Here is a 106,565-nt window from a genome sequence, read left to right as displayed (position 1 = left end):
GTAAACCCTGTAACCGTCATATGTCGAAGCCTCGTTCGGCAACAACATCAACAATCACGCGCTGATCCGGAAGGTGGGGTCAAAACACCGCTTACCCTACAACAACCTCTCCTCGGCAAGTAAATCAACAGCTTCGCTGGCCCACAGGAGGCAGCGCGGACTCAACGCCAGTCGATCGTGGCGCGGGTCACATCCATTTTTTATTCGTTAGGCCGCTAAGAGATTTGAGCAACCAGAGGTGTTGCAAAACAAGCACGCAACTTCAGAAACGAGCGCGTCCCCTTCCGTCGCGCCGACTACTTAGTGTTGCACTGACGGGAGTCTGCTATGGATTGCCTCAGTCGATGACCGGCAGCACATGAGGGCCATGTGCTTTTTCAGATATTGATTGAGATCTGATCGAAGAGCAGGTTTCCCGCTCGGGTGAAGGGCATTGCTTTCAGAAAGATGTTGCATGACGTTTTCGTCATTTTCAATCAGGACCCTCGTATCGGCGGTCCTTATTTCCTCGGCCTTCTGCGCAACCCCCATTCAAGCTGAGGAACAACCGGCCGCCGTGCCCGCGGTTCCGGATGTCCAGCAACCGTTAGGCGCCGCAGGTGCGCAGCAGCCGGTTCAGCCGGCGCGCGTGCAGAAGTTCGACGATTGGTACTATCGCTGCGTCGACGGCAAGGCTGCTGACGGTGCTGCCACCGCTCATTGTGAAGTGGCGCAGGTCGCCACGGTCAAACAGGGCGACCAGGACGTCAACATTCTGACGCTTGCGATCGCCAAAACGACTGATGCGACGGTCGCATCGAACAAGAAACCTGCCAAACAGCAGGCAAGCGAACTCGTTCTGACAGCACTGGTGCCGCTCAACATGTATCTGCCGGCGGGGCTGGGCATCAGCGCCGCCGACAAGCGCGTCGCGCAGCTTACCTATCGCAACTGTAACCAGGCGGGCTGCTGGTCGCAGCAGAAGCTGGACAACAAGATGATGTCGGCCCTGACGAAGGCGGCGGATGGCACCGGACACTTGGAGATGATGAACGGCCAGAAGGTCAACATCAAATTTTCCCTGAAGGGGTTGTCGGCGGCGCTTGGCGCGCTGCAAAAGACCGCTTCCAACTAAGGCCGGCCGGACACGCTCATGTCATCCCGACAAGTAGGCTTCGGCGCAGATTGTCTTCTTTTGACCATCGCCACTCTGCTGGCGGCGACGTTCATTGTCTCCATCGCCGCCGCCCAGACACCCAATGCCGACTACGAGCGGCGCCGCGCCCAGGAAGCCGAACAGGAGCGCCTGAAGTCCCTTGGCCAGATGACGCCGCAGCCGCCTCCGGCTGAAGCCAAACAGCCGGCCATCTCCAGCGGCAACGCGGTCGGCTCCTGTTTTGATATCGCCCATGTCGAGGTCGAAGGCGTCAAACAGTTCTCGGCTGCGGCCGTTGGCAGGATTACGGCGCCTTACGCCAACCGCTGTATCGGGGTCGGCGACATCAACGCGCTGCTGCGCGACCTGACCCACCTCTATCTCGACAAGGGTTTCGTGAGCGCTCGCGTCTATGTGCCTGCGCAGGACATCGCCAAGACCAAAACACTGCGTCTCGTTGCCATCGAAGGAACGCTTGGCGACATCTATGTCAACGGCAAACCCGCACCTGGTTCCGGTATGATTGCCACGGCCTTTCCCGGTATGAACGGTCAGGTCACCAATCTGCGTGATATCGAGCAGGGCCTTGACCAGATCAATCGACTGACCTCCAACAATGCCAAGACGGCGATGCTGCCGGGCAACAGCGACGGCACGTCGATCCTCAATATCGAGAACGAACCAAGCCATCCCTGGCATCTTTCCATTGGCAACAACAATCTCGGCCAGCAGCAGACCGGATACTCCAAGACCTCGGCCTCGATCGGCTACGACAACCTCTTTGGAATCAACGACCAGTGGAACCTCGGCTACGAGCATAGTGGCCCGGACTATCCCTGGCCCGATGACGGCCACGGCACCAGCAACAGCTATTCCGGCAACGTCAGCCTGCCTTACGGCTACTGGACGTTCTCGCTCGACGGCTCATGGTACGAATACAATAGCTCCGTTCCCGGCAATTTTGGATCACTGGATACCTCGGGCGATTCCAAACAAGTTGGAATCGGCGCCAACCGGGTGATCTTCCGCGACAAGGATTCGATCACCACCTTCAACAGCGGTCTGACCTACAAGGAATCGAACAACTTCCTGCTCGGCAGCAGAATAGAAGTTGGCAGCCGGCGATACACAGTCGGTGATCTCGGCATCTCCCATTCGCGCCGAATGCTGGGTGGTCTCTGGGTTTTCGATCTTTCCTACAGTCAGGGGCTCGATCTCTTCGACGCCGTTGCGCGAGACGATCCTGGAGCCGCTGATGCCAATCCGCGCTTTTCGAAATTCACAGGCACGATTTCGGCGACGAAGCCCTTCGAACTGGCTGGTCAGCATTTTGAGATCAACTCGATCGTAACCGGGCAATATTCCCCGGACAACCTGTTCGGGGCCGAGCAGATCTCGGTCGGCGGTTATTCCTCCGTGCGCGGCACACGCGAGACCATGCTGTTCGGCAATAACGGCTTCTTCGTGCGCAACGATCTTGTCTGGCGCACCCAACCATTTTCCGACAACCAGGAACTTGCCAGGATATTCGGCGAGTTGCGCCCCTATTTCGGTGTGGATTACGGACGGATCGCCTCCCAGGCCCGCTACGGCATCGCCGGCGGCGACATGTTCGGCTGGACGCTCGGCGCCAAGCTCGCAGGCGGCAATGTCAATTTCGAAATCGGCTATTCGGATGTGCTCGGCGGGACAGTCGAAAAGGATGACGCCGGCCTTTTCTTTGTCAGTTCCTCCTTGCATTGGTGAGTGGGACAACCTCTTTCGGCTGTTATCGCAGCAACGCCGGTCACCGACGCGGCTGCCATTCTCGGCGCCGGTCGGACCAGGCGCATCCGTCGATGGACTGTGCTGTTGATCCCACCGGCCACCGTCATCGCGCGTCGTTCGCCGTCGTCGCGCAGCAGGACCTGAAAACGATCGCAAGGAAACTGTCCGCGGTGCGTGTGCTCGCCGCACAGGATGTAATCTTCAATTTCAGATTCACCTTGGCTTTACCAAATCGACACGAACTGCGCCTGTTTTCCTCTCCTTATACGTGTAGCCGTTGACGTTTGCGACCAACTCCACCAGTAGAAATCGTCAATATGTGCCGCATGACGCGGCCTGGAATGAGGCGAGACGCAGGCTAGATTTTCCGCGAGATCCGCGGACGTAGCCCGACCCTCAGAAAGGCGAGCGTACCGTGGGCAAGTGTTCGAGGCAGGAATCCGGCAAATCGTCGAAAGAAGGGACCGTCTTGCGGCGGCTCCCCAGCAGTCTCCTTCATCGGCTGGTACGCCTCGGGCATCAGTCACTTGCCGTGACCCTCAGTGCGCTCCTGTTCCTGCAGCCGGCGATTGCCAACGCTCAGTCGGTCTCGGCGAGCTCTACGGCGCCCGCCGCCAACCAACCGGGCGTCGGAGCGGCACCGAATGGCGTGCCGCTCATCGATATCGTCACGCCGAACAGCTCTGGCCTGTCTCATAACAAATTTTCGGATTTCAACGTCGGCACACAGGGCCTGATCCTCAACAACTTCAATGGCGAAGTCGGAGCGTCAAACCTCGGTGGCGTCACCCCCGGCAACCCGAACCTGAAGACGTCCGGTTCCGCCTCGGTCATTTTGAACGAGGTAACGAGCGGCAATCGTTCGGCGTTGAACGGCGCGACCGAAGTGTTCGGTGGACGCGCGGACGTCATCATCGCAAATCCGAACGGGATCACGTGTTCGGGTTGCGGTTTCATCAATACGCCACATGCCACGCTGACGACCGGCGTGCCCACGATCGGCGCCGACGGCCAACTGTCGGGCTTCACTGTCAATGGCGGCGACGTCACCTTCGACGGCGCCGGTGGCAACTTCGCAGCCGCGCCTGGTTCGGTCGACCTGTTCGATGTGGTTGCGCGTAACATTCACGTCAACGCACCGATCTACGGCAAGACGGTCCGGCTGACGGGCGGCGCCAGCAAATATGATTACGCCACCGGCGAGTCGACGGCACTGACGGCAACCTCCGGCACGCCGGAATATGCGATCGACGGCACCGCGCTCGGCGCCATGCAGGCAGACCGCATCAAGGTCGTCGTCACCGAGAAGGGTGCTGGCGTCAAGATGAGCGGCGACATGGCCGCCAATGCCGGCGAGTTGACGTTGTCGGCCGACGGGAAGATCTCGATCGGGAATGCGTCGGGGCGTGATGGCGTCACCGTCACTTCGAAACAGAAGGTGACAGCGGCCAAACTCACCTCGAAACGGAAAGTCGCTGTTCAGGCCGACCAGGGCATCACGCTGCAGTCTGTCGCGGCCGACGGCGATATCCTGCTTGGAAGCGCTACCGGGCTGCTCAGCGTGTCCGGCGACGTCAACAGCGGCACGACCGTGCAGATGAGCGCCGGCAGCGGCATTGCCGCTGGCGGCGTAACGGCGGGCAACGGAGCCGCAATGCTTTCCGCGGGCGCCGGAGATATCGCCATTGCTGGCGCTGCAAACAGCGCCGGTGAGCTTAATCTGACGGCAACGTCCGGCTCGATCTCGGCCGCTTCGCTGCTCAGCAACCAGACCGTCGCGTTGAACGCCGGCTTGGACATCGCCATAGGCGGTAATGTGCTGGCGCAAGGCAATGTCAGCGCCAGCGGCCGCTCGGTCTCCACCGGCATGGTCGTCTCAGGCATCGATATTGCGGCCACGAGCGCGGATCCCAACGGCAATGTGATGTTGGGCGCGACCGGCGACCTCGCCTTGACGGCGACCGGTGGAAATATCGCGACAGGCAATCTCTTGTCAGCCGGCGCTCTCACGAGCGCGGCAACAGGAAGCATGACGGCCGGAAGCATTCAGTCTGCAAGTGACCTGACGGTCGCCGCGGCTTCACTATCGGCCGGTGCCATCACCTCGCATAAAGCACTCACCGTCAATGCCGCGACCAATGTCGCGGGTCAGATTCTCGGCGCGGGCGACATTCTGATTTCGGGTTCGGACATTCAGGCCGGTGCCATCGTCTCAGGCGTCGATTTCGCGGCAACCGCCGCCAATAGCGGCAGTCTCACGCTCGGCTCGTCCGGCGCTATGACCCTGCAAACTGCCGGCAGCCTGTCCATCAACACGCTGCTCGCGGCAGGTTCCATTTCCGCCACAGCAGCAAATCTCAACGTCGGAACGGTAACCGGCCACAAGGATATCGCTCTTTCCGGCAGCTCCAGCCTGACCGCCACCGGTCAGATCCTTGGCGCCAACGACGTCGCCCTCTCGGGTGGTGCGGTCACGACCGGCCAGGTGATCACGGGTGTTGATTTTGATGCCATGGCGCAATCCTCGGCAGGCGCTGTCGTCATCGGCCCGGCGGGTGACCTGGCGATCAACGCCACGAGTGCCGCGACCGGACCACTCCTGGTCGCAGGCAATCTCGACGTGACAGGCGGCTCATTCACAGCGTCGGATGTAACCGGTCACGGAGATGTCACCGTCAACGCGGCCACTGACATCAGCGGCACGCTGCTGGCAGCCGGCAATGTCGATATCACCGGCGCAAACGTCACAGCAGGCACGCTTGTCTCCGGCGTCGACTTCGCTGCCACCAGCCAGTCCGTGGACGGCAGCGTCGTTCTCTCAGCGCAATCGCCTGCGATTGTCGCGGGTTCGGCCGGTGCGCTCACGCTCGCGGCGACCGCCGGCAATATCAACGCAACCAACCTGCTGTCAGCCGGTTCGCTTGACGCCACCGCAAGCGGCAGCATCGCCACCAATGCCGTATCCCACCAGAATCTGACGATGAAGGCGGGTGGGGCGATTGGGCTTGCGGGCCAGTCCATGGCGGCAGGCAATATGAGCCTGCAGGGCCGGTCCATCTCAGCGGCAAGCCTGGTGTCGGGTGTGGACTTCGCCGCCACCCGGACGGCGACGAACGGCGCCCTGATGCTCTCGCAGCCACCCCCCCAGTCGGGCACGATGACGCTCACCGCGACAAACGGCGACATTATCGCCGGCAATGGCCTCTTGTCCGGCGGCAATCTTTCCGCCACGGCAAGCGGCGGCATCAGTTACGCGCTGCTGCAGAGCCTTTCCAACGCCTCGCTGAAGGCTTCGGGAAGCATCAGCTATACCAACAACAGCAATGTCGCCGGCAATCTGGGGATCGATACCGACGCAATTGACCTTTCCGGATCGCGCGGATCCAAATTGGCCGTGGGCGGCACCCTTGCCGTCACCGGCACTTCGGCGAACCTGGCCGGAAGCAGCCTCGTCCTCGGCGGACTGACGCTCGATCTCAGCGGTCGGGCCGATCTGACGGGCGCGAAGGTGAAGACGGTCACCAACGCCGGTGGCTCCGGCGACATTGACATTACCGCCGGCAGTCTGACCGCAAACAACACCACGACGCTGCTCGCGGACCATGACCTGACGCTGACCCTGCCGACGCTGTCCAACAGCGGGCAGCTTGCCGCCCGCAACAACCTGACGATCAACACCAGCGGTAATCTGACCAACTCGGCCACCGGCCTCATCTATGCCGGCAACGACGCGGCATTGTTTGTCGGAGGCGTGCTTGCCAACGATCAGGGCGCAGTTGTCGCCGGCCGCGATCTTACAGTCGCCGGCCGCGCCGGTGGAGCCCGCAATGCTGCCGTTATCAACCGGTCCGGCCTGATCTCCGCAGACCGGAACATGGTGATCACCACCGCAAATCTGCGCAACGAAAAAACGGTCGCGCCCACCGTCACGAGCCAGTTGATCTCGAGCACGGCAGTGACTGCCTATGACACTCTTAAGGGAAGCGTCTGCGACACCTGCGACCCGAGCAGAGGAATCGAGTACAACGGCACGGTCTACATCATCGATGACACCGATCATCACGTTTGGCGTGACATTGCCGAGGATCGGGTGCTTTCGTATGGAAGCCCGGCGGCGCTGATCAAGGCCGGCGAGATACTCTCGATCAACACCGTCGATCTCACCAACGCCTATAGTGCCATCGAGGCGGGCACGAGCATGACGGTATCCGGCACCGGCACGCTGACGAATCTTGGCTTGCAACTGAAGCGCACGGTGTCGCTGAACTGTGACCGGGCCGCGGGTTGCCAGTATTATCCCACCTTCGTCGCGCAAGAGTGGATGGAGCGGCATACGGGCGAGACCGGCGGCAACGGCGATGGCTATCTGGTCACGACCTACGAACCCAACCCGTTTGGCAGGCGCGATGCCTCGAAGGATCTCTACCCAGGCAGCACGCTCGAGAGCGTGACGGCGATCGGCGGCGTCCCCGCGACGATCCGGTCGAGAGGAACGTTTGCCATAAGCGGTTTTGCCGCCGTCAACAACACTGCCGCCGGTGGTTCGATCGCTGGTCAGGCGACGATCAGTGCACCGGTAACTCAGAGCAGCCCGCTCACTGCCCTTGCCGGCATGACGGCCGGTGGCGCCCTGTTCACGGTCAATGCCGCCCTTGGCAGCGTCGGGAACAACGGGAGCCTTACGGCTTCGCTCGGCAACCTCTCCCAGATGCCGCACGCCAGCTGGGTGCAGTTGGCAGCGCTTGCCAAGCCGCAATCGGGCGGCGTCGGCGGCACCATCCCGGGCCAGGCCTTCATCTTCGAGAGCCGAGCGGCCTTCCTCGACGTTTCGACATTCTACGGCTCGAGCTATTTCATAAAGCGCATCGGCTACCAGCCGGAAACCACCGTCCCCTTCCTCGGTGACGCCTATTTCGACAACCAGCTGATCGATACCCAGCTGCGCCAGCTCGTCGGCGATGGACTCGGCAAGGGCTCCTTCATTCCCGGCAACAACGCCACCGAGCAGATGAAGACGCTGCTTGATAACGGTGTCGCCTATCTGCAAGAGAACGGCATTACCTTCGGCCAAGCGCTGACGCCCGAGCAGGCAGCCAATCTCAAGCAGTCGATCGTCGTCTACCAGCCGCAGATCGTCGACGGCGTCACGGTGCTGGCGCCGGTCGTCTACCTCTCTGCCGCTGATCGCGCCGGGATCAAGGCCTCCGGCGCCACCATCGCCGGCAACAGCGTCGACATGAACGTCGGCGACCTCACCAATTCGGGCGCAATCGCCGCAGCGGGCGGCCTTACCATCGCCGCCAACTCGATCAAGGCGACGGGGGCGTTTCTGTCGGGCGGCAACATGAACCTCAATGCCGCCAACGGCATTACGCTTGCCGCCCAGACGATGTCGATCGGCGGGCAGACGTATGTTTCCGGCAATGGCGGGGTGAAGGCCGGCGGCGACCTCAAGCTTGCCGGCGGCGCCGGCGATCTAACCCTCCTGGGCTCGACCGTTGCGGCCGGTGGCAATGTCGCCCTGAGCACGAACGGCAATATCAACATCGCCGCGGTCGGCAACACGACGACCAGGACGAAGCGTGACCGACGCAGCAAGACAACCATTGTCGAGACGACGGCGACCGGCTCTCAGATCACAGCGGGAGGCTCCATCGCAGCTGACGCAGGCGGCAATCTCAATGTCGTCGGCAGCAACCTTTCCGCAGCCGGAACCGTCGGCCTCAAGGCGACCGGCGACGTGACCATCGCCGAGGCGGTCGAGACCACGACGACCGACTACAGCTACAAGAAGAAGGGCGGCCTGTTCGGCGGCGGCAAGAAGAAGACCAGCCATGCGCAGACTGAGACGCTGGTCGGATCTTCGGTGAGCGGCGGAACGGGGGTATCGATCACCTCTGGCGGCGACACCGTCGTTTCCGCCTCGAAGGTGACAGCCGGGGATGAGGTCAAGAAGGCAGACATCAATGTGAATGCCGGCGGCGATCTGCTGATAGCATCAGGCAGAGAAACGACCGAGATCAATCAGTCCTCATCGAGCACAGGTCTCCTGTCCAAGAAGAGCTCGAAGCTCCACAGCTATGACGAGGCGACGATTGCCTCCGAGCTTTCCGCCTCCGGCAACGTCAACCTGAAGGCCGGTGACAACGCGCTCATCGCGGGCTCGAAGGTTACGGCAGGCGGCAGTCTCGGCGTCGAAGGCGACAGCGTCTCCGTCATCGGCGCCGAAGAGCAGCACGAGCTCGAAAGCAGCAAGAAGAAGTCCGGCCTGTTCGCCGGTTCCGGCGACGGCTTCATTTCGCTCTGGGGCAAGGAACAGAAGGACAAGGGCCTGGCCTCAGAGCTCAATGTCGCCTCGGCGCTGACCGCCGGCACGGACGTGACGCTCAAGGCGCGCGAGAGCGACGTCAACATCATCGGCTCCAGCATCAATGCGAAGCAGGACATCGTCCTTGACGCCGCGCGCGACGTGAACATCACGCCCGGCGCCGAAAGCAGCTCGGCCTCGGAGGAGGAAAAGCGCTCTGGTTTCGGCATTGCCTTCTCGGCCGGAAATGGCAGTGCCTCGATCGGCATTGGTTACGGAAGCGCCACGGACAAGACCGCGCAGTCGTCCTCGACCAATGCCGTCTCGACCCTGTCGGCAGGGCGAGACGTGACGATCTCTGCCGGGCGCGATGCCAATCTGCAAGCCGCCCAGATCGAGGCCGGCCGCGATGCCAACATCCTTGCAAAACGCGATATCAATCTGCTCTCGGCCCAGGATGTCAGCAACTATTCGGAGATGCACAAGGAGCTCTTTGCCGGCGTCAGCCTCAACGTGTCCTCCGGGTTGGTTAGCGCCGGACAAGGAATAGCATCGGCCGTCAGCGATCTTGGCGGCGCCAACGGCGATTATGCACTGGCACCCGCAGCCCTTGCTGGCTACCAGACCTACAAGGCTCTCACCGGCATCAATACCGAGGCCCTGAGAAACATCCAAGGCCTCACCGACTGGGCCGGTCTTCAGCAGTCGGGCCTTGGTTCTGCCTCGCTGACGGTCGGCTTCAACGCCTCGAAAAGCGAACAGAGCGCTTCGGTCGGCATTCCTGTCGTCACCAATATCGAGGCGGGCCGTTCGGTGACGGTGGCCGCTCAATCGGGCGACATCACCGGCCGCGGCGTGCAGATCGCGACAGGCTCGCCGGAATATCTGCAGGGCGGCAACGTGCTCCTTTCGGCCGGTGGCAACATCGAACTTGAAAGCGCTGAAGCGACGAGCAGTTCGTCCTCCAGCAGCCAATCGACCGGTGCTGCAATCGGCGTCGATCTCGCAAGCGGCGGCCTTACCGGCAACGCAAGCTATGGTAAGGGCACGGAGCAGGCGCGCGGCGTTACCCAGATCAATAGCCATGTCATCGGCAGCGGCAATGTCACGACTGCGTCGGGAGGCGATACGACGCTTGCCGGCGCCGTGATCTCAGGCAACCGAGTGACGACGGTGGTCGGCGGCGATCTCAACATCATCAGCCGCCAGGATACCGCTACCTATGACGAAAAGACGATTGGGGCCGGCATCGGCTTTGCACCCGGTTCCGGTCTCTCCAGCGGGGCGCAGAAGGGGAGAACCGAGGGCGAATACGCCAATGTCGGCGAGCAGAGCGGCATCATCGCCGGCCCCGGCGGCTATCATGTCACGGTCGGCGACAATGTTGATCTCGTCGGCGGCGTCATTGGCTCGACGGCAGCCCCCGCCAATAACGATCTGACGGCAAACTCGCTCACCTGGTCGAATATCGAGAACCGCTCCGAGGCCTCTACCTCGAGCTACGGCATAGGGCTGACGCCCGGCGGCATTCCGGTTCCGGTCGTCGGCCAGCCGGCGCAGGAGGAAGACCACGGCGTCGCCCGTGCGACGCTCTCTTCCGGGCAGTTGACGCTCGCCAACAAGCCTCAAGACCTTGCCGCCCTCAACACGGACCTGTCGAAGGCCAACACGCAAGCCGAAGCCTTCGACATAGACAGGCTGAAGGCGAAGCAGGAGAGCGCAGCAGCCTTGTCGGCACTGCTGAACATCGCGGTCGGCGATCTTTCAACCAAGCTAGGATTTGACGAGGGCAGCCCGGAGAAAATTGCCCTCCATGCAGCCGTAGGTGCGCTCGTCTCGAAGCTTGCGGGCGGAAACGCCGGAACCGGGGCTCTTGCCGGCGCGCTCAGCGAAATTGCCAACGGCGTGCTGCAGGATGTGTTGGAAGCCAACCCCAACCTTACGGAGGAGCAGAAGAGCGCTATCACCCAGTGGGTGGCCGCCATCGTCGGGGTTGCCGTCGGCGGTCAGACGGGCGCGGCCACGGCCCTCGACAATATCAATTATAACTTCTTGACGCACAAGCAGCGTGATGAGCTCGTCGACAAGCTGAGGGGATGCGACAGCGATGCCAATCCCGAACAGTGCAAGGCGCAGGTTTCAGCCCAATACGAACAACTCAATCAGGAGCAGGATCAGAAACTTGGCGCCTGCCGCACGAGCCAGTGCGTCGTGAACCTACTGGGCGACCTCGTCGGCGACCCGCAGTTCGCTTACCTTGAGGTTGTAGAATTGCAGGAGCTAGGGGTTAGCATGTCCCTGGCTCAGACTCTCCTGTCCTATCAGGTCCTGGAGCGATACCTGACGAGCGATTCATCTCAGTTCGAGATGACGCTGATGGATGTTGCTGCAGGCGTCGGCTATTGCGAGGATCATGGTCAGGCGGACGGTTGCTTCGCAAAGGGGCAAGCTCTCCACTACGCTTCCTCAACGGTAACCGAGCTTGCTTACCTCGCAATAGGATCGAAGATCAAAGTCGTGTGGGGAGAAGTTGCGGAAGCAGCTGTTCGCCCGGTTACACCTCCCAAGGGCTACACTCTCAATGCCGATGGGACTGTCGATGGACCGCGAGGAGGATTGTATAATCCGGTCAGCGGCGCTGCCGATGCCAGCGGCAACCAGATTTTCATTGACAAGACCGGCAACTATTACACCTTGACACGCGAGAGCGTGACACGGGTAGCCTCGCCATTCCCGTCATCCGGCATTGGCGCGACGGGAAAGATTGGGCAAGAGGCCCTGCTAGAAACTCTTGGCGGCGAGCCGCAGGCCTCGATCTGGACCAACCTCGGCAGGCGTGTCGTGGATGTGCTATCCAACGGTATTGCTAATGAAGCCAAGGTCGGTCGAGTGAATATGTCATCGGATATCGCCGACCAGATCGCCAAGGACGCAGAAATTGTGTCTCGAGGCTTAGCCGTTGAGTGGCATTTCTACAGCAGTCCTGTTACTGGCCTTGGCGGTCCATCGGCTGCCGTGGAAGCCGCGCTGCGCAAAGCTAACATCAAGATCGTCATCCATTGATTGAGAACCATTCTATGTTTACGCTGGCCTACAATGTTGACTCCAAAGTCCACAAGGCAAGGGAGAAGAAGGAGGTCGATGCGTTTTTTTCCTGGTTCATGAGCATCCTACCGGCCTGCCTGGACGAGGTGATTGCCTCGGTCAGGAAAACGGACGGATTTGCCGACTGGCAGGCCGACTATGCACCAGAATCGCTGCTGCGACTTGGCGACTGGTATGAAATGCAGGTGAAGACCCGACCCTATACGCCGGAGGAAATGGAATACATGAAGCGCGTCATGCGCTTTGACGAGAACCGGCCGATCGATTTTGAGCACTGGACGCTCACCAACGAGACCCTCGTGACCTCCGTGAAGGTAGGCATGTATTTTGGCGAGATGCTCCGCCGGCGCTTGCCGTTCATGGAGTGGAAGCCCTGCAAACTCGTTCATGGGAAAAACAAGAAGCCGAGCATTGATTACGGCCAGCCAGTGCTGGACGGGCCGAAGGTCATCCAGCTCAACCCAGTGAGAATTTCCCAAGCAGTTGCATTCGGAATAGCGCGTGGAAGCAAACGCGGCCGAGATTTGCACGAAACGTTTGGAAACAACGTGAAACTACACGAAAACATGCGCAACAAATGATGCGCTTTCAGCTGACCCGCTGGGACTATTTAGCCTTAACACACGCAGCAATCATCTACGAGTAATTGTTGCCCTGTTCACTGCTTTGAGGGATGGAAAGATCGTCGACTATCAGGGCACAGGAACTGGACGCCCAATCTACAAACGTGACTATAAAGGCAAAACCCAATACACGGCAATAACAGTTGGAGACAACGGCTTTATTGTTGGCGCAAACCCCACCTCCGGGCCGTAGGGTGAGATTATGCAAAATCCAAACCGTAGAATGAAGTTGATGTCAGATTACCTGTGCTGGTGCCTCTGGGATATGATAGATGCCAAGAATGTAAATCCTGACACTTTACAGATTTCTGAAGCATTGAGAGAGCGGCTGCACTCATGGGAGGCAGCCTTCGATAAAACTCTCGATTTAGCTGATCCCACGCGCATCGGGTTCGAAGATGAACAAGAATATAACGCTTTCTACGAGATGGGTTGGGAGTTGTTCGATTCACTGCGGTCAGAGTTGCCAGATATTGAATGGTGGTATCGCGACCGAAGATACGCCGATCTTTTGAATGCGAAGCCGTCGGTGAGAATGCGCTCCGGTTACAGCACCGAGCGACACAGTCTGGATCCACCCCCAATGGCACGCTGACAGTGGCTTCAAATGCTAATCGAATAGTGGCGCAACCCCGGTCGGGAATGTGCTGACGCGTGGTTCGACGGCCTCAGTGCCATCGTCAAACGTCCGTGTGGTCATTCAGCGCGATCCTACAATGCCAACAGGATATAAAATTATCACCGGATTCCCAGTTCCATGACAGTACGGTTTGAAAAATTAGAACAACTAATGGGCGGATATTTCCACCAGGATTGGGATACCGAAGGAGCCAGCGATGCGGAGGTCATCTCGGCTTTCCGTCGAGCAGAGCCGGTCAATCAGATTGAAGCCACGATAGTTGAGATTGACCACCTTTTGTGGCTATTCACAAGGAACCCATTGAAAATTGAAGAGCATTTGGCGGCTTTGGGGTGTGAGTACTATTACCAAGCACATGGATTAAACGGCCAAGAATGGTTGCAGCGAGTCCGTTCCTTGCTCTTGTCTCCTGAACCTCACCCTCCCACTTCTCCTTCCTCGACGTGATATTTTGGCATCTGAAGGGGCAGGTCGTCGGAGAGACAAATATCCGCATTGTTGTGATGAACGTTGGCGGTTCAGAGATAAGGTCAGCATATCCGTGGCCAACACAAAACATTGGTGTCCCAACTGCAATCAAGGTTGGGTCGTTCCTGTCCGTGTAAAAACGACCGGTGAGATTATATTCGTATGCGAAGAGTCTGAAGAGACATGGCTAAAGGAAAGCGAAATTGGACCCGCTCGTTGGTCAGAGGTTCCTGGGGCTGGCCACTATTGTTATTTAAACGATTTCATGAAGTCTATCGGTTTAGGACCAACCGAATACGAGAAACTCGAATGACTGGTTGTTTAGGCCGTTAAATAAGCAGTAACAATGACGAGCGGCACGCAGCAACTAACCGATGGCGATGTCGATCTGGCCATCGCCACGCCGGATGCCGGGCAGGCTCAGCTGCGTACCCGGCATCTATTCGAGGAAACCTATCTTCTCATTGGTCGTCCCGGCCATCCTCGCATCAAGGAAGGCGCGACTGCAGCGGGCTTCGCCCGACTTGAACAGGTCATCGTCTCTCCTTCAGGCGGCGGATTCTCTACGCCGGTCGATGCCACCCTTGAAGCGCTCGGTCACTCTCGCGCCATTGTTGCCTCCGCCGCCTCATTCCTCGTTATTCCGAGCATTGTCGCCAGCAGCGAGCTCGTTGCACTGGTGCCGCGACGCCTGATACGCGAGCGCTTGGCCGAAGTCGCGTGGATAGAAATTCCCTGGCTTTCGGAACGGTTTCAGGTGGAGCTCATATGGCATGAGCGGACACACGGGCATCAGGGCCAGCAATGGGCCCGCGAGCAAATTCACGATCTCGTAAAGCCTGCATAGGCGAGTGCACGGCTTGAGCAAAATGCCCTGATTACGACGGCATTAAACGCCGACCAATTTGGATTGAGCGGCCTGACCCCGCGCGCCAGATCCGTTGGAACCAGCATCCCGCAATCAGGTTATACCGGCATGACCGAACCTGCTGAAGCACTCGCCAAGTCGATAGCCCATTACGCCACGCACGAGGCATCCTCGCGCCAGTTGCGCAGATTGCCCGTATTTGCTGTTCCTCAGGAAGGGAGTGATATATTCGCCTCCTTGCTTGAAAAACTCGATGAGGCGCAAGCGTCTGCCGCAACGGGTTCGCACGCCTGACGATGCAAGGGGCTTAGAGCTTCGCATCAGAGTCGCTTGAGTCTCCTCGATCTTACGAACTCGGAAGCCTATTATCGTAGGGTCTTCGGCGCGCCTATTCGGCGACCGAATTACCACCGTGATCAGACCCAAAACCCTGCGAGTTACATTGCGAACGTAAAGGCACGACAGTGAAGATAAGCTATGATGACAGTGTAGACGCAGCTTATATCAAGCTCAAAACGGAGGACGACAGGCCGCCTTTTGGGTTCACATATTGCTGTGATCCGGCCGCGGTCGATGGTCAAATCGATCTCGACTTCGATCTCGACGGTCGACTGATAGGGATAAGTGCTGTCCGCCAGCAGAAAGCTTCCTTTGGACTTGCTCAAAAGAACGTGAGGACAACGCCAGAGATCTCAAAGGCTGCTGGCGACCGTTGAGTCGAGTCACAGCCGCGGGAGCATATTGAAGCTATCTGCTTAGCGGGTCGCCCAGATCAGAACGCGAAAGCCTCGCCCTCCCTCACCGGCCCGGCCGTGCCAATGACCGTGCGATATCGATGATATCGTCACGGCCGGCAGTCGGATCCTCCCGGTTCCAGGCGACACCAAGCCCGATCTTGAAGTCGACGCCCCTCACCTTCTTCAGCTCAAAACCGCGGTTCGGCAGATCCTGCGTCCATTCCGGCACGAAGCCGATGCCAAGGCCGGCTGAAACCAGAGACACCAGCGAGAAGGTGTCGTCGCAGGTGTAAGTGACATTGTCAGTCAGATCATGCTCCTCGAACTTCTCTGCGAAATAGCGCTCGCTGTAGGAGAGGTTCTGGCGGGAAAACGAGATGATCTTTTCGCTTCTCAGATCCTCGAGATCGATCTCGCTCTTCAATGACAGCGGGCTCTCTTTGGCCACCGCCAGCAGATAGCGTTCATGGGCAATCGAGAAGAAGCGAAGCGAGCCGATATTCTCCACCGGCCGGATGAAGCCGAGATTGATGCGGCCTGCCTCGATATGGCGGATGATGTCATCGGTGGTGCCGCTTTCGATATGCATGCGGATATCGGGATATTTGCGGCCGATGCGCGCCAGGAAGGACGGCAGCACGCCGATCGTGGCGGGATAGACGGTGCCGATGGCAATCTTGCGCGCCGACCTCCCGCCAACCGAGCGGGCGATCTCCCTCGACAGGTCCACCTCGCTCAGGATCCGAACAGACCTCTCATAGAAGGCTGCCCCTGCCCTTGTCAGTTCCACCCGTCGTGTCGAGCGGATGAAGAGCTGCACGCCGAGTTCCTTCTCCAATGCCAGGATCGCGTCCGACAGGCCAGGCTGGGTGATACTCACCTTGGCTGCGGCTCTGCCGAAATGCAGCTCCTCGGCCATCGCAACGAAGTAGGATAGCTGGCGTAGTTCCATGACCTCTCCCTCTGCCACTCCTGATTGATACCCTATTTTGGGGTATCCGGAAACCGGGTTTATTGAGGTCGCTGGTTTTTCTTCAGCTGGCGATCTGACTTGTCCTCCTTTCACGCAATTGTATATGGCCGGATGATCGACGCCCTTATTGCGGCTCGAAAGGCCGCAAATGTTACGCAAGCTGAGCTAGGGCAACGGATCGGTCGGCGCCAAACCTTTGTCTCGAAATTTGAACTTGGCGAACGGCGGCTTGACCCTGCTGAGTTTGTCAAAGTCAGCAGGGCGATTGGCGCAGATCCCTACGCGATTATGAAATCAGCCGAGTCTGAGTAGAATTTTGGTCGCCTTGAACCACTTCGAACCGCCGGCCCTTTATCTCCAAAACGCTGTCAAACTCAATCCTCGACAAACGCATGGTTCGTGGAATCAAGCAAAGGCTTGATCAGGTAGTCGAAAAACGTTCGGTCGCCGGTGCTGATAAATACCTCCACAGGCATCCCCGGATGAAGATCGTTCTTGCCAATGCCTGTCGGCAAGCTTTCAGTTATCTCGAGGAGTGCCTTGTAATAAGGCTGCTGCGTTGCTTGGTCGACGAGGCGATCGGCTGACACCCGGTGAACGACCGCCTCAACTTCGGGGGTCCGTCGTGCATCGAGGGCTGTAAATCGGAGGCGTGCGTGCTGGCCCGACTGAACGACATCGATATCCTTCGGCTGCAGCCTCGCCTCGACCAGTGGGCGATCTGCAGTAGGGAGAATTTCCATGATCTTCTCGCCCGGTCCGATCACGTTACCGACCATGTTGTACGCCGAAGTGACCACGATGCCATCCGAAGGCGCCTTGATTACGGTTCTTTCCAGAACCACGAAAGCAGCGGCGAGTTGCTCTTCCACGTCGCGCAGTGAATTCTTGGATTCGTTGAGCTTCGTGACGGCTTCTTCCGTGCGCTGGGTTCGCAGGCGTTCCACCTGCTCTTTGGCTTCCGCGATTTGCGACCCGGTTGTTGCCTGTTCTGAGGTGATGGCAGCCGCCTGTCCCAACAGGTCGGCGTCGATCCGCAGAAGCTCCGTATAGTCCGATCGATTGATCAGCCCTCGTTCGACCAGCGACTGCTTGCGTTGCAACTCATCCTTTACAACGTCTGCCTGCTTCTGAACGGCAGCTCTTTGCTCCCTCAAACCGGAAAGGGTCTCGTCAAGCTGGTCAAGACGCTCCTCAAGAATGGTCTGCTCCGATCGGAAGCGGGCAAGACGGGCGATAAATTCCTTCTCTTCTTCCAAAGCGATTTCGCTCGGATCAACATCGATCGGCAGTCGTTTGCTACAACGAGTTTTACCCAGCTCGATCGCGCCATCACGTTCGGCTCCAAGCCGCTCGATGCGGATGCACAAGGAGAGCCACTGTTTTGCAAGCCTGTTCAACTGGGTGCGGGCAGCCGTGTCGTCGAGCACCATGATCGTGTCACCACGGTGCACGGTATCGCCCTCACGGATTGATATCGAACGGACAATACCACCTTCCAAATGCTGCATCTGAATGTTTCGTCCCGCAGCCGCAATCGTTCCGGCTGCCACCGCAGCCCCCGAAATTGGCACTGAGGCACCCCATAGGCCAAACGTGGCCCCCATCAGCAGCACGGCACCATAGCCAATCAATGCGGGGGTACGGGCAGAGTGTCTGAGCTTGCTCTTCCAACTTGAACCTTCGGTGGACATTGTCATGCGGTGCCCTCAATAAGGCCGACCTCTGGATTTCCCGGGGCGTCGGCTATTTCAGGCTTATTTCTGTCGGAGACGATTTGTCTGTTTCCATTGACCGGACGGGGTTTCCCGCCGGAGAGACGCTGAAGAATGTCAGACGCTGGTCCGAAGGCATCGACTGCACCGCTTCGAAGTACCAGCGCCTTATCGCACTTGACGACGATCGCTGGCCGATGTGTGACGATGATTACGGTTGTCCCCTGGGCCTTCGCTTGAAGCAGTGCTTTTTCGAGCGCGGCCTCCCCTTCGGCATCCAAATTGGAATTCGGTTCATCGAGGATCAGAAGCTTTGGCTTGCCGAAGAACGCCCGAGCAAGACCGATCCGCTGGCGTGTACCACCGGACAGCGAACCGCCAGAAGCTTCCATCGTCGTCTGATAACCCTGCTTGAGACCGGTGATCAGCGTATGAGCCTGTGCGCGGGCAGCCGCGTCGGTGATGTCGCTATCGGCAGCCGCGTCATCGAAGCGAGCAATGTTGTCGGCGATCGTTCCGGGCAGCAATTGAACGTCCTGGGCAAGATATCCGATATAGCCGCCTAACTGCTTTCCGTCCCACGTCGGGAAGTCCGCGCCGTCCAGCGCGATCGCGCCTCCGCTAGGTTCGACCACGCCCGCGAGCAACCTTGCAAGGGATGATTTTCCGGAGCCGCTTGGGCCGAGAATTGCGAGCGCCTCCCCCGGCTTTAGGTCGAAGCTTACGTCTTTGATGATCGCGGTCGATGCGTCGGTACGGCTGCGCACTGGTGACCAGAACAGATTTTTGACCGTCAGACGACCCTCGGGTTCGGGGAGGATAAGGCGATCAACCCGATATTCTGTTCCGCTGGAGATCGCCGATCCGAGCCGTTTCCAGGCTTTTCTCGCATCGACGATCTGACGCCAGCCCGCAACGAGCTGATCGATTGGCTGCAGCGCCCGGCCGGATATCGTCGACGACGCGAAAATCATTCCCGCTGTCATTTGCCCTTGTAAGACCAGGACCGCACCAGTTCCAAGGATCGAAAGCTGCAGCACCATCCGAAGCGTGCGCGACGAACCCGCAAATACGGCATTGATCGCAGATGCCTTGTCCTGGAGATTTGCAGCCTCCGCAAACCTCTTTCCCCACGCCTCGGTGACATGGCCGATCATGCCCATTCCCTGCACCGTTTCCCGGTTGCGGGTGAACGCCTGGGCAAGCAGGTTCGCAGAAACGGCGGCCTCCTGAGCTTTTCCTGCAGCGCCACGCGCTGCATAGTGGCTGGCGCCGACCATCAGCATCATCGCCAAAGCACCCGCCACGGTCACCAGACACAGCACCGGATGGACGAAGTACAAAATGACGGCGAAGATCGGCGCGAATGGCAGGTCGATCACATTCGCAAGCCCTTTCGACGCCACGAACGAACGTGTGGTGGCGAGGTCCCGCAGGGGTTGGATGTCGCCGATCGCCGCCCGGTGCGAACTGATGGACGCGATGAACGCCTCTTCTCCAAGGTGCTTGTCAAGCGTTAGCGCCACGCGTTGACAATAGACGGCGCGGACGGCGTCGAGAGTTGCGAGGAAGATCAGCGCGCCAAGTGCAATCAAGGAGAGATAGACAAGGGTCGGTATGCTCGCCGACGGTAAGACGCGATCGTAAACCTGCATCATGTAGATCGACGGGACGAGCAGGAAGAGGTTGATCAGGACCGAGAAGAAGATGACCTCGATCCAGGCTCGGCGCAGGTGGCTGCGAACGTCCGTGGACATTGATTGCTGCTTTCAACAAGGACTGGAAAAGGGGGCGTGGACAGCCCCCGCTATTTTCGCGACGGGCTTAGATAACAGCGCCGATCGGCTCCGGCTCGAACCAAAGGTCGTTCGCAACGTCCACATGCTCCGAGGCCTCGAGGAAATCGGCCAGAGAAATGATCTCGCCGGTACCGCTATCGAAGGATCCAGAAGAGCTGCCATTCAGGCTGCTCACCTCAGAATGAAGCGAATGATCGGAAACGGTAACCTCAATAGAGGCGCCAGGGAACGTGATGACGTCTGCGGACGGCCTATCGATCTCGGCAGTTGCTTGCTGGCTTTGAGACACAGCGGCCTGGTTTACCGTAAGGGTTGGCGCCGCTGCCCCGAGGCTCATAATATCATCGCGGTCCCAGAACGTGCCATCGGCGAACTCGATTTTCTCGATGCCCCAGTATTCCGAGCTGGACACAAACTCCTCGTCCAGCGTGATTGTGTCGCCGGTACTGAGAACCGTCAGCTTCAAGTGCAAGCCGTCGCGCTCCGCGCTAATGTCACTTTGAGTGAGGTCGGTGAACTTGAGGATATCGACCTGATATTCAGAATTGGCTTCGTCATCGATATAGTCGGTCCCGTCGCCAGCAGAGTAAAGGTAGGTATCAGCCCCGTATCCGCCGAGTAGATAGTCGTTGCCTTGCCCGCCATCGAAGAGATCATGCGCGGAGGTTCCGAACAATGTGTCGTCCCCTGCCGTTCCGTACGCGGTTACGATGTCCTCGGCATTCAACCCATGTTGAATGATGGTAGCACGGTTCCAGGAATTGCCGTTGGAGAACTCGATCTTGTCAATGCCCCAATCGCCCGGGTCTTCGTTCATCTGGCCTTTCAGAGTGATGACATCGCCCGTCCCTGCGACAGTCAGTTCCAGATCGTCGGCATGGCGCTTGATCGAAAGATCGTCGGCGTCGAGGTCGATGAAGCGGATGACATCGACGGCGTCGGTGAAGCCCACATCATCGTTGATTACGTCACTGCCATCACCGCTTGCGTAGAAGTAGACGTCGCCGCCGGCACTGCCGTTGATGATGTCGTCGCCCTTGCCGGCAAAGATGTAGTCCTTGCCCCAGTTTCCGTCGATAGTCTCGGACGCAGCCGTTCCATAGATCCAGCTGGTATCCGGCATATGATCCAGATTGAGCAAGGTGCCGTCTGCGAAGATTAGCTTCTCGAGCGCCCATCCCTGACCGGCGCTGAAATATTGGGTTTCGACGGTAATAACTTCGCTTGTCGCGTTGACCGTGATGAAAAGATCTTCCCCCGAGCGTGAAAAGGTCAGGCCGCCGATGTTGAGATTGGAAAAGCGCAAGACGTCCGTTTGGTCAAGGTTGATGGCGACATCCGATATCGTGTCGTCTCCATCACCAGATGCGTAATGATAGACGTCATTGCCCTCGCCGCCGTTGAGGAAATCGTCGCCAAGCCCGCCGTAGAGATAATCGTCACCGAGAAGCCCATCGAACTGATCGTCGCCATCGAGCCCCTTCAGGATATCCGCGCCGGATGTACCTGTAAGAACATCATTTCCAGTCGTGCCAATGATTTCGCCGTTCGAGGGTCCCTGGCCAATATGAGCGATAATGTCTTGGCGATTCCAGACGGTACCATCGGAGAATTCCAGGAACTCAACGCCCTCGTTCTTGCTTCCGTTCATCGATCCTTCGACGACAATTGATCCTTCATCTGTTCCCGAATTTCCGGCGATGTTGATCAGGAGTTTGTCCTCGACAAGCGATAACGATACGGCGCTCGCCGTTACGTCGGCGAAGATGATGCGATCCGCCTCTCCGGCAAATTCTGCTGTTTCGACAATCGTGTCAGCGCCGTCGCCGAGCTCATAGTGGTAGGTATCGTTTCCGACGCCTCCCGTCAGCAGATCATCGCCTTGGTTACCAAAAAGATGATCGTTGCCTTCGTCTCCTCGAATTTCATCCTGGCCGCCCCGTCCATAGACTATGTCGTCACCGGCACCGGCGTGAATCCGCTGATTACTTTCTGGATCTGACGTAAGTATAACGGTGTTGGAAGTGCTGTTGTCTCGGGCCGCGAAGCTCCCTTCACCGCCGTTGTTCAGGATAGTATCGTCACCATCGGTTCCTTCCCGCGGGCCGACGTAACCATCTAGGTAGATTCCGAAATCCCCTTGGCGGAACCCTTTTATGGCAACGTAAGGTGACCCGAAATTCGGGTAGTCCGGAACCAGAAAAACGTATTGGTTCCCGTTCTCGTCAAGGATGTTCGACACGATGACGGAAACGGTCCAATCCGTTTCCGTCTGTTCGTTTGACCATGTTGTGTTGTAATAGTGAGTACCCTCGGCATCTTCCCAGCCGACCGCAAACTGTCCAGCAGCCTCAATCGCCCAGGTCTCGTCGACCGGACCATTGGGCGTATCGTAGGGTTGGTGGTTTTGAATCTTGATAAACCCGAGGCCGTCCCCGGAACTTTCGTCGATTATATCGATATGCTCAAGCGCATCTGCCAGAGAACCTTCGAAAGACTTCTGTTCGTGAGATACAAGGTAGGTATCAACACCCATTCCTCCTTTGAGGATATCTTTTGCATCATCGTTCCACTCTGGATGATAAAGGCGAAGATTGATGTCCTCCACATTGACGTTCTCACCGTCGGCGGGGTGTTCCCGATTTACGAAGTCTCCACCGACCAGCGTGTCGTGATTGCTGCCGGCATCTAAAAGGTCTCTATCTTGGCCGCCAACGATCAAATTCCGTCCGACACTTCCATATAGCTCATCATCACCTTGAAGCCCCCAAAGCGAGTCGCCTGGGCTTGGGAGGAGAGGTCCGCCGTACCAGTCTATTGCGTGGAGGGAATCATTTACCGGATTTCCGGCTGTATCGAGGCCATTTCCGTGAATTTTATACGTGTAGAGCGAAAGGGCACCACTGAGCCAATCGTGCGAAAGAAGGTGCTGGGTGCCAGGATACCAGTAATCTTGTCCGTTTGCGCTCACGATGTAAGGAACCGTTTTTCCCAGCACCGCAAGCAATGTTGTGACGAACGAGTTCGAGTTCTGGTTCACCAAATCATAGTCGATGGCGTATGCTTCGACCTGATGGGCAATGTCTACGAGGGTATTCCAAATCTGGTCAATGTCAGGCAAGCCTGTCACATCCAAGGCTGTATAACCCCAGTACTGTGCTGGATCTGCTGGATTACCATTCTTATCTGCCCAAACAGCGGGATCGTCCTCGGAGCCGCCATAGCTGATGTCCGTCTGAAGCACCATTTTACCCCAAGCGTCGTTGCCGACGACCGGAGTGTCGTTGGTTGGACCAACGCGGATAACCCGATCATCGAGACTTGCCGTGGCATCGTCACTTTTCAGAAGGAATAAGTGCCCACCCCATTGTGGCAGTTCGCCGCCTGCCAGCGCGCCGAGAAGGTGACCTCCAACAAAAATCGTCCCCATTTAAGCCTCCGTTAAAATACAACCAGTAGAATATGGAAAAGTCATTTCTGCAAGGTAAAATTATGGAATACAAAACTAAATTTCGCGCGCTAGTTGGGCTCAATATAGCAATTCTAGTCGCGTCTTGTGGAGTTATGTATAAATTTTATCTGTCTGAGTTCCAGAAAACAAAAAAAGGGCCGTTTGGCTATTTTGCGATCGACCCGAAGGATATTCAAACAGCGAATTCAAGAATTAAGTCGGATACATCCATGATGAGCCGCGGCCTTGAAGTGCAAGAATATTTTCAGAAGGCAGGATTTGAATGCGTTAGGAGATTTCGGTCCCAAGTCTCAGAGGCCGAACGCCAATCTTGGGATCAGTGGGCATATCCCGGGGGTTATGCGTCTGTAGGATGCAATTATCACTTTCACTTTTTCAGTGTTTGGGGAGCGGTCTTTAACGTAGACCGCAACGACGCAGTCCTGGGACCAATAAAGCTCTATAGTGGCACTCGGATGGAGTGATTGGGTCTGGTGAGTGAGATCGCAGCCATCATTGCCCCTTCCATGGCGCGCTAGCGGCACCGCCGTCCTTCGTGAGAGCACTCCATCTGCGCGCGGATATTGCCATGCCCACTCTCTCTCACCGTCACCTAACGCAGTACTCGAACCGTAGGACCTCTCTCCGCACGGACACAGAGCTGTGTCTGCGGAGACCTTGGTATCGCGACGCGAGGGTCGTTGTAGGTCCACGTGCAAAACGATGTGAGCGCAGGCTTAATCGGATTCTTGATATGCGGGTTCCTCCATAATGGGCCCGAGCACATTAGTCAGATCGGACCGGGCCAGTGCGCAGCCTGCGTCCCAAAAGGCAGCTAAGCGCAGTTAAATGCGCACAGCACGTACAAAGTTTTCGTTCACAGGATACCTGCGTTGATGCATCCATCATCTGGTAGATGCCAACTCTCGCAACCTCAACAATATCGCCCCTCTTCGAGGTGCGGCGTACTGCTGGGATGGCCGAGTTTGCGTATCGCCCATCCCAGCAGTCTGGCAAAGGGAGGTTTATGTGCTCGAACATGTCCGATCAAGGAACGCGGTAGCCACCCTTGTCGGCATTCCATTGATCCCCATACTCTTGCCTGCGACCGCAAGAGCTGCCGACGGTTTTGGCGGCTTCGAAATACAAAGCGAAGGCTTATTCCTATCGACGGGGCAACGCACCGAACGGAACCAGCGCAGAGCGGTTTGAGGTGCGGTCAGGTGATTGCAGAGCAAGGCCGCATCACGGCTCGACCATATTAGTATCACTTCTCGGTTTTCATTCCCAGGGACCGGCATGCATGGTTGCAGTCACCTTACCGGGTGCGGACATGACTGTGATGACACCGCCAACTGCCCCGCTTGGTGGCGCTTTTGTTATCGCTCAATTGGTGTTTTTCATCCGGCCGTATCGTCCGGCAGGATATGCATTTGCGAAGCGTGAGCTGCCTCCACGAACGCCTGGCGCGCCACTTCCGGATCGAGATAGAGCTGCATTGCGTCCATCGAGGTCGCAAGCGCATGATGGAATGCGGCGGGATCGTTTTCGAGATGCGGCCACTTTTCGCTGAGCAGGAAGGCGGCGAGATCCTCGACGCTGCGGGCCTGACGATATTTCGCCATCCCGTCAATCTCGACCTGCAGCGGACGGATCGGTGTCTGAAGGTTGTCCATGACGCAATACCTTTCGATGTCACGGCAGAGTCACATGGGATGCGATTCGAATGAGTCGAGTCGCTCGTCGCGGAATCGACTGAAAAGCGGAAAATCAGAGTGCAGCCTCGATCCCGGAAGGGATCGAAGCAAGAGACAAAGAAGCATATCGGAGCTTTCAGCGTAGCGATCGCACCATAGGTGCGGGAAAGCGGGAATTCGCGTCACACGAGGGCGTGAAGAAGGGCAGCCGCAGGAGCGTCAGCGTGAGCGGTCCGGAGGAGACGCGGGACCGACTGCCCCGCGTCCCAGTGTTCCGCTTTCCGGTCAACGTCGCGGCGGTGGCACCCGATAACAGACGTCCGGCCCTCACCTGCCCGGCCGCACCAGCGATCGGGCGATATCGATGATGTCATCCCGGCCGGCAGTTGGATCTTCCCGGTTCCAGGCAACGCCGAGCCCGATCTTGAAGTCGATGCCCCTCACCTTCTTGAGCTCAAAGCCACGGTTCGGCAGATCCTGCGTCCATTCCGGCACGAAGCCGATGCCAAGGCCGGCCGAGACCAGCGACACCAGCGAGAAGGTGTCGTCACAGGTAAGCGAGTCGCAGCCGTCTATCGGTCCAGAATGCCGTTCGGCGAAACGCGATCGAGTTGCTGGCCCTGGGTAATGCCGCGGTTTTCGATGATGACTGACTGCGGCACGATCGCAGGCCCGCTTCCTTGACGCGCGCCGTGGGCCCTCTGCCGCGGGACGAGCTTTTCGATCGACGCCGCCGGGCGGGTTCTTTCGGGAATGGGCGCGACCACGATCACTTCGGTGGGCTTCGGTTTGCCGGGGACAGGCGCGAAGGCGAAGTCGACGGTTTTGACGGTGACGCGCTCGCGCGAGAGGGTGCCGATCGCTTTCCATTTGCCGCTCTCGAAATCAGGGCCGATCCCGGCACTGGTCGTCACCTGCACGCGCACCGAATAGCTGAAGTTGTTCAGTTGCTTGTCCTGAAGTTGATGGGAGATTTGCGACACCCATTCCCTGAGTTTGAAGTCGCGAGGCTCGACCTTGATATCCTTGTAGGCGGCCACGCGCTCGCAGGCTCTGGATTTCGGTTCCCGCACAAAGACGCTATATTCCGCTTTGCCGTTGCGATAGGCCTCCTGCGCCACGCCGGCGCCGGCGACGATGTTCAATTTTCTGACGCCCGTCGGCGTTATCCATGTGAGTGGATCGAGGCCTGCGCCATCCGTCTGCGTGATGTTCTGGGTGATCGTATAGTTGGCGGCCCATTTCTCGAATTTTGCTCCGGTTTCCTTTTCGTTTTCGTTGAACGTCTTAATGATTTCGCACTCGACAATATCGGCCAGTTGAATAATGCCGTCCGGACTCCCATCTGGCATGCGTGGCACCGCCGTACAGCCTTGCATTACAATTGTTATCGATAGAAATGGCAGTATTTTCTTCATCATATTCCCCTCGACCTGTCTCGTTACTAATTGATGCTGACGTCGTTCGATCTGTCGAGAACAAGACTGCGGATTTCTGACGTGCGTCTTCAATTGTTCACAACTTTATATTGCTGGGTGCTCCCAAAACGGTTCTGTCTTCTTGGAAGAGCAAATCCCGTCGTGTGAAAGATCGTCGCCGCGAAACGATCGGCTTGTACCGGCAGACGACCCTGGCCCTTGAGGCGATCGCGTCCGTCCTGGCTCTCCGATCACGTCTTCGTGCAATGTAAAATCGCCCGGCGGCAAAAGACTTCGCCCGAGTTGGCATCCGGGTAAGGGCTGGAGAGGCGGGAGCCGTCGCTCCAGTCGGTATTGGGGCCAGGACCATGAGCCGGGCCGCGACGGCGATCCACAAAAGAGCGAGACGGGTTTAAGCAGACGGGCGCCTTTGAAACCGGCCGTCAGATCGAGCACCTGGCGTTTCATCGGCACTAGCACCGAGTCAACCTTCGGATTCGTGCTGCCTTGGCCTTGAGCGGACGTCGGCTAGGGGCTAGCGGTCGCCGTGAAGGAGGCAAGGTTTGTGCGTTGAGTGTCGAAGGCGGCGTCGCTCAGAAAATAGACCTGCAGACCGACGACATCGTTGAGGCGTCGGTGTGCGTGACGAGCTGATGATTGTCGAGATCGAAGTTGGTGCGGCGAAACGGCTCTGGTCCAGCGGTCTGTGAACGGTCATGGTAATGCCCTCGGCATTGCGAAAGACTGCGTCGTTCGATTCGTGATAGTGGCTCGCGCGGCCAAAGGTTGCGTGGTTCAGTTCCAGGAAGAGTTGAACGCGCGATAGCATGCCACGCGCTCGCTGCATGCCTCCTCGTAGGTTTGGAAGCGGGGCGATATTCATCGGCGAGAATATGTCGCGCAACCAAAAGAGTTCGCGCATAATCGCACGCGCTATGACATCGCATTCAATGCCGCCGGTCGGTCTCATGCCCCCGCGGGACGACCTTAGAAGATCACTGCTCTGTGGATCGGGTGGGTTGAATCGAAGGTGTTCTCGAAAAGCTTCATGAGTTCGCGCGTGAAATGATGGCCCTCATTTTTTAGGTCGCGAAACACCGGATCGTTGCGGTCCTCCTTGCGAAGCCCGATCAGCTTGTTACGGGTCTCCGCATCGGCGAGGCGCTCCAGGAACCTGTTGTAACAGGCCTTCACGTCGGCCATCCGAGCTGTTCCGCAGATCTCGCCGAGACGCTCCAGCGCCGGAAGGTCGAACAGTTCCTCGAGGCGCTTGACCTTAAGATCATGTCGAAGGTCGGCGGTCAGGCCGACGCTGAAGAGGCCACTCGCGTAGAGAAGCTTGCGAGAGAAGATGAGCTTGATGTTGCGGATGGCCCAAGGCTTCTCGCCCTCGAATGACTTGAACTCGTAATCCACTGCGATCGTGCGATAGTAGCGGATGATATCATTGAGGAGGAACAGCGTCAGTTGGTGATCGGTGATCTTGTCGGTGATGTAGCGCTCCAGAATCTGCCGGCGGACCGCCTTGAATTTTTCCTGATTGAAAAGCCACTCACCCTCGAGCAGCAGGAGCATCCGCCGGGTGATCTTGGCGTTGCTGTCGGCCGCGCCGCCGATATTGTGGAGCATTGCGTCGCGTTGCTCAAACTGGGAGAATGCGCCGCCGGTGGCAGGCTCAATCGGAACGATGTCGCTGACGGCTTTGCGTACGTCATCGACCCAGGCGACGGAGGAAGCACTATCATCCAACAGATGATTCTGGTCGGTTTCCGTGATAATGAAGAAGTCGAGATCGGAACTGTCGGACGCTTCGCGGCGAGCATACGATCCGCAGGTCACAACGACCTCGTCGGCAGGAACGATGCTTTCCAGTGCGCCGCGAAGCTCGCTCAATTTCTTTTCAGAGAAGTCTCTGGCCAGACTGTATGCGCTCATCAAATGACTTCCATGCGTAATGTTCAATGTCGACATCCGTGGCGGCTGATAGAGGCAGTTCGCGCGGTTGCTTGGTCTGCCTGTATCGCTGGCTGTCTTCCCGATTGTGGAAATCGCCGCCCTTGTCGACGACGAAACGCCGTTCCTTGAACGGAACTGGCCCGTCGATCAGGTCGCTGACTGCTCTTGGGAAGTTGCTGGCCTTCAGGAGTTTGTGAAGACCGGGAATCTTCGAGAAAGCGGTCCGCTCGGTCGAGAAATAGTCTTGCGGCCCGAACTGGCCAATATGTCGCTCCATGAGGAGCTGGCACGCCTTGTCGGCCAATATGCCGAGCGGCGAATTGATCACGTGCCTGTAGACCTGATCCTTGTATTCCCAGAACCCGTCCACCTTGTCACGATCGCTGGTGGTTTCGCGTCTCACGGCCGCGTCGAGGATCGCTTCCGGGCTCACCAACGACCACGTTTCCCTCGCAGCATAACTCCGAGAGCGCATGATGCCCTCGATCGTGTCGAAGTTGATCGGGCCGGAAAAGAAGCCCTCGAAACAAGCGTCGTCGCCCGACAGGACGTTGAGGACCGCGTCAATGTCGACGTGGAAGCGCTTGAGCGTGTCGTGAACGGAGCGAACCTTCGCCACCTCTCCCTTGATGACCTGCATCGTCGCCTGATGGTGATCGATGCCGAAATGCTTGACGAAAATCGGCTCCAGAGAGTGCGAGAACGGCGAGTGTCCGATGTCGTGCAGCAATGCCGCCGACGTCAGCACATCGATCTGTTTCGGCGAGAAGTCGCGTTGGGCCGCATAGCGCAATGCAAGCCGCGCGACGCCAATACTATGCTGGTAGCGCGAGTAGCGGTGCCGCGCCCCGTTCGGTGCAGGCACGAGAAGGTAATCGATGCCACCCAGGAACCGGATCGATTTCAGCCGCTCGAAGGCGCTAGACTCCATCAGGCTGTTGAGCAGCGCCGTCGTGGTCATGTTTCCCTGACGATTTGGCTGCACGTAGCTATAGGCCGGCCGATTGGAATTGTTTGACAGGCTATGCCACATTAGCGCGTGCGTTCCACAATTGCCGACGAATTCATTCTCAATAAATAGCAAGATAGTTTATCGCAATCGTCCCGTAAACGCTTCTCCCCGAGTTTATCGGCAATTAGCGGCGCAAACTCGCATTCAGATTTTCGCCCAAATGATGCGTCGCATTGTTACTCGTGGAATTCCTCGAATGTCGTGTGCAATTCGATGCGTTCGGTGAAAATCTGCTTTTTGCCCGCCAATTCGAATTTCAGGGAGAATGCGGCATCCTTGAAACGCAGTATGTCGGCGCCGCCGGCAATGTCCTCGATATCGATCTTCTCGATATGGGGCGCCTTGGAGCGATCGACCCATCCCGGCACCAAAAGGGCCGGTTGAAACGTGAGGACGTTTTCATGTCTTTGAACGTTTGAAAGGTTCGCGGCACCCGCGCGGATCACGTCGAATGCGACGTCGCCGACATTCGCGGCGATTGATCGGACGATCATTGGTCGACGGTTCCAATTGGTGATCCGGATCTGCACTTTGCTGTTGCGGTTGATGTGTTGAACCGCGTCGATCGATGGGGCGGCGTCGCCGAGTTGAAAATCGGTCTGCTGTCTCTGGGCCTTTAGTTGCTCGAGGAGGATGCCGATCGTCGCGAATGCGGCCGCCGCCGCCGCCCAGCCGCTGAGCGCCGATATCCACTCGCGCGCCCGCGGGCAGCTTCCATCATCGCCATGGCAGACGAATTCGTAGGCGGGTTGAAAACCCCAGATGGTGACGAGAAGAATGATGATCATGATACCGCCGCAGATTGCGATGGCAAATCTGTCGAATAGTCGATGCATTTTTCAGAGCTTCAGATCAATTGGCCAATCACCGTATGGTATTTCGCGGCAACGCTCACATGTAAAGGGCCCGAAGACGCGCGACGCCGCACCCGATAGGCTCGGTCATTTCAACATCTCAGGTTATTGCCTGATGTTCAAAAGGCGGTTCGAGGAATGACGTCGGCCAATTGACGCGCCAGGCAGCGGTCAGTGGACGATAGCAAGAGGTGTTTTCCTCAGGCGCAAAACGAAAAGCGTCATATTTAGGGGCTCTTCCTCACTCTGTGTGGTTCATCTGCCGTTAGGGATAGTGTCGTTATGGCGGGAATGCGAACGAAATCGAAATGGTCGCCCGGGCCAGGAGTCAAGATTTTGGGTATCACGCTCACTGTTGATGACGGTTGGGTTGTTTCCGCAGCTGGATCCGCGATTGGGATTTGTCCCGATTGTTGACGTCTAAGCCGAGGTAGGTGGCTGGTCTAACCTCCGCCTCCAGGATCTACCAGCGCAAGGCGAGCCGGTGACAGTGAAGCTCCTGCTGAGGCGCTGGCTTTCCGCAAATCGGGAATGCGCACGACTAACGTTCACTGACCGGTTACACATGATCGCTGCTCCCTATGCGCGCCGGACGAGAAGGGGGTCGGAGAGATTGTGGGGTTGGCTCGGCCACGGCCGGCTGTCCACGCCAGCGTTTGATGGAACGTCTCGGCATGCCGGCCAGCGACGACATCTTCCGACAACTGAAGAGCGATGCCGCGGTTTCTCATCGGAGTTCCGAGGTCCGGGTAGTCGGCATCCATGACTGGAGTTGGCGGCGGGCTACAAGCTATGGAACCATCATAGTAGATCTCGAGCACCGCTCGGTTGTCGACATACTGGACGACCGCAGCGTCGACAGTGCGGCCCAGTGGCTTCGTGATCACCCGACCGTCGAGGTCGTCAGCCGGGACCGCTGCGGCCTGCATGCGCAGGCCGTGCGTGAAGGCGCACCGAGGGCCTGACAGGTCGCCGATCGGTTCCATCTGATCCAAAACCTTCGCGCGGCGATCGAAGAACAGATGAGCCTTTCTGGACGCGCAACGGGCAGGTCCATCCTGTCGGAGGACGCAATTGTTGACGCCGCAACGCATCGCCGGCGTGTTCGGCTCGCCCACAGGCATTTCGCCAGGAAATATTCGAGATGCTCCATGCCTTGCGCCAGCAAGGGCTGTCCTACCGCGAGATCGCTCGACGGAGCGGCTATGAACGTTGCAGCGTAACGAACTGGCTCAAGTTCGAGGCTCCGGCAGACAGGCGGCGAGCAACACTGAATCCCACATCACCATGGTACTTCGAAACCTTCCTTGCTCAATGCTGGAAAGGGGGGAGCCGCCGTGGGCGGCATCTGTTTCATGACGTCAAGCAGCGAGGCTACACCGGCAGCTTCGCAAATCTGGAGCGGCTGCTGGGTAGCTTGGCGGCGGGCCGAAAGGAAACAGGCCAGCGATGTGCCGCCAGTCACCTCAAGCTTGGAGCTGGTTCGAGATCCCGAAACCGGATGCATGTTCGACGGTGGCCCCCGCCGCGCTGTGCATCAAGCCGCGAGGCCCGCTGACGGACCGGCAGGCCACCAAGGTCGATGCTTGAAGCATGGATCTGATGCCTTCGCCGAGATGCGACGCTTGGCGATGCGCTTCAACGGCCTCCTTCGCAGTAAGAAATCGGTATCACACGCCGGAAGCAATAGAATACATGAAGCGCATCATGCGCTTCAACGAGAACCGGCCAATCGATTTTGAGCAATGGACGCTCACCAACGAGACCCTCGCGACGTCCGTGAAGGTGGGCATTTCGGCCGAGAGCCTCAGTCGTCGCCCCGCATCAACGACCTGCCGGACCTTTCTCTCACCTACCCTGCCGCACCAATGATCGGGCGATATCGATGATGTCGTCACGCCCGGCAGTCGGATCCTCCCGGTTCCAGGCAACACCGAGCCCGATCTTGAAATCGACGCCCCTGACCTTCTTCAGCTCGAAACCGCGGTTCGGCAGATCCTGCGTCCATTCCGGCACGAAGCCGATGCCAAGCCCGGCGGAGACCAGCGACACCAGCGAGAAGGTGTCGTCGCAGGTGTAAGCGACATTGTCGGTGAGATCGTGCTCCTCGAACTTTTCTGCGAAATAGCGCTCGCTGTAGGAAAGGTTCTGACGGGAAAACGAGATGATCTTCTCTTGTCGCAGATCCTCAAGATCGATCTCGCTCTTCAATGACAGCGGGCTCTCTTTGGCCACCGCCAGCAGATAGCGTTCATGGGCAATCGAGAAGAAGCGAAGCGAGCCGATATTCTCCACCGGCCGGATGAAGCCGAGATTGATGCGGCCTGCCTCGATATGGCGGATGATGTCATCGGTGGTGCCGCTTTCGATATGCATGCGGATATCGGGATATTTGCGGCCGATGCGTGACAGGAAGGACGGCAGCACGCCGATCGTGGCGGGATAGACGGTGCCGATGGCAATCCTGCGCGCCGACCTCCCGCCAACCGAGCGGGCGATCTCCCGCGACAGATCAATCTCGCTGAGGATCCTCACCGCCCGCTCATAGAAGGCCGCCCCTGCCCGCGTCAGCTCCACCCGTCTGGTCGAACGGATGAAGAGCTGCACGCCGAGTTCCTTCTCCAATGCCAGGATCGCGTCTGACAGGCCAGGCTGGGTGATGCTCACCTTGGCTGCGGCTCTGCCGAAATGCAGCTCCTCGGCTACCGCAACGAAGTAGGATAGCTGGCGTAGTTCCATAGGTTTGCCCACCCTGCCCTCGCGGACAGTGACCATAGCGACGCGCGAGCGACGACGTTGTGATAATATGTCGGTTATATCCCATGGATTAATGCAATGCAAGATGGTGCCCATGGGCTATGGACACTCGTGCGCGCATAGCTTGGAATCTGCGAAACCTTCGCTCCCTGCGGAACATCACCCAGGAGAATCTTGCTGTCGACGCTCAGGTGGACCGGACCGTTATCAGTGATTTGGAGAGAGGAAAGCACAACGCCTCGGTCGATCTGCTGGATAGACTAGCCCTCGCTCTGGCTGCGGATATTTCTGAATTTTTCTCTGAGCCTTCCACCGACGACCGACCGAAACCGATGCGGGCAGGACGAAAGCCGAAGCAAACATGAGCAGCTTGCTTTCCAACGTTCGCAAACGATGGTCGCCTTGATAGGATTCGAATGGGCGGGCCGTTTGAAACTGATAACAATATTGCTAAAAAACAGTTGGTTAGCGTATAAACTCGCGTGTGGACCCGGCTAAGGGTAGATCAGCACGATCCTAAAAGCCAGTGGTCGAGGCCGTATCTCCAATATAACGAACCCGCCGCATTGTGCTTTCGTAAGCAGTGACTACTATGTGGCATTGTACAGGTCATCACCGCCCCTTGCGGTGTCGCATACGCGCTCGGCCCCGCGCAAGGACGAAGTTTTCGTTCCTCGATCAACAAGCACACAGTCCCTATTAAGGCTTCAAAGCTTCGCCCAGAAGGCTATCGGTTGACCATCGCTGTCTGAACATGGCGGCACCGTCAGGTCCTATCAACCCAGTTCGCTGCTACGCAGTTACTTCTTCATTACTCCACCGGCTGCCAATACCTCATCCGGCGTGTCGACGTCGAGCAAGGCGGCATCGCCAATATCCACATCACGCACGGGCAGGCTCGATTTGGCGATGATATCTCGCGCGCCGACATCGCCTTCAAGTCTGAGGACTGAATGATGGATAGAACATGGCAGGATAAGGGGATTGCCGGGCTTACCGCGTGAGACGGCGCGAACGACCGCCCTGCCGCCTGCGTTGCGAAATGCGGAAATCAAGGCATTCAGGTGTTCGCTGGAAATGCCGGGCATATCGGCCAGCATGACGAGAATGCCTTCGGCGCTGTCTGCGCCCCTCGATGAGAATCCTGTGATGAGGGATGTCGCTATGCCGCTGGCATAATCGGGGTTGTCGACGAAAGTCAGAGCGAGCCCATCGAGCGCGGCCGCAATCTCGCTCCTGCGATGCCCCGTGACGACAATAACGGAGGCTGCATCCGAACCGAGTGCAGTCAATGCCGACCGCCGTACGAGCGGCACTCCGTCGAACTCCGCCAGCAGCTTGTGCCTCCCGCCTTCACCCATCCGGCTCGCCCTGCCGGCAGCGAGAATGACGATCGCGACCGATGCGTCAGGCATGAGCAACCAGTCTTGCAGCGGCGATGTCCGCCAAAACCGACAGGGAGAGCGAGGTTACATCCCGTGTCGGGCCGAACATCCCAATGGGCGCCTTGATACGACGAATGTCGTCTTGTCCAAAAGCCATTGCTGTCAGACGCTCGACCCGGTGACGATGCGTCCGAGTGCTGCCGAGCGCGCCGATATAGAATGCCGGCGAGTTAAGCGCGGCTTTGAGAATGTCAGCTTCGGCGTCGACGTCATGATGCAGGAGCACGACGGCGGTAAAGGGATCGATAGTGTCGGCGGCACCCTCGCTCCGCCCCCTGATGATCACGTCATAGCCGGAAGCCTCGGCTAATCGCGCGACGGCCTGCGCTTCAAGCGTCTGGCCGGAAAGGACGACACGAGTGCGAGGGCGATAGACGGTCACGAAATCACCCTCGGTCCAGCACGTCCGCCGCGGCGGGTCCACCGATGTAAGCGTCTGCCGCTCCGGCGAGTAGACAAGACCGGCTGACTGCCTTTGTCGGAGACGATCCAGAACATGCTGCAGAGCGCCGATATCTTTCAGAACATGGATAGCGATTGAGATTCCTCCGCCGCAGGGAAGAACGATGTCGAAGAAGGGCGAACCCTCGCCAAACTTGATGGTGCGGTCCCGTCCTTCGTTCATGGCAAGCAGCGCTTCTGCGGCAATTGCGGCTTCGACGCATCCACCCGAGACATAGCCGCAGAAACGCCCATCCGCAGCAACTGCCATATGAGCGCCAAGCGAGCGCGCAGCGCCACCGCGAATTTCGACAAGGGTTGCGAGCGCAGCCGCACCAAGACGATGGGCGTCTATTGCGAAGCGAAGCAGTTGCGCAGGATCGTCGGTGGACGAGACCCTGAAAGGAATTGGTGCCGCAATGGCTTTGAGCTTCTGATCCATAAGAAATCCTGCAGTAAATGACGAATGCGCAATCCGCGCGAATTCTCCGCGATTAAAACGCCGGCTACGGCAATTCCGAGTCGACTGGTTTGAATGGAGTCGAACGTTCATCCGGTAATATAGCCCCTCCAATTCCTTGGAGGGGCAATCTACCCGAGGCTATAGAACTAGTCGCGGTAACGTCGACACCCTTAGCAGTGCTCAGCACGTCTTGTGCTACCCAAGCGCGAGCTCATCAGACGGGGTCTCAATCTTTCACTTAGTTCTCATCCTTCGATAGCTTCCGCTGCGCGATAAAGGCTTCGGGCGTGCCGTCCTCGCTGTTGACGAACACGATATCTGTCGGCTCTCGACGCGGCGTGTCGACGGAAAGGAAGACAACAGGCTCTTCGAGTATCTTCGGCAGCGCGTGGACAGTGCCTTTCTCGAAAAAGAGCAACTGTCCGGGCTTGAATTCCGCCTCGTTGGATGGATCTTCCATCCAGAAGGTCCCCCGTCCGGAGAGAACGTAAAGATACTCGTCACAGCCGCGATGGAAATGCGGCGGCGTACCCTTGTACACACGAAACACGCGCGAACTTGCCGCGGGCGTGTCGCGGAGATATTCGTCCACCAAAAGGGTGTCGGCGGTCGGCGGAAATTGCGCGATGATCGATGCGAGATCGAAACGAGCAGAGCGAGCGCTTGGGTTTACCGTCATAACAGCCTCCTCACACACCGCGTTCGGATGCGCCGGCATAACGCGGAGCCGGGCGAGCGTTGGAAAGATGTGGCAGCATAACCTGACGAGCCGTCTCGTATGCGTCCCATTCCGCACCGTCCTGCAACGAAGGAATGGTCACCTTTTCTTGGCGGTCGAGCCCACGAAGGGCGGAATCAACCAGATCTGCCGTGCTCATTAGCCATTCGCTCGGAAGATTGCCCATACCAACGCCCGCAACATCCCAGAATTCGGTCGACGTGGCGCCGGGCAACACCGCCTGAGCACGTATACCCTTGGCGGAAAGTTCGTGCTGCAGCGACTGGGTGAAGGCAAGCATATATGCCTTGGTGCCGCCATAGACCCCGTTGAGCAGCTCCGGAGCGATGGCCACGATGGAGGCGATATTGATGATAGTGCCGCCGCCTTGCTTCACCATACTCGGAACGACAGCATAGGTCAGCCGTGTCGGTGCCGTGACGTTGGTCGCAATCATTTCCGCCATTTTGCCGATATCGCTTTCCAGAAGCGTACCAGCGCCGCCGAAGCCGGCATTATTGACAAGAACAGAAATGCTCTCGTCGCCTGAGAGACGCGCCTCGAGCGCTGTGAGATCAGCCTCCGTGGTGAGATCGGCCGTCAAAACCGTTACCGCTACGTCGTGGGATTTGCTGATGCGCTCCGCGACGGCGTCGAGTTTTTCCTTGTTGCGCGCGACGAGAATGACGTCGTAACCGCGACCCGCCAGCCGATCGGCATAGGTCGCGCCGATACCAGAAGATGCGCCTGTGATGATTGCCGTCGTGTTCTTAGTGCTCATGATAGATCTCCTTTTAAAGGTAATTTGTAGTGTCGGCGGAAATCTAGAGCCGATGCTTTGTTTGATATTTGACGATGCGTTCATTCCTCGCAGTGCGGCGTGAAACCTCCTTCCGTAGCATAATCGTCCAATAAAACGCCTGGCAGAGTTCCCACCTTCACGGACATACGCGCTTCGTCTGGCGCCACCCGCGGGCCCGATGGCTACCGATGTCAAGTGGTCGCGGTCGAACGCACGCGCTTCAGCCAAGGAGATTTTGCATGGCTACGGAACTCTCTCAAAAAGCAAGCTTTTGGGTGGCGGCAGGCATTGTTGCCCATACACTGTGGACGAGTGCAGCTCCGGCTATGGCTTATCCACTCTACGCGGCACAGTGGCATCTCACCCCAACGATCACGACAGCAGTCTTCGCGATCTATCCAATCGTGGTGGTCGCAACCCTGATCGTATTCGGCGATCTCTCCGACCACGTCGGTCGACGTATGACCATGCTTTTCGGCCTGACGGCCTCGATCATCGGTGTTTTTCTCTTCGCTATCGCAGGCGATGTATGGATGCTGTTTGTCGGTCGAGTTTTCATGGGGCTTGGCGTCGGCCTCACCGCAGGCCCATCCACCGCGGCATTGGTGGAATATGCCGGCGACGATGGGGCCGAGCGAGCAAGCTCCATGACGATCTCAGGTCAGGCGATCGGGTTTGCCGCGGCACTCCTTGTCGGGGGCCTGCTGATCCAATATGCGCCCTTTCCAACGCATCTGAATTTTGTGGTGCTATTGTTTCTGCTGCTCGTCCTGGCTGGATTGAGCTATTTCCTGCCAAGAGACGTTGACGCAATTGAACATCGGTGGACACCACGTCTGCCTCGGGTCGAGCGATCGTTGCGCGGACCTTTTATAGTTTCCTCCATCACGGTCATGACCGCCTATACCCACGGCGTGACAGTAGGCTCCCTAGGCTCGCAATTCGCACGTGAGCTGGTTCAGTCCTCCAACGTGTTCGTCAACAGCGTTGCTCTTTCGCTGTTCGGTATCTCGCTTGGTGTCACCGGGTTATTTTCGCGGAAAGCAGAGCCTGCCAAGGCTGCTATGTTAGGCACAGTCATATCCCTCGGTGCCATGACCCTGCTCGCGGGAGCCGCAAGTTTTCACAGCCTCCTCCTGTTCGTCGCCATGGCGGCTGCTTCGGGTACGGGTTACGCGTTGATGGTGTACGGTGGTCTCGCCATCGTCACCCGCGTAACACCCAAGGCCGTTCGGGGCGGAGTTCTCTCCGGCGTCTTTCTTTTCGCCTACCTTTTCACCGGCATCTTGGCGGTGATCCTCGGCAAGATCGCAACCCTCAGCGATCTCGCCCATGCCGCCTTTTCGGAGGTTGTGGTGATGTCGGCCCTCTGTCTGGTTACCATTGTCCTTCTGATCGCCTACGCCCGGCTTAGGAGCCTGCCGCCCTTCTGCGATAGGCGCGCCGCCTAGGCCTGATGCTCCCCTGCTCCCTTTTTTACCCCCGGCGCGATCCCGATCGCGCTTCCACGCCCGTCAACCAAGGAGATACCTATGGGCCTTAAAGTTTATCCGATCAATTTCGGCAATATGACACTGGATTCGAGCGGCCTTGTTCTGTTTCGAAATCCGGGCATCCTGACCACGATACCCACGCTCGGCTTCCTCATCCTCGGCGGAGAGGAACCCATCCTCGTCGATACCGGCTCGCGCAACGCGGAGCAGTACGAAATCTTCGGAATTGGCGCCGAGCAGACTTCAGAAATGTCGATTGAAAACCACCTGGCGCGGCATGGCCTCAGGATGAGCGACATTCGGCATGTCATCCATACTCATGCCCATATCGACCACTCCGGGCAAGATTACCTTTTCCCGATGTCTACCACGATCGCCATGTCACGCCGCGAGCTGGAATTTGCGGCGTCGGGCCTCATGGGGCCAGGGATGTATACAGCCGTCGAGACTAAACATCTTATCGACCGTCTGCATACCCGCGGCGCGCTACGCCTCTTCGACGTCGACGGAACCTTCGAGGAGGAAATCATCCCCGGCGTCGCGGTACGACTGACCGGTGGCCATACACCCGGCTCTATTTCAGTGCTCGTTGAGACGGACGAGGGGCTGCTCAACATTGCTGGTGACGTCGCCTACCACGTTGCTGACCAGTTGATCGAGCCGATACTCGATCAGGCAGCGCACGAGCCGACAATCACCGCCAATCGTGCCATGTCGACACTTGATGAAAAGAAGGCGATTAAGCGAGCCCTTTCGGGGACCCGCTTCCTGCTGATCAGCCATGATAGCCCCGCGCTCGTTCGCGGCGGAAAGATCATCGGTCGCTATCATGAGGCCATTGACAACCCGGGCGCCGATGTGACGGTCGCAGCCAACTACGAGTTGCTTCAAAGGGCGGATGACATTGCAGCCTGAATATGCAGACTGACAAAGCAAGAGGGCGGGGACAAAATCCTCGCCCTCTTTTTTTCCGGCTGCCTGTCAAATGTTCAAACCAGCACCTCAGCAAGCGGCAAAGATCGAAACCGCTTGCCCGTTGCAGAGAAGATGGCATTTGCGAGCGCGCCGGCTGCAGCCGATGTTCCTGCTTCGCCAACCCCGCCTGGGGCCTCGCCATTATGGATTTGATAGACCTCAACCTTCGGCGCCTCGTTGATGCGCAACACGCGGTATGTGTCGAAATTGGTCTGATCGACCGCGCCGTTGGTGAAGGTCACACGGTTGAACATCGCTGAACTGAGGCCGAAAAGAACGCCGCCTTCCATCTGCGCCTTGACAGTGTCGGGATTGACCGTAATGCCGCAGTCGATGGCGATGACCGATCGCAAGAGGCGAATGACATTGTCGGAGCCTATCTCGATATCGAGGACATGCGCCAGATAGCTGCCGAAGGCAGACTGCAGGCTCACGCCCCGCCCACGCCCGGCCGGCAGCTTCTCACCCCAACCCGACTTTTCGGCCGCCAGATCGAGCACGGCAAGTGCCCGCGGGTTCCTCGTCAGCATATTGCGTCGGAAGCTGACAGGGTCCTGGTTCGTCGCATGAGCCATCTCGTCGATAAAACTTTCCACCACGAAGACATTGTGGGTCGGCCCGACGCCACGCCACCAGCTCGTATTGACGCCTTCTGGCTCATGCCGGACATAGTCTGCGAATACAGCCTCCTCATCGTATGGCGTTTCAGCGGCACCATCGACCGCATCGATATCGACCCCGCCCGTGAATGCCGCGGGCGCATATCGCGCGAAGATGGACGACCCCGTGACCTTATGAGTACGGCCGACAAGCCGGCCATCCTTGTCGAGACCCGCCGTCACCCGATCATAATAATAGGGCCGGTAATAGTCGTGGGTCATGTCCTGCTCCCGGGTCCAGACGAGCTTGACCGGATAGCGAATGTCCTTCATCAGTTCGGCGGCCAGTTCGACCGAGTCTTCCTCAAGGCGCCTGCCGAAGGCTCCGCCCATGAGATGATTGTGGATCGCAACCTTCTCCTGCGGCAAGCCGGTCACGGCTGCAACGGCCTTTTGCGCGCGCACCGGCACCTGAGTTCCGACCCAGACATCCGCGCCATCCTCGCGGATATGCAGGGTGCAGTTCAGGGGCTCAAGAGGAGAATGGGACAGGAAGGGAGAATGATAAACCGCGGAAAGCTTTGTCGCCGCCGAGGCGATCGAGGCCTGCGCGTCTTTTTCTTGGCGGGCGACGGCTCCATCGCCTGCAGAAACCTCATCCATCCGCGCGACAATGCTTGCTGTCGTAACATGCGCATTCGGGCCTTGTGACCATTCTATGTTGAGCGCGTCTAGCCCCTTCTTGGCGGCCCACATGTGGTCGCCGATGACGGCGACGGCGAAATCCTTTGCCCGGACGATGTCGATCACGCCCTTGAGGGACCGCGCCGCGGCCTCGTCCATCGAGGCGACCGAGCCGCCGTTCACAGGCGCGATGGCCAGTGTGGCAAACTTCATGCCCGGCCTCATCACATCGATACCGTAGACGAGCGAACCATCCACCTTCGCCGGCGTATCGAGCCGCTTCGCCTTCGTCCCGATCAACCGGAACTGCGATGGATCCTTCAGCGGTACCTCAGCTGGGACCGGCTGGTTAGCGGCCATTGGCGCAATATCGGCGTAGGTGATTGCCCTGCCTGAGGCATCGTGTCGGATCATGCCGCGCTCAACACGACAGCCAGACGGAGTGACCTGCCATTCCTTGGCTGCGGCGGCGACCATCATGATCCGTGCCGCGGCCCCCGCCTGCCGCAATCGCATCCAGTCTGTCCTTGTCGACGTCGAACCGCCGGTGGCCTGGTCATAGAGAATCGGGTCCATGTATTTGGAAATGTCCGGGGGAGCGGCCTCCAGCTTCACTTGGTCGAGATCCAGCTCAAGCTCCTCGGCCATCATCATGGCACTCGACGTGTAGATGCCCTGCCCGACTTCCATGTGTGGCAAGATGAGCGTGACCCCCGACTGATCGATCTTAACGAAGGCATTTGGTACGAATGTCGGGGATGCGTCCTGCGCCAGGGCGGCGCGTGCGCGCATGGCCGCCGGCATTTGCAGCGACAGCAGCAGACCGCCGGTCGCAAGCGCGGTTCCTTTAAGGAAGGATCGGCGAGACGAAAGATTGGTGATCATCTGGATATCCTCAGGCCGCTGCGGTGTGGATTGCATCGCGGATACGCACATAGGTCGCGCACCGGCACATATTGCCGGCCATGAAGTCGTCTATGTCGCTGTCGCTGGGCTTAGGATTTTCGTTGAGAAGAGCGGTTGCGGCCATGATCTGGCCGCACTGGCAGTAGCCGCATTGAACAACTTCCTTCTCCAGCCAAGCGGCCTGAACCTTGGCGCCTGTCTCCGTTGCGCCAATCCCCTCGATCGTTGTGATCGCCTGATTGGCAATCATCTCCATTGTCGTCTGGCAGGCGCGGACCGCCTCGCCGTCGAGATGAACAGTGCAGGCCCCGCATTGGGCAATGCCGCAGCCGTATTTGGTGCCTGTCATGCCCAGCACATCGCGCAGGACCCAAAGAAGCGGCATGTCGTCCGGCACATCGACTTTGTGAAAGACGTTGTTGATTTTCAGCGTTCGCATCGCGTTCTCCCTGGCGGGCCGGCCAAGCGCAAAGGCCGCGTCGGCGATCACGCAACGACCGACGGTTCAAATTTCGCAGTCGCGCCAACTATGGGGTCGCAGTGACGAGGTTAGATTGCACGATCCGCGCATAAGATTGCGGATCGCAATGGACAAGACCTGCACCGGGATGAGGGGACTTATGATCCATACCCGACGTCCCGAATGACTCGGTCCCCAGCCATCCCCCGCTTGATCAAGCGCTGATCGCAGGCGGGAGCTAACCTCACCGGCAGCAGTACCACATCCAAAGGTTTGGGTATGCGCCAACCTGAGTTCAATCGCCAAATCGGTCGACGAACGGCAACCTTGGATCATTCTGATTAGCCAAGGAGTTCATGAGATGATAGCCGCCGCAAATACAGTTTGGAACGTTGATGCGAACGCCGGCACCACCCTGGGTGCACTTCCCGCCACGGTGGACGCCGATATTGCCAAGTTGCCTGCCTTCTTCCCGAATACAGCCAACGAGGTTGTTCGCGGAGGGCTTGCACCGTGGCAATACAAGAAGGTTCTAAAATTCGTCGAAGAACATCTTTCTGAAAGCGTCAAGATCGATGAACTCGCGGATCTTGTCCGTTTGAGCGGCAGTCACTTTTCCCGTGCCTTTCGGGCGACTGTTGGCCAGTCGCCGTACGACTATGTGCTCAGCCGCAGGATGACTTTCGCTAAGGAACTGATGGCGACGACAGACGCTTCCCTGAGCCAGATAGCCCTGGAGTGCGGAATGTCTGATCAAGCCCACCTCTGCAAGGTTTTTCGTCGCACATTCGGGACCACGCCAAACGCTTGGCGCAAACCCTACCGGGTAGCAGTGAAGAATACGCTACACTAAGCCGACCATATGGCTTTCGAGCAAACGACAGAGCCTGTAACCGCTCTTCTAAAGCGGTTACAGGCCTTTTGTTGAATCACTGCGCAGGTGGGATCTCATGCCCTGAGTCTGCAGGAAGCGCGACTTACGCGGCCTCTAGGCAGCGAACAAGATCATCGGCGAGGATGGGTTTCTGCAGAAGCGCTTTAGCTCCGCTCGCGATTACGCGACGGCGTAACATGTCGTCCCGAAGCGCTGTCATCATGATGACCGGGAGTGCGGGATACCGGACGCGAACCATGGTCTGCAGATCGAGACCGCTCATGCCTGGCATATTGATATCGGTCAAAAGAACGTCGATAGTCGACGCGCGGGGAGATTCCAGGAACGCTTCTCCAGATCCAAACGGCAGGACGTCATAACCCATCGCCTCCAGAAAACCGGATGTAGCCTCAAGCATTGCCTCGTCATCATCAACGATAGCAACAATTTTTTTGCCGAGGGACACCGGCGCAGTCCTTTCCGGAACGATCTCAATCACAGCTCTAAATAGACCGTCGCTCGTCTTTCGATAGTTATACGATCGTATGGGCATATGCCAAATCGATCATAGATACGGCCGACCAGCAGGGTTACCGGGAGTAAATGCCCACCGCGGCTGATCGTTGCATCACCCTGCTTTGACCAACTCAGCTTTTCGAACGAGATCTGCGACTGAGGCTGCCTTCATCTTGCGCATCACATTCCCACGGTGAATCTTCACGGTGATTTCACTCAACTGCATCTCGTGGGCGATTTGCTTGTTCAACAGACCTCGGACAACAGCGTCCATGACCTGAGTTTCGCGCGGCGTGAGGGTAGCCGCGAGCTTAGCGATTTCCATCGCCGCAGAGGATCGCGAGCGTTGCTCGTGATCTTTTTCGATTGCCGCAGTCACAGCGTCGATCAGATCTTGATCGCGAAACGGCTTCTGCAGAAAGTCGAGCGCCCCCGCTTTCATAGCCCGGACCGTCATTGGAACGTCGCCGTATCCGCTCATGAAAATGATCGGCCTCCGACTGCCCGCTGCGGCAAGCTTGGCTTGAAGTTCCAGTCCGCTTAGCCCCGGAAGTCTGACGTCGAGTATCAAGCATCCGGATTGATCCGGCAACGTTGAAGCCAACATCTCGGCGGTAGATCCAAATCCAACCGACCCGATGCCGACCGACCGGAGGATCTCCCCTACGCTTTCTCGCATCCCCTCGTCGTCGTCAACGATAATGACAAGGGGTGTCGAGCTGGTCATTCGGGTTCTCCAGGCAAATCAAAGTGATGACCCCCGAAACATGGAGGCGGTATAAACGTCTTTTACAGAGCCATAAGGCTGCTCGTCTACAGGCATTGGAGCTGCCCTTCCCATCATCCCACGTCAGTAAATACTGAGATACAGATGCAGACCGGTCGGCGACGTGCTAACAGGTTTTTAGTCAAATCCGATCAATTTTTTATGGCATGTTGTATGGCTGAGGTCTCGCAAACTGAAACCTTCTTTTCCCGCTCACAAGGACGAGCACTCAAACCTAATGCCATAATCGCCCGGATTCTCGTGTCGAGTCTTATCGGGACTTCCGTCGAATTTTACGATTTCTATATTTATGCCACCGCTGCCAGCCTCATATTTGGCCCCCTATTCTTTCCAGCTTCGGTCCCGTCCTTGGAGCTGATCGGAGCATATGCGAGCTTTGGGATCGCATTCATGGCTCGACCGATCGGTGGCGCTGTCTTCGGACATTTCGGTGATCGGGTCGGTCGCAAGGCGACACTCATCGCATCGCTTTTACTGATGGGAATATCGACCGCGGCAATCGGTCTACTTCCGAGCTATGCGGCAGCAGGTTGGCTAGCTCCAGCGCTGCTATGCATGTTGCGCTTCGGACAAGGCCTGGCGCTCGGCGGCGAATGGACGGGTGCCGTACTGCTGGCATTGGAAAATGCCCCGCCTGGCTGGCGAGCGCGTTTTGCAATGTTTGCGCCCTTGGGCGCCCCAATCGGCTTCCTCATGGCTAACGGATTATTTCTGCTGTTGACTATTTTCCTTACCCCCGCAGAATTCCTCGGCTGGGGGTGGCGCGTTCCATTTCTCGTCAGCGTTCCGATTGTGGGTTTTGGCTTGTGGCTACGCTTCAATCTCGTCGAGACGCCCGAATTCACGGAAGCTATATCCGAGACGAAACCGGCGCGCGTTCCGCTTCTCGAAGTGGTGCGAGATCACTCCTCCGAGCTCCTTATCGGCGCCTTCGGTGTCGTCGCCTGCTATTCACTCTACTACGTTGTGACCGCGTTTGCGCTTGGCTATGGGACTACAACTCTCGGATACGCCAGAACAGAGTTTCTTGAGATCCAGCTTATTGCGATCTTGTTCATGGCCGGCTCGATTATTGTCGCCAGCTGGCTCGCCGACAAACTGAGTCATGAGTCGGTGCTGATCTGGGGCTGTGTCGGAACGATTGCATCCGGCATCCTCATTTCACCGATGGTGAGCAGCGGCTCGCTATCGACGATCTTCGTCTATCTAGCGTTTTCACTCTGCGCCATGGGTTTCGTCAACGGACCGCTCGGCGCCTGGCTGCCGAGCCTGTTTCCCGCCCGCGTCCGCTATTCCGGCACGTCACTAAGCTTCAACGTCGGTGGTATTATTGGTGGCGCCTTCTCTCCCGTTATCGCTCAAACGCTCGCGTCAAACAGCGGCCTTCTCGCAGTCGGGTTCTACCTGGCCATGACCGGCGGCCTGAGCCTTGTCGCCTTTAACGCGAGCGCGCGGACCCGAGCTGTCAATGCGCTCACACGCAGTGAAAGACGTTACCGTGCCATTTTCGAACAAAACCACGTTTCTCTTTGCGAAATAGACCTGTCAGGTTTGCGTGAGCGATTAGATGAAATCGTCGCGGAGCATGGCGGCACGGTTCGCGAGTTTTTCGAAAGCCACCCTGGTTCCGCCGACGAATGCGCGGATCTGATTCGTTTTAGTGACGTCAACGACGCCACGGTAAAGCTCTTCGCCTGCCGCTCCGCCGGTGAGCTCCTTGGCCCAGTACGACGCTTTTTGCCACAAAATGCAGACACGCTTCTCCCGCTTATCCTCGCCATGGAGGACGGCGTCGAGCGATATGAAAAGGAGTTGCATCTGCTAACCGCTGACGGGAGACCAGTTACAGTCCTGTTCATAGCAGCAATCACACCGGACCGCGAAGCTCTCGACCGGGTCGCTTGCGCAATGATCGATGTTACGCAACGCGAGCAAGCGAAAGAGGCGCTCCTTGCGGCTCAAGTTCAGCTTGCCCGTGCAAGTCGAGTTGCAACCGTGGGCGCGGTTTCCGCCACCATTGCCCATGAGGTCAATCAGCCCATTGGTGCCGCGGTTATGTTTGCTCAGGCCTGCATACGCTGGCTGAAGTCCGAACCGCCTGACATGCAAGCAGCACACAAGGCGGCTGAGAAAGTCGTTCAGCACAGTATGCGTGCCAGCCAGATCATTCAGCGCACTCGCGAACAAATCAAGGGTAATCAGCCAAGGCCCGAACTTGTTGACCTTAGGGAGCTTGTCGCGGAAGTGGTTGGGCTGCTGGAGCGAGAAGTCATGGCGTCCGCAACGCGTGTCAAATCTGTCTTCGCGGATTTTGATCATGTGATACTCGCCAATCGCGTGGAGCTGCAGCAGGTGATCGCTAACCTTGTCACGAATGGTCTCCACTCGATGACCGAGATACCGGTCGACAAACGGGAGCTTTTACTGGTCACGGAAGACGCTGGAGACGATGCCATACGGCTTACCGTGCGCGACAAAGGCACCGGGATTCAAGTAGACAACCTTGCAAAGCTGTTCGATCCATTCTTCACGACAAAATCCGATGGGATGGGTGTTGGGCTTTCAATCTGCAAGACGATCGTTGAAGCGCACGGTGGCTCGCTCGGCGCAAACAACCACGCTGACGGTGGCGCCGTGTTCGAGGTGAATTTACCCCGCGCCACGGCCTCCGACCGAAGCTCTTCCAGCTTTCTCATAGAATGATACAATCCGCCGTAGGGTCGAATTTCTACCTTCTGATCGAAACCAGCATTGCGTCAGTCTTTCTCCGCAACGTTGTTTCGAAACCTGCACCTCTAGCCGAACGGCTCCCACCTGGCCGTAATCGCGAGGGCGTTCAAGAAGGAAATTCGGATGACAAACAAAACGATTTTATCGCTGGCAATAGCTCTTCTAATGTTGCCATTGCCCACTATCAACGCATTTGCCAATGACAACGCGCCGAAGCTTGAAACGGTCGCAACGTTCAACGATGCGATGCTGACCGGCGTGACCGTTACGCATGATGGCCGTATCTTCATCAACTATCCACGTTGGGGCGATGACGTTCCCTTCACAGTGGCAGAAGTGGTCGATGGCAAGGCCGTGGCATACCCGGATGCGGACATAAACAAGGCGGATCCGGCCAATCCGGCCAAGAACCTGATCAGCGTGCAGAGCGTCGTCGTTGACCCAGCCAACCGCCTCTGGATCCTGGACACAGCCGCACCCGGGTTCAAGCCGCCGCTCCCGGGTGGTGCCAAGCTGGTCGCCGTCGATCTCTCCACCAACAAGGTGGTCAAGACCATAGTCTTCCCGGCCGACGTGATCCTGAGCACAACCTACGTGAACGATGTTCGCTTCGACCTGACCAAGGGAACCGGGGGTGTTGCCTACCTGACCGACAGCTCGCTTACCGGTCCCGGCGGGATCATCGTTGTCGACCTTGCAACCGGCAAGGCGTTTCGTCGCCTGACCGGCGACCCAAGCACATCCGCCGACAAGGACTTTATCGGCATCATCGACGGCCAGAAATTCATGAACCGTCCGAAGGAAGGCAAACCTTCGAAGATCCAGATCGCAAGCGACGGGATTGCGATTTCTCCGGACGGTGAAACGCTCTATTACTCAGCCGTATCTGGCCGCCATCTCTATTCTGTACCGACGGCGGCACTTCTGGACCAGTCAGTCAGCGAGAAGCAGCTTTCCTCCAAGGTCAAGGACCTCGGTCTCAAGGGTGCGTCCGATGGGCTGGAGACAGATGACAAGGGCCGTGTTTATGGTGGCGACTACGAGCACAAGAGTATCCGCGTCCTTGACAAGGGGAAGTGGTCAACGCTCATTCAGTCCCCGCAGATCGAATGGCCCGATACTCTATCGATCGCTGCCGATGGCTACCTTTATTTCACCGCCAACCAACTCGACAAGCAGGCTGGTTTCCATCAGGGTGTCGATAAGCGCAAGAAGCCCTACAAACTGTTCCGCATCAAGATCGACGGTGGCCCCGTTTCGTTGAACAAATAGTTGGCCTTTACCTTAAAGACGGCGATGAGTGCATCGCCGTCTTTTGTTGGCCGTCAACTATCGGTTTTTCGCCCGAGCTCATCGAGTTCTCGGACATCCGCACCGGACAGCCTGATATCGCCTGCGGCCACCGTCGCTCCTGCTCAATACGCATCCATCGCTGGAATTCCTTTATTCGGCCTGTCGCTGATCCTTGAAGCACGGCCCACGGTGGCCACGGCTTCGCATCGGCCGCCTGAAGACCTCAACTATGCATCTCGATCGTACAATAAGGTCGCTAACGCCCCCGGTTATTGATCTTCGACAAAACCGGAGGATTGCACATATGCCCACCACATCTTCATCAAGGCCTATCGATAATTCCCTCACCCTTCCAATCGTTCCCGCCGCCGCCTTTGGCATCGTACTTGGCCTTGTTGGACTGGCCAACGCCTGGCGAGCGGCCACCGACCTTTGGGGTGCCGCGACCTCAGTCAGCGAGGGCATCGGGCTGGTCGGTGCATTAATATGGCTTATTCTGATTATATCTTATGGCCTGAAGTGGATAGCTTTCCGCAGCGACGCATTGCAGGAACTGGAACACCCCGTCCAATGCTGTTTCGTCGGCCTCGTAGGCGTGGCAACCATGCTGGTCGCCACAGTAGCGCTACCCTTTTCCCACTTGATCGCCGAGACCCTTTATTGGCTGGGCGCAGCATGGACCGCCGTATTTGCGCTGTGGCGAACCGGCGCACTGTGGCGCGGTGGCCGTGATCACGCCTCTACAACGGCCGTGCTCTACCTGCCGACAGTGGCGGGTTCCTATGTCATCGGCATCGTAGGGGGCGCCCTCGGCTATCAGGGGCTCAGCCAATTGGCTTTCGGTGCCGGCTTCTTCTCGTGGCTCGCAATCGAATCCGTGCTTCTCAATCGGCTCTTGACCGCGCCCGAACTCGGTGAACCGGTCAGGCCTACCATCGGCATCCAACTCGCGCCGCCGACGGTGGGGAGCGTCGCCTATCTCAGTGCGACTCGGGGTGCCCCGGACATGTTTGTCCATGCCATGATCGGATACGGCCTGCTGCAGGCTCTCCTGCTGCTTCGCATCCTGCCCTGGGTCCTGAAACAGCCTTTCGTCGCCGGCTATTGGGCGTTTTCCTTCGGTCTCACCGCCTTGGCTACGGCCGTCCTGCGCATGGCTGAACGTGGGGACAGCGGTATCATCCCCGCAATCGCCATGCCAATCTTTATAATCGTCAACGCTCTCATCGGGCTGCTCGCGATCCTCAGCGTCGCCATGCTGTGGCGCGGAAAACTCTTCCCCCTTCACCCACGCGCGGCATGAGCGCCGGTCTCCATCTGTCAACCGTCATCCGATCCCTGTCGCCAGTTAACGATGCGAGCTCAACATGACTATTCGAAACAAATTTTCTTTCGTGGCTGCGGCGGCGATCATCTTGTGTCTGATCGGCGCGGGCCTGTTTTTCTTCATTCCGCACCGGCTTGACCAAGTGGCTGCAACGGCAAAGCAGCCCGTTGGAGATGCCCTGATCGCCAGAGGAAAATATCTGACAACCTCAGCGGATTGCGCCGCCTGCCACACGACCAAGGGCGGCAAGCCGTTTGCAGGAGGTCTGGCCTTCAAGCTTCCGTTTGGTACTATCTATTCGTCCAACATTACACCGGATACTCAGCATGGCATTGGCGGGTGGAGCGAGTCCGAATTCGTCCGCGCGGTTAAATTCGGTGTCGGCAAGCACGGTGAGGACCTCTATCCGGCATTCCCTTACACATCGTACGCTCTTCTCTCGGATGATGACGTCCTGGCGATCTTTGCCTACCTCAAGACGCTCGCACCTGCCGCCTTACAGGCTCCGCAAAGCGATCTCGCATTTCCCTTCGACCAGCGTTGGTTGATGCGAGGGTGGAAGCTCCTGTTCATGCCCAGACATGAACAGCGACGTGATCCGACCCGCAGTGAAGATTGGAACCGAGGCGCCTACCTTGTGGAAGCCCTCGCACATTGCGGCGAGTGCCATACGCCAAGAGGCTTGATGTTCGAGCGCAAGCAATCGCAGGCTCTTTCGGGTGGAATCGTCGATGGATGGCGGGCGTGGAACATCACCTCCGACAAAGAAAACGGAGTCGGCGCCTGGAATGACGAAGAGCTGGCATCCTACCTTTCAACCGGCCATGCACAGGGCCGCGGCAGCGCAAGCGGCGGTATGCGCGAAGCTGTTGATCTCAGCCTCAGCAAACTGCCTTCGGACGATATTCGCGCCATGATTACCTATCTTCGGACCGTCCCTCCCGTCGCAGGCGAACCTGAGCTGCGCAAATCCAGTAATCCGAAAGAAAAAACGGTAAGGCTACAATCGTCTGACGCTGGAGTTGACCTCGGACGTAGGATCTTCGCTGGCGCCTGCGCGAGTTGCCACGGGTGGGAAGCGAAAGGGCAGGCCAATCCGCGTGCGGCGATTGCAGGAGCCCACGCCTTCAGCGACCCCGACGCTGCCAACATCATTCGCGTGATACTCGAAGGTTCCTCCGACGGTTCAAACACGCCAGGATCGACAATGCCCGCCTTCAAAGCCATATATTCTGACGAAGAAGTCGCAGCGCTCGCGAACTTCCTGGTCAGCAGGTTTAGCGGCAAGCAGCCCACTGCTACCGCGGAGGACGTGCGAACCGCAAGACCGAGATAAAAGGGGCTCTATGGCCACTGGATGTTGCCAGTGTGGTCCCGGAATCCTCGCAGAAATCCGGATAGCGGCAATCTAGGTGAGATTCGTCTCATCCTGAATTGCCGCGCTAAAGCGTCATCACTGCAGATGATTTCGCCGCACTACCAAGGCGCTTGCTACTAACGCTGAAATGATGGGAGCGACGGCTCAGGTTTTAAATCGTTACGCCCGAGCACGATCTAGCGATAGCAAAAGTGGGACGAAGCCTTTGGCGACAATGACGGATAATATCTATCCGATGAACCATGTCTATGCCGCCGGCCCGCGGGACCGGCGGCATAGGACATCTCAAGCGATTGCGCCGCCGCCATCCACGCGAACGTTCGATCCGGTCGCAAACGGCGTGGCCATCAGGAAGAGAACCGCATTGGCGATGTCGGCCGGCCGACCGACTGTCTTTGCCGGCAGGTTTCCAGACACCTTTTCAAACATGGCCTGTTTTGCGTCTTTATCCATTTTCGACCAAAGCGGCGTGTCAATCAGGCCCGGCGACACCGTATTTACCCGAACGGGCGAAAGTTCCAGCGCAAGGCCCCGCGCCAAGCCTTCAAGCGCGGCATTGATGGCGCCCTGAAGGACTGATGTGGCGGACGGCCTCTCGCTGAGGAAACCCGAGATCAGGGTCAAGGTGCCGCGTTCTGTGAACCGAGCGCGACGGGCCACCCGGTAGGCGCCCCAGAACTTGCTCTCCATCGCCTGTTTTGCATCGGCAAGCTCAAGCTTGCGCACCGGTCCCGTTGGCGTCTGCGCCGCTGACACGACGATATGATCGAACGGCTCGTTTGCGCTAAAAAACGCTTCGAGCGCGTTTTCGTCTGCTGTGTCGAGAACTGCCGATAGGGCCTGAGGTCCCAACGACTTCAACGCTTCATCGAGCTTCGAACGCGACCGCGAGGCGATTGTGACAACGGCATCGGCGGCAGTGGCCGCTTCTGCCACCGCCAAGCCAATGCCGGAACTGCCGCCGATAACAAGAACGCGGTTGTCTCTAAGAGATATCATGGTTTTACCTTTCCTGCCTTACCCAATCGCGAGCTCAGCAATAACTGCTTTTCAGAGAAGTTTCTGAAGGCGTTGCAGGTGTAACGGTTCTGCAAGAAGCGCATCGAAACGGGTCGCCAGCGATCTGAACGGTGCCGCCTGCGCGTGAGCATCAAGAGCGGAAGCATCGCGCCAGATTTCCAGCATCACCGCGACATCGGGATCGTCGCGGTCTACGTTGAGATCGTACAACATGCAGCCATCCTCCTTTCGCACGTCCGGCACGATCGCCTTCAATGCATCGAAGAGTGCAGACCGCTGCTCCGGCTTTGCCTTTAATCTTGCAACGAGGTGAATAACCTCCGAAGCATTCTCGTCCATTGTTCTTTCCTCTTTTAAGGTCACCATCGTCGGGAGATCAGGCGAAAGAGTCTGAATCTTTCCGCCCTCGCTTCTTCACTTGGCCTAGAAACCTTCGAGCACTAGCTTGCCTTTGGTCTTTCCACTTTCGATCGCGGCATGTGCCTTCTTCAAATTGGCGGCGTTTATGGGAGAAATCGTCTCAGTGACGGTTGTATAGATCTTCCCCTCGTCGATCAGCCGGGACACCTCGTTCAGCAGCTTGCCCTGTTCGGCAATGTCGGCGGTCTCGAAGATCGAACGCGTAAACATCAGCTCCCAGTGGATCGACGCCGCCTTGCGCTTGAAACCAAGGACATCGAGGCTGTCGGGATCGTCGATCAGACCGAAGCGCCCCTGCGGCGCGATGAGCTCAATGATTTCCTTCAGATGGCGATGGGTTTCGGTCGTGGAGAAAACGAAGGCTGGCGCCCCAATACCGAGGGCGGCGACCTGTTCGGCAAGTGGCTTGGAATGGTCGATCACATGGTGAGCGCCAAGGCTCTTGACCCATTCCTGGGTTTCCGGCCGTGACGCCGTTGCAATGACGGTCACATTGGTAAGCGCTCGCACGAGCTGAATTGCGATCGAGCCGACGCCACCGGCACCCCCGATAATGACAATTGCGTTTGCCGCACCAGGCACAGGCTTGCGCATATCCAGTCGATCAAACAACATTTCCCATGCGGTAATGGCCGTCAGCGGCAGCGCCGCCGCTTCAGCGTTGGAAAGCGTCTTGGGCTTCTTGCCCACGATACGCTCATCGACGAGATGAAACTGGCTGTTTGCGCCGGGACGGATCAGCGAGCCGGCATAAAACACCTCGTCGCCGACCTGGAAGTCCTTCACCTCAGGCCCTGCCTCGACCACCTTGCCGACGGCATCCCAACCGAGAACCTTCCATTGACCCGCTTCCGGATTGGCACCCTTGCGGACCTTCGTGTCGACCGGATTGACCGAAATCGCCTCGACCTCGACGAGAATGTCGCGGCCTGCCGGCACCGGGCGGGGAAGTTCGATATCCTGCAAGGCGTCGTCGCGTTCAATGGCGCCAGCTGACTTGTAACCGATTGCTTTCATTGCTTTGCTCCTTTGATGAAAGAGGGATTGCTGATTGATATGGATCCAAAATGGTCTATATTCTCATTAGCGCAATACGCACAAACAACGCACGTAGTATCAAAAAGGATACTGTTATGGCAAAGGCGAGACACTCCCGTTTCGATTGTTCTCCTGGCTGCTCGGTCGAGGCGGCGATCGGCCTCATCGATGGAAAATGGAAATCGGTGGTCCTTTTCCATCTTCTGTCCGGCACGTTGAGGTTCAACGAGCTCCGCAAGCATATCGCCAACGTCACGCCACGCATGTTGACCAATCAGTTGCGTGAGCTTGAGGACGATGGCCTGATCGAGCGCAAGGTCTATGCGCAGGTCCCGCCGAAGGTCGAATACAGTCTTTCGGAACTCGGCCGCAGCATGGAGCCGATACTGCTTGCACTCAAATATTGGGGCGATGCCAACATAGGCCTATATGGCAAGCCGCGCGGTCTCGATCCGAGGGAGGCGAAAGTTACCGAGCGCGGCGCGGTCCACGCCTGAGAAACCTTGCGTCTCATCGAGGCGGAGATCAGGGTCCCTCATCTATCTTGCCCATCAATAGCGGACACAGGCAAAAGTCGATATGCGACGAGTTGGTTTCATCATGGAAGATGGCTTCCAGGTCATGGGAATGGCCGCTCTGACCGCCTTCGAATTCGCCAATGAGGCACTTGGCGAAGAGATGTACCGCCTGACGGTCATGTCCGAAAAGGGTGGCACGATCCGGTCGTCACTCGGCATCCGTATCGAGACTGAACCGCTCGGCGATTTTCCCGACACGCTGATGGTGGTTGGAGAACTCGTTCCCAAACCGGCCTCCGCGAAGCTGCTTGCCTATATTCGTGATGCCGGGAACCAATCGCGTCGCGTCGCCGGTGTCTGCACCGGTGCCTTTCTTCTGGCCGAAGCCGGCTTATTGGATGGTCGCACCGCGACAACACACTGGGCCCATGCCCGTACGTTGCGAGAGCGCTATCCGGCAATAGTAGTCGACGAAGACAGGATCTTCGTCCATGACCGTAACATCTGGACCTCCGCTGGCATGAGCGCTGCCATCGACCTGACGCTCGCCATGATCGAGGATGATCACGGTGCCGAGCTCTCGCGTCTCATCGCCCGCAAGATGGTTGTCTATCATCGCAGGCCGGGGGGCCAATCGCAGTTTTCGGCCTTGCTGGAACTCGAGCCCCGCTCGGACCGCGTCCGCCGTGCGCTTATTTATGCCAAGGAGAACCTCCGCAATCCGCTGACCGTCGAGGAACTGGCGGAAGCCGCGAGCCTTAGCCCGCGGCAATTCAGCCGTCTGTTTCGTGACGAGACCGGCCAATCCCCTGCAAAGGCAGTTGAGCGCCTGCGGCTGGAAGCAGCGAAAGCGATGCTGGAAGACGGTCGCCACCCGATGGATATCGTGGCAAGGGACACCGGCTTTGCCGACCGGGACCGCATGCGCCGTGCATTCCTGCGCTTTTTCGGGCAGCCACCACAAACACTTCGTCGCAGCCTCCAGCTGATCGAAGGTGGACATTCGCACGAATTCGCCGCCTGACGTTCCCAAATTGGTCGATCCGATCACGATGTGGGCTCGCCCCGCCGAAGGCGATGATCAGCAACGATCGACAGCGCGAAGTTACAATCTTGTCGCTCTCCTCCCGGGGATTATCGCCCCGGTTCAAGGAGACCGATCATGTCAGCAATTTCGACACTTTCAGATAACGAAGTAACACCGCACGTGGCGGAGGTCTTTGCCTCGGCAAAGGCCGCCATGGGTAAGGTTCCCAACCTCTATCGCGTTCTCGCTCATGCGCCCGCGGCACTCGACGTTTACACCGGAAGCAAGCGGTACCTAAGCGGAGGCGTCCTGTCTCCGGCTGCGCAGGAACAGATTGCTATCGCCATCGCAACAGCCAATGGCTGTGACTACTGCCTCGCCGCCCATACCGGTGGAGCACGCGCAGCCGGCGTCAGTGCCGAGGACCGGGCAAACGCTCAGAAGGGTCACACGTCCGATCCGAAGGTCCAGGCGATCCTCGGCCTTGCCCTGGCAGTCAATGCCACCCATGGGCAGGGAGCAGCTCCAGCGCTTGAGGCAGCCAGAGCCTACGGCCTGACCGACGCGGAAATTCTGGAGACGATCGCTCATGTGGCGGTCAACATCCTCACCAACAGCGTCAACAACACCGTCGGCACGATCCTCGATTTTCCGAAAGTCGAGCGCGTCGCCTGACACAGTCCATCACGATCATGCGACCCTCATGTCCTGAAATGACGTTTAGTCGTCATTTCTAACATCGAAGCGATGAAGCATGATCTTCCCCATCGAAACCCGGCTTCCATTGAAACGGCTACAAGTTAGGAGAGCTTTCATGCAACTTGAGAACAATACGATCTTCATCACCGGTGGCACATCCGGCATCGGCCGCGCGTTGGCGGAATCCTTCCACCGCCTCGGTAACAAAGTCATCATCGCCGGCCGCCGCAAAGCGCTGCTCGACGAGGTGACCGCAGCCAATCCCGGCATGGACGGCGTCGAACTCGACATCGCTGATCCCACAGATATCGAGCGCGTCGCAGCAAGCCTCATTCGCGACTATCCGGCACTGAATGTCCTCGTCAACAACGCAGGTATCATGCCTTTCGACGACGCCGGCGGAAAGATCGATGACGCGCAATCGCGGCGGATCATCGACACGAATCTGCTTGGCCCGATCCGCCTGACTTCGGCGCTGATCGATCATCTCAAGGCTCAGCCAAAGGCGACGATCATCCACAACACGTCGGTCCTGGCCTATCTGCCGCTCGCCACCACGGCCGTCTATTCCGCTACCAAGGCGGCACTCCATTCCTACGCTCTATCGCAGCGTTTCCAGCTGCGCGGCACCAGCGTCAGCGTGCAGGAAATCGCACCGCCGTGGGTCGACACGGATCTGATCAAGAAGAGCGGTGATCCGCGCGCAATGCCGCTCGACATCTTCATCGAGAAGACGATGAAGGGCCTTGGGACCGAAGCCGAGGAGATCTATGTCGAGGAAATCAAGGCCATCCGCGACAATCCCGGCAGCGGAGAGCACGCGCTCTTTAACGCCTTCAACGAATCTCTGGTGGCCAACCCCATCCCCGTCTGACGCAACAGTCTGAGACCCGGCTGCTCGAAGAGCGGCCGGGCCACTCGGCCGGAGGTTACCATGCTGCAGAAACATGATCTGAAATCCGCCATACCCGTCAGCGGCGTAGAGCGGCGACAACCACAGCCGTCCATGCTGCCGGCGTGGTTCCTGGCACTCGGCACCTTCGCAATCGGCACCGAAGGTTTCATGATCGCCCCATTGTTGCCGACCATCTCAGCCGATTTAGGCATGAGCCTGTCGGCAACGGCCATGCTAGTGGTCGTCTTTACTTTGGTCCTGGCCCTCAGCTCCCCGATCGCAACGGTCGTGACGGGCGCGCTGCGTCGGCGAGATACTTTGCTGCTCGCCATGACGATTTTCACGATCGGCAATTTGATCGCGGCTTTCGCCCCGGGGTTCGGTACCCTGATGTTTGCCCGCATCCTGATGGCGGTCGCCGCCGGTCTTTATGCGCCAAACGCCAATGCGCTCGCCGGAATGATTGTGCCGACCGAGAAACGCGGACGCGCACTTGCCATCGTCAGCGGTGGAATGACGATCGCCATAGCACTCGGCTTGCCGCTCGGTTCGATTATTGGCCACGCGTTCGGCTGGCGCTCAACGTTTATCATGGTTGCCGCCATGGGAGCTATCGCGATCATCGGCATCCTGGCAGGTGTCGGACGCAACGCCGGCGCGCATATGACTATCGCAAGTCTTGCCGAGCGTATTGGGGTAATCCGCCAGGCACCCGTTCTGAAGCTCCTGTCGGTGACGCTGTTTTGGTCGATGGGAGCCTATACGGCCTACCCCTATATCGCACCCTATCTATCGCAAACCCTGGGGTTCGCCGACAAGGGCATTGCGGCGACGGTCACGTTGTGGGGCGTATTCGCGGCGCTCGGCGTCTTCACCGGCGGCGTACTGAACGATCGTTTCGGCTCGCTGAAGGTGGCCAGTCTCTCTCTTGTTGCGCTCGCCCTATCCTTCGCAGGCCTGGCGGTTGCAACAAAGCTTCCAGGCGCGGCGGCCGTTTCGCTGGCCCTGCTCGCCATCGCCGGATGGGGCTTCAGCGTCTGGTCCTTCTTTCCTGCCCAGATGGCGCGTCTGATCGTTGCAGGCGGGCACAACCATGCTTCCGTCGCCCTCTCGCTCAATACATCCACCATGTATCTGGGCTTTTCCATTGGCAGCGCCATCGGCGCAGGGATCATCGCAGTGGGTGATGTCTGGATGATCGGTGCGGCAGCCGCAGTGATGGAGATAATCGCCCTCGCTCTCGATGAAGCCTGGAAGCACACCAAATCCTCATCCAGATGAAGCAGGCTAGAAGGAACAATGTCACCACCTGCTTTTTTGCAGGTGGCGACATCATCAAAGGCGGCCCTGGCCGCGTCCGTTTAGGGGACGATGTTCAAGCGAAATCCGTCGACGGGGCCGTCGATCGCTGGCCCTCGACTTCGGCCAATCTGTCAGACAGCGCGCTCGCTATGTTCGTATATGCATCGCTACCGAGAACGAGCCGGAGAGAACTCGTCGGATCATCAGTGGCTTTGATGATGGCAGCGGCAATTTTTTCAGGATTTCCTATCGGGCTTCGAGAAGGATCTCGCAACTCTGACCCGAGAGAAGCGAGCGGAGTCTGATCGTAGCCAGGAAGCGTAATTGATAGGTGATCTGCTGCAGCGCTGCGGAACGAGGTTCGCGCACTGCCCGGCTCGACGATCAAGACACGAAGCCCGAAGAAGCCGAGCTCCTTCGAAAGTGCCTCGAAGTAACCTTCTAACCCCCATTTGCTCGCATGATAAACCGAGGCTCCCGGATGTGTGGCTTGGCCGCCGTAGCTGGAAATTGCGACGATAGTACCTTTGCCGCGCGGGCGCATGTGAGCGAGAGCGTATTTGGTCAGGAGCATAGGGGCGACCAGATTGACCTCGAGCTGTCGCCGCAAGTGCCCTTCTTCAATGCTCTCCGCCGCACCAAAGAGACCATAGCCGGCGTTATTAACGAAAATGTCGATCGCCCCGAACTTGGTGGCGGCTGCCTCGACCACGGCCGGGAACCTTGACGCATCGTTGGCCAGGTCGAGTTGTTCGACCATCAAGGACTCGGGGTAGCTTGCGATCAGATCCTGGACGTCTGTTCTGCTGCGGGCAGTACCAAAAACGGAGTGCCCGAGGTGGAGCAGCTGTTCAGCCAATTGGCGGCCTAAACCGCGCCCAATTCCAGTTATGAACCAGACTTTGTGCATTTGAAAGATCCTTTGAATTCGCGATGTCACGCTGATTTAATGAGCGACGAGGCGAAGGGGAATTGCACAGTCTCGTATAGACTGTTAGCCATTTGGCCATGAATGAAAGACCGACTTTCGCCGAGTTGAATGCTTTTCTTGCCGCTGCGCGCTACCGGAATTTTCGAAAGGCGGCCGACGAACTCGGTATTGCACCTTCAACGCTTAGCCATTTTATCCAGAGGCTCGAGGCGCGACTGGAGACCCGTCTTCTCCACAGGAGCACGCGAAGCGTTTCACTTACGGCAGCCGGCGACGCGCTGGCCCTGCGACTGACCCCGCTTATTCATGGTTTGGATGATGCGTTGACGGAGGCTGCGAATACAAAGAACACCCCGCGAGGCATTCTCCGCGTTTTAGCATCTGACGTTGTGGCGACCTTGCTCATGGAGGCAGTGGTACCGACATTCCTCAACGAATATCCTCACGTGCAGTTTGAACTGGCCGCAAACTCCGGCTTCGTTGACATCGTGGCGGAGGGTTTTGACGCGGCATTTCGGCTGGGCGATGACGTCCCCAAGGACATGATTGCTCTGAAGTTCGGGGAAATGTCGCGGATGATGGTCGTTGGATCGCCGGATTATTTGAGAGGCCGCCGCCTTCCTTCGTCGCCAGAAGAACTGGAAGGTTTCGCCTGTGTTCGTTCCAGACCGGCGAGCGGTGTTCCCTACCGTTGGGAATTCGAAAAGGGCGGGAAGAGAATTTCTGTCGAGCCAGATGGGGTGCTTACGGTCAATCGATCGGAGCTTGCTCTGCAAGCTGCCCTCCGCGGCTTGGGAGTTTCCTACATTCCGGAGAGACTTTGCAGAGGTCATCTGGAGACAGGCGCCTTGTTGTCTCTATTAGACGGCTGGTCCCCACCATACGAAGGGCTGTGCCTCTACTATCCCGGCCACCGGCTTGTGCCGCCAGCGCTGAGAGCATTCATCGATGTTGTCAAAAAGGTCGGCCTGACGTGAAGGTTAGCGCCTTGAAAGGACTCGAACCGTCGGGCCCGTTGCACAAGGTTGGTTAACTCCTTGATTGAATTGGAGATTGCAGGGCTTCAACAGCAGTTATGCAAGCTATTCCTATCTCAGAGAATTCCGAGTTGTGTGAATTTCAGCTCTCGCTATGGTTAGATTGCCGGCGGCATTATGCAACGGTTCTTGAGCAGTTTTGACGAAGACGCTCCTGCCGAATCGATAATCATGCGCGAGTTTCTCGTGATGTGATTGCAATCTGCTATGACTTTCCACGAGACACCGGAAAGATTCGAGATTGCGAGGCGTATACGAGGGAAAATGGTCAAGTTTTTAGAAGACGAGTCAACGTCATTAGAAGCGTCATCGATAACGGCGGCGTCTACACGATCACCATCGACGCGTCTGATATCCCCATGGACGCAAGGACCGAGGCATTCCCCGGAGTTGCCCCGAACCTTGAGACCGGCTTCGAGCTGCCGCCATCGAGCATCATTCATGATCCGGTTATGGCGAACGAAATCCTGGCGAAGATCGATACGTGGGGGCAGATCCAGGTCCTGGTCTACAAACGCGGCGGGAAGATTTTTTACAAGAAGCTACCAGATGGGCGGTACGAAGCCACAATCGAGCGCGCTAAGGATACCGAATGACATTCAGTACGCTGACGCCGCTTGAGCGGGCGATCCTTGATCACATCGGTCCAATGCTGTCGTCGGAAGAGCATATTTATCTCGATGAAGCCGGGGAAAAGGTGCTTCATCATGCGAGCCACCCGAGAGAAGGCGGAGACTTGGCCGACGAGATCAAGGCGCGGCTGCTGAATGGCGAGAAGTTAAAGCTTCTGCATAATCACCCTAACGGTGGTTCTTTGAGCAGCTTCGATTGGCAGGTGATGACCGAGCACTTCGGTCAGCTCGAGATGATCGTTGTAACGCCGTGGGATTCCGTCCACCGCGGTCGTGTGGATTACGATTTTCAAGCAGATGAGATGAAGCTAGTGCTCCCCCGGCTGAATACCGTTTTCAACGAGATGAGCCACCTGATCCGGGTGCCGTACATTTGCAGTCTGAACCCATCACTGCCAGTCGATGCGGAGCGGGTGACGTCTATTTACATGAACCAGCGGCTATTTGGGCTGGGGATCGTCGACTACGGCGCGGAGCTAAGCCTAGCGGATCACTCCGTCATCATCGACCTTCTGAGGGAGCCGCTCCGAAACGTCTGGGACAAACTCCTCATTAAGCGGCTTCCTTAGGCGGGCAGGCGGGCGGCGTGAACGGATTGTTGGTGGCCAATACACATCCGCTGGCATCACTCCGCCAGGTTCCCTCAATGATGGGCGCGCCTTGCCTCGCCATCGGGACCACTATGTCAAAAGCCTTTCTCGCTCCACGGCGGCGATCTGATGATCAATCCATTCGGGGATCTGCCCAACGAATGAACGGGACTTCTACGGGCTCGGCGCCAAAAACCTCTCGATGTCCGTCCCCGCAAAAACGGCCTTCCGCCGATACGGAAAACTTAAAAAACGCACATAAGGAAAGCAGCGCAGGACCGCATGGACGTTAGACGAGCTTCGCCGGCTGGATCTGAAATACGCTGAAGAAGGCGTCCACGTCCATCAGCGGCCCTTTCGTGCCGCAATGGAACTACTCGGCTCCAATTTTGTCATGGGTGTTGGTGGAAACCCTGACGTCAAACGGATCATGGACGCTTACACCGCCATGATGCCCGAAGTCACTACGAGTTGGCCGGGCGCAGGCATCGGGTTCGCTGCATCCGTCGACCAGGTTCGAAAGCTCACTTTCCCGGTTGTGTTCGGCGAACGCTTGCTTCAGCCCTGGGAATTGTCCGGTTTCAGCAGCGCCGAGGAATGGTGGAATTGGTGCCGGCAGGACCGGACAATCGCCGGTGAGATGGCTCTCGCGGTCGCCGACCTCCATGATCTCACCATGGGCCTAGATGAAGTTGAGCACGGCGCTCCGGCGGCGATCACGCTCTGGCGCATGGCACGATCGAACATCGAAGATGTGGCGAACACGCTGCCGACGACATTCAGCCATGACTCTGTCATCCAGCCGATTTGCATGGTCGCGGAACTCTCGCTGAAAGCGGCTCTCGTCTGGGACGGCGTTGACCCTCAGTCCTTCAGGAGAGGAAAAGACGGGCACAATCTGTCGCTGCTTGCCCTCCGCATGGCGGAGACGAGGCCACATCGCGACGACACGCGTGTCCAAGCCGTTGTTGCCGCGCTGCCGCCCTATGTCGAAAGCCGATACAAACCTGCAGGCTTGAAGCGTCTGCAAGTCGTCAAGCTCGCTTTGGGTGTACAGTTCATCGCGGCATCGAGCTTGCGGCGCATCGCCAGCGCGGATCTTGCCCTTCAAATGGAGAACGACGAGTGGCCTGGGCCGCGACAGACTTTCGCACTCTAAGGCTGACTGGCGGTTATCGGCCGGATAAAGGTTACACCCTCAAAGATTGTAGATACCGGATCGATTGCTTAGCGGCGACGGACAAGCTCAGTGCAGGATGCTATTGATCGAATCAGCAAGAAGCGCGGCTTTCGGAGGCTATGGTGCGTATCGCTCGTGTTCATATCGAAAATTTTCGGGGAATTCGGGAGGCGGAGGTCCATTTTTCCGGAACATCCGTCCTGCTGGGCGATAACAACACCGGAAAATCGACAGTATTCGAGGCAATAGAACTCGCCATCGGCGCAGACCGATTGGCGCGGACACAAGCCATTGACGAGCACGACTTCTATGGCGGCGATTATCTGCCTGTTGAAGGTGTGCCGCAAAAACACGTCGCCGTTGAAGTTGTAATCGCGGGTCTCGATGAGCAGCACTGCACGAAGTTCCGCAACAATCTCGAATTCTGGCGGCAGGTCGACCGCTCGCTGATCGGGGCCGGTCAGGGTGCAAACCTTGGTCAGCCGGGGATCGAGCCTGCAGTTCGTATCCGCTTTGAAGGGGCCTACGACCCAGAGAACGACGATTTCACCGCCAAAACATGGTTCGCGGTGCCGCGGCATGAGGACGGCGCACCCATCAACGAGTGCCGATCGAGCGATAAGCGCGAATTCGGCTTTCTTCACCTTCGCGCACTCCGAACCGGAACCCGTGCGCTCTCGATGGAGCGTGGCTCGCTTCTGGACATTATTTTGAAAACTTACGAAGTCCGTACCCGAATGTGGGAAGGGCTGCTTCGGCAGCTTCGCGACCTCGATGTCGTGGGTGCCAACGACCTAGAATTCGGGCGTATTCTAACCGCCATTCGCGACGCCATGCGCGACATCGTGCCGGGCGAATGGGCCGATGCACCTCATCTCCGGGTCTCCGAACTGACGCGCGAGGATCTCCGGCGCGTCCTCAAATCCTTCCTTGCGACGGGCGTGCCGGGTTATGCCGCTCCCTTCCAGCATCAGGGCTCAGGAACGATAAACGCGCTGGTGCTCGCAATGCTGGGGCTCATCGCGGAGCGTCGCAACGGTCGCGTCATCTTTGCCATGGAGGAGCCGGAACTCTCGCTTCCGCCTCACGTGCAAAAGCGCGTCGTCGACAAGGTTAGAGGTATCGCTTCGCAGGCACTCTTCACCTCGCACTCGCCGTATGTGATCGAGCAGTTCCAGCCGGAACAGATGATGGTCATGACCCGCAACGCAGCAGGTGTCCTAACCGCATCGAACATTGCGCTTCCGGAAAATCTCAAGCTCAAGACGTTCCGCGACGGCTTTCGCACACGCTTTTGCGAGGCACTTCTCGCCCGTCGCGTCATCGTCGTCGAGGGCAAGACCGAACTCGTTGCATACAGCGCCGTCGCCCGTCGAGCTGCAGAACTTGAGCCGCTGAACTACCAACGCCTGGATTCTCTCGGATGGGTTCCGTTCGACGCAGGTGGCCAGACAGCGGTTGCTTCGTTCGCGGCGTTCTTCCGCAGCCTCGGGAAAACTGTCGCCACGATCTTCGATCAACAGGCCGACGCCGAGCGCCAGGCGATCGTCACCTCCTGCGACACCGCATTCGAACAGCCCTATGCCGGCTTCGAACACCTCCTTGCAGCCGAGGTGTCGGTTGCAATGCAAGCCTGGTTCGTGCAGTTCTTCGTCGCGGCCGGTGAATGGCCGCAGGCGCTGAATATTCTCGTGCCGCCGCAAGGCTCGCCAGACGAGTCTTACCGCCCGGCCTTTGTGGCCCTGTTCAAGCATAAGAAGGGCGACGATTATCTGACCGTCTTCCTCGATCAGTGTCAGGTCGGGCATTTTCCGCAGACCATGCTGCACGTGATCACGGCGCTGAAGAACCTGGCCGCGCCGCCACCGCCAGCACAAGCCAATATTTTTGAGTGACCGCAATGGCGTTGGTCCTATGCGAACACAGACAACGCCTGCTCCGCACAGATGGCAACATTTTGGTTCGGGGTGGAGCCGGATCGGGCAAGACCACCATAGCGCTTGCCAAGGCATGTGCCGATCTCAATGAAGCTAGACTGGGCCTGCTGGGTAAGGCACTGTTCCTCAGCTTCGCGAGGGCGACTGTGGCGCGCGTCGCCGAACAGGCGACCGCCACGCTCCCTCGTGGACTCATGTCGCGCATCGAGATCAACACCTATCACGGCTTCGCCTGGACGATATTGAAGAGCCACGGCTACCTCCTCTGCGCCAAACAAGGAGTGTCTCTGCTTCTGCCGGCCCAGGCAAGGGCGCATCTCGCAGGTCTCGATGGCGACGCCCGATCGGCCCGGCAACGAGAGCTGTTCGACACGGAAGGCCTGATCGCCTTCGACCTCTTCCCAATCTTGTTGACCGAGCTCTTCCAAGCAGCACCGATGCTCGCGAGGGCTTACGCCAGGGCCTATCCCCTGATCATCGTCGACGAGTTTCAGGACACGAATACCGAAGAGTGGAAGATGATCAGCCAGCTCGGGCAGCATAGTCGCCTTATCGCGTTGGGCGATCCTCAGCAGAGGATTTACGATTTTAAGGGCGCGCACCCGCGCCGGTTCGATGAATTCATCGCTGCATTTAACCCCACGCCCTTTGATTTTGCCGGCGAGAACAATCGCAGCCCGGGCACGGCGATAGCGCAGTTCGCTAATGACATCATCGCGGGTGAATATACGGCTGCCGCCTACGCAGGCGTTTCCGTCTCGCGATATCGCGGCCGCAGCCTCCGCCCGCTCAAGCAGGAAATCCTGAGGGCCGTCGCCCGGCTGCGGCGCAATCCCGACTGGTCCCTCGCGGTCCTCGTGCCGGCGAACGTCCTAGCGGTGAGCATCTTCGACTATATGGCCGAGGCGGCCCATGGCCTTCCTGCCTATCCGGTCGACATTCTGGTTGCGGCCGAAGGCCCAATGCTCGCCGCAGACCTGATTGCTCTCCTGATCGAGCCGCGTCCGAGTGATCAAGACCATGCCGCCGCTATACTCGAGGGCTTGGCCGCATTCGAACTAGGCCGTTCAGAGGAGGCATCCGCGACAGCAATCCGAAAGGCAGGCCGGTACAGAGAAATTGCCAGGACGGTTCGTGCGCGGGGTCTGGACGGGCTCGGCGGACGCGGTATCGGTCCGGGCGTTCTCAGCCTCCTGGCCGACACTGCAGCGATCCAGCTCACCGGGGATCCCATGACGGATTGGCGCGTCGTGCGCGCCCAGCTCAACGCGAGCGACCGGGATGAATTCAAGGCACTGGCGAAGGAAGCCCGCCACATGCGGCTTTTAAGGCGCGGCGCTCAGATCGAGTCAAAGCTCGCGGAGGCTTGGCGTACCCATGGCAGCTACAACAACGCCCGCGCCTTGCTGGCGGCAGCCGTTGTTGAGGACCAATTCGCTGCGACCGCCCGCCCGCAACACGGCGTCACCGTGATGACCATTCACAAGGCGAAGGGAAAGGAATTCGATGAGGTCATAGTCTTTGAAGGCCTGTTCTCACGATACGTTCAGAGACCCGGCGCGGATGGCGAACGGTCTGCCCGCTTCAACCTCCATGTCGCCGCCACCCGTGCTCGGCGCGCACTGACGATTATGACGCCCCAAATCCAGCCATGCCAGCTTCTTCCTTGAAAAAGGACCGTGACGAACACGCCAACGGAAGCATCTTCGTTCCGAAACTTTTGGGCATCGCTCCACTAGTTGGTTGTCATTCGTAAAATGCCTGTGTGTCCACTGTGAAATCATCGATGTAGATTCCATACGGGTCAATGTATCCCCGCACCTTTCCGGGAAATGGCATGGACGTGGGCGAAGTTTCCTTGTCATAAGAGAGTTCGACAGAAACCTCGACAGAAGCAAGGAATTCAATTCTCGAACGATCTTCGCTAGGCCTAACAGACAAATCATATGAGTGCGCCCCTTCGAGCGTTGTGTGAGAGGATAACGGATCGAGATCGTCCCAGGCGCGGTATTTCTCGGGGGCTGTCGTAAGTTCTTCATATATGAAGACACCAATTTCGTCTGCGTAGAGTTCAGCCAAGTCTTCGTCTGCTAACTCGACTGCTAATTCTATTTGTTCCTCATTGTTCGGCTCATACCGTTCCGCGTAGAACCGGAACGCGAACAACGACGGGCCCTCACCGTTTCTGGCTTTGACAAGCTCACGACAAAGCTGTGCAGTTTGGGCCGGCTTCAACGCTGCGAGTGTCTTGAGAGTGGCGTCAAATGCATCGAACTCAATTTCGCCATAGGCAAGCTCTTGGGCCGATTGGACTGGATCGCTTCTCTCAAGTAGGAGCGAGAGTGCGCGATCTATCGTTCTGGCGCTGGCTTGGTCGTGAGGCCAGATCCGCTCTCCACTTATCCAGCTGTCCTCGACATGGTATGTTTCGATAACGCTTTGTATTTTCTTGTAGACCGCCGGTGGAACTAAGACTTTAAGCGATTCCAAGGCCTGTGGTAGACTGCTTAACCGTTGGTAGGCGATATAGCTCGCAGGCAAAAATCGCTTCACGAGGCCGATGTTGGCATCCCTGAGCAGGAGGTGTTCCAGTTCATGTCGATCCCATACCTTGGTCTCCGCCACGCCTTGCTCATTTAGTCCGTCCAGCAAAAACTTGAGGCCGGTACTTACCGTCGTTGTTGTTGCAAGGAGAAAGCCATCAGCTTTGTGTTGCGCGATCTTGTCCGATACGGAGCCGACGTCCGTCTCAGACACTGATCTTCCTGACTGCGCAAAATCCTTGCAGCTAACAAGCCATCGCAAGTTCCGCGACCCAACGGCACCTTTTCGACTTTCGGTGAAAAATAAATCTCGCCCCTGATCTGCACCACGACCGGACCACTCGGGGTTAAGACCGAGCAGCTTTCCAAGCTCTCGAACAAGACCTTCGAGATCCTCTCCCGCCGGCGAATTGGATTTGGATGTAGAAAGCTCTCTGAAATCTAAAATGGGCATCTGATCTTCCAGTAATATGTCAGTTACCGAAGATCCTTTCTTTAAGACATCGAACTTTCAAGCGTTTCGTAGGCTCGCAGGGATGGACTCAGCAGATATCCACGGCGGCGTTTCATGTTTCCTTAAAGTGAGGTAGAAGTATCCATTTACAACCGTTCCGATTGCCAAACATGGATGATCCAACTTCCACACCAGAATCGACATCGTCACCTGTGCCGGCGGATTTCGCTGACAGCCTGCCTCCCGATCGGTTATTGCTCTACGGCCTGCTTTGGCACATTGAAATCTGGATGAGGGAAATGGCCTACGTTGAGCTATCTGCTCGGTATGGCGCGACTTGGTCGACTTACATTCAGGGAAATGAAGCCAGGGCAAAGGCTAGCGACAGCCGGTTAACCCACATGCCGACGAGAGAAAAATCGAAGCTAAGCTACATCCTCTTCTCAAATTTGCAGCGGACGATCAGCAAACACTGGCGGCTTTTTCACGAGTACCTTCCTCCCAAGGACATTTGGAAGGCAAGATTGACCGAAGTCGATCAGATCAGGAATAGGGTCGCCCATTTTCGAAACGGGCATGAAGGAGACCTGCGCCGCGTTCGTCAATTGGTGAGCGACATAGACGCCGGATTCTGGGACTTTTGCACATCGTACAACAATGCAATTCCGATCCTCGATCCAAGCAAGGATCCTGTCGCGCAACGATATGCTGCTTTTGATCCATTTCCATGGGCAGAAGTTGAGCCGAACAAGTTTGCGCGGATTGGACACGCTCCCCGCGATCTGTCCATGGCTGTGACCGTTGGCGTCTTAAGGAGACCGTGGTTGCGCGCTCAGCAGCCCCAATCAATTATGGGACGGCCCGGATTTCTGTGTGATGTAAGCCTAGTTGCCCGAAACAATAGGATATTTGACTATCCTGCTTTTCTCCGCTCGACGCGCCGCTTGCATGTGAATGTCTGCCACATATGCCTCGACGCTACCCGTAGCGCGATCCGTCTCACGATACCCAGCATCGCTGGGAAGGCTATCATACTGCCTCTACTTGAAGAGCTGGTCGAAACAGCTCAGCACACCCTTCGCCCCGATTTCAGGCACCGGGACTTTGCTGATTTTGACGCCGAGGTGTCGGCAAGTCGTTCAGCCGTCGACAAGATTGCGCTCGAGTGGCCGGAATATGTGCTCGGACCAACCAATCCGCTCACATTTCTCGACCCCTCAATGCCATGCAAGTTTTTCCCGCAGGTGTAGTTAGGTCGGGTCCAGCCCTTGGCGGCGCCCAGCTTCTATTCTATCACAAGCAGGGCGTGTCAGTCGCATAGGGCGATGGGATTGGCAAAACTTGTGGGTCGTGCTGGCTCAACACGAAGTGGATGGGGTAAAAATGGGGATCCAGGAGCTGACAGGTCGCAAGCTGCTAGGTCAGTTTTTTACCCCCGCATTCGAAGCGAATTCCATTGTCTCCTGGGCAGTACGCACCGGACATGAACGCATCCTCGAGCCCAGCGTCGGGGAAGGTGGCCTCCTCCTCCCTGCACTGGCGTATGCGCGAACGCTGCATCTCGCTCCGAAGTTCGGTGCTATAGCGTGTGACGTGGACAGATGTGTTATTGACAGGCTCAGAGCATCGGTTGGCCCTGACGTCGATTTGATCCATTCGGACTTCTTCGAGCTGGACCCCGAAACGACCGCTCCCGTCGACGTAATCTTGGCAAATCCTCCGTTTACCCGCAATCATCAGCTCAGCCTCGAAGACCGAACTCGGCTCAAGAAGCGTTATCCAGTCAAAGGAGCGGCGGGTCTGTGGGTATATTTCGCCCTGCACGCGCGTAAGTTTTTGCGGCCGGGTGGCCGGATGGCCTTCCTTGTGCCCGCCGCGGCGAGCTTTAGTCGGTATGGTGAAGATCTTCTGCTCCAACTGAAAGAGGAGTTTCGTGATCTTTCCCTGCAGGAACTCCCGAACAAACCGTCATGGATTGGATCGGCAGACGAACGGGGTGTACTCATTTTGGCGGATGGTTATCAGGCCGGACCGGCGTCGGCGATAACTCGTGGTGTTTGGCGCTACGACGGCGTCGCGCGTGGGAAACTGAGCAGAGCCTACGCCAAGACGCCGGCGTTTGAAGCGCTGAAGAAGGCTTCCCGACCGCTTGGAGAAATCGCTGACCTCTCTATCGGCCTCGTGACCGGGAGAAACGCTGTGTTTCTGCTCAACCAACAGGATGTCGCAAAATATCGGATCGATCACCACGACCTCACTCCCATGATCACCCGCGCCAAGCACGTTCAAGGCATCGTCGTCGAAAAGGACGATCTTTGTGGCCTCGCTCACGACGGGGAGAGAACGTGGATGCTTACGCCGCGAGAGCTAGGTGAGCGAGGCAGCGGCGTCCGTTCGAGATTGGCGTTGATCAATGCAAGAGCAAGGCGAGAGACATTGTGGTTCAACAAGCGGTCGCCCTGGTGGATGGTCGGTAAGACCGGACAATGTGATGCTGTTTTTACCTATATGAACGATAAAGGTCCTCGGTTAGCCTTGGTCGAGGACGGAGTTTTTTGCACAAACACCCTACATCAGGTCACTTTCAAACCAGCAACCACGGCGTGCGACCGGTTGTCGGCCGTCGTGTCCATCTTGTCTACATTCGGTCAGCTGTGCGCCGAAGGGATTGGCAGAGGATATGGCGGCGGTCTGCTGAAGTTCGAACTGCAGGAGGCGCGATTGATGCCAACCCTCACGCACGCTGACGGTGTGGCACCCGAAGCAATTCTTGAAATCGACCAAAAACTTCGTAGCGGCCAGATTGACGAAGCTCGGCGCCTTGCGGACGCTGTAATGCTTCCTGCGATCCTGGGCGCGGAATGGCAGACGGCTGCCCGCGAACTCGAGGAAACGCTAGAAAACGTTCGCGGCGCCAGACGGCGCGGAGAAGCCCGCCAATTCGAGTATGGCCATGATTGAGAATGTCACTTTTCATGCCGACGCGGCAATCATAAACCGGCTCGGGCGCGAACTCGTCGCGAAGCAGGAAACAGCCCTGGTAGAGTTGGTAAAGAATGCTTACGACGCCGATGCCACCACTGTTATCGTCTCGTTCGACGGCCGAGGAGGTCCAGGTGCCGTCCTATCGATCCACGATAACGGCGTCGGTATGTCGCGAGATGACATACTCAATGGGTTTCTGAGGCTCGCATCGGACCTTAAGGTCCTCGAACCAAAGTCCCCGTCCTATAAGCGCACTAGGGCCGGTAGAAAAGGGATCGGAAGATTTTCGGCACAGCGCCTTGGCGACCGGCTGGTTTTAACCACACAAGTTGAGGGTCAACCATCGGCATGGCAACTCATTGCTGACTGGAGCCAATTTACATCCGGCAAGCGTCTCGATGACATATCCGTCACTCTTCAGGAACTGCCTGCCACTGCGCCAGGGACAACGTTGAGAATCGAAGGACTGCATGACGATTGGACGACCGGTCAAATCAGGAGCTGCTGGCGGAGCGTCCTCGCTCTACAGCAGCCCTTTCCGGTTACGCCTGTCAAGGATTCCACGATCGATCCAGGATTTACGGTGGAGTTCCGCGACGGCGGCGGTCTTTTCCAAGATGAGACTGTCGTCGCAAACATGCAGACCGAGATACTCGATCACCTGCCCGTGGTTATTGAAATGCGAGTCGACGATAGCGGTCGGGCGATGTGGCGAATAACAAAGAATGCCTTCGGGGAGCTACGGGACTGGCGCCCCATCCATCATGAGGCCCGCGACAGCTCCGAGATGGTCACTTATGGGTCTCTTCGAAACGTCGCAATGAAAGCTTATCACGTCATCCTCGACCCCAACTTATTGCCAAGTGTCGTCTTCACTCGGGTCAGAGATATCCTGTCGCGCGAAGGAGGCATCAGGCTCTATCGAAACGGCTTCAGGGTAACGCCCTACGGTGAGCGCGACGACGACTGGTTGAGGCTCGATGAGATCTATAGTCGCCGAGACTTCCTCGCACCGATCGCAAACAGAAACTTCTTTGGTGTCGTTGAAGTTTCCGACCCCGAAGGGGCTTTGTTCGAGGAACACACATCTCGCGAGGGCCTGATCGAAACTGCGGCTTTCCGAGAGCTTCGAAACGTCACGTCGTCCACGCTCATCACCGCAGCAACTGAAATCCATGCCGACCGCGGACGGAAGACCAGGACCAGCACACCTTCTCCGCGGCCGGAAGTGACGACAGCCTTGTCGGAAGCGCGTGCTGCCATGCGTGCTGCCCGCGAAGCAGCCGAGATTGTCGCCAATTCTTCGCCAGATCCTGCGCCTGCAAAGCTTCTCATCAAGAGTGCCGAGGCGGCCGAGAAAATTATCGAGCAGCAAGAACTGATCATGGTGACGGAGCAACGTCGCGTCGCCGATGAGGCCGCGATGATGAGGCTTCTTTCGTCCCTCGGCATGACAACGGCCGAGTTTAGCCATGAGACCGGAATGGCTTTCGAAGCGTTCAGGTTGGACCTTGATCGTGTGTTCGACGTGGCGATCTCAGCAAAGCAGAATGATGCAAAATTCCTTTCCTTGGCTTCACGGGCACGAGAAGCATTGGTCCGTTTGGATACTTTGACAGGCTACCTAAACGCTACAGTCGCTAGCCGTGCTCTTCGCGAGATTCATCCGGTAAGCCTCAGCAAAGCAGTTGAGGATTTCGCGCGTGGAATACGTGCGCACGCGGAAACCCAATCCACGAAGATTGACATCGACACGCCGCCGCTCGATCCGCTGTATACGGTCCCAATGCATGAGGCGGAGCTGGCCTCGGTCCTTTTGAACTTTCACACCAACGCATTAAAAGCGATGAAGCGTACCAGCAAGGCAAGAAGGATCCTCGTTGCGGCGGATCGTGACGCAGAGGACCACAAGGTTCGACTAAGATTTTGTGACACCGGGGATGGTGTACCCGTTGAGATGCGGGAGCGGATCTTTGAGGCATTCGTAACGCGACAGAGTGCGCCGACTTCGAGCGCTTCTGACACCGAGCACGCTCAGGGCACGGGGCTAGGCCTTTGGATAGTGGAGCAAATCGCGACTAATGCCGGTGGCAGCGTTGAGGTCGTCGATCCACCGGAAGGTTATGCCACGTGCTTTGAGCTTCTTCTGCCCGAGGAGAGCGACAATGGTTGACAGAAGCGATGTTGACGGGAAGTGGCTTTTTGTCGACGATGACGACGCGAGTGCTGCCTCATATCGCGATGCTTTTGCGGAGGCATCTGACCCACTTGAAATCGTAATTGCTCGACCCTCGGCCGGCCGTGAGCTGCTCTTGACGGGCGCCCATCCAAAGGGCGTTTTAATGGACGTCGAGCTGTCTGGTGAGGCCGGCGAGCACGGTACTGGCCTCGGATTGGCCCAAGACATAAGGGCTCTGCAAAAATCTGGCGGGATCCCTGAATATCCGATTGTTCGGTTTGCCAACATTCAGCCGGTACAGAAGAACGTTTCAGGAGACCCGGCTAGCGACGATCTTTTCGACGACAAGATAAACAAGGCCGATGTTGGAAAGCGCCGTGACGAGTTTACCCGTCGGATCTTGGGGGCACAAACGGTCTATGAAGGCTTGCTTGCTTTCGAGAAGGGCAAACTCGATTTCAAGCAACTCTTCAAAATTGACGATCAGCACATCGAGGAATGGCTCCACCCTGGTTTGCTCTCTCGATTGGAGGATGGACATACGCACGCCACGCACGTGGCTGCCGGAGCCTTCATTCGCTCGTTTCTTGGGCCGCCTGGTCTCCTTGTTGGTCAACACCTTCTGATAACGCGCCTCGGTATTGATCCTGAGAGCGCAAAGGAGCACTGGAAAACTATAGCCTCTTTCGCTGACGGATTCGCTTATGCCGGCCTGGGTTGTGGGTTTTCGTCGCGCTGGTGGTCACGCGGCCTCGAGCTCGCGTGGATGTCATTAAAGAGCGCGGAGAGCCCTCTGGCGTCCACTCCTGCAAACGAGCGCGCGGAAGTTCTATCGAAGGAACTCGGGGTAGAGCTAGGCGCTCTGAAGATGCCTGGTGTAAGCCCCGGCGATCGTCCATGGCGGTGGTGCCAACTCAGTAGCGAGCAAAATCCGCCCGAGTTTCTTCCAGTCGATCCCAAGTATGGGGTGCGCATCACGCCCCGAGCCGACCTGCCGCCATGGGTAGATCCTATTTATGCGTCAATCGGGGTAGCGCTTCGAAACAAAGAAGATCGTCGTTTAAACCGGCGGGACCTCGACCGGCTAGCAGCGGAGCTGCGATGACCGTATTGGATTCGATTATTGAAGATTTCATCGAGCTTCAAAATCCACTTCGCCGCGTTCCCGAGACAGAGATGATCGCGAACGCAATCGCAGGTCTTCACGGCTCTTTCCAAGGCGCGTCTCGCAACGGCAAAATGCTTTCAGGCATCTTGCCGATGGTGCCTCCACGGCAAGGAATCCATCCTCCAAAAACCGAGTTGATTGACGCGAGCATATCGTTCCGTTTTGGAAGTTCGATCACAAAGGATAGCAAGATCGAAGACGTCTTCTCCGAAATCCAGGTGTGCGTTCGGGGTAAACTGCCGATTGATGGTGGATTTGCCACATTGGAGGATCACTGGAGAATTGACACTCAAACCAAACAGGAGGGCAATCCGCCAAAGGAATCTCATCCTCTATTCCATTTTCAAAGAGGGGGCCATGCCCAGGACGCTTTTGCTGGAGTCCCCGGGTTTGCCCCAGGGCCGGATTTGAAACATGCCGGTCTGGAATGGAGGGGATTGATGCAAAACCCTGGTCCAAGGATACCTGTTGTCCCGATGTGTCCCTCCGCGGCGATCAACTTTGCGCTGGCTCAACACGACGGTGCAGTTTGGCGGAAGCTTATGAACGACCCCGATTACTTCAATCTGATCGAGCGCTGCCAAAACCGATTATGGACGATGTATGCTGATGCGCTGCTGGATGAGAAGCGGAGACGAATGCTGCTTGGCCATTTTCTTCATTAGGTAAATTGTCGGGCGCGTAGCCGCTTACCTCTCCACCCCGCCATCTCCGCAAGCCGTACGCGCCACCGATTTTGATCAGGAAGTCATTGCTTGGACCTACACACGTCCCGATATGACGAAGAGGGTCGTCCAGGCTTTTCGGCGTACGACGGTTTGCCGGTCCCCGAGACAAAATGGGAAGAACTCATACATGTAAGGAACATCTGGATTGCCAATGCCCTTGGCCTGCTCAAGTTCGTGCAGCTCTCGCACAAGCCGTTCTATGAGAAAATAGATTGGTCTAAGAAGCTCGATGAAGATCCAAACACAATGGCCTCGAGTTTGCCGAGTGACTTCCAGCTGGTATGTGACATCAATGGTTAGATCATACTGGCCGCGAGGCCCCGTCTCCCAGCCGAGAAGACCCAGCCGTTCGCAATGAAGTCTTGCGCGGTCCATGATACCTTCGCGCTTCGAGTGACTGAGGGCGTCGTCCGCGATGCGCAAATGGAGATTGAACCAGCGCACCAAGGGATCTGGGTTCGGACGCCCAGCTACAAGTTGATCGATATTGTAGTACCGAGAGCCCTTCGCATATTCCGCCATGAAAGCGAGCACGTCGTCATGGAGGGACTTGGGCTCAAACCATCCGTCGCCGATATCATATGTGCCAGAGATTCCCTCTAATGCTCGATATAAGTCCGTAACAGAATGCCCTAGCTGCCTCAGTTGAGCGTCGGACGGGTTTTGAAGGTCGTGACGAAGGCGAAAGTTCAAAATCCACGCGATCTTCATGATCCGCTCAAGCCCTATCGTCATCTGAAATAATGCCGAATACACGGTGCCTGGCTGATCATAATTCACCTTGTTGAGTGACTCGAATCCGCCAAGCAGAGACGTACTCGCCAAATGCCCTTCCTGAGCAAGCATTCGAAATGAGTGTGAATAGATCATGTTTCTTCCCAAAAAACAGACTGCGAATCGTCGTTCCGCCAAGTCTTATAATCTGTCGCTCTCCGATCGCTGCGCAGCTTGCAGAACCTTCTGATCGTCGCGCGCGAACACCACCATGCATCACCCTATTATTTTCCCGACACAAGGCTGGCGCTATTTAGAACACCCCCCACGCCCGAAACCTCCCCCTCCCCGTCATCTCCCGCAGACCCAGCTCCAAAACAATCCGCCGCGCCGACTGCGGCGTGACATCCAGCGTCTTCGCCACCATGCCGGCCGACACCAGCGGCTTTGCCATGATAAGCTCGACCAGCTTCGGCAGCTTTGACGACGTCCGCCGCCCCTCCAGCTTTCGGTCCATCATCGTTTTCGCCAACGTCAATCGATCATGTTCCTTCATCCCGATCTCAGCGGCCGCTAGAAGTCCATGAGCAATGGCGAGCAGCCGGGTTTCCCGATCGCGATGCCGACGCCGATCGACGGGAATGGTTTTGAGGCCAAGACTGATGGCGGCCAGATGGGTGCCGGTTGTGACGCTGGCCTGGCGCAGCATGGAGGCAGCAAACAGCCGGCCAAGCCAGGCCGCATGCTGCAGCACCGCGAGCTCGTTCCAGGCGTCGAGGGCGACGATGGCCTGCAGCACCGCCGGCAGATCTTGGGCTTGGCGCAACACGCCGCGCCATTCGTCGAGCCGGGCATCCTCATCCCAGTCAAGATCATAGATCATCGGATCTTTTTCCTCGCCCTGACCACTGGTGGTGTGGTCGGGACGTCTTGCGTTTTCGATGGCGGCGTTCGATCGGGCGAGCACCGCATCGATGGCGGCATAGTCGACGCCGGGAAGATCTTCGATGTCGTCGACATCTTCCCCCTCCCCTTCCCGTTCGCCCCCCTGTGCAGGCTCTCTGCGGTCGTTCGCGGCGCTGTCAGGACCATCCGATGGCCCAAGCCACGCCTGGGTCTGTCGCAGATTTCGGATACCCTCTGCGGACAAGGCCCAATCCGGCGATTGACCAGCAATCCGCCTACGGGTTCGCAAAACATCGCGGGCGATGGTGAGTTCGTGGGTCGGGGTGCGGATGTCGCAGGTGGCGTCGTGGAGGACGAGGTCTTCGAGATGGACCAGTTCGCCATCGATCCACAGCGAGGCGCAGGCGTCGGCAAAATGGGATCGTTCGAGGAAGCCCGCGCCGACGGGCGAGCGGGCGATGCGCTCGTCGAGACGCGTAAGCGCGATGCCGGCGTCGAAAGCCGGCCGCATCAGGGCTGTCATGCTGATTTTCGCGAGATCGTAAGCCATTGAAATAATGGTAAATGATTTGCTAAAGGAACTCTATCTGAATATTACGGTTCCTCACATGGTATGATTGTAGGTTGGTGGCCTAACCATCGATAAGTTTCAAGTATCGATAGTGATATGGTTAGGGCTTGACCAACTTACGGAAACGCGGCCATATGATCGCGCAGAATGTCGAAAACGGTGAAAATCGTCGTCTGCTCGACGAGAGAGACTATCCCTGGAGCATCATCATGACCGTTACCGTCAAGGTCGCCGAAGCCAAAACCCATCTGTCCGAGCTGCTGGCGAAAGTCGAAGCGGGCGAAGAGGTGATTATTTCGCGCGGCAATACACCTGTCGCCCGTCTCTCTCGCATCCGCCGCGACAACGACGTCGACGCGTTGATCGCCGAAATCAAGGCCCAGCGCACCGGCCGTCCCGTAACCACGCAGGACGAAATCCGCGAATGGCGCGATGAAGGCCGACGTTACTGATGTCCTTCGTTCTCGATGCCTCCATCGCCGCCGCCTGGTTTCTGCCCGACGAGCAACACGATGCCGCCGACCGGCTGATGTCGGAGATACGGTCGACGGTCGGTCTCGTGCCGGCGCTGTTCTGGTTCGAAACGCGCAATCTGTTTCTTGTGGCCGAACGGCGTGGCCGGCTTCGCCCGGGCGAACCACTTCTGCTGATGACCCAGTTGCGGGGGTTGCCGCTCGAGGACACCGGATCGGGCGGAGATGGGCTGGTGCTGGACCTGGCGGCCCGTTACACGCTGACCGCATACGGCGCGAGCTATGTCGCGCTTGCCAGAACGCACGGATTACCTCTGGCGACCGGCGACCGAAAGATGGCCGCCGCCGCCCGCGGTGAGGGAATCCCCGTTGTCGGACCACTCGAACATGAGCACTGAGCTGCGGCTTTCAGGCCATGAAATTCTAAAACGTGCCGAGGAACTGGACGCACTCGATGCGATCCTGCCATTCGACCGGCGCGACCAGCTCGCCGAGCTCCTGACCGACGAAGACGTCGCCACGCTGAAACATCTCGCCAGCGAGGGCATGGGTGCCAACACGCTCCGCGCGCTGGCGTCCGACCTTGGCTATCTTGAGGCCTGGTGTTCAGTGGCTACCGGCGCCCCCCTCCCCTGGCCGGCGCCCGAAAGCCTGCTGTTGAAATTCGTCGCGCACCATCTGTGGAACCCGGCCGAGCGCGAGAATAATCCGGATCACGGCATGCCCGAAGATGTGGCGATCGCACTTCGCACTAAGGGCCTCCTGAGAAGCGTCGGCCCGCATGCGCCGGCGACCGTTCGCCGGCGGTTGACCAGTTGGTCGATCCTCACCCGCTGGCGCGGCCTGAACGGATCGTTTACCGCCCCTTCCCTGAAATCTGCGCTCAGGCTCGCCGTGCGGGCCAGCGCTCGGCCAAGGCGGCGCAAGAGTACAAGGGCGGTCACCGGCGATGTGTTGGCAAAGCTGCTGGCCACCTGTGCCGGCGAGCGCATGGTCGATCTTCGCGACCGCGCCCTCTTGCTCACCGCCTTTGCCTCCGGCGGCCGCCGACGCTCCGAAGTTGCTGACCTGCGCGTCGAAGATCTCGTCGACGAAGAGCCGGTGCATGCCGATCCCCGAAACTCTGTCTCCCCTCTCGTGCCCTGCCTCACCATCTGTCTGGGCCGCACGAAGACGACGACAGCAGACGACCGAGTGCATGTCGTTTTGATCGGCCGGCCGGTCGTCGCGTTGAAGCAGTGGCTGGCGGCGGCGAAGATCGACACTGGACCGGTTTTCCGACGTATCGACCAATGGGGCAATATCGATCGCCGGGCTCTGACGCCGCAGTCGGTCAATCTGATCCTGAAGACGCGTTGCAGCCAAGCTGGCCTCGATCGCAAGGTATTTTCGGCGCATGGGCTGCGATCCGGGTATCTGACCGAGGCGGCCAATCGCGGCGTGCCGCTGCAGGAGGCCATGCAGCAATCCTTGCACAAGTCGGTGACGCAAGCGGCAAGCTACTATAGCAACGCCGAACGTAAGAACGGACGGGCGGCTCGATTGATCATGTGAGCGACCGTATCGCGATCACTTATGGTTCTACACAGCACCTACCGGCACTGCGCTGCCTTGCGGACATAAGCGAAATATGTAGTCCTGGGCCTGCTTTGCAGGCCATTGGAGGATTGGTGCGATGAAGGCTCGGATCGACACGATTATCGAGAAGGCGATCGAGACAGGCAAGATCGTCGGCACTGTCGTGATCGTCGTCGAGGACGGAGAGACCGTATATAGCCGCGCCGCGGGTTATGCCGATCGCGAAATGGGGAAACCCGTCGAAATCGGGACCATATTCCGCCTCGCGTCCGTGAGTAAGCCGCTTGTAGCTGCCGCCGCCTTAGCACTTATCGACAAGGGGAGGCTTGCTTTTGGCGACCTCGTGCGGGATCACCTTCCTTATTTCCAGCCTCGGCAGCCAGATGGGAAAGTAGCCGATATCACCATCCATCACCTGCTCACTCATACGGCGGGCCTCAGCTATGGTGCGGACCCCGAAACCACACCACCGGAGCGGATGTTCAATAGTGGTCTTTCCGATACAGACCTCGATTTTCAAGAGAATTTCGGCCGATTATCGACCTTTCCGCTCCTGGCCGCACCGGGCACGCTCTGGTCTTACTCGATCGCTATCGACGTCCTAGGGGCAGTCATAGCGCGGATTGAAGGCTGCAGCCTGGATGAAGTGGTGCGTCATCACGTGCTCGAACCGCTTGGGATGAGAGACACCGGTTTCTCGGTCAGTGACCTGGAGCGACTTGCTACGCCTTATGCTGATGGCAATCCGACCGCCGTCCGGATGAATGATCGGCATCTGGTCCCGGACAGTGATGGCAACTTGCTGACCTTTGCGCCGTTTCGGCTCTTCAACCCAAAGGCTTTCCAATCCGGTGGCGCCGGCATGGTGGGGACGGCGCCGGATCTGATCTCCTTTCTTGAAACCATTCGTCAGGGCGGGGCTCCTATCTTGAAGGCGGACACGGCGAGGGCGGCGCTTCTCAACCAGATCGGTAATATCCCGCGCCCAGCCGAACCAGGACAGGAGTTCTCCTTTTTGGGCGCGGTGATTCAGGATCCGGTTCTGGCGGAGTCTTCGATGTCAAAAGGATCGGTAACCTGGGGCGGAGTCTATGGGCACAGTTGGTTCATTGATCCGGTGAAAGGCATTTCCGCCGCGATCATGTCCAATACCGCCGTCGAAGGCTGCCTGGGATTGTACCCGAGAAATATCGCTCGGGCGATCTACGGCCTTTAGTGGTTTTCTCGCGGGAGGCCGTTCCCAGAGTTTGGAAGAGCGAGCAGCTGACGGTCGAACCGCCGATAAAGAGTGAGGACGATGCCCCCCTCCCCTCGCTTTCCATCCATCTTGACCGCACCAAGAATTCCGGCGCCAGCCAGGACGAGGTCGTTTATCTCATCGGCCGGCCGGTAGAGGCACTCGATGCATGGCTGGACGCCGCGAAGATCGACAAGGGCGGGGTGTTTCGGGCGATCGATCGATGGGGTCACGTTTCTGGCCGGGCGCTGGATCCGAAGGCGGTCAATGATATCGTCAAGACCCGGGTGGCCCAGGCCGGGCTGGAGGTGGGGGAGTTTTCCGCGCACGGGCTACGGTCGGGTTACCTGACCGAGGCAGCGAACCGCGGCATCCCCCTCCCCGAGGCGATGGAGCAATCGCGTCACCGCTCGGTGCAGCAAGCGTCCAGCTACTACGACAGTGCAACGAGGAGGAGCGGCCGGGCTGCGCGCATGCTGTAAACGCCCAAGGGGCCTCGGCAGGACGACCGGCTGCTCATGTCCGAAATGCGTTGTCATAGAGGATTAGGGTTGGGCTCCTATCGATCGATCTGGAGCAACGCTCGTAAGGCCTCATGTTCAGGCCCGTTAGGTTTAAGATCGAGGAATGCGTCGATCGACCTGCGTGTCTCGTGCCCGCCCGATGCCGGATTGGCGCGGTGCAGGACAAAGGCACCTTCTCGCTTGCCATCCCCGCACAGAAACCAGCGGTCGCCGTTGGAACTCGCGGCGAATTCCATCTGCTTTTCCGGTCCGCAGCTTTCCTCGACAGGATCCATCTCGTCCAGGGGATGCGCCTGACCGCAAGGGATCGTTCCTTGATCCACCGGCTCACCTGGGGCTTGCGCGTCACCTGTTGTTGTCGAGGCGGGATAGTCATCCGGCGCGATCATGCCAGACCGGATCTGCTCAACGAGAGTGGTCTCCGCCGCGTGGTCCGCTCCCGCTTCCGGCTTCAGGTCAAGCGTCGCGTAGTCCGCTCTTTTAAGAAGCTTGCGCAGAAGAGACTGCTTTATGCCGGTTACATTCACCATAGCCAGCCCTGCGTGATCAAGAATAGGATAAAGAGGAAGCTCGTAACGGCGACTGCTGCTGGAGCGGCGTTGGAAGAGCTTGGCGAAAAAATTCTATAGATGGGAGGCATATCCTCTCCTTCCGTTAACGCGTCGTCTGACTACCGGGGATGATTCCGCGGGTAGTCCCTCATCACGCTGCTGCGGATGATGCTGTCTTCCGGCGCCCAGTCGGGCGGCCCGGGTTTGGCATAACCGGCTGCGCTTCGCGCAATTGGCGCAGGCGTGCCGTTTTGCGGATCCGCTCAGCTGCTTCCGTTTGAATGAGCTGCCGCGCGACTTCGCTAGTGGTTGCGGCCTTGTCTCGTGCGGAAACCTTCTCTGGCTTGAAAAACTCCTGCTTCGTCATGGTCATGATAATCTTCTTTCGGTCTGTAGCTCGGACGCATCCGAGAAGTCGACGGTTGGATCGAAGCCGGTCTAAAAACAAAAAGGCCGGGCGCTAACCCGACCTCTCACAGTCACTCAGCTCTGCTGCCAGTACATCCGTGGTCAGCGGGGCGAATGAACACTCAAGCTGCCTGAATATTTTCGGCCGAGCTTTTGCCGGACTTGCCGTCCTGAACAACTTCGTAGGAAATCTTCTGGCCATCCGTGAGCGAACGCATTCCAGCGCGCTCGACAGCAGACGCATGGACAAAGACGTCCGTGCTACCGTTGTCCGGTTGGATGAAGCCGAAGCCCTTGGTGGAGTTGAACCATTTTACAGTACCAGTATTCATGACGATTTCCTTTCAGAGCAATCGTTGTGGTTCCCGCGATACTTCGCGGGATAAGATCGATGATTTGAGAGGAAATCCGACGGGAGCGAAGACGCGGACCAACATCACAAGCAATGGTCGATAAACCACATATGGGCACAAGTTGTGATTTTACAAGGGGCGCGCCGATTTAAGTCTGATCCAGGAGGATCCCGGCGTTTCCGCCTGTCGCTCGCATCATCAGCCGATGAAGGCGATATCGACGGCGACATGCATCGACATAAAGGCATCCGCGGGACCGATAAACGTTCCCGACACGGGCATGAGCTGGGTAATGTCGCGTGCGACGGCCACGGGGATCAGGTTGGCGCTTCCCATGCTTCTGTTTGTCGGATCGAACGCGATCCATCCTGCACCCGGGAGGAACACCTCAACCCATGCATGGGTCGATCCGCCCGACGACGAACCGACGAGGGTGCTCGCCGGGTCATAGAGATATCCGGACACGATCCTCGCCCCGAGCCCAAGAACCCGGACAGTTTCGGCAAGGAGTGTCGCAAGGTCCCGGCAGCTCCCGGACCTTAGGCGAAGGGTCTCCAGCGGAGGCTGTGTTCCTTCGGTATCTCGTGCTCGATAGGCAACGCCGTCCGAAACACCGGCACTGAGATCCTTCAACAGCGCCAGCGTGTCGGTCGAATTCTCCATGACGAAGCCCCTGACCCACTGCTCCAGTTCGTCGGAGGGATCGGGATACTGAGCATCCCTGAGAGAGCCAAGATCCTTCCAATCCTGATCGTCGTAGAGGAAGGGGTAGGTTACTCCTAACGCAGCGATGTCGAATACCGGCCAGGCTTGCGATTTCAGGTCGACATCGGCATGGCTTATGATCTCTAGCTGGTGCGTCGGCTCCGAGAACGTCAGGGTCGCAATTGCGTTTCCGAACACATCCGTAGTCCACGCGACTTTGCCTTCCGGCGAGACCGTCATTTGGTGATGGTGCAGCAGGAGATCTGGCCCTTCGCGCGGTCGCAGCAATAGCCGATAGGGCGAGAGGTGAACGGGACATCGGTAGCTGTAGGTCGTCCGATGGTTTATGGAAAGCTTTGCCATTTCCGCTCCTCACGCAGAATAAACCTAAGTGCACATATGTTCAGATACTGTGAAACAAGAGCCGTTTTCTCCCGCCGCCGCGGGTCCGACGGTCCGCCGGATCCAGAATTAGTACCATATAGCAGTTGAAGGAATTACTTGCCGGGCGGCCAAGAACACGCTCATCTCAGGAGCCCTGCGGATCGCAGCGCGCTCTCTATGACGTCCTGGACATAGCTCGTGGCCTCCTTGCGATCATCGCTTCGTCTCTCGTTAGAGGTCGCCGCCCGCGCATCGGATCTGGCGCGACGCTCGAAGGACGGCGTGAGACCCCAACTCCGAGCAATGTGTTCCGTCGACGAGATGCCGACGTCGAGCATGTAGGGCGCTTGCGAGCCATAGCCGCTCGACGTGTCGATAGGAGTGCCGTGTCCCATGCCGCCAATGCGGTGAAGCTCAATGGCGTCGGCGCCTGTCTTGTTTGTCCAGGTATGACGTTCATATCCATCGATAGCGTCAGACCGCGCCGGTCGATCGGCAACCTCGTGCATGACCTTCCATTGCTCGATGATGGCTCGCGCGTTCAATTCGTCTACGGTCTTGTCGGCCGCACCGTGCCAGACGGATATCGTGGGCCACGGGCCCACATGCGTCGACGCCAAACGAAGCCGCTCCTGAAGTCGTTCGCGGGAGGGCATGCCGTGGCCCCGCATCCGGTCGAACGCCTCTGGAACGCTTGAGGCAACGCCATAGGGCAGACCCGCAATGATCGCTCCCCCTGAAAACACCTCCGGATAAGCGGCAAGCATGGCGTTCGCCATGGCGCCGCCGGCTGACAGCCCCGTGATGAACACTCTTTTGGGGTCGATGCCGTGGTCGGAAACCATCCTGTCGATCATCTCGCGGATCGAGCGAACCTCTCCGCGATCACGTTCGATGTGGCTTTCGGAAAACCAGTTGAAACAGAGGTTCGGATTATTCTGGCGGGACTGCTCGGGAAATAGAACAGCGAAACCGAATTCGTCTGCCAATTTCGACCATCCCGATCCAGCATCGTAGCCGGCCGCGGTCTGGGTGCAGCCATGCAGGACGACGACAAGCGGCAGTGGGCCCGATCGCTGGTTGGTTTCGGGAGGATAGTACCAGCCAAGGAGGTTGCCAGGGTTAGCGGTAGCAATCTCTAGGCGCTTGAGTCTGGTTGGACCCGCATCCATCACCGAATTGGTACGGTATCGTTGCAACCGATGCAATGTATCCGAAAGACTTCTCATGGAGCATCCTAGCTAATCGCGGAAGGCCAATCGACGTCCCGGATATTCTAGGTAATGCTGCACTGCACAATTGCAAGTCCCGAACACCGGATAGAGATCGGCCGAGCTCACGGCAAATGCCATATGCAACCGGCGGGCAAGGCAATCATGAGGCTTCCTTCTTGGCCTGGGTGAAGGAAATCAACCGCTGCGTTTTCTCGTTCCAAAGCACGAGCCTGACTGATGCCGAGCCATCGCGAATGCTGATCGACCAACGTCGGCAAGCTCAGGATGGTCACGAAGCACCACGCAGCCGATAAAACGGTACCCGGCTTGAGAGGTGATGAAGGTGGTGCATCCCGATATTGCCGGTAATCCACCGCAAGGGTCGAGGCAGATCGTAGTGGGAGGCTCCATGCATGGCTGCGTACGGAAATGCCCATTCCGACGGCCTCGACCAGTGGGGCTCCTCGAACTGATGCTGGACATAGAACAGCCAGACGGCCGCGGATCCGGCAATGAGAACGATGGCCAGACGGATCAACAGGAAAGGGATGATGCCCACGCTCCAAATCAACACCGTCGCCAGTGGGGTAACGGCTAGGTTCGTTGCTATCGTCGAGACCCAAGGCAGGGCGCCCGAGCGGATCATTCCAAAGGGCAGCCGCTGTTTGATGAGAAACAAAAAGGCTGGGCTAATTCCGAACATCACAAAGGGATTCCAGGCGGCCCGGGTCGCGCTTTATCATCCCTGCCGGTATACCCGGCTCTTGTTAAAGCAAAAATTGTACATATCTATCTAATGTCGACCAATGCTTGTGGCGTCGAGTTGGAATTATGCTCCGCCGATTGCTCCTTACCGGTTGATCTTGCCGCCGCGACAAGGCGGGTTGAGCCGTTCCCGTGGACGTCAAAGTTTCTGCTGGCGGCCTTACCCCAAACAGAAGGAGGACGCGATGTCTTCCAATCATTATGCCGCTGACGATCGCGCCAACGGCCTCGGTGAGCTGTCGCATGTCCGTCGGCTGAGATTGCGAGCCCCGTGGCCTACGAGGGCAACGCGAAGGCATCACGTGGAACCATGAGCCTGATCACAAGCCCATCACGCTGCCAATCCCGCGACACCTTCCCATTCAACGTCCGAACCACCATCTGCTCGAGCGTCGTTCCGAACCCCGTGTCCTCGTTTGGTGAGACTGTGGCGGGTATCGCAAGCGATTCCGCCCACGTGATTTCGAAGCTGTCGGGTCTGGAGCTCAAAGTGACATCCAGTCGCCCTTCGGGCACAGAAAGGGCGCCGTACTTTACCGCGTTGGTCGCATATTCATGGAAGAGCAAAGCGAGGCTTGTGACCCTGTCGGCGCTGACTGGCGCGTCCTCGCCGTGCAGCCGCCACCGCCCCTCCTCCTGATCTCCAAAGGGAGAAAGCAGGCTGGTGAGAAGATTAAAGAGGGTCGTCGACTGTTCCGCGAATGCCTCGCCGCCGGTGAAGCTCGGTAAGGTCATCTCGTGGGCCCGCGACAGAGCGACAAGGCGATCCTTCATGCCGGTTGCAAGCTCGGCCGGGGTCTGCGCCGTTCGCGCCGCGAGCGTGATGATGCTGCCGGTAATCGCAAAGAGGTTCTTCACGCGGTGGTGCATCTCACGCAGCAGCAGATCCTGATGCTGTGCCGCCCGTTTGTGTTCCGAGATGTCGCGGGCGATCTTCGATGCACCGATGATCTTGCCGTTGCCGTCGCGGATCGGCGAGATCGTCAGGGAAATATCGATCAAACTCCCATCCTTTCGTCGGCGGACCGTCTCGAAATGATCGACCCGCTCGCCGGATCTGATCCGCGCCAGGATCGCCGGTTCTTCGCCGAGCCGATCCTCCGGGATCAACATGGTGATCGGCCGTCCCACGGCTTCATCCGCGGTATAGCCGAATACGCGCTCGGCGCTCTTGTTCCACGTGGTGATGATGCCCTGCAGGGACTTGCTGATGATGGCGTCGTCTGAGGACTCGACGATCGCGGCGAGGAAGGCCGCCGCATCATGTCCTGGCTGCGCGGCCGCGACACCCGCTTCAAGCTGTTCAAGACGATCCTGAGCGCTACCGCCCTGCCCGTCGTAGCCTCTGTCTGTCATTGCCGCTCACGTACCCCAGGATGTGAATCGAAAGAACTTGAACGAGCGGGATTACGCATCCTTCGGGTGAAGAATAGCGCCCCGGCGTGGGAAATAAAGCCCTTGGTACAACGGGGCTGTTGCAATATCGTCCGCCGGACCTACGCTGCGATCACCTTCTCCTATCGGATGACCATTCCCATGCATGACCTTCCAAGACTGTCCACTGGAATCCCCCGCCTCGACACAATCTTGGGCGGCGGCCTTGTCGAAGGGGCGTCCTATATCGTTCAGGGTCAGCCCGGCGCTGGCAAGACGATCTTTTCCAATCAGGTGGCGTTCGCCAACGTCTCCAAGGGTGGCAAGGTCCTGTATGTCACGCTTCTGTCGGAGACCCATGACCGTCTGTTTCAGGCGCTTGGTACGCTGGACTTCTTCGACCGTTCGCAGCTTGGAGTGAACATCTCCTACGTCAGCGTGTTTCAGACGCTGCGCGATGAGGGTCTGTCTGCCGTCGTTAGCCTTATACGTCAGGAGATCGCCCGTCAGAGTGCAACTCTGCTGGTCTTTGACGGCCTTCTCAATGCAAGCGACCGCGTGGACACCAATCTCGACGTGAAGACCTTTGTTGCGGAAGTCCAAAGCCAGGCCGCGTTCGCCGGCTGCACCGTCCTGTTCCTGACCAGCACGCGCATTGCCGAGGACAGCCCGGAGCACACTATGGTCGATGGTGTCATTGAGCTTCATAACGAACTTGTCGGGGTTCGAACTGTCCGTCGGCTACAGGTCAAAAAGTCAAGAGGAAGCGCCGGACTGGGTGGCTATCACCAGTTCGAAATCACCTCCGCCGGACTGGTCGCTTATCCGCGTCTTGAAGCCATCCACTCGACTGCAGCGGTTGAGGACAAGCCCGGATCTGCGCTGATTACATCAGGAACCACTGGATTCGACGCCCTGCTTGGCGGTGGGTTGCCGGAGAGTTCCGTGACACTTGTGTTTGGCCCTTCCGGATGCGGCAAGACTTCATTGGGACTGAATTTCCTCAGCCAGGCGAGCGCCGAAGAGCCGGCGCTGCATTTCGGGTTCTACGAGACCCCTTCCCGCCTCCTGAAAAAGGCCAGAGCTCTCGGCGTCGATCTGGAAACGGCGATGAAGTCTGGCGCACTGGAGATGATCTGGAGTCCGATGACGGAAAACCTGCTCGACAAACTCGGTCACCGGCTCCTCGATGCGATCCGGTCACGTGGCGTCAAACGCCTTTTGATCGACGGGCTCGGCGGTTTCGAGCGGGCTGCGGTCCATCCCTCGCGCCTCGTTGAATTTTTCGCAGCGCTGACGAACGAAATCCGTGCTTTGGGGGTTACTAGCCTAGCGACCTGGGAATTGCGTGATCTGTTCGGTCCGACGGTGACAGCGCCCGGATCTGAAATCTCCAGCCTACTGGATAATCTGGTCATGCTGCGCCATGTAGAACTCGGGTCCCGCTACAAACGCACTATTTCCGTGCTGAAGGTGAGGGACAGGGAATACGAGCCCGTCATCCATGAACTCGGTTTCGGGTCAAAAGGGTTGAACGTCGTCTCCGCCCTTGAGCCGGTGACAGGAGCGACAACCGGTGTGGCTACCGCCGTCGGCCCGGAACCACACGCATGAGAGAAAGCATGAGCCGAACCAGATGCCGCTGATCGTAATCGCCGAGGATGAGTTTCTGATCGCTGACCTTTTGGCCATCATGCTGAAAGACGCCGGTTATGAAGTTGCCGCGGCATCGCACGGCAGGGCAGCGCTTGCTCTTGTACGCGAGAAGCGTCCGTCCCTCGTTATCACTGATTTCATGATGCCACTGATGACCGGCATGGAACTGGCACAAGCGATGCGCGCCGATAGCGACTTGGCACGAATCCCTATCATTCTCGTCAGCGGCGCCCAAGGCAGCATCGGCCGCGCTCATCCCGAGGTGTTCGATGCTGTCCTGGACAAGCCCTATAATGAAACGAAGCTGATCGAGACGGTGTCGCGGCTTATTTCCGCAGACGAGACGCGCAGCATGGGATGACAGCATTATTCGTGGGGTCTGGTAGCGGACACCTCGAGGCCAAACGCCATTCTGACGGGTGCGTCGTTCGCGCGCGAAGGCCAGCCCGACAGGTTGGACTTACTCACCTCTTAGGAAGAAGTTGCGGTCCTTGCGATAAGCTCTTCTGATTGTCCTGAGAACAATCGCAGGAGCCGCCTGACGGCGTTTGGCGCGGCGTCCATTTCCGATCGATCCGCGATCCGATCGACACGTCCACGCCACAAGGCATGTTTTCGCTTCCCGGACTTCGTGAACGGCGGCCAGAAGCGATCAAGGCAGTATCAAAGGCTAGAGAGAAACTCTATCTCGACGAACTGATCTCGTCCGCCAAAATCGACAGCGGCAGTGTGTTTCGGGCGATTGACCGCTGGGGCAATGTTTCCCGCCGCGCGCTCGATCCGAAGGCGGTCAACGACATCGTCAAACGGCGGGCGACATTGGCGGGTTTGAATGCTGGAGATTTTTCTGCGCACGGATTGCGATCGGGATACCTGACCGAGGCCGCCAATCGTGGCATTCCTCTTCCTGAAGCAATGGAGCAATCGCGACATCGCTCGGTTCAGCAGGCGTCGAGCTACTACAACGATGCAGAGCGGAAGAACGGGCGGGCGGCACGTTTGTTCGTTTAGCCGCGTCCCGGCTTTTACGGTCGGATACCACGTTTTCCTTGCAATTCTGGAGTTTAATTCCATAAATGCAAGGATGATCAACCGTCGAATATCATCCGAGCTGAGCGAACTGCTAGACACGCGCCCAGCTGTCGCGCTCATCGGCCCCCGTCAGGTCGGAAAAACGACGTTGGCACTCTCCATAGCCGACCATCGGCCCTCGATCTATCTAGATCTGGAATCGGATGCTGATCGCGCCAAGCTCGCCGAACCGGAACTATATCTCAGCCAACACAACGACAAGCTCGTCATCTTGGACGAGGTCCACCGGCTTCCTAATCTCTTCCAGAATTTGCGCGGACTTATCGATCGCGGCCGTCGTAACGGAAGGAAAGCCGGACAGTTCCTGCTGCTTGGGTCGGCATCCATTGACTTGTTAAAACAGTCGGGCGAGACGCTGGCTGGCCGTATCGCCTATCTTGAAATGGGACCGGTCAACGGCATCGAAGTACCAGCTGATGAACTGGATCCGCTGTGGCTACGAGGTGGTTTCCCAGACAGCCTACTCGCTGCGAGCGATCGTGCAAGCCAGCGATGGCGGCAGGACTTTATTCGCACCTATCTGGAGCGAGATATTCCTTTGCTCGGTCCTCGTATTCCCGCCGAGACACTGCGGCGCTTCTGGACAATGCTCGCACATCGTCAGTCCGGACTTCTGAACGCCGCGGAGTTTGCACGCGCGCTTGGCGTCGATAGCAAGACCGTCGCCTCCTATCTCGACCTTCTAGCTGATTTGCTGCTCGTACGGCGTTTGGAGCCTTGGCATGCAAATGTCGGAAAGCGGCTCGTAAAGTCACCACGAGTTTATGTTCGCGACAGCGGCATCACCCACACCCTCTTGGGACTGACCAGTCAGGAAGATCTGCTCGGTCATCCGGTCGCCGGTGCAAGTTGGGAAGGTTTCGTGATCGAGACGTTGATTGCAGCAGCACCGGCCGGAACACAGAGTAATTTCTATCGGACATCCGCCGGCGCCGAAATCGATCTTCTGCTCACGCCACCGGGCGATCGTCCCTGGGCCATTGAAATCAAGCGCAGCCTATCACCGAAACTCGAAAAGGGGTTCTATCTTGCGTGCGAGGATTTGAATCCGCTGCGTCGGATCGTCGTTTATCCCGGGCGCGAAGTCTTTCCCATGAAGCAAGACGTGGAAGCAATGTCGCTGCCAGCTTTAGGGACAGCTTTGGCCCAACTCACGTAGTGCATGATCGATCGCGTCTGCCAAGATAAAGCCAAGGCGGGTACTCGGCCCCGTCTCACTAGCCGTTCCCCGCCCGCGTGCCCCCTTCGCCATTGCTGCGATAAAGCGCCATCAGCATGGGACCGAGCGCAAACTCTCCACGTTCGGTCCGTCTCGTCAGGTCGCGCAGATAGCCGCCGGCCGAATTGATGTGCCCTCCCCTTTCCAGGATGCAGGCAATGACGGTTGCGGCATTTTCCGGTCCCATGATGTCGCAGGCGTCCTGATAGGCCGATGGACTGACGCCCAGCATCGCTCTAACGGTAACTGCGGCCGACATCAGCTCCCGCCAACTGCCGATGGCTCCGCCCGCAGCATAATCGGATATTTGCGGGCAGGCCTGGAGGACCACGCCGAGCGGAAAGGATTTCAGGTCGCTTATTGTCTGTCCCCTCGCCCTTTGCATTGCCATGCCCTGCTGCCCTACCGTCTTGGCACTCCGTTCGTTGTCGCCCTCAGCTTTCGCGCCCAGCTTCGTTTCGAAGCCAGGTTCAAGTTCAGAAATAGAGTCGGGATTTGAATTCTGTATGTGCCGCTCACTTTGAAAGGCATTGCCGCTTGTTTTTTGGGAATTCAGGAGGTTTTCCAACTGGTTGACCACATCCTCGCGCAGCTGCTCCATTTCTTCGAGAGCTCCTTCTAGCTCTGAGGTGCCGGGATTGCGCGCGAGCGCGCCGACAATGCCCTTCTGATACGCGATCACAGCGTCCCAATCACCAGAGAGGTTTTCCTCAAGCGCGGTTTCGACGAGCTTTGAAATGTCGCGACGGCAAAGCGTCAGGCGCTCTCGCAGCCGCTGCAGGTGCAACCGATCGGCGACGACCTGGGCTGCCAACGTTTCTATCTCTTCCGAGCGCGCAAGCAGCGGAGCGAGCGAAAAGCCGAAAGCATCCTCGACGGATCCGGACCTGTTCTTGCGCGCGTAGCGCTTGCCGTTCGGGCTATCCTTACGGATCAATAGCCCAGCGCCGACAAGGACCGCCAGATGGCGCCGGATCGTCTGCTCGGCCATGCCATGGGCGCGCAGGGAGAGCTGAACGTTGGACGGGAAAACCACAAGCCCGTTCTCTTCCGAAAGCTCGTTCTTCGGATAGAAGCTCAAAAGCGCATTCATGACGGCGAGCGCCCTGTCGGATATGCCGAGCAGCACCCGCGCTTCGCACAGCGCCCGATAAAGTTTCCATTTGTCGACCGACTTGTCCGGTTCGATCTGGCGCGAGACGACTTGGCTTGAAAACATGCCAAGCGTCATCGGCCGCCGCCCAAAGGGCGTCGTCACACTTCCACCATTCATTTTCTTTCACCCTCTGTCAGGCAAAAGAAAGCCGCTCGCCAAACTGACGCCTAAAGACTCTTGACTGCGATTCGTGGAAATGCGATTCTTGATTTGCTAGAACGAGAAGGGCTTCCACGACGGTGACGTTTGGGGGCCTTTTTCTTTTGCTTTCCTAAGCTCCTCTTTGCTGTTGGTATTCCGCATAGAGACGCTTGAGCCTCTCCTGCACGAATTCATCGAAACCTGGCGCTGCCTTACTGTCGAAAACAAAGGTCGCGGTCGCCGGCGTGCGTTTGAGCTTCACCGGCAGATCGCCGACTTGCGTTGACGTCATGGCAGCCTTCGCACCCGTCGGCTTTTTCGTCGCCAGCGCAAAGGCATGATGGAACCGGTCATTACTCGACATGCCGCCAATGTTGTCCGCGGACAACATTGTGAGGAGCGCGTCTATATCAGCCGTCTCGAGATGTTCGCCGAATTCAACCCAGCGCCGTCGGCCGATCTCCGGCGCCGATCCGATCGCAGTGATCAGCGCGATCGGAACCTGACGCGTGATAAGACGCATTCTTGACAATGCAGCCCTGTCGACGTTCAGCGCAGCCATCACCACGTCGCTGCCGAAACCCCTCTCATCGAGCCGATGCGCAAAGAGCGCCCGCTCGATGTAGGAAAGATCGGTGCGGGCATTGTTTTCCTGCCCCTGGCTGACGACAAGCTGTTCGTCGCTCAGCGCCCGCACGATCGCCTTGACCTTTATCCCGAGGGCGTTGGCAGCAGCGAGGCGGCGATGGCCGAAGGCAACCTGGAAACGGCCCTTCTCGTCGGGATGCGGACGCACCAGAATAGGGACTTGTTGGCCGTGTTCGCGGATCTGATCCGTCAATTGCGCGAGCTCAGCGGCGTCGACTTCAAGTCTGTCGGCGACGAAGGAAGCATCAATCAGCGCCGTGTCGAGCTCGACGACCGTCTGGCCCTCGGCGAGCTGGCGTTCCAGGTCATTGGCGCGCTCAACCTTCTCGGTGATATTGCCAAGCGTCCTGGTAATGCCGCCGACAGGGCCGCCACTGCGGGACTGCGGGATGAAGCCGGCGATCGGCCGGCTGTCACGCGGCGCGACTGCAGACGCTTCCGGGCGAACTTCGTTCGAGACTTCGATAAGGTTCTTGCGCGCCATTCAGCTATCTCCTGCCCCAGGTCGAGCGGATGTGGGCCTCTATCTCGCCGTTGACGAGGTTCATCGATTCCAGCGCCCGGTCGTAGGTTCCACGGGTGAACTGAGAGCGGTCGACCTCGTAGAGCGTCTGCTTGGTAACGCCAGCATCTGAGATTGCCGTCGACTTCAGCATCGAGTTCTGAAGCATGCGATTGCCGAAGATCGCCCGCATGAAGCCGGTCATCTGGCTCTGCGGTCCGTCATTGGGTTCAAAGCGAGTGACGAGATAGCGCATCCAGTCGTAGCTGGTGCGCCCGCCTGCCCGTTCGACGACCGACATGAGTTCGCTCGTCATCGTCAGGAATTGCGACATCGACATGACGTCGAGCATCTGCGGATGCACAGTAATCAGCACCGAGGTCGCAGCACAAAGAGCCGACATCGTGAGAAAGCCAAGCTGTGGCGGGCAGTCGATGACAACAATATCGTAGAGACTTTCGATATCGGTCAGCGCCTCACCGATACGGGCGAAGAACATGGATTCGGCAGTGCCTCCCGTCATCGCCTTCGGCGTCTCATGCTCGAATTCCATCAGTTCGAGATTGCCGGGAATGATATGGAGGTTCGGGGTATAGGTCGAGCGAACCACTTCCGAGATCGGCACCGGATTTTCGTAGCGGATGGCGCCGTAAATCGTTTCTCCCTCACCGACGTCGAGTTCGGGCTGGTGGCCGAAGAGCGCCGAAAGGGACGCCTGCGGGTCAAGGTCGATGGCAAGCACGCGGTAGCCGCGCAGCGCCAGAAACTGCGCGAGATGGGCCGACGTCGTCGTCTTGCCGGAGCCGCCCTTGAAGTTCATGACCGAGACGACCTGCAGCTTTTCAGCGCCGCGCCGGATGGGGACATATTTCGGAATGCCGTTGCGCTCGTCGAGCGCCTGACGGATGCGGTTCATGTCGTCGGCATCATACTGGCGCCGGCCGTTGGCAAGTGGATCGGGTCCGTGGCCGTCTTTGGCGATTTGACGGAGATAACCTTCGCCGATCCCAATATAGGAGGCGGCTTCCGCCGGAGAGAATAACCGCATCGTCTTTCGAGACAGCGGCGGGAAAATTTTTGCCTGGTGCTGCTGGAGCTGATAGGCGAGCTCCTGAGCATCCGTTGCCAGAAGCGACGGAAGGTGCTCTTGATCGTCTTTCAGAACTGGATTCGCTAGCATCTTGGTTTCCAATTTAATTGCGCAATTTTGGGAGAAACGGCATCAACTGCGCAGTTATATTATCGCCCGATTCGTTACCGATTTACAAACGCTTAACCATAAGGCTGTCCACAGGCCTTTTTGGCCTCCTTTTCTGCAGCACGACTCGCCGTAATGCGCCGCCATCGAAGCCGCGAAGGCATATTGATTAGGTACGTGCTCCGCCTACCGCGAGTTTCGATAAGCGTAACGATCGTCGACCTTCTGCGTACTTCTGCGCCGCAATCGAGGATATGCGAAAGTCTACTGAGGCTCATCCCCACGCATGTGAGGGGGTCGCGCTGCGTCGCCAATCGTCAGAACGCTACATGTTGTCCGCGGACAACAAGAGATGTGAGTCTACGAACGCAGCGGCGAGATCAGAGCGGCATCGGTCACGCCAAATGCCCGAGTGCCCAGTCAATCGGGCGCTGTTCCGCTCGAAGCGAAATGCTCTCTGTCCGAATCGGCCGAGATTCAAGACGCGTGAACCGTATCGAAGGCGAGCGACAGCTTTCGGTGATTGTCTCCCCTGCGACCCGGCCAACGGCCGGAACGGTAGCCATTCTATGAGGACCGCCCCGATGGCATCAGCTGTACGATATCGGGTTCGACACTCTCCAAGGTCACGTCTTTCGACGAAAAGTAAAAAGATGCGCTTTGCGAGGTCGGCGGCGGCCAAGTCAGTGCGACAGATTACAGGTCACATGAAGCGGTTTACGATTTGACGGTGGAGGAGGGAAGGGGATCCAATGCCACTGGAGAGGCGGTGTAAGGTTCGCTTCATGACGCCCGGCCACGGGACCCCTGCCTGGTGCCGCCAATCCAGGAACAGCGTTTCACCCACGTGGATCTGCTCTGAGGACTGCGGGTTCGCACCGCAGCCGAGTTCTCGTGTGCTCGCCCGTCGGCCGAACCCTCTCGAATAGGCCCTGCAGTCTTGCTTGAGAGCTGCAATCGATGGACGACGGCTCTTCGATTTGCTCGAAACCGACCGGACAACCGGGCGCCCGGAGACGGGTTGCTAATGGGACAACCAAATGGCCAACGGAAGTGAGTGCAGATTTCGCTTCCGCCTGGTGAAATAGCGCCATTACGTCATATGGTTAATGAACCTGAAATTCAAGCACGCCGGCCGGTTCGCGAGCAACAGCGCGTGTGGCTTACAATCAGGGGCCGCCGACGAAAAGCGTTCGGCCAAAATTTCGCTACGGAGTAGGAAGGGCCATCCTTTCTTGCCGCGCTACGTCTTGGGGGAGATCGTCAGCAATGGCTGCACTGATGACCTCGCCCCCGCAGCCCGATCGGTGCCGAAATGTCGAACAGCATTCAACGCGAATACTCCACCGACAACATGTGGCGATGACGTTCTGCGCCACGATCAAAGCGACCAGGGCCCCTCACATTGGAGGGTCTGACAAGCCGCAGACATCGTGGTTTGGATAACCGCACCTCAATTGACGTGGAGTACGCTCATGTTTGCGACGGCGATCGCACCGGCAGATGCAGCATCAGACTCATATCTTCTCGACACCATGTTCCGCCTCAGGGCACGGGTATTTGGCGGGCGCCTGAACTGGGAGGTCACAGTCGAAGAGGGGAGGGAGCGCGATCGGTTCGACGACCTTGCAGTCTCCTACATCATCATCGTCGATGAGGGCGGTGAGGCAATTGCCTCGGCACGTCTGCTTCCAGCGCTTGGCCCGACCATGCTCGTCGATGTCTTTCCGGAACTCCTGGGTGACAGGCCATTCGTGCCGCATGCACGCATGGTCGAAAGTTCCAGGTTCTGCGTCGACACAGAGACGAAGGCGGCGGCGGCCGGAGCCTTCGGTTTGAACGAGGCGACCGTCTTTTTGTTTGCCGGTATTCTCGAATGGTGCCTGGCCAAAGGCATGACTGAAATTGCCACGGTGACGGACCTGCGGTTCGAGCGCATTCTCAAACGCGTCGCCTGGCCGCTTGCGCGCTACGGCAAACCGCGTTTGATCGGCAACGTCATGAGCGTTGCTGGAAGCTTGCCCGTGTCGGATGAGCATTTCCAGGCGCTGCGGCCGGCTGCCTACCGGTCGACCCTATCGACCTGCTTTCGCTGCGCCGCCTGAGGATCTGGCAATGCAAGCACGTTCATTACCGCGGCTCGTGCGGAAGCTCGAGGACGCTCTCGGTCCTTCGCTCCTGACTGCGCTCGCAGACCCCTCAGTAAGCGAGATCATGCTCAATCCGGACGGGTGCCTCTTCATCGAACGGCTCGGCGCAGGCATCGTCCACGCTGGCGAGATGGAGGAAGGGGCCGCCGAAATCATCATAGGCGCCGTCGCCCATGTCTTAAACACCGAGGTCGATACGGCGCGCCCCATCGTATCTGGGGAGCTGCCAATCGGCGGGCATCGTTTCGAGGGCCTGCTCCCGCCGATCGTGGGGGGTCCAACCTTCTCGATCCGCAGGCATGCGAGCCAGCTCATCATGCTCGACGACTACGTGACGTCGCGGGTCATGACCGCAAAACAGGCGAGGATCCTGCGCGAGGCCGTCGTTGCCCGGCTCAACGTCGTCGTCTCAGGCGGCACCGGATCGGGCAAGACGACGCTTTCGAACGCGATCATCGCGGAGATTGCAAGCCATTGCCCGAACGATCGCCTCATCATTCTGGAAGACACGAGCGAGCTTCAATGTGCGGCTGCAAACGTGCTTTCCCTGCGAACCAGCGACGAGGTCGGCATGGCGCAGCTCCTCAAGAGCACGCTACGCCTGCGCCCCGACCGTATCATCGTCGGCGAGGTGCGCGACGGAGCAGCACTGACCCTTCTCAAAGCATGGAACACCGGTCATCCTGGCGGTGTGACGACCCTTCATGCCAATTCAGCGCATTCTGCACTCGTGCGTCTCGAACAGCTTACCGCCGAGGCAAGTCGTCAGCCCATGCAGGCGGTCATCGGCGAGGCCGTCGATCTCGTCGTGTCGATCGAACGGACCTCGCAGGGCAGACGCATCACCGACATCCTGCAGGTCAAGGGTTTTTCCGGCGGCGCCTATCATCTCGAACCCGGCATGGAGGAGCGTCATGCGGCATAGACATCTGATCGGACTTGTTTTCCTCGCGCTCACAGGCCTTCGGCATCCGGCTCTTGCAAGTTCGGGAGGCAGCTTGCCCTGGGAAGCGCCGCTCGAACAGATCCAGGAATCGATCACAGGTCCGGTCGCAGGCTTCATCGCCCTTGCGGCCGTCGCGGTGGCCGGCGGCATGCTGATCTTCGGCGGCGAACTCAACGATTTCGCGCGGCGCCTGATGTATCTCGTTCTTGTTGCCGGCGTCCTCCTCGGAGCCACCCAGATCGTCGCACTCTTCAATGCGACGGGCGCCACAGTCGGCATATCTGCGCTCGCGGTCCAGGTGGAAGACGAGAGGGGAGGGAAGACGCTATGACCCCGCACGTCCCGGCGCTGCAGAAAAATCGCATCCATCGCGCCCTATCTAGGCCGAACCTTCTGATGGGCGCCGATCGTGAGCTTGTGCTCGTTACCGGCCTTGCCGCCATCATTCTCATCTTCGTCGTGCTGACCGTTTACTCTGCCATGATCGGCATTGCGATCTGGCTGGCGATCATCGGGCTGCTGCGTCGCATGGCCAAGGCCGATCCGATGATGCGCAGGATCTATCTTCGCCATATCCGTTACAGCTCGCACTACCGGGCAACGTCGACGCCCTGGCGAAGGGTTTGAGGTGGGTCATGGTGGCGCTTCGCCTTTTTCGCCATACTGGACCATCTTTTGCCGATCTCGTTCCCTATGCCGGCCTTGTCGACGAAGGCGTCCTTCTCCTGAAGGACGGCTCCCTGATGGCCGGCTGGTATTTCTCCGGGCCGGATTGCGAAAGCTCGACCGATGGCGAGCGCAACGACGTCGCCCGGCAGATCAACCAGGTGCTTTCGCGCCTCGGCTCGGGATGGATGATCCAAGTCGAGGCCGTCCGCGTGGCGACGGCCGATTATGCGAGCCCCGATCGCTCGCATTTTCCAGACCGAGTGACGCGCGCAATCGATGAGGAACGCCGCCGGCATTTCGAGAGCGACGGTGGCCATTTCGACTGTCATCACGCCATCATTCTCACCCATCGACCACCCGAGCCTCGCCGGTCTGCGTTCGGCAAATACCTCTATTCCGACCCCGTCAGCCGCAAGCAGGGCCATGCCGAGATCGCACTTTCAGCCTTCGAGGCGGCAACACGTGAGATCGAGCAGTATCTCGCAACCACGTTGTCTATTCGCAGAATGCGGACGCGCAGCTTAAAGGCCGGCCGCTATGACGAGCTCCTGCAATTCATCCGCTTCTGCATCACCGGTGAAAATCACCCCGTTCGGCTGCCCGACGTGCCCATGTATCTCGATTGCATCTTGACGGCGCAACTGCTGCACGGGTTGGCCCCCAAGATCGACAATCGGTTCGTCGCTATCGTTGCGATCGATGGATTGCCGGCCGAAAGCTGGCCCGGGATCCTCAATAGTCTCGACCTGATGCCGGTTGAATATCGGTGGTCGTCGCGCTTCATCTTCCTCGATGCTACGGAAGCTCGGGTCAGGTTCGAGCGAACCCGAAAGAAGTGGCAGCAGAAGGTACGGCCGTTTGTCGACCAGCTCTTTCAGACCCAGAGCAGGTCGGTCGATCAGGACGCGCTGTCAATGGTGAGCGAAACCGAAGACGCGATTGCCGAAGCCGCATCCGAACTTGTCGCCTACGGATACTATACGCCCGTCGTCGTCCTTTTCGACGATCGTGCCGAAGGCCTGCAGACGAAGGCGGAGGCGGTTCGCCGGCTGATCCAGGCAGAAGGGTTCGGCGCCCGCATCGAAACATTGAATGCCACAGAGGCCTATCTCGGCAGTCTGCCCGGCAACTGGTACTGCAATGTCCGCGACCCCCTTATCACCACCCGCAATCTGTCCGATCTCGTGCCCTTGAACGCGGTGTGGACGGGCAGGGCGACAGCACCATGCCCGTTTTATGAGGAGGCCGCACCGCCCTTGATGCAGGTCGCCTCCGGCTCCACCCCGTTTCGCTTCAACCTGCACGTTGACGACGTCGGCCATACCTTGATCTTCGGCCCGACGGGCTCGGGAAAATCGACGCTCCTGGCTCTGATCGCCGCCCAGTTCCTGCGTTATCGGGATGCGCAGCTCTTCGTCTTCGACAAGGGCTCGTCGATGTTGCCGCTCACCCTTGCTGCCGGCGGCGACCACTATGAGATCGGCGGGGAAGGGGAGGGTGCTGCCCTCAGCTTCTGTCCACTCGCGTCCCTGTCGGACGAGGCCGATCGCGCCTGGGCGTGCGAATGGATCGAAACGCTCATCGGCCTACAGGGTGTTTCCGTTACACCTGATCATCGCAATGCAATAGCGCGGCAGATCGCACTGATGGCCAACTCACCAGGGCGTTCGCTGTCGGATTTCGTAAGCGGAGTACAGGTGCGTGAGTTGAAGACGGCGCTGCGTCATTTTACGGTGGACGGCCCGATGGGGCAGCTGATCGATGCCGAAAGCGACGGCCTGATGCTCGGGCATTTCCAGACATTCGAAATCGAACAGCTGATGACGATGGGCGAGCGGACGCTGCTTCCGGTTCTAACCTATCTCTTCCGGCGCATCGAAAAACGGCTGAATGGCGCACCGAGCCTCATCATCCTCGATGAGGCCTGGCTGATGCTCGGCCATCCAGCCTTCCGTGAGAAGATCCGCGAGTGGCTCAAAGTGCTGCGCAAGGCCAATTGCGCCGTCGTTCTCGCCACCCAGTCTATTTCCGATGCCGTGCGATCGGGCATCATGGACGTGCTGAAGGAAAGCTGCCCGACGAAGATCTGCCTGCCGAATGGTTCGGCGCGCGAGCCCGGTACGCGGGATTTCTACGAGCGGATAGGATTCAACGAACGCCAGCTCGACATTGTCGCGACCGCCAGACCGAAACGCGACTATTACGTCGTCTCTCCTGAAGGCCGGCGCCTCTTCGACATGGCACTCGGACCGCTTACGCTTTCCTTCGTCGGTGCTTCCGGCAAGGACGACCTCAAGCGCATCCGCAAGCTACGCAGCGAGCACGCCGATGAATGGCCATCGATTTGGCTGAAGGAGAGGGGAGTGTCCGATGTCATGCTCTAGCAGCCGCATCCTGGCCCTTTCACTTGCCGTCCTCATGGCGGCAGGAGCCAGACCGCCTGTCGTTATGGCGGGGGCCGCAACCGGTGCTGCGACCGAATTCACGCAGCTTGCCAACAATGGTGAGCTCGTCAAGCTGCTTCAAAGTTCCGGGGTGCAGGTCGATAATCAGCTGACCCAGATCACCCAGCTTGCCGAGCAGATCCAAAACCAACTGAAGATCTACGAAAACATGCTGCAGAACACGAAGCAGCTTCCTGCCCATATCTGGGGAGAGGTCGAGGGCGACCTCAATCAGTTGCGCCGGGTCGTCTCCGACGGCCAGAGCATCGCCTTCTCGATGGCCAATGCCGACGACATTTTACGCCAGCGTTTTTCAAGCTATGCAAGTCTGCGGACAAGCCTGCCGAGCGCTGAGGGCTTTTCAACCACCTATCAGACCTGGTCGGACACCAATCGAGACACGATCGCGGCAACTCTGAGCGCGGCGAGCCTGACGGCAAGGCAATTCGACAGCGAGGAGTCGACGATGGCATCCCTTCGCTCCCTGTCGGAGGGGGCCGACGGGCAGCTGAAGGCGCTTCAGGTCGGCCACCAGATCGCCGCCCAGCAAGTCGCCCAGATGCAGAAGCTTCGCGGTCTCGTCTCGCAACAGATGACGATGATGGGGGCGTGGCTGCAAAACGAACAGACGGACAAAGACCTTGCGCAGGCCCGCCGCGAGCGCTTCTTTCAGTCCACGATCCCTTCAACGACGGGCGGCCGGACCATGGAGCCGCAATGGTGAGGTCGGCGCAAAGTCACACCGCAGCGATTGCCGGGCGTGCCGTGGCTTGCGCAGTCTTCGGTCTTGCCCTGACTGTTGTTCCCGCCCATGCCCAGGAAGGCTCCCTCATCACATCCTTGCAGGACGAGATCAGCAGTGCGGCCCGGGGCTGGGAACAGACCGTCTCGAATGCGGCACGATCGCTCTTCTGGATCCTGGCTTCGATCGAGATCGGTCTTGCCGCGATCTGGCTCGCATTGCAGGCGCCATCGCTGCAGGAATGGTTCGCGGTGCTCGTGCGTCGTATCATGTTCGTCGGATTCTTCGCACTCGTCCTCGATCAGGGGCCGAGCTTTGCGAAGGCCGTTGTCGACAGTCTGTTCCAGCTCGGGGCGTCCGGCGGCAATGCCTCACCGGCAGATATCTTCAATGCAGGACTGGTGGTCGCCGGCAAGATGGCTGAAAAAATCCGCTTCGGCCTCTTCGAGGACAACGCGCTCGCCGTCTCGGCTGCCTTCGCAACGATCGTGGTCGTCATCGCGTTTTCCCTGGTGGCCGCGATCTTCGTGGCGATCATGGCGGAGATGTATATCGGCCTACTCGCCGGGATGATCATGCTGGGGCTCGGCGGTTCGTCCTTCACCAAGGACTTCGCCATCAAATATCTGGTCTACGCGTTCAGCGTCGGAATGAAGCTGATGGCGCTCGTCATGATCGCTCGCATCGGCTCTGAGGTTTTGATCGGCCTGGCCAACCGTCCAGAAATCGGCGAGCAGTTCCAGACGCTGCTCGCAATCGCCGGAATTGCGGTCGTGGTGTTCGTTATCGCGATCTATGTGCCAAACATCATCCAGGGCGTCATCCAGGGTGTTTCGGTCGGCAACGGCATGGAGGTCATCCGGCACGGCGGCCAGGCCGCATCCTTTGCAGCGGGCGCAGGGTTCCTGGTCGCCGGCAGCGCATCGGCCGGCATGGCGGCGGCCCGGTCGAGCCGGGCAGGCGGCGCTTCGATCGCGGGCGCTATCTCAAGCGGCATGGCCGAAGGCGTCGGGGCCGCAGGCAAGGCTACCGCCTCGGCCATGAAGGACAAGGCCATCGACGCGCCCGGATCGCGTGCGAGCTCGCTGATCGGCCTTGCCAATGCCAAGCTCGACCAGGCACGCATGACCGCGGCCAGGCCGTCCTCGACGGCGCTCCGACAAGGGCAGCGCCCATGAGAAGCGAAGAAAAGGTGATGCCGACTGCCTCGGAGAACCCGTACCTCGCAGCGCGCTTGGAATGGAACGAGCGCTATGGGTCCTATGTCAGGGCAGCGACGGCCTGGCGCATCGTTGCCGTTCTCTCTCTGTCGATCGCCCTCGTCGGTGTCGGCTACGCACTATACCTTAGCGCCCAGGTTCAACTCGTCCCCTATATCGTCGAGGTCGACAGGCTTGGTACGCCCGTTTCGGCGGGGTTTCCCGAACATATAGAATATGCGGATGCCCGCGTCGTGCGCGCGACACTTGGCGGCTTCGTTACCAGCTTTCGATCGGTCACCCCCGATGCGGTCGTGCAAAAGCAATATATCGACCGGACCTATGCGTTGCTCAGAACCTCCGATCCGTCGACCCAGAAGATCAACGCGTGGTTTCGCGGCAATTCCCCCTTTGAAAAGGCGAAGACTGCAACGGTGGCCGTCGAAGTCAACAATATAGTGGCGTTGTCGAACCAGTCATACCAGATCGATTGGACGGAGTTCGAACGTGATCGGCACGGCAAGGAAACCGGCACGCGACGGTTCAGGGCGATCGCCACGGTGACGATGACGGCACCACAGGACGAGGCGACGATCCGCCTGAACCCGATCGGGCTTTATCTCAAAGACCTCGACTGGACCGCACAGTTATGAAGCGAGGACAATTCATGGATTGCCGGACACATCGGTCGCTTACCTTCTCCTTTATGATCTTTGCTGCGATGGCAGCCGGCGTGGCGCCGACCAGGGCACAGTCGATGAGCGCAAACGAGACGAAGGGGACGAGCCTGTCGTCGAAATGGCGCGCCGGCCCAGGTCTCGTCACGAGAGGCCCCGATGGCAAGGTTGTCTTCCTGTTCGGCGAGACCCAGCCCTCGATCGTCTGTTCACCCCTCCAGGTCTGTGACATCGAGCTCGAACCGGGCGAAGTAGTCCGCGACGTTCTCGTCGGCGATACGGTCAGATGGAAGGTGGAGCCGGCAACTTCGGGAGCGGTCGGGGGTCAGGCGATCCACCTGATCGTCAAGCCCGCAGAGCCCGGCTTGGTGACGTCGATGGTCATCACGACATCGCGGCGCACCTATCACATCCAGCTGAAATCCCACCCCAGCCAGTATATGGCACGGGTCGGCTTCTCCTATCCGGACGACGTTTCCGACAGGCTCGCCGAAGTGAATGCACGTCTGGAGGTCAAAGGGGCGCCCGGAACGGGCGTGCTGGCAGCGGGTCTGAACTTTTCCTATACCGTCAGCGGCAGCGCAGCATGGAAGCCGACCCGCGTCTATTCCGACGGGCTAAAGACCTATATCCAGTTCCCCCGCACCCTGGCCGGACAGGACGCGCCCGTTCTCTTCGTCGTTTCCGGCGGGCAGAACCGCATCGTCAACTATCGCCTCGCAAACGACATGATGGTGGTCGATTACAATATCGAACGCGCGGTCCTCGTCTCCGGCGTCGGCTGGCGCAAGCAGCAGGTCACGATCCGGCGGAGCAGCTGACATGCGCTTATCGCTCCTTGCATTCGCGTGCTGCATCGCTCTCGGCAGCTGCCAGGCTCCGAACGGGAACGGGGGGATTGCGATCGAGGCAGCACCGGTTTCGCCGGACGTCGCGGCGGTGATCGCAGGCGACATGGCGGTCCGGCTTTCCGAGCGTCTGTCTCCCGCATCGAGCCTGATCAGGCTCTCAGAGGAGGCGTCGGAATTCTCGCCGGCGCTGCGCGCGTCGCTAAAAGCGTCCGGCTACACCGTCGCGAGCGGTGCGACGCCCGAGGCGAAGGCGATCGTCCTCTCCTACGGTCTTACGCAATCTCCCGATGGCCTTCTCGCCAGTCTTTCGACAGATGGGATGCGGCTTGCCCGAATCTACGCCGTCTCGGGTGCGCGGGTAACGCCGATCGGCCCCTTGTCCGTGGCGACATTCTAGCAGGAGCACGCTATGGCTCAATCACTCCAGCTCAGCCACCCACCGGAGGGACAGAGCCAGACGATGCGTCGCCTCAGCCGGTTGCCGGTGCTCGTAACGCTCGGCCTGATCCTGATCTTCTTTGCAGTGATCATTTTCGGCCTTGCAGGCCGGGGATTCTACGGCAGGCAAGCGCAGCAGGAGGACGCAGCCGGCATCCCCGCATCGAACTATGCGGACCAGCTCAAACGGGGGATCCAGGACGGCATAATCGGCGAGCCAGAGCCGGCCGACCGGTTCAAACCGCAGCCTCCCGAGACGGCGCCCAAACAGTTGACGCCCGATCCACCGCCCGTCATCCAGAAGGCGGCTCCAGAAGCGGTAGAGCCTGAATCCGAAGACAATCTCGAAGCTCGGCTGGCACGCGAAGGGCGCGAACGCTATTTGCGGGAGATCGAGCGCCGCCGCATGGCACGTTTGCAGGCGGCGGAAGCGGCGCTGGATTCGCCGCTTCCAGTCGATATCACGCAGGCCCGCGTCCCCGCGCCGCCTGGCGATGAGGCGGAGCGACGCTCGGCCGTCAGAACGCCATCTTCGCCCCTCGATCTCTATCAAGCCGCGCTCGAGGGGGGATCTGCCGGCCAGAATGCAGACCCGAACAAGCAACTTTCGAAGGAGGATTTCTTCAATGAGGACATAAAGGAGCTCGGCTACCTGCCAAACAGGGTCGTGCCACGGCTTTCGCCCTATGAGCTCAAACGGGGATCTGTCATTCCCGCAACGCTCATCTCAGGAATCAATTCCGACCTGCCGGGGCGGATCAGCGCCCAGGTCAGCCAGAACGTCTATGACAGCGCGACCGGCAACCGCCTGCTGATCCCGCAAGGGTCAAAGCTCTTCGGGCGCTACGATTCCAAGATCGCTTTCGGCCAGGCGCGCGTGCTGGTCGTATGGACCGATCTCATCTTCCCCAACGGCCAGACGCTGCAGATTGGCGGCATGGCCGGCACGGACGCGGAAGGTTACGGGGGCTTCAGAGATCGCGTCGACAACCACACGCTTCGCACCTTCGGGTCAGCAGCCCTTATCGCCCTGATTGGAACGGGCATCGATGCCTCCATTCCCGAAAGCTCGGCGCGGGCGACACAGGACACCGCCTCTGACGCTGCAAGGCGCAATTTTGCCGAATCCTTCGGACGCGTTGCCGAGCGGACGATCGACAAGAACCTGAACGTCCAGCCGACATTGCAAATCCGGTCCGGTTACAGGTTCAACCTCCTCGTCGACCAGGACATCGTCTTTCCGGGCGCCTATCCCGCATTCTAGGGCAACAGCCATGTCGAATTATCCACCACAGACATCAATTGTCAGAACGGCGTCGCTTGTTGCAATTGTGTGCAGCGAAAGGACGATGCAAGCGGACGCCCCCGGTCGGACATCGCTACGCGTAATGTATTTCGGATATAGCTCGAATCGGACCCTTCATGTGGCCTGGGAGAGCTTTCTCAATACCGGGCCATTACGACGACCCACTAAAAACGGACTGGCATCGGCAGTCCAGCTCAAAACCATACGGGCTCGCTTTGATGCCAAGCGCCGCGGCCCAGATCTTCATATCAGGCCGAGGCGCGTCGCCAGATAGATCGCATTCGACGTCGTATGGGCACCGAGCTTGCGTCGCGCGCCGTCCAGATAGTAGCGAACGGTCACCTTCTTGATCCCGAGGATGTCGGCCGTCAGCGACATCGATTTGCCGCGTGCGGCCCAACTCAGGCATTCCTTTTCCCGCACGGACAGGCTGACATCCGCTCTTCGCATGGTGGACGGATCGGCGATTTTTAGCGTTGCATGGACCATGGCTGTGGCGGTCGCCGCGCGAATGTCATCGATTGCACCGTCGAATCGGAAATCGGGAAGCTTCGACGCCAGTGTCAAAACCGCTACCCGACCAAATTCGGTGGGGATCGGCATCGAGAGCCCGGAAACGATGCCAAATTGACGGGCATGCTCGTAGAATTTTCGTTCTTCCGGTGAGGAGGACCACCAGAGGCCCGTCGCCGACCAATGAAATGGCTTCAGCAAGCGTTTTGCGGCGGTGATGACCGGATCGACCGTCTGATACTGGTTTGCGAAGTAGATATCCTGCCATTCCGGCGGGTAGTTGGAGAAGGCTTCGGTATCGCCGGCACGCACGTTTACATAAGCGAAATGGTCGAAGCCGCATTGCTCGGCGAATGACAGGAGTGCGTGGTGCGTCGAACGTTCATCGGTCGAAAGGCTCAAAACATCAATCAGGTTATCCAGTCGTTTTTTCAATGCAAATCGCTCCCGTTGGCCGGCTGCGCGACCAAAGACACGCCCAACCGGGCATCATCACCACTCCCATATGCCTGCAACCGGGGATTAAACACCCATGGCACGAAAATTGGAATCCGTACTTATTCAGGGTTGATTTCCCCGATGAAGACATAACCGCCAAGACGCACGGTCTGGATGAGTTGGAGGGCATTTCCGCCCTGAGCTAGCTTGCGGCGCAGCCGGCAGATATGCACGTCCACACTGCGCTCAAGTGGCCTGCCGAGGCCGATATGCGTGGCGTCCAAGAGCGCCCGACGTGACAGGACGACGCCTGGCTGTCGGCACAAGGCGATCAGGATCTCGAATTCTGCCGCCAGTAGTGCGACAT

Annotated in this window: 87 protein-coding genes and 4 pseudogenes (1 of these 91 running past the window's edge); 54 read left to right on the top strand and 37 right to left on the bottom strand. The window is 58.3% G+C overall.

The genetic code is table 11. The annotated features are described in order from the left end of the window. Positions 1-454: 454 nt before the first annotated feature. The 8 genes from FHT78_RS25740 to FHT78_RS25700 all read left to right on the top strand — a co-directional run bounded on the left by FHT78_RS25740 (position 455) and on the right by FHT78_RS25700 (position 15,207). On the top strand, positions 455-1,114 hold the full coding sequence (locus FHT78_RS25740; RefSeq protein ID WP_183749373.1) for an invasion associated locus B family protein: 660 nt from the start codon (positions 455-457) through the stop codon (positions 1,112-1,114). 18 nt (positions 1,115-1,132) lie between these two features. After that, complete coding sequence (locus FHT78_RS25735) at positions 1,133-2,881, top strand: ShlB/FhaC/HecB family hemolysin secretion/activation protein (protein WP_183749372.1); 1,749 nt, start codon at positions 1,133-1,135, stop codon at positions 2,879-2,881. Positions 2,882-3,371: 490 nt separating this feature from the next. Next, entirely contained in the window at positions 3,372-12,272 is an 8,901-nt protein-coding gene (locus FHT78_RS25730) for a hemagglutinin repeat-containing protein (RefSeq protein ID WP_183749371.1), read from the top strand. Positions 12,273-12,286: 14 nt separating this feature from the next. After that, positions 12,287-12,895, top strand: coding sequence for a hypothetical protein (locus tag FHT78_RS25725; RefSeq protein WP_183749370.1), 609 nt, complete (start codon positions 12,287-12,289; stop codon positions 12,893-12,895). A 274-nt stretch (positions 12,896-13,169) separates the two neighbouring features. Continuing rightward, the gene (locus tag FHT78_RS25720; RefSeq protein WP_183749369.1) at positions 13,170-13,532 is read left to right on the top strand and encodes a hypothetical protein; all 363 of its coding nucleotides are present in this window, start codon (positions 13,170-13,172) and stop codon (positions 13,530-13,532) included. 162 nt (positions 13,533-13,694) lie between these two features. Continuing rightward, entirely contained in the window at positions 13,695-14,024 is a 330-nt protein-coding gene (locus FHT78_RS25710) for a contact-dependent growth inhibition system immunity protein (protein ID WP_183749367.1), read from the top strand. Between the two features lie 367 nt (positions 14,025-14,391). Continuing rightward, positions 14,392-14,892, top strand: a complete 501-nt coding sequence (locus FHT78_RS25705; RefSeq protein WP_246715418.1) for a LysR substrate-binding domain-containing protein — start codon at positions 14,392-14,394, stop codon at positions 14,890-14,892. A 129-nt stretch (positions 14,893-15,021) separates the two neighbouring features. Further along, positions 15,022-15,207 (top strand): hypothetical protein, encoded by a 186-nt coding sequence (locus tag FHT78_RS25700; protein ID WP_183749366.1) that lies wholly within the window; start codon positions 15,022-15,024, stop codon positions 15,205-15,207. 504 nt (positions 15,208-15,711) lie between these two features. On the opposite strand, the gene FHT78_RS25690 is transcribed toward FHT78_RS25700, so the two are convergent. The 9 genes from FHT78_RS25690 to FHT78_RS25640 all read right to left on the bottom strand — a co-directional run bounded on the left by FHT78_RS25690 (position 15,712) and on the right by FHT78_RS25640 (position 30,459). Further along, the gene (locus FHT78_RS25690; RefSeq protein ID WP_183749365.1) at positions 15,712-16,602 is read right to left on the bottom strand and encodes a LysR family transcriptional regulator; all 891 of its coding nucleotides are present in this window, start codon (positions 16,600-16,602) and stop codon (positions 15,712-15,714) included. A 395-nt stretch (positions 16,603-16,997) separates the two neighbouring features. Then, complete coding sequence (locus FHT78_RS25680) at positions 16,998-18,323, bottom strand: HlyD family type I secretion periplasmic adaptor subunit (protein ID WP_183749364.1); 1,326 nt, start codon at positions 18,321-18,323, stop codon at positions 16,998-17,000. Continuing rightward, the gene (locus FHT78_RS25675; RefSeq protein ID WP_183749363.1) at positions 18,320-20,095 is read right to left on the bottom strand and encodes a type I secretion system permease/ATPase; all 1,776 of its coding nucleotides are present in this window, start codon (positions 20,093-20,095) and stop codon (positions 18,320-18,322) included. Before FHT78_RS25675 ends, FHT78_RS25680 begins: the two co-directional genes overlap by 4 nt. 67 nt (positions 20,096-20,162) lie before the next feature. Next, positions 20,163-23,567 (bottom strand): calcium-binding protein, encoded by a 3,405-nt coding sequence (locus FHT78_RS25670; protein ID WP_183749362.1) that lies wholly within the window; start codon positions 23,565-23,567, stop codon positions 20,163-20,165. Between the two features lie 1,421 nt (positions 23,568-24,988). Then, positions 24,989-25,264, bottom strand: a complete 276-nt coding sequence (locus FHT78_RS25665) for a DUF982 domain-containing protein (RefSeq protein ID WP_183749361.1) — start codon at positions 25,262-25,264, stop codon at positions 24,989-24,991. A 348-nt stretch (positions 25,265-25,612) separates the two neighbouring features. Beyond that, positions 25,613-26,155 (bottom strand): LysR substrate-binding domain-containing protein, encoded by a 543-nt coding sequence (locus FHT78_RS29495; protein ID WP_246715417.1) that lies wholly within the window; start codon positions 26,153-26,155, stop codon positions 25,613-25,615. Positions 26,156-27,690: 1,535 nt separating this feature from the next. Beyond that, positions 27,691-28,638, bottom strand: a complete 948-nt coding sequence (locus tag FHT78_RS25650; protein WP_183749360.1) for a nucleotidyltransferase domain-containing protein — start codon at positions 28,636-28,638, stop codon at positions 27,691-27,693. Beyond that, positions 28,604-29,620 carry an HD domain-containing protein gene (locus FHT78_RS25645; protein WP_183749359.1) on the bottom strand — a complete coding sequence of 339 codons (1,017 nt, stop codon included), beginning with the start codon at positions 29,618-29,620 and terminating at the stop codon, positions 28,604-28,606. The genes FHT78_RS25650 and FHT78_RS25645 overlap by 35 nt, the downstream gene beginning before the upstream one ends. 227 nt (positions 29,621-29,847) lie before the next feature. Next, positions 29,848-30,459 (bottom strand): hypothetical protein, encoded by a 612-nt coding sequence (locus FHT78_RS25640; protein ID WP_183749358.1) that lies wholly within the window; start codon positions 30,457-30,459, stop codon positions 29,848-29,850. A gap of 357 nt (positions 30,460-30,816) precedes the next feature. Here FHT78_RS25640 and FHT78_RS25635 point away from each other — a divergent pair. Beyond that, positions 30,817-32,192: pseudogene (locus FHT78_RS25635) on the top strand (ISL3 family transposase); the annotation flags it as partial. A 28-nt stretch (positions 32,193-32,220) separates the two neighbouring features. Further along, the gene (locus tag FHT78_RS25630) at positions 32,221-32,397 is read left to right on the top strand and encodes a hypothetical protein (RefSeq protein ID WP_183749397.1); all 177 of its coding nucleotides are present in this window, start codon (positions 32,221-32,223) and stop codon (positions 32,395-32,397) included. Here the strand turns inward: FHT78_RS25630 and FHT78_RS25625 are convergent. Further along, the gene (locus FHT78_RS25625) at positions 32,374-33,264 is read right to left on the bottom strand and encodes a LysR family transcriptional regulator (RefSeq protein WP_183749357.1); all 891 of its coding nucleotides are present in this window, start codon (positions 33,262-33,264) and stop codon (positions 32,374-32,376) included. The two genes, FHT78_RS25630 and FHT78_RS25625, sit on opposite strands and share 24 nt — an antisense overlap. A gap of 119 nt (positions 33,265-33,383) precedes the next feature. On the opposite strand from FHT78_RS25625, the gene FHT78_RS25620 reads away from it, so the two are divergent. Next, complete coding sequence (locus FHT78_RS25620) at positions 33,384-33,647, top strand: helix-turn-helix transcriptional regulator (protein ID WP_183749356.1); 264 nt, start codon at positions 33,384-33,386, stop codon at positions 33,645-33,647. Positions 33,648-34,082: 435 nt separating this feature from the next. On the opposite strand, the gene FHT78_RS25615 is transcribed toward FHT78_RS25620, so the two are convergent. From FHT78_RS25615 to FHT78_RS25600, 4 genes are all read right to left on the bottom strand, one after another. Further along, the gene (locus FHT78_RS25615) at positions 34,083-34,697 is read right to left on the bottom strand and encodes a nucleotidyltransferase family protein (RefSeq protein ID WP_183749355.1); all 615 of its coding nucleotides are present in this window, start codon (positions 34,695-34,697) and stop codon (positions 34,083-34,085) included. Then, a complete protein-coding gene (locus FHT78_RS25610) occupies positions 34,690-35,610 on the bottom strand; it encodes an XdhC family protein (RefSeq protein WP_183749354.1) in 921 nt (306 codons plus the stop codon). Before FHT78_RS25610 ends, FHT78_RS25615 begins: the two co-directional genes overlap by 8 nt. 259 nt (positions 35,611-35,869) lie before the next feature. Further along, on the bottom strand, positions 35,870-36,310 hold the full coding sequence (locus FHT78_RS25605; RefSeq protein ID WP_183749353.1) for a cupin domain-containing protein: 441 nt from the start codon (positions 36,308-36,310) through the stop codon (positions 35,870-35,872). Between the two features lie 10 nt (positions 36,311-36,320). Continuing rightward, entirely contained in the window at positions 36,321-37,130 is an 810-nt protein-coding gene (locus tag FHT78_RS25600) for an SDR family oxidoreductase (RefSeq protein ID WP_183749352.1), read from the bottom strand. 260 nt (positions 37,131-37,390) lie between these two features. Here FHT78_RS25600 and FHT78_RS25595 point away from each other — a divergent pair, with 260 nt between their 5' ends. Together FHT78_RS25595 and FHT78_RS25590 are read left to right on the top strand one after the other, a co-directional pair. Then, the gene (locus tag FHT78_RS25595) at positions 37,391-38,602 is read left to right on the top strand and encodes an MFS transporter (protein ID WP_183749351.1); all 1,212 of its coding nucleotides are present in this window, start codon (positions 37,391-37,393) and stop codon (positions 38,600-38,602) included. Positions 38,603-38,683: 81 nt separating this feature from the next. Next, positions 38,684-39,559: an N-acyl homoserine lactonase family protein gene (locus FHT78_RS25590; protein ID WP_183749350.1), complete on the top strand. Its 876-nt coding sequence runs from the start codon at positions 38,684-38,686 to the stop codon at positions 39,557-39,559. 74 nt (positions 39,560-39,633) lie between these two features. On the opposite strand, the gene FHT78_RS25585 is transcribed toward FHT78_RS25590, so the two are convergent. Together FHT78_RS25585 and FHT78_RS25580 are read right to left on the bottom strand one after the other, a co-directional pair. Beyond that, positions 39,634-41,787: a molybdopterin cofactor-binding domain-containing protein gene (locus tag FHT78_RS25585; RefSeq protein ID WP_183749349.1), complete on the bottom strand. Its 2,154-nt coding sequence runs from the start codon at positions 41,785-41,787 to the stop codon at positions 39,634-39,636. 10 nt (positions 41,788-41,797) lie between these two features. Further along, positions 41,798-42,247, bottom strand: coding sequence for a (2Fe-2S)-binding protein (locus FHT78_RS25580; protein ID WP_183749348.1), 450 nt, complete (start codon positions 42,245-42,247; stop codon positions 41,798-41,800). Between the two features lie 382 nt (positions 42,248-42,629). On the opposite strand from FHT78_RS25580, the gene FHT78_RS25575 reads away from it, so the two are divergent. After that, complete coding sequence (locus tag FHT78_RS25575) at positions 42,630-43,121, top strand: AraC family transcriptional regulator (RefSeq protein ID WP_183749347.1); 492 nt, start codon at positions 42,630-42,632, stop codon at positions 43,119-43,121. A 124-nt stretch (positions 43,122-43,245) separates the two neighbouring features. Here the strand turns inward: FHT78_RS25575 and FHT78_RS29710 are convergent, their stop codons facing one another. Beyond that, positions 43,246-43,608: a response regulator gene (locus FHT78_RS29710; RefSeq protein WP_041679295.1), complete on the bottom strand. Its 363-nt coding sequence runs from the start codon at positions 43,606-43,608 to the stop codon at positions 43,246-43,248. Between the two features lie 162 nt (positions 43,609-43,770). Next, positions 43,771-44,385 carry a response regulator transcription factor gene (locus FHT78_RS25565; protein ID WP_183749346.1) on the bottom strand — a complete coding sequence of 205 codons (615 nt, stop codon included), beginning with the start codon at positions 44,383-44,385 and terminating at the stop codon, positions 43,771-43,773. 213 nt (positions 44,386-44,598) lie between these two features. Here FHT78_RS25565 and FHT78_RS25560 point away from each other — a divergent pair, with 213 nt between their 5' ends. The 4 genes from FHT78_RS25560 to FHT78_RS25545 all read left to right on the top strand — a co-directional run bounded on the left by FHT78_RS25560 (position 44,599) and on the right by FHT78_RS25545 (position 51,131). Then, complete coding sequence (locus FHT78_RS25560; protein WP_183749345.1) at positions 44,599-47,148, top strand: MFS transporter; 2,550 nt, start codon at positions 44,599-44,601, stop codon at positions 47,146-47,148. Positions 47,149-47,298: 150 nt separating this feature from the next. Next, positions 47,299-48,447: an L-dopachrome tautomerase-related protein gene (locus tag FHT78_RS25555; protein WP_183749344.1), complete on the top strand. Its 1,149-nt coding sequence runs from the start codon at positions 47,299-47,301 to the stop codon at positions 48,445-48,447. A 325-nt stretch (positions 48,448-48,772) separates the two neighbouring features. Continuing rightward, positions 48,773-49,771, top strand: coding sequence for a dicarboxylate transporter/tellurite-resistance protein TehA (gene tehA / locus FHT78_RS25550; protein ID WP_183749343.1), 999 nt, complete (start codon positions 48,773-48,775; stop codon positions 49,769-49,771). Between the two features lie 64 nt (positions 49,772-49,835). Next, the gene (locus FHT78_RS25545) at positions 49,836-51,131 is read left to right on the top strand and encodes a cytochrome c (protein WP_183749342.1); all 1,296 of its coding nucleotides are present in this window, start codon (positions 49,836-49,838) and stop codon (positions 51,129-51,131) included. Positions 51,132-51,458: 327 nt separating this feature from the next. Here the strand turns inward: FHT78_RS25545 and FHT78_RS25540 are convergent, their stop codons facing one another. The 3 genes from FHT78_RS25540 to FHT78_RS25530 form a co-directional block, all read right to left on the bottom strand. Then, positions 51,459-52,172, bottom strand: coding sequence for an SDR family oxidoreductase (locus FHT78_RS25540; RefSeq protein ID WP_183749341.1), 714 nt, complete (start codon positions 52,170-52,172; stop codon positions 51,459-51,461). A 51-nt stretch (positions 52,173-52,223) separates the two neighbouring features. Beyond that, positions 52,224-52,532 carry a putative quinol monooxygenase gene (locus FHT78_RS25535; RefSeq protein WP_183749340.1) on the bottom strand — a complete coding sequence of 103 codons (309 nt, stop codon included), beginning with the start codon at positions 52,530-52,532 and terminating at the stop codon, positions 52,224-52,226. A gap of 84 nt (positions 52,533-52,616) precedes the next feature. Continuing rightward, on the bottom strand, positions 52,617-53,630 hold the full coding sequence (locus FHT78_RS25530; protein WP_183749339.1) for a zinc-binding alcohol dehydrogenase family protein: 1,014 nt from the start codon (positions 53,628-53,630) through the stop codon (positions 52,617-52,619). Between the two features lie 116 nt (positions 53,631-53,746). On the opposite strand from FHT78_RS25530, the gene FHT78_RS25525 reads away from it, so the two are divergent. From FHT78_RS25525 to FHT78_RS25505, 5 genes are all read left to right on the top strand, one after another. Then, complete coding sequence (locus tag FHT78_RS25525) at positions 53,747-54,148, top strand: helix-turn-helix domain-containing protein (protein ID WP_183749338.1); 402 nt, start codon at positions 53,747-53,749, stop codon at positions 54,146-54,148. 82 nt (positions 54,149-54,230) lie between these two features. Beyond that, positions 54,231-55,193, top strand: coding sequence for a GlxA family transcriptional regulator (locus tag FHT78_RS25520; protein ID WP_183749337.1), 963 nt, complete (start codon positions 54,231-54,233; stop codon positions 55,191-55,193). A gap of 138 nt (positions 55,194-55,331) precedes the next feature. Then, the gene (locus tag FHT78_RS25515; RefSeq protein WP_183749336.1) at positions 55,332-55,871 is read left to right on the top strand and encodes a carboxymuconolactone decarboxylase family protein; all 540 of its coding nucleotides are present in this window, start codon (positions 55,332-55,334) and stop codon (positions 55,869-55,871) included. 139 nt (positions 55,872-56,010) lie between these two features. Next, positions 56,011-56,769 carry an SDR family NAD(P)-dependent oxidoreductase gene (locus tag FHT78_RS25510; RefSeq protein WP_183749335.1) on the top strand — a complete coding sequence of 253 codons (759 nt, stop codon included), beginning with the start codon at positions 56,011-56,013 and terminating at the stop codon, positions 56,767-56,769. 60 nt (positions 56,770-56,829) lie between these two features. Further along, entirely contained in the window at positions 56,830-58,071 is a 1,242-nt protein-coding gene (locus FHT78_RS25505; protein WP_183749334.1) for an MFS transporter, read from the top strand. A 94-nt stretch (positions 58,072-58,165) separates the two neighbouring features. Here the strand turns inward: FHT78_RS25505 and FHT78_RS25500 are convergent, their stop codons facing one another. Continuing rightward, positions 58,166-59,002 (bottom strand): SDR family oxidoreductase, encoded by an 837-nt coding sequence (locus FHT78_RS25500; RefSeq protein WP_183749333.1) that lies wholly within the window; start codon positions 59,000-59,002, stop codon positions 58,166-58,168. 98 nt (positions 59,003-59,100) lie between these two features. Between FHT78_RS25500 and FHT78_RS25495 the strand changes: the two genes are divergently transcribed. The 6 genes from FHT78_RS25495 (at position 59,101) to FHT78_RS25470 (ending at position 66,069) form a co-directional block, all read left to right on the top strand. Continuing rightward, positions 59,101-60,000, top strand: coding sequence for a LysR family transcriptional regulator (locus tag FHT78_RS25495; protein WP_183749332.1), 900 nt, complete (start codon positions 59,101-59,103; stop codon positions 59,998-60,000). Positions 60,001-60,419: 419 nt separating this feature from the next. After that, positions 60,420-60,656, top strand: coding sequence for a hypothetical protein (locus tag FHT78_RS25490; protein WP_183749331.1), 237 nt, complete (start codon positions 60,420-60,422; stop codon positions 60,654-60,656). Further along, positions 60,653-61,261, top strand: a complete 609-nt coding sequence (locus FHT78_RS25485) for a hypothetical protein (protein ID WP_183749330.1) — start codon at positions 60,653-60,655, stop codon at positions 61,259-61,261. The genes FHT78_RS25490 and FHT78_RS25485 overlap by 4 nt, the downstream gene beginning before the upstream one ends. 388 nt (positions 61,262-61,649) lie before the next feature. Further along, a complete protein-coding gene (locus FHT78_RS25480) occupies positions 61,650-62,441 on the top strand; it encodes a hypothetical protein (protein ID WP_246715416.1) in 792 nt (263 codons plus the stop codon). A 143-nt stretch (positions 62,442-62,584) separates the two neighbouring features. After that, a complete protein-coding gene (locus FHT78_RS25475) occupies positions 62,585-64,357 on the top strand; it encodes an AAA family ATPase (protein ID WP_183749391.1) in 1,773 nt (590 codons plus the stop codon). A 5-nt stretch (positions 64,358-64,362) separates the two neighbouring features. Next, complete coding sequence (locus FHT78_RS25470; RefSeq protein ID WP_183749329.1) at positions 64,363-66,069, top strand: ATP-dependent helicase; 1,707 nt, start codon at positions 64,363-64,365, stop codon at positions 66,067-66,069. 76 nt (positions 66,070-66,145) lie between these two features. Here the strand turns inward: FHT78_RS25470 and FHT78_RS25465 are convergent, their stop codons facing one another. Further along, complete coding sequence (locus FHT78_RS25465) at positions 66,146-67,396, bottom strand: restriction endonuclease (RefSeq protein ID WP_183749328.1); 1,251 nt, start codon at positions 67,394-67,396, stop codon at positions 66,146-66,148. A gap of 170 nt (positions 67,397-67,566) precedes the next feature. Here FHT78_RS25465 and FHT78_RS25460 point away from each other — a divergent pair, with 170 nt between their 5' ends. From FHT78_RS25460 to FHT78_RS25440, 5 genes are all read left to right on the top strand, one after another. After that, positions 67,567-68,646, top strand: coding sequence for a hypothetical protein (locus FHT78_RS25460; protein ID WP_183749327.1), 1,080 nt, complete (start codon positions 67,567-67,569; stop codon positions 68,644-68,646). A gap of 100 nt (positions 68,647-68,746) precedes the next feature. Next, entirely contained in the window at positions 68,747-70,357 is a 1,611-nt protein-coding gene (locus FHT78_RS25455) for an N-6 DNA methylase (protein WP_348644764.1), read from the top strand. Next, positions 70,350-72,554 carry an ATP-binding protein gene (locus FHT78_RS25450; protein ID WP_183749325.1) on the top strand — a complete coding sequence of 735 codons (2,205 nt, stop codon included), beginning with the start codon at positions 70,350-70,352 and terminating at the stop codon, positions 72,552-72,554. Before FHT78_RS25455 ends, FHT78_RS25450 begins: the two co-directional genes overlap by 8 nt. Then, positions 72,547-73,665 (top strand): hypothetical protein, encoded by a 1,119-nt coding sequence (locus FHT78_RS25445; protein WP_183749324.1) that lies wholly within the window; start codon positions 72,547-72,549, stop codon positions 73,663-73,665. Before FHT78_RS25450 ends, FHT78_RS25445 begins: the two co-directional genes overlap by 8 nt. Continuing rightward, entirely contained in the window at positions 73,662-74,393 is a 732-nt protein-coding gene (locus FHT78_RS25440) for a hypothetical protein (RefSeq protein WP_183749323.1), read from the top strand. Before FHT78_RS25445 ends, FHT78_RS25440 begins: the two co-directional genes overlap by 4 nt. Positions 74,394-74,489: 96 nt before the next feature. Here FHT78_RS25440 and FHT78_RS25435 read toward each other — a convergent pair whose 3' ends face one another. Together FHT78_RS25435 and FHT78_RS25430 are read right to left on the bottom strand one after the other, a co-directional pair. Continuing rightward, positions 74,490-75,326 carry a hypothetical protein gene (locus FHT78_RS25435; protein WP_183749322.1) on the bottom strand — a complete coding sequence of 279 codons (837 nt, stop codon included), beginning with the start codon at positions 75,324-75,326 and terminating at the stop codon, positions 74,490-74,492. 157 nt (positions 75,327-75,483) lie between these two features. After that, positions 75,484-76,626 carry an RHE_PE00001 family protein gene (locus tag FHT78_RS25430; protein ID WP_183749321.1) on the bottom strand — a complete coding sequence of 381 codons (1,143 nt, stop codon included), beginning with the start codon at positions 76,624-76,626 and terminating at the stop codon, positions 75,484-75,486. A 230-nt stretch (positions 76,627-76,856) separates the two neighbouring features. Here FHT78_RS25430 and FHT78_RS25425 point away from each other — a divergent pair, with 230 nt between their 5' ends. The 5 genes and pseudogenes from FHT78_RS25425 to FHT78_RS25405 all read left to right on the top strand — a co-directional run. Next, a complete protein-coding gene (locus FHT78_RS25425) occupies positions 76,857-77,099 on the top strand; it encodes a type II toxin-antitoxin system prevent-host-death family antitoxin (protein WP_183749390.1) in 243 nt (80 codons plus the stop codon). Next, positions 77,099-77,518, top strand: a complete 420-nt coding sequence (locus FHT78_RS25420) for a type II toxin-antitoxin system VapC family toxin (RefSeq protein WP_183749320.1) — start codon at positions 77,099-77,101, stop codon at positions 77,516-77,518. The genes FHT78_RS25425 and FHT78_RS25420 overlap by 1 nt, the downstream gene beginning before the upstream one ends. Beyond that, positions 77,508-78,674: a site-specific integrase gene (locus FHT78_RS25415; RefSeq protein ID WP_183749319.1), complete on the top strand. Its 1,167-nt coding sequence runs from the start codon at positions 77,508-77,510 to the stop codon at positions 78,672-78,674. The genes FHT78_RS25420 and FHT78_RS25415 overlap by 11 nt, the downstream gene beginning before the upstream one ends. 121 nt (positions 78,675-78,795) lie before the next feature. Next, positions 78,796-79,914, top strand: coding sequence for a serine hydrolase domain-containing protein (locus FHT78_RS25410; RefSeq protein WP_183749318.1), 1,119 nt, complete (start codon positions 78,796-78,798; stop codon positions 79,912-79,914). 29 nt (positions 79,915-79,943) lie between these two features. Beyond that, a pseudogene (locus FHT78_RS25405) lies at positions 79,944-80,417 on the top strand (tyrosine-type recombinase/integrase); the annotation flags it as partial. 77 nt (positions 80,418-80,494) lie between these two features. Here the strand turns inward: FHT78_RS25405 and FHT78_RS25400 are convergent. The 7 genes and pseudogenes from FHT78_RS25400 to FHT78_RS25370 form a co-directional block, all read right to left on the bottom strand. After that, positions 80,495-80,986, bottom strand: coding sequence for a hypothetical protein (locus FHT78_RS25400; RefSeq protein WP_183749316.1), 492 nt, complete (start codon positions 80,984-80,986; stop codon positions 80,495-80,497). A gap of 175 nt (positions 80,987-81,161) precedes the next feature. After that, positions 81,162-81,383 carry a hypothetical protein gene (locus FHT78_RS25395; RefSeq protein ID WP_183749396.1) on the bottom strand — a complete coding sequence of 74 codons (222 nt, stop codon included), beginning with the start codon at positions 81,381-81,383 and terminating at the stop codon, positions 81,162-81,164. Positions 81,384-81,540: 157 nt separating this feature from the next. After that, on the bottom strand, positions 81,541-81,750 hold the full coding sequence (locus FHT78_RS25390) for a cold-shock protein (RefSeq protein WP_183749315.1): 210 nt from the start codon (positions 81,748-81,750) through the stop codon (positions 81,541-81,543). A 219-nt stretch (positions 81,751-81,969) separates the two neighbouring features. Continuing rightward, a complete protein-coding gene (locus FHT78_RS25385) occupies positions 81,970-82,839 on the bottom strand; it encodes a transglutaminase family protein (RefSeq protein WP_183749314.1) in 870 nt (289 codons plus the stop codon). A gap of 161 nt (positions 82,840-83,000) precedes the next feature. After that, the gene (locus FHT78_RS25380) at positions 83,001-84,089 is read right to left on the bottom strand and encodes a PHB depolymerase family esterase (protein WP_183749313.1); all 1,089 of its coding nucleotides are present in this window, start codon (positions 84,087-84,089) and stop codon (positions 83,001-83,003) included. 145 nt (positions 84,090-84,234) lie between these two features. Continuing rightward, positions 84,235-84,789, bottom strand: a pseudogene (locus FHT78_RS25375) (fatty acid desaturase); the annotation flags it as partial. A gap of 326 nt (positions 84,790-85,115) precedes the next feature. Then, positions 85,116-86,195 (bottom strand): PAS domain S-box protein, encoded by a 1,080-nt coding sequence (locus tag FHT78_RS25370; protein ID WP_183749312.1) that lies wholly within the window; start codon positions 86,193-86,195, stop codon positions 85,116-85,118. Here FHT78_RS25370 and FHT78_RS25365 point away from each other — a divergent pair. The 4 genes and pseudogenes from FHT78_RS25365 to FHT78_RS25350 all read left to right on the top strand — a co-directional run bounded on the left by FHT78_RS25365 (position 86,103) and on the right by FHT78_RS25350 (position 90,120). Then, positions 86,103-87,827, top strand: coding sequence for an ATPase domain-containing protein (locus tag FHT78_RS25365; RefSeq protein ID WP_246715414.1), 1,725 nt, complete (start codon positions 86,103-86,105; stop codon positions 87,825-87,827). The genes FHT78_RS25370 and FHT78_RS25365 overlap by 93 nt on opposite strands. Positions 87,828-87,849: 22 nt before the next feature. Continuing rightward, positions 87,850-88,230, top strand: coding sequence for a response regulator (locus FHT78_RS25360; protein ID WP_183749311.1), 381 nt, complete (start codon positions 87,850-87,852; stop codon positions 88,228-88,230). Positions 88,231-88,568: 338 nt separating this feature from the next. Next, positions 88,569-88,880, top strand: a pseudogene (locus FHT78_RS25355) (tyrosine-type recombinase/integrase); the annotation flags it as partial. 73 nt (positions 88,881-88,953) lie between these two features. Next, the gene (locus tag FHT78_RS25350; RefSeq protein WP_183749310.1) at positions 88,954-90,120 is read left to right on the top strand and encodes an ATP-binding protein; all 1,167 of its coding nucleotides are present in this window, start codon (positions 88,954-88,956) and stop codon (positions 90,118-90,120) included. Positions 90,121-90,178: 58 nt separating this feature from the next. On the opposite strand, the gene repC is transcribed toward FHT78_RS25350, so the two are convergent. The 3 genes from repC to repA all read right to left on the bottom strand — a co-directional run bounded on the left by repC (position 90,179) and on the right by repA (position 93,807). Beyond that, positions 90,179-91,453, bottom strand: coding sequence for a plasmid replication protein RepC (gene repC, locus FHT78_RS25345; protein WP_183749309.1), 1,275 nt, complete (start codon positions 91,451-91,453; stop codon positions 90,179-90,181). Between the two features lie 154 nt (positions 91,454-91,607). Further along, a complete protein-coding gene (gene repB / locus FHT78_RS25340; protein ID WP_183749308.1) occupies positions 91,608-92,609 on the bottom strand; it encodes a plasmid partitioning protein RepB in 1,002 nt (333 codons plus the stop codon). A 4-nt stretch (positions 92,610-92,613) separates the two neighbouring features. Next, on the bottom strand, positions 92,614-93,807 hold the full coding sequence (gene repA, locus FHT78_RS25335) for a plasmid partitioning protein RepA (RefSeq protein ID WP_183749307.1): 1,194 nt from the start codon (positions 93,805-93,807) through the stop codon (positions 92,614-92,616). A gap of 1,493 nt (positions 93,808-95,300) precedes the next feature. Between repA and FHT78_RS25330 the strand changes: the two genes are divergently transcribed. Genes FHT78_RS25330 through trbI form a run of 11 tightly spaced genes read left to right on the top strand, consistent with a single transcriptional unit; the run spans position 95,301 to position 105,205 of the window. After that, positions 95,301-95,930, top strand: coding sequence for an acyl-homoserine-lactone synthase (locus FHT78_RS25330; protein WP_183749306.1), 630 nt, complete (start codon positions 95,301-95,303; stop codon positions 95,928-95,930). Positions 95,931-95,940: 10 nt separating this feature from the next. Continuing rightward, positions 95,941-96,900: a P-type conjugative transfer ATPase TrbB gene (gene trbB / locus FHT78_RS25325; RefSeq protein WP_183749305.1), complete on the top strand. Its 960-nt coding sequence runs from the start codon at positions 95,941-95,943 to the stop codon at positions 96,898-96,900. After that, complete coding sequence (locus FHT78_RS25320) at positions 96,890-97,252, top strand: TrbC/VirB2 family protein (RefSeq protein ID WP_183749304.1); 363 nt, start codon at positions 96,890-96,892, stop codon at positions 97,250-97,252. The genes trbB and FHT78_RS25320 overlap by 11 nt, the downstream gene beginning before the upstream one ends. Beyond that, positions 97,249-97,548 (top strand): conjugal transfer protein TrbD, encoded by a 300-nt coding sequence (locus tag FHT78_RS25315; protein WP_183749303.1) that lies wholly within the window; start codon positions 97,249-97,251, stop codon positions 97,546-97,548. Before FHT78_RS25320 ends, FHT78_RS25315 begins: the two co-directional genes overlap by 4 nt. A gap of 8 nt (positions 97,549-97,556) precedes the next feature. Continuing rightward, the gene (locus tag FHT78_RS25310; protein ID WP_183749302.1) at positions 97,557-99,974 is read left to right on the top strand and encodes a conjugal transfer protein TrbE; all 2,418 of its coding nucleotides are present in this window, start codon (positions 97,557-97,559) and stop codon (positions 99,972-99,974) included. Next, positions 99,961-100,758 carry a P-type conjugative transfer protein TrbJ gene (gene trbJ, locus FHT78_RS25305; protein WP_183749301.1) on the top strand — a complete coding sequence of 266 codons (798 nt, stop codon included), beginning with the start codon at positions 99,961-99,963 and terminating at the stop codon, positions 100,756-100,758. Before FHT78_RS25310 ends, trbJ begins: the two co-directional genes overlap by 14 nt. Further along, a complete protein-coding gene (trbL, locus tag FHT78_RS25300; protein ID WP_183749300.1) occupies positions 100,752-101,954 on the top strand; it encodes a P-type conjugative transfer protein TrbL in 1,203 nt (400 codons plus the stop codon). The genes trbJ and trbL overlap by 7 nt, the downstream gene beginning before the upstream one ends. 17 nt (positions 101,955-101,971) lie before the next feature. Next, the gene (gene trbF, locus FHT78_RS25295) at positions 101,972-102,628 is read left to right on the top strand and encodes a conjugal transfer protein TrbF (RefSeq protein ID WP_183749388.1); all 657 of its coding nucleotides are present in this window, start codon (positions 101,972-101,974) and stop codon (positions 102,626-102,628) included. 53 nt (positions 102,629-102,681) lie between these two features. Beyond that, positions 102,682-103,473: a P-type conjugative transfer protein TrbG gene (gene trbG / locus FHT78_RS25290; RefSeq protein WP_183749387.1), complete on the top strand. Its 792-nt coding sequence runs from the start codon at positions 102,682-102,684 to the stop codon at positions 103,471-103,473. A 1-nt stretch (position 103,474) separates the two neighbouring features. Further along, positions 103,475-103,900 (top strand): conjugal transfer protein TrbH, encoded by a 426-nt coding sequence (locus FHT78_RS25285; protein ID WP_183749299.1) that lies wholly within the window; start codon positions 103,475-103,477, stop codon positions 103,898-103,900. 12 nt (positions 103,901-103,912) lie between these two features. Beyond that, positions 103,913-105,205 carry an IncP-type conjugal transfer protein TrbI gene (trbI, locus tag FHT78_RS25280; RefSeq protein ID WP_183749298.1) on the top strand — a complete coding sequence of 431 codons (1,293 nt, stop codon included), beginning with the start codon at positions 103,913-103,915 and terminating at the stop codon, positions 105,203-105,205. Between the two features lie 285 nt (positions 105,206-105,490). Here the strand turns inward: trbI and FHT78_RS25275 are convergent, their stop codons facing one another. Together FHT78_RS25275 and FHT78_RS29835 are read right to left on the bottom strand one after the other, a co-directional pair. Continuing rightward, positions 105,491-106,195, bottom strand: coding sequence for an autoinducer binding domain-containing protein (locus tag FHT78_RS25275; protein ID WP_183749297.1), 705 nt, complete (start codon positions 106,193-106,195; stop codon positions 105,491-105,493). A 122-nt stretch (positions 106,196-106,317) separates the two neighbouring features. Continuing rightward, positions 106,318-106,565, bottom strand: partial view of a winged helix-turn-helix domain-containing protein gene (locus FHT78_RS29835; RefSeq protein ID WP_183749296.1) — the 3' end only. 391 nt of this gene lie beyond the right edge of the window; only the last 248 of its 639 coding nucleotides appear in the window; its start codon lies off the right edge, out of view — the gene reads right to left on this strand; it ends in the stop codon at positions 106,318-106,320.

It is taken from the genome of Rhizobium sp. BK196 (genome assembly GCF_014193255.1).
Lineage (GTDB): Bacteria > Pseudomonadota > Alphaproteobacteria > Rhizobiales > Rhizobiaceae > Rhizobium.
The sequence above is the reverse complement of the archived record's forward strand: the minus strand, read 5'-3'. Positions and strand labels throughout refer to the sequence as shown.

Bases quoted from the DNA above. Each gene is read 5' to 3' on its own strand.
- FHT78_RS25445 (WP_183749324.1), top strand. From the start codon at position 72,547: ATGGTTGACAGAAGCGATGTTGACGGGAAGTGGCTTTTTGTCGACGAT.
- FHT78_RS25735 (WP_183749372.1), top strand. From the start codon at position 1,133: ATGTCATCCCGACAAGTAGGCTTCGGCGCAGATTGTCTTCTTTTGACC.
- repC (WP_183749309.1), bottom strand. From the start codon at position 91,453: ATGAATGGTGGAAGTGTGACGACGCCCTTTGGGCGGCGGCCGATGACG.
- FHT78_RS25580 (WP_183749348.1), bottom strand. From the start codon at position 42,247: ATGCGAACGCTGAAAATCAACAACGTCTTTCACAAAGTCGATGTGCCG.
- FHT78_RS25625 (WP_183749357.1), bottom strand. From the start codon at position 33,264: ATGGAACTACGCCAGCTATCCTACTTCGTTGCGGTAGCCGAGGAGCTG.
- FHT78_RS25515 (WP_183749336.1), top strand. From the start codon at position 55,332: ATGTCAGCAATTTCGACACTTTCAGATAACGAAGTAACACCGCACGTG.
- FHT78_RS25465 (WP_183749328.1), bottom strand. From the start codon at position 67,396: ATGCCCATTTTAGATTTCAGAGAGCTTTCTACATCCAAATCCAATTCG.
- FHT78_RS25725 (WP_183749370.1), top strand. From the start codon at position 12,287: ATGTTTACGCTGGCCTACAATGTTGACTCCAAAGTCCACAAGGCAAGG.
- FHT78_RS25600 (WP_183749352.1), bottom strand. From the start codon at position 37,130: ATGAGCACTAAGAACACGACGGCAATCATCACAGGCGCATCTTCTGGT.
- FHT78_RS25710 (WP_183749367.1), top strand. From the start codon at position 13,695: ATGACAGTACGGTTTGAAAAATTAGAACAACTAATGGGCGGATATTTC.
- FHT78_RS25525 (WP_183749338.1), top strand. From the start codon at position 53,747: ATGGCAAAGGCGAGACACTCCCGTTTCGATTGTTCTCCTGGCTGCTCG.
- FHT78_RS25680 (WP_183749364.1), bottom strand. From the start codon at position 18,323: ATGACAATGTCCACCGAAGGTTCAAGTTGGAAGAGCAAGCTCAGACAC.
- FHT78_RS25520 (WP_183749337.1), top strand. From the start codon at position 54,231: ATGCGACGAGTTGGTTTCATCATGGAAGATGGCTTCCAGGTCATGGGA.
- FHT78_RS25485 (WP_183749330.1), top strand. From the start codon at position 60,653: ATGACATTCAGTACGCTGACGCCGCTTGAGCGGGCGATCCTTGATCAC.
- FHT78_RS25425 (WP_183749390.1), top strand. From the start codon at position 76,857: ATGACCGTTACCGTCAAGGTCGCCGAAGCCAAAACCCATCTGTCCGAG.
- trbB (WP_183749305.1), top strand. From the start codon at position 95,941: ATGCAAGCACGTTCATTACCGCGGCTCGTGCGGAAGCTCGAGGACGCT.
- FHT78_RS25690 (WP_183749365.1), bottom strand. From the start codon at position 16,602: ATGGAACTACGCCAGCTATCCTACTTCGTTGCGATGGCCGAGGAGCTG.
- FHT78_RS25390 (WP_183749315.1), bottom strand. From the start codon at position 81,750: ATGAATACTGGTACTGTAAAATGGTTCAACTCCACCAAGGGCTTCGGC.
- FHT78_RS25575 (WP_183749347.1), top strand. From the start codon at position 42,630: ATGATAGCCGCCGCAAATACAGTTTGGAACGTTGATGCGAACGCCGGC.
- FHT78_RS25540 (WP_183749341.1), bottom strand. From the start codon at position 52,172: ATGATATCTCTTAGAGACAACCGCGTTCTTGTTATCGGCGGCAGTTCC.
- FHT78_RS25595 (WP_183749351.1), top strand. From the start codon at position 37,391: ATGGCTACGGAACTCTCTCAAAAAGCAAGCTTTTGGGTGGCGGCAGGC.
- FHT78_RS25620 (WP_183749356.1), top strand. From the start codon at position 33,384: ATGGACACTCGTGCGCGCATAGCTTGGAATCTGCGAAACCTTCGCTCC.
- FHT78_RS25675 (WP_183749363.1), bottom strand. From the start codon at position 20,095: ATGTCCACGGACGTTCGCAGCCACCTGCGCCGAGCCTGGATCGAGGTC.
- FHT78_RS25585 (WP_183749349.1), bottom strand. From the start codon at position 41,787: ATGATCACCAATCTTTCGTCTCGCCGATCCTTCCTTAAAGGAACCGCG.
- FHT78_RS25670 (WP_183749362.1), bottom strand. From the start codon at position 23,567: ATGGGGACGATTTTTGTTGGAGGTCACCTTCTCGGCGCGCTGGCAGGC.
- FHT78_RS25385 (WP_183749314.1), bottom strand. From the start codon at position 82,839: ATGGCAAAGCTTTCCATAAACCATCGGACGACCTACAGCTACCGATGT.
- FHT78_RS25565 (WP_183749346.1), bottom strand. From the start codon at position 44,385: ATGACCAGCTCGACACCCCTTGTCATTATCGTTGACGACGACGAGGGG.
- FHT78_RS25560 (WP_183749345.1), top strand. From the start codon at position 44,599: ATGGCTGAGGTCTCGCAAACTGAAACCTTCTTTTCCCGCTCACAAGGA.
- FHT78_RS25720 (WP_183749369.1), top strand. From the start codon at position 13,170: ATGTCAGATTACCTGTGCTGGTGCCTCTGGGATATGATAGATGCCAAG.
- FHT78_RS25640 (WP_183749358.1), bottom strand. From the start codon at position 30,459: ATGATCATCATTCTTCTCGTCACCATCTGGGGTTTTCAACCCGCCTAC.
- FHT78_RS25430 (WP_183749321.1), bottom strand. From the start codon at position 76,626: ATGGCTTACGATCTCGCGAAAATCAGCATGACAGCCCTGATGCGGCCG.
- FHT78_RS25480 (WP_246715416.1), top strand. From the start codon at position 61,650: ATGGAACTACTCGGCTCCAATTTTGTCATGGGTGTTGGTGGAAACCCT.
- FHT78_RS25650 (WP_183749360.1), bottom strand. From the start codon at position 28,638: ATGAGCGCATACAGTCTGGCCAGAGACTTCTCTGAAAAGAAATTGAGC.
- FHT78_RS25440 (WP_183749323.1), top strand. From the start codon at position 73,662: ATGACCGTATTGGATTCGATTATTGAAGATTTCATCGAGCTTCAAAAT.
- trbL (WP_183749300.1), top strand. From the start codon at position 100,752: ATGGTGAGGTCGGCGCAAAGTCACACCGCAGCGATTGCCGGGCGTGCC.
- FHT78_RS25435 (WP_183749322.1), bottom strand. From the start codon at position 75,326: ATGATCTATTCACACTCATTTCGAATGCTTGCTCAGGAAGGGCATTTG.
- FHT78_RS25450 (WP_183749325.1), top strand. From the start codon at position 70,350: ATGATTGAGAATGTCACTTTTCATGCCGACGCGGCAATCATAAACCGG.
- FHT78_RS25315 (WP_183749303.1), top strand. From the start codon at position 97,249: ATGACCCCGCACGTCCCGGCGCTGCAGAAAAATCGCATCCATCGCGCC.
- FHT78_RS25665 (WP_183749361.1), bottom strand. From the start codon at position 25,264: ATGGACAACCTTCAGACACCGATCCGTCCGCTGCAGGTCGAGATTGAC.
- FHT78_RS25495 (WP_183749332.1), top strand. From the start codon at position 59,101: ATGAATGAAAGACCGACTTTCGCCGAGTTGAATGCTTTTCTTGCCGCT.
- FHT78_RS25350 (WP_183749310.1), top strand. From the start codon at position 88,954: ATGATCAACCGTCGAATATCATCCGAGCTGAGCGAACTGCTAGACACG.
- FHT78_RS25590 (WP_183749350.1), top strand. From the start codon at position 38,684: ATGGGCCTTAAAGTTTATCCGATCAATTTCGGCAATATGACACTGGAT.
- FHT78_RS25510 (WP_183749335.1), top strand. From the start codon at position 56,011: ATGCAACTTGAGAACAATACGATCTTCATCACCGGTGGCACATCCGGC.
- FHT78_RS25365 (WP_246715414.1), top strand. From the start codon at position 86,103: ATGTCCTGGCTGCGCGGCCGCGACACCCGCTTCAAGCTGTTCAAGACG.
- tehA (WP_183749343.1), top strand. From the start codon at position 48,773: ATGCCCACCACATCTTCATCAAGGCCTATCGATAATTCCCTCACCCTT.
- FHT78_RS25395 (WP_183749396.1), bottom strand. From the start codon at position 81,383: ATGACCATGACGAAGCAGGAGTTTTTCAAGCCAGAGAAGGTTTCCGCA.
- FHT78_RS25360 (WP_183749311.1), top strand. From the start codon at position 87,850: ATGCCGCTGATCGTAATCGCCGAGGATGAGTTTCTGATCGCTGACCTT.
- FHT78_RS25740 (WP_183749373.1), top strand. From the start codon at position 455: ATGACGTTTTCGTCATTTTCAATCAGGACCCTCGTATCGGCGGTCCTT.
- FHT78_RS25415 (WP_183749319.1), top strand. From the start codon at position 77,508: ATGAGCACTGAGCTGCGGCTTTCAGGCCATGAAATTCTAAAACGTGCC.
- FHT78_RS25505 (WP_183749334.1), top strand. From the start codon at position 56,830: ATGCTGCAGAAACATGATCTGAAATCCGCCATACCCGTCAGCGGCGTA.
- FHT78_RS25545 (WP_183749342.1), top strand. From the start codon at position 49,836: ATGACTATTCGAAACAAATTTTCTTTCGTGGCTGCGGCGGCGATCATC.
- repA (WP_183749307.1), bottom strand. From the start codon at position 93,807: ATGCTAGCGAATCCAGTTCTGAAAGACGATCAAGAGCACCTTCCGTCG.
- FHT78_RS25370 (WP_183749312.1), bottom strand. From the start codon at position 86,195: ATGACAGACAGAGGCTACGACGGGCAGGGCGGTAGCGCTCAGGATCGT.
- FHT78_RS25420 (WP_183749320.1), top strand. From the start codon at position 77,099: ATGTCCTTCGTTCTCGATGCCTCCATCGCCGCCGCCTGGTTTCTGCCC.
- FHT78_RS25530 (WP_183749339.1), bottom strand. From the start codon at position 53,630: ATGAAAGCAATCGGTTACAAGTCAGCTGGCGCCATTGAACGCGACGAC.
- FHT78_RS25460 (WP_183749327.1), top strand. From the start codon at position 67,567: ATGGATGATCCAACTTCCACACCAGAATCGACATCGTCACCTGTGCCG.
- FHT78_RS25285 (WP_183749299.1), top strand. From the start codon at position 103,475: ATGCGCTTATCGCTCCTTGCATTCGCGTGCTGCATCGCTCTCGGCAGC.
- FHT78_RS25605 (WP_183749353.1), bottom strand. From the start codon at position 36,310: ATGACGGTAAACCCAAGCGCTCGCTCTGCTCGTTTCGATCTCGCATCG.
- FHT78_RS25470 (WP_183749329.1), top strand. From the start codon at position 64,363: ATGGCGTTGGTCCTATGCGAACACAGACAACGCCTGCTCCGCACAGAT.
- FHT78_RS25490 (WP_183749331.1), top strand. From the start codon at position 60,420: ATGGACGCAAGGACCGAGGCATTCCCCGGAGTTGCCCCGAACCTTGAG.
- FHT78_RS25380 (WP_183749313.1), bottom strand. From the start codon at position 84,089: ATGAGAAGTCTTTCGGATACATTGCATCGGTTGCAACGATACCGTACC.
- FHT78_RS25630 (WP_183749397.1), top strand. From the start codon at position 32,221: ATGAAGCGCATCATGCGCTTCAACGAGAACCGGCCAATCGATTTTGAG.
- repB (WP_183749308.1), bottom strand. From the start codon at position 92,609: ATGGCGCGCAAGAACCTTATCGAAGTCTCGAACGAAGTTCGCCCGGAA.
- FHT78_RS25645 (WP_183749359.1), bottom strand. From the start codon at position 29,620: ATGACCACGACGGCGCTGCTCAACAGCCTGATGGAGTCTAGCGCCTTC.
- FHT78_RS25410 (WP_183749318.1), top strand. From the start codon at position 78,796: ATGAAGGCTCGGATCGACACGATTATCGAGAAGGCGATCGAGACAGGC.
- trbI (WP_183749298.1), top strand. From the start codon at position 103,913: ATGGCTCAATCACTCCAGCTCAGCCACCCACCGGAGGGACAGAGCCAG.
- FHT78_RS25555 (WP_183749344.1), top strand. From the start codon at position 47,299: ATGACAAACAAAACGATTTTATCGCTGGCAATAGCTCTTCTAATGTTG.
- FHT78_RS25535 (WP_183749340.1), bottom strand. From the start codon at position 52,532: ATGGACGAGAATGCTTCGGAGGTTATTCACCTCGTTGCAAGATTAAAG.
- trbG (WP_183749387.1), top strand. From the start codon at position 102,682: ATGATCTTTGCTGCGATGGCAGCCGGCGTGGCGCCGACCAGGGCACAG.
- FHT78_RS25610 (WP_183749354.1), bottom strand. From the start codon at position 35,610: ATGGATCAGAAGCTCAAAGCCATTGCGGCACCAATTCCTTTCAGGGTC.
- trbJ (WP_183749301.1), top strand. From the start codon at position 99,961: ATGTCATGCTCTAGCAGCCGCATCCTGGCCCTTTCACTTGCCGTCCTC.
- FHT78_RS25320 (WP_183749304.1), top strand. From the start codon at position 96,890: ATGCGGCATAGACATCTGATCGGACTTGTTTTCCTCGCGCTCACAGGC.
- FHT78_RS25330 (WP_183749306.1), top strand. From the start codon at position 95,301: ATGTTTGCGACGGCGATCGCACCGGCAGATGCAGCATCAGACTCATAT.
- FHT78_RS25705 (WP_246715418.1), top strand. From the start codon at position 14,392: ATGACGAGCGGCACGCAGCAACTAACCGATGGCGATGTCGATCTGGCC.
- FHT78_RS25615 (WP_183749355.1), bottom strand. From the start codon at position 34,697: ATGCCTGACGCATCGGTCGCGATCGTCATTCTCGCTGCCGGCAGGGCG.
- FHT78_RS25310 (WP_183749302.1), top strand. From the start codon at position 97,557: ATGGTGGCGCTTCGCCTTTTTCGCCATACTGGACCATCTTTTGCCGAT.
- trbF (WP_183749388.1), top strand. From the start codon at position 101,972: ATGCCGACTGCCTCGGAGAACCCGTACCTCGCAGCGCGCTTGGAATGG.
- FHT78_RS25500 (WP_183749333.1), bottom strand. From the start codon at position 59,002: ATGCACAAAGTCTGGTTCATAACTGGAATTGGGCGCGGTTTAGGCCGC.
- FHT78_RS29495 (WP_246715417.1), bottom strand. From the start codon at position 26,155: ATGGAAAGCGATCGGCACCCTCTCGCGCGAGCGCGTCACCGTCAAAAC.
- FHT78_RS25700 (WP_183749366.1), top strand. From the start codon at position 15,022: ATGACCGAACCTGCTGAAGCACTCGCCAAGTCGATAGCCCATTACGCC.